A 111,998-nucleotide genomic window follows, 5' to 3' on the forward strand; every position below is an offset into this window, starting at 1 on the left:
CGTTGGATAAAGAAAAACGGCCTCTACAGACTCGGTTACAAACAACATACCCGCACCGATGAGGAAGGCTATATCGAAAAACTGCACCTTACCCCCGCCAATGCCCATGAATGCAAACACCTGTTGCCTTTGCTGGAAGGACTGTCCAAAGGTACGACCGTCTATGCCGACAAAGGCTATGACAGTGAGGAAAACCGGCAACATCTGGAAGAGTATCGGCTACAGGACGGCATTATGCGCAAAGCCCACCGCAAACATCCGCTGTCGGAAGCGCAAACCAAACGCAACCGACATTTGTCGAAGACCCGTTATGTGGTCGAACAAAGCTTCGGTACGCTGCACCGTAAATTCCGCTATGCCCAGGCAGCCTATTTCGGTCTGCTCAAAGTAAGTGCGCAAAGCCATCTGAAGGCGATGTGTTTGAACCTGTTGAAAGCGGCTAACAGGCTAAATGTGCCTGTTGTTGCTTAAAAGGCGGCCCGGATGCCTGATTAATCAGGTATCCAAGGGGAATTAAGGGGATATTTGGGTAAAATCAGTGGATATTCGAAACAAAAACAGCCGAAAACCTGTGTTTAGGTTTCGGCTGTTGGGGAAGGGCTTTTTTGCAAAGGTCTCCGATTGTGATTGAGGATGATGTTTGGATCGGACGGCGCGCGATTATTATGGGCGGTGTCCGAGTAGGCAAAGGAGCGGTTATCGGCGCAGGGGCTGTGGTAACTAAAGATGTGCCGCCGTATTGCGTCGCTGCTGGGAATCCTGCGGTCATCAAGAAGAACCTGTTAGAAGATTAAGTACACACATCACGGTTTTCAACCAGATATAAAAAGGTCGTCTGAAAATGTTTTCAGACGACCTTTTTATATCAAATCAAATTAGCCGCGGCGCCAAGTTGTACCGCCGGCGTTGTCTTCCAGAATGATTTTGTGTTTGTTCAGAAGGTCGCGGATACGGTCGGATTCCGCCCAGTTTTTATCCGCGCGCGCTTGTTTGCGGCGGGCGATCAAATCGTCGATTTCCTCGTTGGACAGGCCGTCTGAAACCGCGCCGCCTTGCAGAAACTCAATCGGATCACGTTGCAGCAGGCCGATGATGCCACCCAAAGCTTTCAGGCAGCCGGCGAGGTGCGCATCATTGGTTTTGTTCACTTCTCCTGCCAGCTCAAACAACACGGCAACCGCTTCGACCGTACCGAAATCGTCGTTCATGGAGGCGTAGAAGCGGCGGGTGTAGTCGTTGGCGTTTTCAGATAAATCAAACTCAGCCGCAGGAGTGTTTTTCAACGTGGTGTACAGACGGGTCAGTGCGCCTTTTGCGTCGTCCAAATGCGCGTCGGAGTAGTTCAACGGGCTGCGGTAGTGGGCGCGCAGGATGAAGAAACGCACGACTTCAGGGTCGTATTGTTTCAACACTTCGCGGATGGTGAAGAAGTTGCCCAACGATTTGGACATTTTTTCGCCATCCACGCGGATAAAGCCATTGTGCAGCCAGTATTTGACGTGGCTGGCGATGCTTTGACCGTGATGGGTTTGCGCGTGGTCGTGGCCACAGGTATGACCGCTGGCACCGACGCTTTGGGCGATTTCATTTTCATGGTGCGGGAACTGCAAGTCCGCGCCGCCGCCGTGAATATCGAAAGTATCGCCGAACAGGTTTTCACTCATGGCAGAGCATTCAATATGCCAACCCGGACGGCCGTTACCCCAAGGGCTTTCCCATGCAGGTTCGCCTGCTTTGGCCGCTTTCCACAATACAAAATCAAGCGGATCGCGTTTGAAACCGTCCACTTCTACACGCTCGCCTGCACGCAGGTCGTCCAACGATTTGCCCGACAATTGTCCGTAAGCGGAAAACTCGCGCACGGCGTAGTAAACGTCGCCGTTTGCGGCAGGATATGCCTTGCCGTTTTGAATCAGGGTTTCAATCATGGCAATCATTTGCGGAATGTTTTCCGTCGCCTTCGGCTCAATATCTGGACGCAATACGCCCAAAGCATCGGCATCTTCGTGCATAGCCTGAATGAAACGCGCGGTCAGTTCGCCGATGGTTTCGCCGTTTTCAGCCGCGCGGGCGATGATTTTGTCGTCGATGTCGGTGATATTGCGCACATAAGTGAGCGGATAACCGCACTCGCGCAGCCAGCGGGCAATCATGTCGAACACAACCATCACGCGGGCATGACCTAAATGGCAGTAGTCGTAAACAGTCATACCGCAAACGTACATACGCACGTTTTTAGGGTCGATGGGGGCGAAGGGTTCTTTTTGGCGGGTGAGGGTGTTGTAGATGGTTAGCATATTCAATAGGTTATTGTGATGATAATATATTTTGATGACGAATCAGATTAAACTGCTGGCGGACATGGCTTTCGCCATATTTGCTTTCTAAGCGTTTGACAATAAAATGTCCGCGAGCGATGTCTTGATAAAAATCAGTAAACATGACGTTTAGGGTTGCACCTGCAACTGCACCGATGCCAGGAACTAATTGCGCTGCCACTTTTTCGGTAAGCGGAACGCCCAAACGTGTGGCAACAGCCTGAATGATTTGAGCTAATGCTTTGCCGATAGCCGAAGTGTCAATCACTTTGGCAGTTGTACCCTGTGTCAAAACAAGTAGTTCTTTTGAGGTTACGTTCATGATTTGGCTCAATGCGATACGGCTGGCATAATAACCGCTTTCAGCGCTGTCATCATCTTTGTCTTCATTGACGGTAAAACCGAAGACGGCAATACATTCCAATTTGGTTTGGTAATCGTTGATGTTGAAACCTTCACTGCGTGCTACGTCCAAAATGGAACGCATCATAATGGCGGTGGAAATTGGCAACTCGGCTGCCAAAGCAGTGAAGCCGAAAAAACCACCAACCGCACCCGTTACGCCTGCCATTAATTTATGAGTTTTAGTAGAGGCTTCAGTTTTCTCACTATTCATAGTGGATGCACTGGCATCGAATACTTTATGCAATGCTGTCTGAATAATTTGATTAACTTTGTCTGCCGCACCTTTGGGTAGCTTGTCTAATAGGTACTCCACAGGCGAACCGACTATTGCCGTCATTTTGGCAGTTAATGACGGACTGGTCAGCAGGGCAACGGCTTGTTTCAATTCGTCAAAATCCTGTTGCACCATAGGTGTGTCGTTTGAAGAAGAAACAAATATATTTTCTGGATTCATCAAATTTTCCTTTGTTTTTATTTTTGGGTGGGATTTCACGCAGAAATGCCACCTGAAACTTTATTCAGCCTGTAAAACGTTAGTATTCGTTTTTGGCTGATTTGCCACAATTTCGGCTTTTGCCGCTGCCTGCTCCGCTTCGGCTTTTTCGGCTTCGATGCGTTTTTTCTCGGTTAGGTATTGGTTGATTTGGTGTACCAACTCCTGTGTACCTTGGTGGGTCAGAGCACTGATTTGGAAGAGGCGCGGGGTTTCCATGTCGAATTGGAAGCGGTCGTCTGGTTTGGGGTAATCCCAGCCGATGGCTTCGAGGAAGGAGGCGGTGCGTGCTTGGGCTTCTTCTTCGTCGAGCATGTCGAGTTTGTTCAGCACCAGCCAGCGCGGTTTGCCGTAGAGTTCTTCGTCGTATTTGCGTAATTCGTTGATGATGGCGAGGGCTTCTTCTGCTGGGTTGACGGCTTCGTCGAAGGGGGCCAAATCGACGACGTGCAACAGCAGGCCGGTGCGCGATAAGTGTTTGAGGAAACGGTGGCCTAGGCCTGCGCCTTCTGCCGCGCCTTCAATCAGGCCGGGGATGTCGGCCATGACGAAGCTGTGGTTTTCGTCGATGCGCACGACGCCTAAATTCGGATGCAGGGTGGTGAAGGGGTAGTTGGCGATTTTTGGACGTGCGGCGGATACGGCGGTAATCAGGGTGGATTTGCCGGCGTTGGGCATGCCTAACAAGCCGACGTCGGCGAGGACTTTAAGCTCGAGTTGCAGGGAACGGGTTTCGCCTTCTTCGCCGGGAGTGGATTGTTTGGGCGCGCGGTTGACGGAGGATTTGAAGTGGATGTTGCCCAAGCCGCCTTTGCCGCCTTTGGCAAGGCAGACGCGCTGGCCGTGGTAAGTCAGGTCGGCGACGATTTCGTCTGTATCGAGGTCGCGGATGAGGGTGCCGACGGGCATTTTGAGGACGATGTCGTCCGCACCTGCGCCGTAGCGGTCAGAGCCGTGGCCTTTTTCGCCGTTTTTGGCTTGGTAGCGTTTGACGAAGCGGTATTCGACGAGGGTGTTGGTGTTTTCGTCGGCTTCTGCCCAAACGCTGCCGCCTTTGCCGCCGTCGCCGCCGTCAGGGCCGCCGCGGGGTACGAATTTTTCGCGGCGGAAACTGGTTGCGCCATTACCGCCTTTGCCTGCGGCGACTTCGATTTTTGCTTCGTCGATGAATTTCATGGTGTTCTCTTATGGGTATTCGGTTGTTTCAGACGACCTTTGTTGATAGAGGAGCTTGGTGTCTGAACGGATAAAATGTTGCTTATTATAAAGGATATTTCGGTTTTAGGCCGTCTGAAATGTGGTTTCAGACGGCCTTGGATTTATTGGGCGAGGGCTTGGTCGATTTCTTGGTAGAGTTGGGTGAAATTGGGTTCGCCAACGTAGGTTTTAAGGATATTACCGTTTTTGTCGATCAGGACGGAAGTCGGGTAAACCTGTGTGCCAAAGGCTTTTGCGGCCGTTTTGTCGGCATCGTACATGACGGTGAAAGGCAGGCCGTATTCTTTGACGTACTGATGGACGCTTTCGATAGGGTCGATGGGCTGGGCAATGCCGAGGACTTGGAAATTTTTGCCTTGATAGTCTTGGGCGGTTTTGATGATTTTAGGCATCTCGCTCACGCAGCCGGGGCAGGAGGGAAACCAGAAGTTGATGAGGGTAACTTTGTCTTTCAAATCGGAGTTGGTAATGATTTTGCCTTGCAGGTCGGGCAGGGCAAAATCAGGGGCGGCTTTGTTGCTGGGGATAAGGACGAAGGCAAGAAGTGCGCCGATCGTGGCAACGACAAGGAGTGTGAGTATTTTTTTCATGATGTAAGGTTTTGAATTGCGTGTGCTAAGGTTTGGGGAACGCTGATGCTGCGGCCGCTTTCGCTGCTGACGGGCATAAGGGTAACTTCGGCTTCGATGGCGGCTTTGCCGTTGGGCAGGGTCGCGGTTTGGCTGAGGATGATGTGGCGTGTGCCGATGTCTTTCAGACGGCCTGTGAAGGTTAAAACATCGCCTTCGAGCGATGGGCGGCGGTAGCGGATATCAACGCGTGCAACAATGAGCATGATGCCTTTGAGTTCGGACAGAAGGTCATGCTCTTGGAAAAACGTCCAGCGTGCTTCTTCGAGAAATTCGAGATAGCGCGCATTGTTGACGTGGCCGTAGCCGTCGAGGTGGTAGTTGCGGACGGTCAGTTTCATCAGTTGAGATTGATGGGTTGGAACTCTTCGCGTGCGATTGGTTCGTGTTCGAGGTCGGTAATCACGGTGGAGAGTTGGATGTCGAACCATTCGTTGAAAATGTCGGCGTCCAAATCAGGCCATTCGCTTTCGTCTTCGCACCAGTCGGCCAATTCGGCAGCAAAAATATCTTCGAAACGCGCTTCGATCTCGTCCCATACTTCGTCGGCGGTTTCGCACGGGCGAACGAGGTAGGAATTGGCATCGGCTTGGATATCTTCAAGCGTCAGGCCGTCCAAGTGATTGCCGGGCAGGGATTTCAGCCAGTTCCAAAAAGGATCGAGGGGGATGAGCAGGAAGACGCTGCGGTTGACTTCGTACATGGTGTTTTCCTTGGTTTCTGTATAGTTGAATGATATAGCAAAGGTGGTGGACTGGCTATCTTTTGGGGGATAAAGGCCGTCTGAATTTCAGACGGCCTTTATTTTTGGGAATAATCAGGGATTTTCTGATGGTGTTTGATACAGGGTTTGGGGATTGGCTGTATCGGGGATTTCTGCCGGAGCAGATTGGGGGGGTGCTACCGGTTCGGAAGTGGCATTGCTGTCCACTAAGTCATCAATGTCGATGTTGTCGTCTTCGCTTTGAGGGAGCGTGCCGCCGGTTTGTTGGCTGCGGACTTTCATGTAAAGGTCGCGTGTGTAGCTGTATTTGTCGATGGCTGCGCCTTCGAGGCTGTCGGTCAGGTCGAGGAGCTCTTCGCGGGTGTTGATGGCTTGCTGGCCGGTTGTACCCCAGCGTCCTGCGCTGGTGTGGAAGATGGCATTTTTAACCGGATAGACGGTGGTAATGGCGTTGCCGACGGTATCGCGTACGGTAGACGGGCCGAGCAGGGGGACGACGAAGTAGTTGCTGTTTTTCCAGCCCCATGAGGCGAAGGTGTCGCCGAGGGTGTTTTTATTGCTGGGTACGCCGCCTGCACCGGCTACGTCGATTAAACCGCCAAGGCCGAAGGTGGTGTTGATGCCGACGCGGACGAGGTCTTCGCTAGCGCGTTTGATGTCAAGGCGCAACACGTTGCTGCCGAAGCTGACAACATCGCGCAGGTTGTTGAAGAAGTTGCTCACGCCGGTACGCACCGGTTTGGGCGTTACTTTGCGATAGCCGCGTGCTACAGGGGAAAGGACGTATTTGTCTGCTTTGTCGTTGAACTTGGAAACGGTGCGATTGTAGCCTTCGTAAGGGTCGGCCGGATTGCGTTCGGCAAGTGCGGGAGCGGAGGCAAGGCTGATGATGAGGCAGAGGGAAGCGGTGGTTTTTTTCATGATTGCAACCAGTCTTTGATTTCGTAAAGTTCGGCCAGTGCGCGGACGGAATCGGGAATGTTTTGAATGGTCGGTTTTTTGTCTGTCCGGCGCAGAGCGTTGAGCAGCAGGGAAACGCAGGCGGAATCTGCTTTGCCTACTTGGCTGAAGTCTATGCTGTCTGTTTCTTTCAGACGGCATTGTTGTTCGTAGCGCGCAAAGGCGGAGGCAGTCAGGGTTTTGACGGTAACGTCGCCGCTGATGTAGAGCGTGCCGTTGCGGATTTCTGTTTGCATGGTGTCTTTATGATGTAAGGCACCATGCCGTCTGAACATCAGGCGGCATGGTGTGTGGGTGGATTATTTACCGCCGTTTTTGGCTTTCAAGTCGGCAATCAGGCCGTCGATGCCTTTGGCTTTGATGGTTTCGCCGAATTGGTTGCGGTATACGGTAACCAAGCTTGCGCCTTCGACTGCGACATTGTATGCGCGGTATTTGCTGCCGCTTTGGTAGGTGGTGAAGTCCATGTTGACCGGTTTTTGGCCGGAAACGTTGATTTCGGCGCGGACAACGATTTCTTTACCGCCTTTGTTTACGACAGGGTTGTCTTTGATGTTGACCTTGGCGTTTTTGAATTTCAGCATGGTGCCGGAGTAGGTGCGGATCAGCAGGGTTTGGAACTCTTTGGTCAATGCTTGTTTTTGTGCGTCAGTTGCAGTGCGCCATGGGTTGCCGACGGCCAACGCGGTCATACGTTGGAAGTCGAAGTAAGGGATGGCGTAGGCTTCGGCTTTTTGGCGTGCGGTGTTGGCATCGCCGCTGTTGAGGATTTTCAGCACTTGAACGGAGTTTTCACGGATTTGGTTAACTGCGTCTGCAGGTGCGGCAAATGCCATGCTGATGCTTAATACGCCGATGCTCAATGCGCTGATAAAAGAAGTTTTTTTCATGATAGTGTCCTGAATATTGGGTTGATATGTGTTTATTGTTTGTTTTGACCGGCAGATTCACTGTCTGCGTTTTTTTCGGCAAAGCTGGTCATGAATTTGCCGATAAGGTTTTCCAAAACCATGGCGGAGCTGGTGACGGTAATGGTGTCGCCTGCTGCCAAAGAATCGGTATCGCCGCCTTGTTGCAGGCCGATGTATTGTTCGCCCAACAGGCCTGAAGTCAGGATTTGTGCGGAAACGTCGCTGCTGAACTGATATTGGCTGTCCAGATTGAGGGCGACTTTTGCCTGATAGGATTTAGGGTCGAGCTGAATGGAGGCAACACGGCCCACCAGTACGCCTGCGGATTTGACCGGCGCGTTGGTTTTCAAGCCGCCGATGTCGCTGAAATCGGCATAGACGGTGTAGGTTTGTGATGATTTGCCGAACGATTGTCCGCCGGCGGCGCGGAAGGCGAGGAAACCGATAGCGGCCGCGCCCAATAAGACAAACAGTCCTACCCAAAATTCCAAAGCATTTTTTTTCATGTGCTATTGTCCTTGTTTCATTCTTTTTAAGTGTCGTTTCAGACGGCCTTTAGTCGGTAAACATCCATGCGGTCAAGATGAAGTCGACGGCGAGGATGGTCAGGGCGGAAGACACTACCGTGCGTGTACTGGCGCGCAAAATACCTTCGGAGGTCGGTACGCAGTGGAAACCCTGATGTACGGCGATCAGCGTAACGGCTACGCCGAAAGCGGCGGATTTGATTAAGCCGTTGAGTACGTCGTAATGGAAGGTAATGTTGTTTTGCATTTGCGACCAGAAAATACCGCCGTCCAAACCCAGCCATTCGACGCCGACCAAATACGCGCCGTAAATACCGGCAACGTTGAAAATCGAAGCCAGCAAAGGCATGGAAAACACGCCCGCCCAAAAGCGCGGCGCAACTACGCGTGCCACGGGGTCGACCGCCATCACGTTCATTGCTTCAAGCTGCTCGGTGGTTTTCATCAAGCCGATTTCGCTGGTCATGGCACCGCCCGCGCTGCTGGCAAACAGAATGGCAGCTAATACAGGACCCAATTCGCGCAACAGGGAAGCGGCAACCATATAACCCAAAATATCGGCGGATTTGAATTTTGCCAGCTGCGTATAGCCTTGCAAGCCCAATACCATACCGACAAACAGGCCGGACACGGCAACAATCAGGACAGACAACACGCCTGCAAAGTAAACCTGGCGGATGCTCAGGCGAGGACGGGTAAACGCCGTACCTGATTTGGCCAGGATATGCAGGAAAAACAGCGTAATGCTGCCCAGCGATTGGATGAAGCCGAGGGTTTTTGCCCCGACGGAACGGATAAAATTCATAGGTTCCAGTTGATTGGTTAAATGGTTTTCAGACGGCCTTGTTTAAGTTTCAGGCCGTCTGAACATCAGCCCAGCAAGTCTTGTTTTAAAGTCGTTTGCGCCGGATAGCGGTAGGCGACGGGGCCGTCTGCCAAGCCGCCGACAAACTGGCGCACCCAAGGCGAGTCGAGTTCGCGCATTTCTTCGGGCGAGCCGGAGAACATGATTTCGCCGTGTGCCAAGAAAATGACTTGATCGACAATTTCCAATGATCTTTCAATATCATGCGTTACCATCACGCTGGTTGAGCGCAGGGCTTTGTTGGCACGGCTGATGAGGTGGGCGATAACGCCCAGCGAAATCGGGTCGAGGCCGGTGAAAGGCTCGTCATACAACATGATTTCAGGGTCGAGCGCAATCGTGCGTGCGAGGGCGACGCGACGCGACATACCGCCGGAAAGCTCGGAAGGCATCAGGTTTTCAACACCGCGCAAACCGACTGCATTCAGTTTCAACACCACCAAATCGCGGATGACCGCTTCGGGCAAATCCGTCAGCTCGCGCATGGGGAAGGCGATGTTGTCGAAGACGGATAAGTCGGTGAACAATGCGCCGTGTTGGAACAAAACGCCCATACGGCGGCGGTGTTCGTATAGCTCCTGCGCCGAAAATGCGGCCAAATCTCGCCCTTCAATCAGCACTTTGCCCGATTGCGGGTGAATTTGACCCGTAATCAGGCGCATCAGCGTGGTTTTACCGCTGCCCGAACCACCCATTACGGCGGCGAAATTGCCTTGTGGAATGCTGAAGTTGATGTTGTTTAGAATAGGACGGTCACCATATGCGAAGGCAACGTCTTTCATTTCGATGAAGGGTGTGGAACTCATGCAGGAGAGGGGGTATCAAAAAATGTATTTTAATTACGTGTATTGTAAAGGGTATTGGATATTCGGGCAATTTTCAGACGGCCTGCGCGTAGGAATAACGGGTAAAAACGTGTGAAAGAATGCAGAAGCGTTGGTGGTACGGTCGTTTTGTCGCATGTTGTGTCAAACATACAGGCGGCTGTGTAGGTATATTTTGTATAGAAATACAAAAAACAACTGAATCAAATCTAATTAAAAATATTTTTATCATCAAATATCAATACTTTTTTGGGGGGAGCTTAGACAGGAAACAGCTAATCTAATATCTATATTGAATTATTTGTGAAAAGAAAGAATAAAACATCGATAAATTTCCTTTCCTCTCTCTCTCTTGTAGAATAATATATTTTTGATAGGTTTTTATTAAATATCCTTATAACTCTCTTATAGAGTTATAAGGATATTTCTTTAATCTCATTATTTTGCTCTATGCCTAAAGCGTCCTGTTGGTCCATACATTTCCCCGTTATGAGTCTGTTTCCATCCATATAGTTTCAAATTTAGTAGGATACGGACTTAGCTAATGGGCTAAAATCAACGAATAGAAGGAACTCCTCCATTTTTAGAAACAAATATAGGCCAATTTCCAATAATAGATTTATTTATATCCATTGTTTCTAAATATTCTTTTGACTGATATGGGAAAAACCATCCATCATCATTTTCTCGTACATGAGATTCAACTATTAACAATGAAATTCCCATTTCTTGCTCTATTTGACTTAAAAAAGATACTGCGATTTTCTTTGCTTCTTGATAATTAATTATCATGGCAATACTCCAAATTGAAAATGTTTAAAGGTAGTAAAATTGACTTTACCTCCTTTTTGTATTTGCCTATCAATATACCCTTTGGGACAACTGCACTTTATGGCCCGCGCTGGATCGGTTGTGTTAAACAAAGGCCGTCTGAAACGGTTTTCCTGTCTTTAGACAGCCTCTCAGCTCAAACCTTGAGAAGCGAATACGTGCGTTCCGCACACATCCTACCTGTTGAGTTTAGGTTTCATATGGGCTACGGCTTGCTGATGTCAGACAATTTTTTTTAATTTAGTTGGGTTTTCAACTCAACCTACACATTTAATCTGAAAGTTCATATAGCATATCCCAAAAGGCATCAAAACTATCTGCAATATGGCTAGTTACCATTTTCGTATCTCCATTCTCATCTTCATAAAAATCATCATGATACATCAGAATGATAAATGGATTTTCATTGCATTTTCTGTAATCAAAACAGATATAATCTCCATTAGCTGAAATCCCAAAAGCAATCACTTTTTTTGCATATCCATATTCATCATCGATACATGAATAGCTATAAATATCCTCATAGCCTAAATTTTGCTTATACCCTAAAAATGAAATGTCCCTTTCATCATTTTCACCGTATTGATTGATAAAATTGAAAATATTTTCTTTAGGGTATAAATGATCATGTTTGCCAAGAAGTGATACATATGAAACAGGAAAAACGACCCCTACATCTTCAGCGAATTGTTGAATTGTTCTTATTGGAACCAATCCCTCATCTGATGATATTGATAGTTTTCTCATTTTTACTGACCTTTCTTTAACGATTTTTGACCAGTATGCCTAACAGCTTTATGAATACTATTAGGAATTAACTGCATATTATAAAGAGGCGGGCAAACATGCCCGCCTTGTTTTTAATATTTCTGCAAACCTTCTACCTTGATTTCTTTGGCATTGGCATTGATGAAGGCTTGAGTCGCTTTCATCGTGGCTTGGATGCGCGGATCGTTCCAACGCACGATTTGGTTGTTTTCATCGCGCTTGTCCGACCAGATAATCACGCCGTCGGTGTATTTTTTGCTGATTTCGAGCATTTTGCGCCAGCGGACGGGGTCGATGAACTGTTTGAAATAAGGGCTGTTGGTGGCCGAATAATATTGCGGCCAAATGTAGCCGATGATTTTTTTGTTGGGAAAGCGTTGGTGGATGTCGTCAACGGCGGTTTTCACGTCTTTTTCCCATTGCACCAAATCGGGGGAAGTGATGTAGAACACAGGATTGGCATAGTCGCTGATAGCGGCGGTGGGCGCACGGCGTTTGCTGACTTGCCGCCATTTTGTCAAGATGGCTTCGTTGTCAACGTTGGGACGGTAGTGTCGGATGCCGTGCAGGTGTTCGGAGGGCATGCCGTAGTTGCTGATGACGGCGCGCGGGTTTTCTTCTCTGAAGATTTGGTACATCCGCGCGAAGTCAGTTCTCAATTCGTCGGGCGTCAGCAGCTGGCCGTATTTTTCGGCAAACCAGCTTTCGATGTCGGTAGAAATGGTGCGGTAGCCTTCGCGGCGCGATTGTTTGGCCAATTCGCGGATACGCGCTTCGTTAAGTACTCCGTGTTTGCGTTTGCCCGTCGGATCGGGTTTGACCAGCTCGCTTTCGTAAACCAAGAACACTTTGGAGAGTTTGTCGGCAGTCAGGTCGGGTTTGCCGACATAGTCCATGCGGTCGTAGATAATGAAATCTTTGGCATGGGCGGAGAGGGCGGTCAATAAGAGGACGAGGGGCAAAAGGCGGTTGGGTTTCATGTTTTTAGGCAGATAAGGGAAAAGGGCCATTGTACGGGAAGCGGTGTTAAAGTGAGTCAAAGGCCGTCTGAAAGGATAAAAGTTCTTTCAGACGGCCTTTGTTGGGGTGGGAATATTCAGTTTTGAGGCTGGTATGGCTTACTGCGCTGCAGTTTTTTCCAGCAATAGGAAAGTCTCGGCTTTGTTGCGCGGTCTTGCGCCTTGCCACAAGGTTTGCCAGCCCGAAGGTGCGCCGATGTTGGCGGCTTGGCGGATGAGGCGGTAGCGGCAGGACGGGTTGTTGGTCGTGGTTTTAATATGGCTGTATTGTGTCCACGCGATTCGTGTGCGCTGGTCTTGGCCGTCGATGCTGATACATTCGAGGCCGTCTGAAAGCTGCTGTTTCAATTCGGAAGAAAGCGCGGCTTCCATTTGGTGAACCACCGGCGCATGGCTTTTGGCGGCGTTGAGCCACGGTAAAAACAGGGTCATCAGTAAAGCCCAAGCCAAGGTAACGCCGGCCGCCCAGTTGGTTACGGCTTGGCGGCCGCGGATGTTTTTACGCGTAATCGCCCAGAGCCATAACGGGGTAAACAGCAGGGCGACGGCCATCGGAATCGGGTCGATGTCGGGGATGTAATACGGGCTAAAATAGGCGGCGCGTTCGGCTAGTTTGGCGGGCCAGCCGTAGTTCATGGCGAAGAAGCCCAGCCACAGGAAGACGGCAATGAAACCGAATGCCATGATGCCGAACCAGTTGATAAATGCCACTGCACCGCGACGCAGGCCGTCCAGTTGTGCCGCGCCGAGTAGGGCGAGTGGCGGCAACAGCCAAACGAGGTTGTCTTGCAGGCGTTGCGGATTGATGGCGAGTAGGGCTGTCATGATAATCAGCCACGACAGGCTCAGAATGCCCCAGTTTTTATCGTGGATACGCGTGCGGCTGAGCGTCCATGCCGCCAGCGGCCAAGCAGGCAGGGCAAACCACAGCAGGTTTTTCAGATAATAGGGCAGGTTGAAGGCCGTCTGAATCTGATGGAAACCGCCGAATACGCCTAAGGAATAATGGTTGAACCAAATATCAAACCATTCGGGATTGGTTTTGGATAAAACCAGCGGATACAGAATCAGCAGGGGCAGGGAAACGACGATGGTGCCAATCAGAGTCAGCAGATAGCGTTTGCTTTGCCAAGTGGAATGGAACGACAGGGCAAGTGCCAAAAAAATCATGGCTGCGGTCAGCAGATAGCCTGAGGAGAGGGAGAGTAAAACCCAGCCGCCGCACAACAGCAAAATGGCAATAATGACGCGGCGGCGTGCCAGTGAGAAGCCGCACAGAATCAATCCAAATGCAGCAAAGACGGCCGACATGGGATTGAGGAAGTGGGCGATGGGCAGTAAACCGATGCTGCCGATAAGGATTAAGACAACACTGCGGCCATGGTGTCTGCCGAGAAAGTTGAAACCGGCAAAACCGCAGGCGGTCAGTCCGATGGCGGTGAATACCACGCCGGCAAAACGCGCGGCATCATAGGCATCGGCTGCCCAAGGTGAAAACAGGGTTTGGAATGCGGTTGCCGCCCATAAAAAAGCAGGGGAGATGGTGAAATCGGGTTGGCCGAAGATTTGTGCAATTAACAGGCTGCCGCCGTTTTTCATGGATTCGGAGGCGGTAAAGAGGGAGGGTTCGGCAGGGTTCCACAAGTCATGCGAGAACACGCCCGGCCACAGCCAGGCAAAGGCCATCAGCAGCAGAAGCCATGGTTTTTCATGGGTTTTTTGGGGGCGGCGCGGATCGGGCGGTGTGTAAGTCAGCATGGAAGGTCAAAAAACGGTTGATTTGAATAGCAATGGTACAGGGTTTGACGGGTTTGCGCGATATGCCGGACTGGAGGGCTTTGTAAAACAATGCTTACGGCTCGTTTTTATCGGGTGTTTGGAATGATATGGTATTCGGTTGACGACAAAAAGCTCAGGCCGTCTGACAGAAATATTTCAGACGGCCTGAATGCAAAAAAGACTGCACGAAGCAGTCTTTTTGACAAAGCGGCAATTAGCGTTTGAACAGGTTGCCGAATTTGTTGTTGAATTTGTCCACGCGACCGGTAGTGTCGACGATTTTTTGAGTACCGGTGTAGAAAGGGTGGCACAGAGAGCAAACCTCAACGTTGAAGCTGTCTTTTTCCATTGCGGATTTGGTCACGAATTTGTTGCCGCAAGAGCAGGTAACGTTGATTTCGTGGTAGTTCGGGTGAATACCTTGTTTCATTTTATTTCCTTTCGATTAAGCGGGCACAGGGGTTTTGCCTGTACTTCAGTTAAGCATGGAATTTTCGCTATTTTTGGCTGTTTCGTCAAGAGGATATTTTGTATGCAGGGCAGTTTCGCAACAGACGAGAACAGTTTAGAATAGAGTCTCGAACTGCATATTATGCGGTCAGATTGTAATCTAACTGAAAAGAGGATGTAAAACCTCCTCTAGATGTGAAACTTTAAGAAGAATAATAGTCTGAATAATATTTACGCTTGTACGAACAGGAGACGGAATCAATGTGGAAAAAGATATTGACGTGCATTTTGCGTGTTTTGGGAGGAGTGTTGCCCCCGTCTTATTGCAAACCATTCGGCAGAATTGCGCAAAAATTCCGTGTTGCTTTGGCTGCGTGTATTTCTCCAAACATCGGTAAAAACGTCAATATTGAAAAAGGCGGATACGTCTTTCCGGATACGGTAGTCGGCGACAATTCGGGTATCGGCGTAAATTGCGAAATCTGCCGCGGTTTGACCCTCGGCAAGAACGTGATGATGGGGCCGGAATGCCTGTTTTATTCGACCAACCACAAATTCAACCCTGAAACCCGCCGCTTCGAAGGTTATACAGATATCAGCCCGATTGTGATTGAAGATGATGTTTGGATTGGCCGGCGTGCGATTATCATGGGCGGCGTTACCATCGGTAAGGGCGCGGTAATTGGTGCAGGTTCGGTGGTTACCAAAGATGTGCCGCCTTATTGCGTGGCTGCGGGCAACCCTGCGATTGTTCGGAAAAAACTGCTGGATGAGCAAGAGCTTGCAGCCGAATAGCGTAAACAAAATAGCAAAATAAAAGGCCGTCTGAATTTCAGACGGCCTTTTTTCAATAGTGCTTAAGCGGCAATTTTTTCGCATTCTTTAATGCAAGCCAAGCAAGATTCGTAGCAGGCTTTGCATTCAGCGTGGTGGCCGGCGTGTTCTTTGCAGGCGGCAGCACATTGTTTGCAGGCTTCGATGCACACTTTTGCCAAAGATGGGGTCAGGCGTGAATTTTGGGCAGCGAGGTTTTGCAAGGTGCCGCACAGTGCCAGCATTTGATTGACGCCGGCTGCGCAGTCTTTCATGGAGGTATCGCCTGCGCTCAACAGGGCAATGCAGTGCGCCAAGCAGATTTGACCGGCTTCAACGCAATGTGCGGCCGCTTTGCGCGCAGCTTCGTAGGCGCGCGGTGCAGAATGCGCGTGACCGGCATGACCGGCGTGGTGTGCATGGCCTGCATGGTCGTGAGCACGGGCAAAAGAAGCGGCGGCGGTAAGGGAAACAGCAGCGGCGCTGCCGATAAATTGACGACGGTTCATAAGATAGAGTCCTTTTTGCTTGGTGAAATGATATTACGAATAATTAAATCTATTCGATAACAATAGGTTAACATATTATTTGTTTATAAACAATAAAGGCTGCCTGAACTTTTAGGCAGCTTTTTTTAGATACGCGTTAGGTTGATAGAGTTTTCTTTTTCTGAATCAGCAGCCTCAACGAAGTTGCCGTGCCATCAAGACTGTATCAGTATAGCCAGTCATAAAGGTTTTACGAATAAAAAGAAAAGGCCGTCTGAAAGATGAAATTTCAGACGGCCTTTATTCAAACTAAAGCCTACATCAGATGACTTCTAAAATGAAATACTGACGCAGTTTTTCGTACACATTATTTTGTACGTTGATACAACCATTGGTTATGATGCGGTCGGCCACATGAGGGGAGACGATGCGTTCCATGCGTCTTTCCTGTGGCTTGAGCGTCCATACCCTGTGTAACGCAAACAGAAAGTCATTTTCTTCTTTGAAGCCGATAACCTCGCCACCGTAACCCGGTTTGCTGGTCATCATCGGCGTCATATTGAATTTGCCTTTCGGCGTGGTCTTGCCAATCAGTACCGGATGGCACTGACCGTCGTCGGCAAAGCAAAGCTCCGCCTTAGCTGTATTGACCACAACTTTTTTACGCTGGATATAGTCGCTGACAGCATCGGCAGCGGCCAAAGAATTCAGACCTGCTGCCAAGGCTATACCCAATAGGATCCGTTTCAAATTTGTCCTTATTGACGGATGCGGTTAGGAGCTTCTTTAATGATCTCGCGGATGATCACTTGAGGCTCTTGTTTAGGTGTAGGTGCTGGAGGAGGACATACGGCATCTTTAGGGAATACTGGATTCCAGAAGAAGCTGCGTGCAAATTTGTCTTTGTCGTAGATCACTTTGTATTGGCAAGTAGTGATGCCTTCAACGCCGGAAGTGTTTTCAGGGTCAACGCCTACGCCCGGGGTGTAGAAGTGGAACAGGTAGTCCCATTCACGCACGCCAACCATGCCTTCGTCGTAGTGAGGACGGCCGAGGATTTTGTAGATGTCGTCTTTGGTCAGACCAGGACGCATTTGATCCAGCTCGTCAAAAGTCGGGAATGTACCGCGGTCTTTGTTGAAGGTCAGGGAGTAAGGTTTAGGGAAGCGTGGCTCGTCTGTAGTGCCTTCAGGAGTGATTTTGCTCTTAGTAGCACAGGCGGCCAGCAGGCCGGTAGCCAGCAGGACGAAGCCTACTTTTGCGATTTTTTTCATTTGATAATCCTTTTATTGATTTTACCGGCCGAACTTTTCAGACGGCCTGTTAGTGCCGGCAGCGAGTTTGCCGGTTTACCCAAATAATGTTGTGCTTCTTAAAGATGTACCCGACGGTTTGACAAACAGAACATCGGCACATTCCGGCAGGGCATTGCGCCTCATCTCCGTTGTATCCGCCTGAATCGGCAGAACCGTTCAGACGGCCTGACTGACATTTATTGTCACTTTGTAACAATTTCACTTCGAGTAAGGCTTGGGGTTTAGAGATGTCCGGTTTTCGATAAATCAGGTTGTATTGCGTAATACCTTGTTATCTTTGTGCTTTAGTTCATTTTGGCATTTGCCGGAGATTAGGTACTTAATCTTTCGGGTGTTATCCCTGCAAATTGTATGCCAGTTTTCTTTTATGCGCATAATCTGAGTATGCCAAAATGTTGGCTTTATACAACATTCATATTAGCGAACCAGAAATGGATTGTACCTTTTCTCATGCCCGATACTGGTCATACGGCCGTGTCCGGCTATAACTTGCGTGGTTTCGGGCAGGGTTAATAGTTTAGCGCAGATATTGTTTATGAGGTCATCATGATTGCCGCGTGGAAAATCTGTGCGACCGACAGTCTCATAAAATAAAACATCGCCTGCGACTAAAAGTTCATTTTCGGCGTTGTAAAAAACGACTTGGCCGGGAGTGTGGCCGGGAATGTGGAGGACTTGGAAGCTGTGATTGCCGACCTTGAGCGTTTCCCCTTCTTCCAGCCAGCATGTCGGCGTGAATGACGGAGAAACAGGGAAGCCGTATTGCGCCGTCGTTTGCGGAAGGGCTTGGAGCAGGAATTCGTCGTCTTTGTGCGGGCCGAGAACGGGTACGTCGCAGGTTTTCAAAAGTTCAACCACGCCGCCTGCGTGGTCAAGATGGCCGTGGGTCAGCCAAATGGCGGTCAGCTTGAGGCCTTTGTTTTTGATTTGTTGCAATAAATAGGGTACGTCGCCGCCGACATCGGTCAAAACGGCTTCTTTGGTTTCGTCATCCCAAATCAGCGTGCAGTTTTGACGGAAAGGGGTAACGGCGTTGATTTCAAATTGGAGTGCCATGGGTGTTCCTAGGAAAGGCTTATTTAATGTTGTTTACGTTTCAGACGGTCTTTTGTTATTATGCACATATAATAAAAAGCAAGTCTGGAAAAGTGTCTTATGAATAATGTAATGCGAACCATGATACCGATTTTTGCGGCTTCTTTCATCTCTGCGGCGTTTGGTGCAGATTTGTTGTTGGCTCAGGAATATAAAAATCAAGATATTGCCGGTTGGGCCATGAGTGAAAAGTTGGATGGCGTACGCGCGTATTGGGACGGCAGGCAGCTGGTCAGTCGTCAGGGCTATGCGTTTACACCACCCAAAGGTTTTACAGCAGGTTTTCCGCCGTTTCCGATGGATGGTGAGTTGTACAGCGGACGAGGGCGGTTTGAGCAAATTTCCGCGACGGTGCGTTCTGCCTCGGGAACTTGGGACGGCATCCGCTTGCATGTTTTTGATGTGCCACAGGCGCAGGGTAATCTGTATCAGCGTCTGGAAACGGCTTCGAAATGGCTGAAATCACACCCGTCGGCACGGTTTACGGTTATTCCGCAAGTCAAGGTGCGTGACAAACAGCATGCTTTGGATTTTTTGAAACAAGTTGAAGCGCTGGGTGGGGAAGGGGTGATGCTGCGTCAACCTGAAGCCCGTTATGCAAGCGGTAGAAATGGGCAGCTGTTGAAGCTGAAAAGTGAATATGATGATGAATGTACGGTAACGCGTCATTATGAGGGCAAAGGGCGCAATGTCGGGCGTTTGGGTGCGGTAGGATGCAAAAACCAATATGGCGAGTTTCGTATCGGCAGCGGTTTTAAGGATAAAGACCGCGACCATCCGCCGAAAATCGGTGCGCTGATTACTTACCGTTATCGTGGTTTTACGCAAAAGGGAACGCCGAAATTTGCAACATTTGTCAGGGTGCGCTCAGATCGATAAAACAAATTAAAGGCCGTCTGAAAGTAGGTTTCAGACGGCCTTTAATATAGATGTTGCATAGCCTTTTATAAGGTTTCCAATACATCAGGCAACTCGGCCAAGCTATTGAGCATGGCAACATGGGGCATGGAGGAAAGCTGTTTGGCAGTATGTGCGCCGGTGGTGACGGCGATGGCGCGGATTTTGGCGTTGGCGGCCATTTCTAGGTCGTGGGTGGTGTCACCGACGACGACGGCCTCTTCCGGTTCAATACCCAGTCGGTCACAGAGGGCAAGTACCATATCGGGCGCGGGTTTGGACGGATATTCGCTGGCGCAGGCGGTTTCCAGCCAAAAGTCTTGAGTGTCGGTTTGTGCGATGGCTTTGTCCAAGCCGCTTCGGCCTTTGCCGGTGGCGATGGCAAGCCAATAGCCTTGTTGTTTCAAGCGTTGCAGGCAGGGCAGGGCTTCGGGAAACAGGGTCATGTTGCGGTTGTTGGGATTGAGGTAGTGCGCGGCATAGGTCTCAATCAGGGTTTCCTGAACGTGTTCGCTGACGTTGTGGGCAAGGCGGCGGATGATGCCGGAGAGGCTGTATCCGATGAGCGGGCGGATTTGGTCGGCTTCGGGAACGGGCAGGCCGCAATCGGCAAAGCTTTGCTGAAAGGTGTGGATGATGGGGTTGGTGGTGTCGGCAAGTGTGCCGTCCCAGTCGAAAATAATGAGTTTGGGTTTCATGGGTTTCCTTTCAGACGGCCTTTTCCTGATTTTCCAGCATTAAAACAAATTGTGCCAATTCTTGCGGCAGGGGGGCTTCCAGGATCAGTTTCTCTCCGGTCAGCGGATGGGCGAGATGCAGCTCGGAAGCGTGCAGGAACATTCTTTTCAAACCGAGTTTTTGCAGGCGTTTGTTGGCTTGATAGTCGCCGTAGCGTTCGTCGCCGGCAATGGGGCAGTCTTGCGATTGCAGATGGACGCGGATTTGGTGGGTGCGGCCGGTTTTCAGGGTGGCTTCGACAAAGGTCAGGTCGGATAGGCCGACTTGGTGCAAAAGGCCGTCTGAAAAACGGTTTAACACGCGGAAGATGGTGTGGGCGGATTGGCCGTCTTCGCTGACGCGCACCATTTTTTCGCCTTGTGCGCCGGTGTATTTGAACAGGGGGAGCTTGACGTGGAAGCGGTCGTTCGGCAGCCTGCCGACACCCAGCGCGAGATAGATTTTTTTCGGATGGTCGTTGCGGATGGCTTCGTGCAGTTTCACCAAGGCGCTGCGTTTTTTGGCAATCATCAAAAGGCCGCTGGTGTCTTTGTCGAGGCGGTGGACGAGTTCGAGATAACGTGCTTCGGGACGAGCGCGGCGGATTTGTTCGATGACGCCGAAGCTCACGCCGCTGCCGCCGTGGACGGCAACGCCGGATGGTTTGTTGATGACCAAAAGCGCATCGTCTTCGTAAACGATGTCAAACTCGCGCGCAGGCGCGGCCTGGCTTTCAGACGGCCTTTGTTTTTCGGCGATACGTATCGGCGGAATGCGGACGGTATCGCCTGCCTGAATGCGGTTGTCGGGTTTACAGCGTTTTTTGTTCAGCCGCACTTCGCCGGCGCGGATAATGCGGTGGATATGGCTTTTCGGGACGCCTTTGAGGATTTTTATCAGATAGTTATCAAGGCGTTGGCCTTCCTCGTGTTCGGCAACGGCAATCAGGCTGACTGAATCTTTGCGTATTGCGTGCATTTTCTCTATAATCCCAAACGTCCGTTTCGGGACTCGAACCTGCCATCGCAGGCCGTCTGAAACGGATTTATTGTTAAAACGAGATTTTATATTAAAAACGCACTCCGCAAAGCATTTCCTTGTGTTTGTTCAAAGCCGGCAAACGCAATCCCGTAATTAAGTTTGAATTGAACCTGCCGTCCGGCCGGGCGTAAGACGCAGTCCGCGCAGCACCGTCCGAAATTACCGGCGCTACGATAATAAGAAGATGTAGGCTGCCTTATTTTGTCCGAAACATCAGCATTCGGACGGCAGCGGAACCATCAACCTTTCCGCCGCATTGTTCTTTATTTCCTTCTTTATCCGAATCCGTCCGCACATGGCTTGAGCTCAAGCATGCAACCTTGCGGATTTCAAATCAAATACTGGTTACACGGGGATTTTCCCATCTTGCCTTTGAAGAGTGCCAACCGGACAGACAGGCCGTCTGAAAAAGATATTCACAAATCAAACGGCCGCTGTTCACGAGGTGACTATGAAAAGAATGTTATTCAACGCAACGCAGGCCGAAGAGCTGCGCGTTGCCATTGTCGATGGCCAAAACCTTTTGGACTTGGACATCGAAACGCTGGGCAAAGAACAGCGTAAAGGCAATATCTACAAAGGTATCATTACCCGCATCGAGCCGTCGCTGGAAGCGTGTTTCGTCGATTACGGAACCGACCGCCACGGCTTTTTGCCGTTTAAGGAAGTATCGCGTTCGTATTTCCGCGATTACGAAGGCGGCAGGGCGCGTATTCAAGACGTGCTCAAAGAAGGCATGGAAGTCATCGTTCAAGTCGAAAAAGATGAGCGCGGCAACAAAGGCGCGGCACTGACCACCTTCATCAGCCTGGCCGGCCGCTATTTGGTATTGATGCCGAACAATCCGCGCGGCGGCGGCGTATCCCGCCGTATCGAAGGCGAAGAGCGCCAAGAGTTGAAAGCCGCCATGGCCGAACTCGACATTCCGAACGGCATGAGCATCATTGCTCGTACTGCCGGCATCGGCCGCAGCGCGGAAGAGTTGGAATGGGACTTAAACTACCTCAAGCAACTCTGGCAAGCCATTGAAGAAGCAGGCAAAGCACACCATGACCCTTACCTGCTCTTTATGGAAAGCTCGCTGCTGATTCGTGCGATTCGTGACTATTTCCGTCCCGACATCGGCGAGATTCTGGTGGATAATCAAGAAGTTTACGACCAAGTTGCCGAGTTCATGAGCTATGTCATGCCGAGCAATGTAGGCCGTCTGAAACTCTATCAAGACCACACGCCGCTGTTCTCCCGCTTCCAAATCGAACACCAAATCGAAAGTGCATTCTCACGCAGCGTCAGCCTGCCTTCCGGCGGCGCGATTGTGATCGACCACACCGAAGCCTTGGTTTCCATCGACGTCAACTCTGCGCGTGCCACACGCGGCTCGGATATTGAAGACACCGCGTTCAAAACCAATATGGAAGCTGCCGAAGAGGTTGCCCGTCAAATGCGCCTGCGCGACTTGGGCGGTTTGGTCGTCATCGACTTCATCGACATGGAAAATCCGAAACACCAACGCGATGTTGAAAACGTACTGCGCGACGCGCTCAAAAAAGACCGTGCCCGCGTGCAAATGGGCAAACTTTCGCGTTTCGGTCTTTTGGAATTGAGCCGCCAACGTTTGAAACCGGCTCTGGGCGAAAGCAGCCATGTTGCGTGTCCGCGCTGTGCCGGTACCGGCGTCATCCGCGGCATCGAATCCACCGCCCTGCACGTTTTGCGCATCATTCAAGAAGAAGCAATGAAAGACAACACTGGCGAAGTACACGCACAAGTGCCTGTCGATGTTGCCACCTTCCTGTTGAACGAAAAACGCGCCGAGCTGTTTGCGATGGAAGAGCGCTTGGATGTGAACGTCGTCCTGATTCCAAACATTCACTTGGAAAATCCGCACTACGAAATCAACCGCATCCGCATCGATGACGTAGAAGAAGACGGCGAACCGAGCTACAAACGCGTCGCCGAGCCGGAAGAAGACGAATCTGCCAAACCTTTCGGCAGCGAAAAAGCCAAAGCTTCCCGTCCTGAGCCAGCTGTCAAAGGCGTACGCCATACCCAGCCTGCACCAACTGTCGCCCCTGAGAAAAAAGCCTCTTGGTGGGACAGCTTCAAAGCTTGGTTGAAACGCATTTTCGGCGGCGAGCCTGCACCTGCCGCAGTTGCTCAAGAGCCTGCCGAAAAACGCACTACAACCAACCGCAGCCAAAACAGCAACCGCCGTTCAAACAGCCGCCGTCAAAATCCACGCCGCAACAACAAAAACGACGGCAGCAAAGTCGAAGTGCGCGAAGTGAATGCCGAAGCTGCCGACAGCAAGTTTGAAGAAAGCAAATCAAGCGAAAGCCGTAACGACGAGCGTAAAGACACCCGCCGCAACCGCAACCGTAACAACAACCGCCGCGATGAGCGCAACAACGAGCGCAACCGTGTTGAGGAAGTAGTTGAAGATGTAAACGTTCAAGAAGTGGCTGCACTGGCTGAGATGCCGTCTGAAAACCAAGCGGAACAAAACGGCAATAAACGCCGCCGCAACAACAGTCGCAACGAGCGCAACCGTAATCAATCTGCGGAAAACCGTGTTGAGGACGTGAACGTTCAAGCCGATGGCGAACAGGCGCAAGTTGAAGCGGACGACAACGCCCGCAGCGAAGAGGGTGTGAAAAACAACGGCCGTCAAGGACGCGACCGCAACAACCGTCAGCGCAACAATCGCAACGACCGCCGTTCCAACAGCAAAAAACGCAATATTCCGTCTTCAGCAAAAATCGAGCAATACCTGAACATTACCGACACCGCCGACAAAGTCCTCTTTGCCGTAGCGCATGTTTTGGGTTTGAATGAAACGGTTGAAGCTGCAAATGCGACATTGTCTTCTGAAAGCGATCAAGCCGAGCCGCTGGTGATTGTGGTATCCGAGCCTGAAGTTACCAGCGCAGAGCCATTCGTATTTGCAATTGAAAGCGAAGACGAGCCTGCCGTAGCGCAAACTGAAGGAGCCGATGCCGAACAAGCCCTGCTTGCATCTGCGGTCAACAATGTCAAAGAAGCCATTTCTGCGGTATTGTCTCCGAATGCAACGGCTACTGTTGCACCGGTTGAAGCACCAGCCGAAACTGTTGCCACACAAACTGAAGCCGTAGCTGAAGCAGCGCCTGTCGCAATCGTTTTGCCGGAAGGTTTGGGCGATTTGATCTTCGTTGAAACCGATCCGCAAGCTGTTGCCGCTTTTGCTGCGCAGCCACAACCTGAACCTGTTGCCAAAACACGCCGTTCGGATGTGCCTAAAGTAGAAGTGGAAGACGTAGCAGTCGAAATGATTTTGGTGGAAACACGCAAAGATTAAGATTGGTTTTCCAGTTAAAAGCCCGATGTTGAACGCATCGGGCTTTTTTATTGGCAAGGAGTTATGCTGCTCTTATTTTCTTTGTGTTTACCATGAGCATTGCTTCATGGTTGAAAAAGCAGGATAGATTGCTGAGAAAGGGAAGGCATGGTTTTTTCAATAGGAAGGGCTTAATGAAAATTGGTATGAGAAAAGCCGTCTGAAATGGTTTCAGACGGCCTTGGTTTGTGTGTGTATGTTTAGGTATTGTGATTAGTTTTTGTTCAGAGAGTCACGGATTTCGCGCAACAACAGAACTTCTTCGCTAGGCTCTGCTGGTGCTTCTTCAGCAGGAGCTTCGGCTTTTTTCACAGAGTTGATGGCTTTAACCACGCAGAAGATGGCAGCGGCGATGATCAGGAAGCTGATCACGGTGTTGATGAACAGACCGATATTCAGGGTAACGGCACCGGCTGCTTGGGCGGCTGCCAAGTTGGCGTAACCTTCTGCAGGAGCGGCTTGTGCGCCGTCTTTCAATGTAATGAACAGGTTGGAGAAATCAACGCCGCCGATCAATAGGCCGATAGGGGGCATGATTACGTCGTCAACCAATGATTTGACGATGCCGCTGAATGCTGTACCGACAACCATACCGACTGCGAGGTCGATCACGTTGCCACGCATAATAAATTCTTTAAATTCTGAAGCGATTGACATAATTAATCTCCTGTATGTGTTTGAGTCAAAATCAGATGTGATTCAATTAATCGGCAGGCATCTTAACGCTTTATTAGTTAAGAAAAATTCAATAATGTTAAATTTTGTATTTTATGCCAAAAATGCCCTGCTTCTATGCCTTCTGTATGAAAAACAGGCCGTCTGAATTTTTTCTGTTACTTTTTTACACCACTTTTTATCAGTAGCTAAGTATCAGATAACATGAATGTTATCTTTAGAATCAATGCTCTATCGGAATTTCAAATTGAGGTAGAATGATAATATAATAATGCTGAAAACATAATCATTGAAAGCCTGTAAAGATAATGTTTCGAATTCGTATTTGACTTTCAGACGGCCTTTTTTGTCATGCAGTTATTCAAACCATAATGTAACGGCCATAAAAAACGCACTTTCATCATGAAAGTGCGTTTGGAGTGAAAACTGTTTAGTTCTCTTCGTCGTTCAGCGCGTTGATGCTGTAACCGCCGTCAACGTATGTAATCTCGCCGGTGATGCCGGAAGCGAGGTCGGACAGCAGGAAGGCGGCTGTATTGCCGACTTCTTCAGTGGTAACGTTGCGGCCCAATGGGTTGTGGGAAGCGACGTGGCCCAAGAGTTTGCTTAAATCGGCGATGCCGGAAGCGGCCAGGGTTTTGATCGGGCCTGCGGAGATGCCGTTGCAGCGGATGCCTTCTTTGCCCAGGCAGGCGGCGGTGAAGCGGATGCCGGCTTCAAGGCTGGCTTTGGCCATGCCCATAACGTTGTAGTTAGGAATGGCACGAACGGCGCCCAAGTAGCTCAGTGCAACGATTGCGGCGTTGCGGCCCTGCATCATCGGACGTGCGGCTTTGGCCAGCGCAGGCAGGCTGTATGCGGAGATTTCGTGAGCGGTGTTGAACGCTTCGCGGCTGATGCTGTCGAGGAAGTCGCCGCTCAAGGCTTCCTTGGGGGCGAAGCCGATGGAGTGGACGAGGCCGTCCAAGCCGTCCCAGTGTTTGCCCAAATCAACGAAAACTTGGTTGATTTCGTCATCGCTGGCAACGTCGCAGCGGAACACGAGTTCGGAGCCGAGTTCGGCCGCCATTTTACGGACGCGCTCTTCCAGTTTGTCGACAACATAAGTAAATGCCAATTCCGCGCCTTGTTCGCGGCAGGCTTTGGCGATGCCGTAAGCGATGGAACGCTCGGAGATCATGCCGGTAATCAGAATTTTTTTGCCTTGCAAAAAGCCCATTTTCTTATCCTTTAGCAGTGGTATTGCGGTTGCATTAAACTGCGCATTATAGCAAAAACCGCTGTTTCGGCATAGAAAATAACGGATAACCCTTTGTCTTGCCTCAAATAGGGATAAGGTTTTCTGTCAAGGCCGTCTGAAACCTGACGGAACAGCGTCAAAACGTTATACTTGATAGTCTTAATGACCGATGTTTCAGGAGTGAACTATGCCCGAGCAAAACCGCATTCTCTGCCGAGAACTCAGCCTGTTGGCGTTTAACCGCCGTGTACTGGCTCAGGTGCAGGATACGAAAGTTCCTTTGTTGGAGCGTTTGCGTTTTTTGTGCATCGTGTCTTCCAATTTGGACGAATTTTTTGAAGTGCGCATGGCGTGGTTGAAACGCGAAAACAAATTGCGCCCGCATCAGCCGCTCGACAACGGCAAAACCGCGGCCGAAACCATCGAAGCGGTGGCAAAAGAGGCACAGGCCTTGATTCGCGAGCAGTACGATCTGTTTAACAAAGTATTGCAGCCTGCACTCAGTCGCGCCGGTATTCATTTTTATCGCCGCCACAAATGGACGGCCGCGCAGAAAAAATGGATTGAAAATTATTTTGACAACGAGCTGTTGCCCATTCTCACGCCCATCGGCCTTGATCCGTCACACCCGTTCCCTCGCCCGTTAAACAAATCGCTTAATTTCGCCGTCGAACTCGAAGGCACGGATGCGTTCGGCCGTCCGTCCGGGATGGCGATTGTGCAGGCTCCGCGCATTTTGCCGCGCGTCGTCCCCATGCCGTCTGAAATTTGCGGCGGCGATGCAGGCTTTGTGTTCTTGTCTTCGATTTTGCACGCCCATGTCGGCAAACTTTTCCCCGGCATGAAGGTTAAAGACTGCCATCAGTTCCGCCTCACGCGCGATAGTGATTTGACGGTTGATGAAGAAGATTTGAAAAACCTGCGTGCCGCGATTCAAAACGAATTGCACGACCGCGAATACGGCGACGGCGTGCGCTTGGAAGTGGCGGATACTTGCCCGGCATACATTCACGATTTCCTACTCGCCCAGTTCAAACTGACTTCTACCGAGCTGTATCAGGTCAAAGGGCCGGTCAATTTGGTGCGCCTCAATGCCGTTCCCGATTTGGTGGACAGGCCGGATTTGAAGTTTCCGCCGCGCAACGCAGGCCGTCTGAAAGCCTTGCGTAAAAACGGCTCCGTGTTCAAACTGGTCAAACAGTCGCCGATTTTGCTGCACCACCCGTATCAGTCGTTTGATCCGGTTGTCCAAATGATACGCGAGGCTGCGGCCGATCCGGATGTGTTGGCCGTCAAAATGACCATCTATCGTACCGGCAGCAATTCCGAGCTTGTGCGCGCATTGATGAAGGCCGCGCTGGCGGGCAAACAAGTTACCGTCGTGGTCGAACTGATGGCGCGTTTTGACGAAGCCAACAACGTCAACTGGGCGAAGCAGCTGGAAGAGGCAGGCGCACACGTCGTGTACGGCGTATTCGGCTACAAAGTCCATGCCAAAATGGCTTTGGTTATCCGCCGCGAAGACGGCGTGCTCAAGCGTTATGCCCACCTCGGTACCGGCAACTACCACCAAGGCACATCGCGCATCTACACTGACTTCGGCATCATCACCGCCGACGAACAAATCACTGCCGATGTGAACATTCTGTTTATGGAAATCACAGGCTTGGGCAAGCCGGGCCGTCTGAACAAGCTCTATCAAAGCCCGTTTACCCTGCACAAAATGGTCATCGACCGCATCAAGCAGGAAACAGAACACGCCAAAGCCGGCAAACCGGCGCGGATTATCGCCAAGATGAACTCCCTCATCGAGCCGAGCGTAATTGATGCGCTGTATCAGGCCAGTGCGGCAGGCGTGCAAATCGATCTGATTGTGCGCGGTATGTGTACCTTGCGCCCGGGTGTCAAAGGCTTGTCCGAAAACATCCGCGTCCGTTCCATCATCGGCCGCCAACTCGAACACTCGCGCGTGTATTGCTTCCATAACAACGGTGCAGACGATACCTTTATCTCCAGCGCCGACTGGATGGGTCGCAACTTCTTCCGCCGCATTGAAGTCGCCACGCCGATTACCACGCCCGAACTCAAAGAACGCGTGATCCGAGAAGGCTTGGAAATGGCTTTGGAAGACAATACCCAGGCTTGGCTGATGCAGCCTGACGGCAGCTACGTCCGCACCCAGCCGAAAGACGGTGAGCCTGCGTTTGGTTTGCAGGAAGGTTTGTGGAAAATATACGGGCGTTGAGTTGAAGAATGTTCAGGCCGTCTGAAACGCAGGTTTCAGACGGCCTTTTTTGATTTTGCCGTTATAATTCCATTTCCCAATCTTTCAGACGGCCTTTTCTATGAAATCCTACCCCGATTCCTATCTCCATTTTGAAAACCTCGAATCTCCCGAAACGCAAAATTTCGCCGCCGCGGCGCATGCCGAAACGCGCAAGCGTTTTTTAGAAAACGACAAGGCGCGCGCATTGTCCGACGGTATTTTGGCGCAATTGCAGGACACACGGCAGATTCCGTTTTGTCAGGAACACCGCGCGCGGATGTACCATTTCCATCAGGATGCGGAATACCCGAAGGGCGTGTACCGCGTGTGTACGGCGGCGACTTACCGTTCGGGCTATCCTGAGTGGAAAATCCTGTTTTCAGTGGCGGACTTCGACGAGCTGCTTGGCGACGATGTGTATTTGGGCGGCGTGTCGCACTTGGTGGAAAAGCCCAACCGCGCGTTGTTAACACTGAGCAAATCGGGTGGCGATACGGCGTACACGCTGGAAGTGGATTTGGAAGCAGGGGAATTGGTAGAAGGCGGTTTTCACTTTCTGGCAGGCAAAAACCATGTGTCGTGGCGCGATGAAAACAGCGTTTGGGTGTGTCCGGCTTGGGACGAACGCCAGTTGACCGAATCGGGTTATCCGCGCGAAGTGTGGCTGGTGGAGCGTGGTAAGAGTTTCGAGGAAAGCCTGCCGGTGTATCAAATTGCCGAAGACGGCATGATGGTGAACGCGTGGCGTTATCTCGATCCGCAGGGTTCGCCGATTGATTTGATTGAAGCGTCGGACGGTTTTTACACCAAAACCTATTTGCAGGTCTCAGCCGAAGGCGAGGCGAAACCGTTAAACCTGCCCAACGATTGCGACGTAGTCGGCTATCTGGCGGGACATCTTTTGCTGACGCTGCGCAAGGACTGGAACCGCGCGAACCAAAGCTATCCGAGCGGCGCATTGGTGGCAGTAAAATTAAACCGCGGCGAATTAGGCGCGGCGCAGCTTTTGTTTGCGCCCGATGAAACGCAGGCATTGGAAAGCGTGGAAACGACCAAGCGTTTTGTCGTGGCGAGCCTGCTGGAGAACGTACAAGGCCGTCTGAAAGCATGGCGCTTTACCGACGGCAAATGGCAGGAAGTCGAACTGCCGCGCCTGCCTTCGGGTGCGTTGGAAATAACCGACCAGCCGTGGGGCGGCGACGTGGTTTACCTTGCCGCCAGCGATTTCACCACGCCGCTGACGCTGTTTGCGCTGGATTTGAACGTGATGGAACTGACCGTCATGCGCCGTCAGCTGCAGCAGTTTGATTCAGACGGCATTAACGTACAGCAGTTTTGGACGACTTCGGCCGACGGCGAGCGCATTCCTTATTTCCACGTCGGCAAAAACGCCACGCCCGACACGCCGACTTTGGTTTATGCCTATGGTGGTTTCGGCATTCCCGAATTGCCGCATTATCTGGGTAGCGTTGGCAAATATTGGCTGGAAGAGGGCAATGCCTTTGTGTTGGCAAACATCCGCGGCGGCGGCGAATTTGGCCCGCGCTGGCATCAGGCGGCGCAGGGAATCAGCAAACACAAAAGCGTTGATGATTTATTGGCAGTCGTGCGCGATTTGTCCGAACGCGGCATGAGTTCGCCCAAACACATCGGTTTGCAGGGCGGCAGCAACGGCGGCCTGATTACCGCCGCCGCCTTCGTGCGCGAGCCGCAAAGCATCGGCGCGCTGGTGTGTGAAGTGCCGCTGACCGACATGATCCGCTATCCGCTTCTATCCGCCGGTTCAAGCTGGACGGACGAATACGGCAATCCGCAGAAATACGAAGTCTGCAAACGCTGGCTGGGCGAATTGTCACCGTATCACAATCTTTCAGACGGCATCAATTATCCGCCAGCGCTCATTACCACCAGCCTCAGCGACGACCGCGTCCATCCCGCCCACGCGCTCAAGTTCTATGCCAAACTGCGCGAAACCTCGCCGCAATCGTGGCTCTACGCCCCGGACGGCGGCGGCCATACCGGCAACGGCACGCAACGCGAATCCGCCGACGAACTTGCCTGTGTCTTGCTGTTTTTGAAAGAGTTTTTAGGGTAGAAGCAAGCAACAGGACTGACCGTTTTGTAAAGTTGAGAAACAAAATACTCTTGTTTCGGCAAGTGAAAAGAAGGCCGTCTGAAAAACGAATATTAAAGTTTCCCAGACGGCCTTCTTTTCTTTTAACTTTCAACATATCCCGATAAAATGGACACTTTGTAAGTAATCATTGATGGAAGACGCAATTATGGCAACCGAGCCGAGAAATTATACACGATTTAGAAAATAATTTCAAACAAAACAATATATTAAAACTCAAACAAATCTTTCCCGAAGTCTTTTGCAAAGACCAAATCGACTTTGAGAAACTCAAACTCGTCCTTGGCGCAGAAAACCTTGCCGGTGTGGGAGAACGTTATCAACTCGATGCTGTAGAAACTAGTAGCGTTGTTTACAGTATTTCCAGGAGAATACTGAAACATGAACATGCACAAAAACACCCGTCTTACCCCGTCTCTGGATTTGGATATCCTCAACGGCATCATGCGCCAAGCCGTGTTGCAGCAGCTGCAAACCTACTTGGGCGCGGACACCATCATCGAAACGCACATCACCCACGACATGCTCGAACGCGCAGAAAAAATCTGCCTCTCCAACGCCTTGAGAGGCGTGTTTGAGGCGGATTTGGTGTACTAGGAACAATCAATGATTTCTCGGAAATGGATAAAGTCTGAAGGCGATTATTCATTAGACGGTTTATCTGTCTGAGACTTGTGCGTTAATAATATGCGCACGACCTTACCCTCATAACGCTGGCTTAACCACGCCTGTATCCGCTCGTGATCTTTGGCAGGCAATGGCTGCTCCAATTCGAGAGAGACAACGACGATATCGTCATATGTATCTGTCTTCGGTTCTGCGTTTTTTTGGCTTTCAGACTGTTCGGAAACAGGCGTTGTTTGCGCTTTATCCCAAGCCAAGCCGCGTCCGACAACGATTTTTTCCGCTTCCGGATATTGGGCTTTTAATTCCTTGAGTACCGCTGCATCGTCGATATCGGAGGCTTTGCCTGCCAGTATGGTATCGATATAGGCCTGCTGCTCTTTCAGCTCATTTTGCTGCTGAACCGGGTTGTTTCGGCTTGCCAGCAATTCTTCGATTTTAGCATCGTTCCCTCCCGCATAGACCACGTTGACCTTCGGCTCTTTCACCCCCGACGCGTTAAGGCTTTTCACCAGCAAGGCGGAAATTTTCTCGGCATTGCCCGTTCCATTGACAATCAGACCGACTTTATTTTCTCTGTGGTTCAACATCTTACGCAGCACGAAAAAACCTTCCTGTTGCTGCGCAGTGGCAATGGCGGCATTGGCTCTGGTGTTGAAGATCTCCTGACGCACCAGTCCTGATGCCATATAGCCGCTCGGAATCATCACAGCCAACACGACGGCAGTAATAATGATGCTTTGCAACCGGCGTTTGGATTCCGTTACCAACCCCCTGCGCGGCAGCTTGAGCAGCTTGGAAAACAACAAGGTCGAAAAAGCGATGAACACGCAGTTGATGGCAAAAAGATATGAAGCACCGAGAAAGTAGTGCCAGTTGCCATGTGCCAGTCCGTAGCCCGCAGTACACAGGGGCGGCATCAATGCGGTAGCAATCGCCACACCCGGTATGGCATTGCCTCCTTCTTTTCGAGTCAGCGCCACAATACCCGCACTACCGCCGAAGAAGGCAATCAACACATCCCAAAGGGTCGGCTGAGTACGCGCCAAAAGCTCGCTTTGCGCCTCTTTAAGCGGGGTTAACAGGAAATACAACGTAGCGGTAATCAAGCTGATGACGACGAATATAATAATATTGCGCACGGCTTGACGGATCAGCGCAGTATCCCCTACCGCCAAACCGTAACCCATACCGACAATCGGCCCCATCAACGGCGAAATCAACATCGCGCCGATCACTACCGCCGTGCTGTTTACATTCAGACCGATACTCGCCACGGCAATGGCAAACATCAATACCCACATATTGGTTCCGGACACCCGAGTATTGGCGCGGATGACGGCATCAATTTTATCGGGATGGGCCTGGTCATGCGCAAGATTGAACACATCTTGCAACTTGGTCATGGCACCATTGTCTTCTTTTGGCTGATTTTCTTGTTCTTCTTGGTTTTTAATGTTTTCTTGGTCTTGCATTTTCATCCTTAAATCAATCTTAACGATTGTCTCTGAATATTTAATTAACTGGAATTTCGGATACTGATAATTATGCTTTAATACTGATTTCAAATATGATTAAGCAGATACCTTGCAGAAGGTTAGCATACACATGAAAACGCTGACAACGCTGATCCTGCGTAGGCCTTCACGAAACCAGCATATGCAAAAACCTTCTCTCAAATCCAATTCCTACTTTTTCAGCAGCAACCGCCATCAAAATTTTTTAAGGGGCTGTACTAGATTAGCCCTAAATTCCACACCATTTTTGCAGGATTTTAAGCTGTTGAGACGGTATGCCGAAATTAAATCGAAATTCGCATTCTTTCAAGAACAGCGGGAAAGATTTGCGATCGATTCCGTTGTATTTGCGCAAGACGCGTTTTGCCTGATTCCAAAAGTTCTCAATGCCGTTAATGTGGTTCTGACGGTCGGCAAATTCCTTGGAATGGTTGATGCGGTAATGGATAAAACCGCTCACGTCCAACTTGTCGTAGCTGCTCAGGCTATCCGTGTAAACAATGCTGTCCGGCATGATTTTCTTTTTAATGACAGGGAGTAACGTTTCAGACTTGGCATTATCCACCACAACGGTAGAGACCCGTCCGTTGCGTTTCAGAATGCCGAAGACAACCACTTTTCCTGCCGCACCGCGACCACGTCTGCCTTTACGCCGTCCGCCGAAATAGCTTTCGTCCAACTCGACAGGGCCCTCAAAAACCTCATCGGCAACCAAGGCCAGATAATGGCGGATAACCATACGAATTTTGCAGTAGAACAGAATAGCGGAGTTGGGCTGAATGCCCAAAATATCGGCAGCGGAACGGGCGGTAACTTCGAGTACAAAAAAACGAAGCAGTTCTTTCTGTACTTTTTTTCTTTAATTTGCAGTGTGTTATCTTCATATTTCGAGGGTAACATATCTGCTAATCTAGTACAGCCCCTTTTTTTAATAATGTTAATGTTAATACGTAACAAAACAAATTCCCGCTTGTAGGTTAAAATCAGGCTATGCTAATATGCACAACAACAGGTTTTTACTGAATAATCTGTGCTAAAATGCAGGATTAGATGGAAAACTCTATCCGAATTCGGTACAATACCGACGAATTATTTCCCTTAAACAACCTGCCGCAAGGCGAAAAGGAACGACTGACATGTCAAACATCGAACAACAAGTTAAAAAAATTGTTGCTGAACAACTGGGCGTAAACGAAGCCGAAGTGAAAAACGAATCTTCTTTCCAAGACGATTTGGGTGCTGACTCTCTGGACACCGTAGAACTGGTGATGGCTTTGGAAGAAGCTTTCGGCTGCGAAATCCCTGACGAAGACGCTGAAAAAATCACTACCGTACAATTGGCTATCGACTACATCAACGCCCACCAAGGCTAATCGGTCGCACCAAACATCCAGCCTCTGCTGCGCCATCGCAATAGAGGCTTTTACCTTATTATTAAACCCCTGAAATTTCAGACGGCATGAGTTTTGCCTGTTTTCACGAAGAAAAAGAGCAAGGCTGCCGCGAAAATCCCGACAACCAACAGCGAGATTATCATGAGTCAGAGAAGAGTAGTCATCACAGGTCTTGGCCAAGTATCACCGGTCGGCAACGACGTCGCCACCGCATGGAGCAATCTGCTCGCAGGCAAAAGCGGCATCGGACGGATTACCCGCTTTGACACATCCGACATCAACAGCCAAATCGCCGGCGAAGTGCGCGATTTCGACATCGGCCAATACATCAGCGCAAAAGAAGCGCGCCGCATGGACGTGTTCATCCACTACGGTATCGCCGCCGCCCTGCAAGCCATCAATGATTCAGGCTTGGACGATTTGGAAACCCTCGACAAAGACCGCGTCGGTGTCAACATCGGTTCCGGTATCGGCGGCCTGCCGAGCATTGAAGCGACCGGTAAAGCCGTTATCGAAGGCGGCGCGCGCAAAATCAATCCTTTCTTTATCCCAGGCTCGCTGATTAACCTGATTTCCGGCCATGTTACCATCCTTAAAGGCTACCGCGGCCCAAGCTACGGCATGGTTTCTGCCTGTACGACCGGTGCACACTCCATCGGTGATTCTGCACGACTGATTAAATACGGCGACGCGGATGTGATGATTGCCGGTGGTGCGGAAGGCGCAATCAGCACTTTGGGCGTTGGCGGTTTTGCTGCCATGAAGGCACTTTCCACCCGAAACGATGACCCTGCTACCGCTTCCCGTCCGTGGGACAAAGGCCGTGACGGTTTCGTTATCGGCGAAGGCGCTGGCGTGCTGGTGTTGGAAGAATTGGAACACGCGAAAAAACGCGGTGCGAAAATTTACGCCGAAATCGTCGGCTTCGGTATGAGCTCAGATGCCTACCACATTACCGCGCCTAACGAAGAAGGCCCTGCATTGGCGGTTACTCGTGCGCTGAAAGATGCCGGCCTGAATCCTGAAGACGTGGATTACGTCAACGCACACGGTACGTCCACTCCGCTGGGCGATGCCAACGAAACCAAAGCCCTCAAACGCGCTTTGGGCGATCATGCGCGCAAAGTCATTGTTAACTCTACCAAATCTATGACCGGCCACTTGCTCGGCGCGGCCGGCGGCGTGGAAGCGTTGTACAGCGTGTTGGCAGTACACGAGCAAAAATCTCCACCGACCATCAACATCTTTGAACAAGACGTTGAAGCCGGTTGCGATTTGGACTACTGCGCCAACGAAGCACGCGATGCGAAAATCGACGTTGCCATCTCCAATTCCTTCGGCTTTGGCGGTACCAACGGCACATTGGTATTCAAACGCTTCAAAGACTGATAGAAGGTTGTAAGTAGATTAAAAGGCCGTCTGAAACTGGATTTCAGACGGCCTTTTTTATTTTAAAATACAAATATTCTTGATAATCTGTATCATTTATATAAAAATATCGACTCCAATCAATATTGCCCGGATTTTATCGGGTAATCAACCCAATTACATTTTTATCAGGAGTCTGCAATGAAAACTATCCGTATTCTAGCATTGGCCGCCGCGCTGGCCGCCGTGCCTGCATTTGCGTCTGATTTCGGCCATGAACAGGCATTGACCATAGACGGCAAGCCTGCCCATTTGGCAGAAACTTCAGCCCGTATTTTGGCAAACGAAACCCTGACTGCGCCGCAACTGGTCGAAGACATTACCGATGGATTCGGTTCGAAAAAAATTCCAGGTTATAAATTGATGATTATGGGCCGCACTTATTCGGTGGCGGCAGAAACCAAACCGCCGAAAGAGGGCCAAACTCAGTGGCGGGACAATACGTTCATTCATCGTGGCGTAAAACTGTTTGTCGGTATTCCGGTCAAAAACGGCAAGATGGATTTGGCGTCTGCCAGATTGATTAATATCGGCGTGGTTGACGATAACGGTGGTGCCGCGCCTCATGATGAGGGTGAAAAAATCCGCCCCGTCGGCAAACAGCTGATGTCCCCCGATACCAAAGTGGAAAATGTGAAACTCAATATTGCCAAACTGACGTTGCCAAATATGAAATTGGGCGAAACCAGTGGCGGTGGTGTGAAATTGGAAGCATCGGCAACATTGGACGGTAAGCCGATACAGACCAAAATCGACAGCACGTTCTCCCGCTTCTATTCCGCCAAACCAGCCGCTACACGGCCGTTTATGGCAGATGCAAGGTTTGTGAAATAATTGCAAAGGCCGTCTGAAATCCAGTTTCAGACGGCCTTTTATTGATAAAACCGATTCAATACCGCATCATTTTGCTGTCAACCTGCATTGCCCAAGCATCAATACCGCCCTGCAGGTTGTAGAGGTTTTCAAATCCGGCGTCTTCCAAATATATTGCCGTGTGCAGGCTGCGGATGCCGTGGTGGCAGTAAATGACGATGGGCAAATCGTCGTCGGGCAGCTCGTTTTGGCGCAGGGGGATGAGGTTCATCGGGATATGAATGGCGGCGGGCAGGGTGCAGATGGCGCGTTCTTCATCGGTGCGGACGTCGAGCAGATGAAATGCGCGGCCTTCGTCCTGCCATTGTTTCAATTCGGTGGGCGAGAGTTGGATAATGTCGGTCATAGGGTCGGGTATAAAAGTATGAGGCCGTCTGAACTTTCAGACGGCCTGTTGTTTAAAAATCGAAATCGCCGAACGGATTGGCCGATTTGTCTTCCAAGTGTGCCACGACGGTGTCGAACAATACTTTTTCGGAAAACTCATTGCCGTTACGCGTCAGCAAAAGCGCGCGTTGTACCGGTTTGCGGCCGACGATGACCACCATACGGCCACCGTCTTTCAGTTGCTCTTTCAGAATTTCAGGTACGCTGTCTACTGCGCCGCCCACATAAATCGCATCAAAAGGAGCGCCTTGCGATGCTTCGGTCAGGCCGTTGTTTTGCACATAATCGACGTTGGCAAAGCCCAATTCGTCCAAAACTTTTTTGGCGCGTTGCTGCTGCTCGGCATCAATGTCGTCAGTGACGACTTTGCCGGCCAGTTTGGATAGCAGGGCGGTTGCATAGCCTGAGCCTGTACCGATTTCTAAGACAGTTTCGTCTTTTTTCAGTTTCAAACCTTGAGCTAGGCGGGCAACGACTTTGGGTTCCAACATTTTATGGCCGTTGGCCAGCGGCAGCTCCATATCCGCATAGGCCAAACCTTGAAAAGCCTCGCCGACAAAATGTTCGCGCCCGATCTCCTCCAAAGCATCCAAAATGTCGAAGTCCAAGACATCCCACGGACGAATCTGCTGTTCAACCATATTGAAACGCGCTTTTTCAAAGTCCATATTTGTGCTCCGTTCAATTCTTAATTTTATCGAAGCATACATTATAAATCCTTGTCGGAGAGTGTGCCATCTTTCAGACGGCCTCGAGGCTTGTTAATAATTGCCAAGCGCACATATATCCACTAAACTTTCACATTACACGACGCTACAACAAGCAACAACCAACACACGGAGCAATAAAGATGTATCACCAAATCGGAATGTGGGACCAAAAATGGGTTATCGGCAACTGGAAAATGAACGGCCGACTCCAAAACAACAATGCGCTTATGCACCGCTTCCGTGTCATGCCAACCGCAGAACGCGTGTTAATCGGCCTGGCCGCTCCAACCGTTTATCTGTTGCAACTGCACAACGCCATGCAGATTGTTTTGAACAACCGCATCTTAACCTGTGCGCAAGACGTGAGCCGTTTCCCGAATAACGGCGCATACACTGGCGAAGTGTCCGCCGAAATGCTTGCCGACATCGGTACAGACATCGTTCTCATCGGCCACTCCGAGCGCAGCCTTTATTTCGGCGAGAAAAACGAAATCCAACGCCGCAAAATGGAAAACGTCCTCAACGTCGGCCTGATTCCATTGTTGTGCGTCGGCGAAAGCTTGGAAGAACGCGAAGCCGGTAAAGAACACGAAGTCATTGCCCACCAGCTTTCCATCCTGCAAGGTTTGAACACCAAAAACATCGCCGTTGCCTACGAGCCGGTTTGGGCGATCGGTACAGGCAAAGTCGCCACCGTCGAACAAATCGCCGATATGCACGCATTTATCTACAAAGAAATCTTGTCTTTGTGCGGAAGCGATGTTAAAATCCGCGTTCTTTACGGCGGAAGTGTGAAAGCGGATAACGCAGCCGACATCTTCGCAGTACCTCATGTAGACGGCGCATTGGTTGGTGGCGCGTCATTATCATATGACTCCTTTACCGCCATCATCAACGCAGCACAAGCCTCGTAGAAAACATATGGAAGCCTTTAAAACCCTTATCTGGATCATTAATATTATTTCCGCTTTAGCCGTAATCGTGTTAGTATTGCTGCAACACGGTAAAGGCGCGGATGCCGGCGCAACGTTCGGTTCCGGCAGCGGTAGCGCGCAAGGCGTATTCGGTTCTGCCGGTAATGCCAACTTCCTCAGCCGCTCGACTGCCATTGCCGCAACATTTTTCTTTGCGACCTGTATGGCGATGGTGTATATTCACACCCACTCCAGTAAGCACGGTTTAGACTTCAGCGATGTGAAGCAGACCCAGCAAGCTCCTAAGCCTGCAACGCCTGCACAAAACAATACAACTCCTGTTGCACCAAATCCTCAGCAGCAGTAAGACAATTTGATTTATGCCGACATGGTGGAATTGGTAGACACGCTATCTTGAGGGGGTAGTGGCCGTAGGCTGTGCGAGTTCAAATCTCGCTGTCGGCACCACATTAGAAAATCTAACCGCTTTTTAGCGGTTATTTTTTCGTCTTGAGAATCTGCCTTTTATTTATCTTTAGGCCGAGACAGGGAAATACAATGAAGCGTTTGGTTGTCGGCATCAGCGGTGCCAGCGGTTTTCAGTATGGCGTGAAGGCTTTGCAGCTTTTGCGTGCGCATCAGGTAGAAACGCATTTGGTGGTTTCACAAGGGGCGGAAATGACCCGTACTTTGGAAACGGATTACACCAAAGAAGACGTTTATGCTTTGGCAGATGTCGTGCATTCCATCCGTAATGTCGGGGCAAGCATTGCCAGCGGTTCGTTTTTGACGGACGGAATGTTGATTGCGCCGTGTTCAATGAAAACTTTGGCTTCGGTTGCTCACGGGTTTGCCGATAATTTGCTCAGCCGTGCGGCGGATGTAACGTTGAAAGAGCGGCGCAGGCTGGTGTTGATGGTGCGTGAAGCGCCGTTAAACTTGGCGCACATTGAAAATATGCGCCGCGTGACAGAGATGGGCGGTATCGTGTTTCCTCCCGTTCCGGCTTTATATCAGAAGCCTGAATCCATCGAAGATATGATTACACACAGCGTCTCTCATGCTTTGGACTTGTTCGGCATCATTCAAAACGATGTGCCGCGCTGGCAGGGCTGATGTTTCAGACGGCCTGAGCATAATTTCGTCTACTGCGAAGGAAGATAAAAACCATGCAAACGATTCCTGTCAATATAGTGAAGTTTTTGAGCAATCATCATGTCGTCAGTATTGCTGCTGCGGAAGAGGGCGAAGTTTGGGCAGCTTGCTGTTTTTATGTGTTTGATGAGGTGAATGCCCGATTGATTGTGCTGACATCTTTGAAAACGAAGCATGGCGGAATGATGAGTCGTTCTGCCAAAGTAGCCGGTACCATTGCCGGACAACCTGACAGCATCGCAAAAATCAGCGGCATTCAGTTTGCGGCGACTGCCGCTTTGATTGAGGATGAAGCGGATTTGAAAGCGGCGCAGTCTTTGTATTACAAAGCGCATCCTGCTGCTCGAGTGATGAAAAGCGATGTTTGGGCATTGAATTTGGACAGTTTGAAATTCACTGACAATAAATTGGTATTCGCACAAAAAACGTACTGGAATCGCGAGGATTAAGAAAAGGCCGTCTGAAAGATGAAATTTCAGACGGCCTTTGGTAATGTTACAAATTAATCGTGTCCGAGATCGACAGTTTTGTCTTTGTAACGTGTATCGGGAACCAAAACGATTTTCTCGTCCACTTTGCCGATGGCTTTCACGTCTTTGCCCGGATAGTCCAGCTGATGCAGGAAGTAGCGGATACAGTTCAAACGTGCACGTTTTTTGTCATCGGAACGGATGATGACCCAAGGCGCGTCGCCGGTGTGGGTGTGGAAGAACATGGCGTTTTTGGCTTCGGTGTAGTCGTCCCAGCGGTCGAGCGACTGGATATCCACAGGGGACAGTTTCCAGTGTTTCAGGGGGTCGTCGCGGCGGGAGATGAAGCGGCGGAGTTGTTCTTCACGGGATACGGAGAACCAGAATTTGAACAGGTGGATGCCGCTGGCAACAAGCATACGTTCCAATTCAGGGGTTTGACGCATGAAGAGTAGGTATTCGTTAGGTTCGCAGAAGCCCATGACGCGTTCTACGCCGGCACGGTTGTACCATGAGCGGTCGAAGAATACCATTTCGCCTGCGGTCGGCAGGTTTTGGATGTAGCGTTGGAAATACCATTGGCCGCGTTCGGTAGTGGTCGGTTTTTCCAGTGCGACAACGCGTGCGCCGCGCGGGTTCAAATGTTCCATAAAGCGTTTGATGGTACCGCCTTTACCGGCTGCATCGCGGCCTTCAAACAGGCTGACGATGCGTTGGCCGGAATCTTTGACCCAGCTTTGTACTTTCAATAATTCGATTTGCAGCTTCTGTTTTTCTTTTTCGTAAACAGAACGGCGCATACGTTGTTTGTACGGGTAGTTGGCAGGAAGCGGTGCGCTGCTGGAATCTTCGTCTGAACCGCGTCCTTCGTGTTCCAAAACAGCCTTTTCGAATACTTGCAGCTGGTCTTGTTTCTCGCCCAGTTCAACATTCTCGAACGGTTCTAATTGGTGGTCTGCCATAAAGTCTCCTTATCGATTAAGTTTTAAATGATATAGTGTGGTATGGTTTGATTCTACCCTTTTATGCCTCGTTCGACTACATAAAATTACATTTGAGTGCTTTTTTTGAATTTGTCTGCTAACTTATGTAAAAGCAGCGTATAATCAGCCTATTTGTACAGCAATCATGCCTTATTTCGCCCTGTTTGACGATGCCGTGAGCGGCCGAGCAAAACTCTATCAAAATCATGTAGAAAGCCATCGGTTTTATCATAACGAACTGGATTCGTTAACAAGTATTTTGCAAGCCGGCTGGAAAAAGGGTTTGCATGCAGTGTTGTTTGCAGACTACGAATTCGGGTTGCCGCTGATGGATATTCCGTCTGGTCGCAGTGGCAGTCTGCGTTTGCACTGGTTTGCCGATTATTCCGAAATCGATGCCGAAAACTGGCTGGCCAATCATTCAGACGGCCTTGAGGCAGGTATTTCCACTCCCCGATTCTCCGTATCCGAAGCCGATTATCTCGAGCATATCCGTCAAATCCACGAAGCCATCCGCCGCGGCGATACCTATCAAATCAATTACACCGCACGCCTGCACCTGCAAACTTACGGCAATCCGATCCAACTTTACCGCCGCTTGCGCCAGCCTGTGCCGTATGCCGTTTTGTCTTGTCTGCCCGACGGGGTAGGGCAGGACGCGTGGACTTTGTGTTTTTCTCCCGAACTTTTCCTCAAAATCGATTCAGACGGCCTGATTACAACCGAGCCGATGAAGGGCACTGCGCCGATTCTTCTTGACGGACAAGATGAACGCCGCGCCGTTGAATTGCAAAACGATCCGAAAAACCGCGCCGAAAATGTGATGATTGTCGACTTGTTGCGCAATGACCTCGGCAAAATCGCGCAAACAGGCAAAGTACGCGTGCCTGAACCGTTTAAAGTTTCCCGTTTCGGCAGTGTTTGGCAGATGACCAGTGCTATTGAGGCGCAGGCGCTGGCTGATGTTTCGGTTGCCGATATTCTCCGCGCAGCCTTCCCGTGCGGCAGTATCACCGGCGCACCCAAACGCATGAGTATGCAGATTATTGAGTCCCTTGAATCCGAACCGCGCGGTTTGTACACAGGCAGCATCGGCTTTTTGCATCCGTGTGATACGGGTTTGGGGTTTGAAGGCGTGTTTAATGTCGTGATCCGCACCTTATCCCTGAAGCCGGTTTCAGACGGCCTTTATCAAGGTGTTTATGGCGTGGGTTCGGGAATTGTGATTGATAGCGATCCGGAGGCCGAATATCGCGAGTGCGGTTGGAAGGCGCGTTTTCTCAATGACTTGCGGCCTGATTTCGGTATTTTTGAAACCATGCGCGTGGAAAACAAACAATGCCGTTTGCTTGATTTGCATTTGGGCCGTCTGAACAGCTCGGCGCAAGCACTCAACCTGACTTGGCCTGAAAACGCAATAGAGCAAATCCAACATTATATAGATGCGTTGCCAAATGGGTTGTTTAGAGTCAAAGCCGCCTTGTTTTCAGACGGCCTTGCATTGAGTCATGCGGCTGTTTCTGAATTGAGTGAACAACAATACGTTATCTTGAGTGAGCACACATTAAGCCAACGCGATTATCTGCGCCGCTTCAAAACCACGCGCCGTGAAATGTTTGACCAAGCGTGGAAAACAGCAGAAGGGCAGGGCGCATTTGACAGCTTGTTTTTCAATTCAGACGGCCTGTTGTTGGAGGGCGGAAGAAGCAATGTGTTTATCAAATATCAGGGACAATGGCTTACGCCGTCTTTGGATTTGGATATTTTGAACGGGGTAATGCGCCAAGCGGTATTGAAGCAGCCTCAGCTTTTAGGTGCGGATACAATCAAAGAAACCCATATCTCGCGCACCATGTTGGAAAATGCGGAAGAAATCCGCTTGAGCAATGCTTTAAGGGGCATGTTTGCGGTTTCGCTCCGTAAATAAACGGCAAGGGTCAAATCATCGTGATTCAAATTGTCGTAAAGTGGCAATATCCGATAGAATACGTCATTTCAACATTGAGGCCGTCTGAAAGGGAAAACAATATGGCAAAAGCAAAAGGTGGATTGGGACGCGGTTTGGATTCGCTGATATCCAATGCGGTGGACAGCAGCAGTAGCGACCGCCTGACAACGGTTGCCATCGCCGATATTCAGCCCGGCCGCTATCAGGCGCGTGTGCAAATGGATGACGAAGCCTTGCAGGAATTGGCTGACTCCATTAAAGCGCAAGGTATTATCCAGCCGGTTATCGTACGCGAACGTGGTCTGTCTCAATATGAATTGATTGCCGGCGAACGCCGTTGGCGTGCTTCCCAGTTGGCCGGTTTGACCGAAATTCCCGTCGTCATCAAAACCATCAGCGACGAAACCGCGTTGGCCATGGGTTTGATTGAAAACCTGCAACGTGAAAACCTCAATCCGATTGAAGAAGCTCAAGGTTTGAAACGCCTTGCCGATGAATTCGGCCTGACTCATGAAACCATCGCAAAAGCCGTCGGTAAAAGCCGCAGCGCCATCTCCAACAGCCTGCGCCTGTTGAGCCTGCCTGAGCCGGTTCAAGAAATGCTTTACCAACGCCGTCTGGAAATGGGTCATGCCCGTGCGTTGCTGACCTTGCATGTGGTCGATCAATTGGAGTTGGCGCAAAAAGCCGTCAAAAACGGCTGGTCGGTGCGCGAAGTAGAACGCCGCAGCCAATTGGCGCATCAAAAAGCCAAGCCCGAAGCAGCCAAAACCATCAGCCCGGATATCCGCCGCATCAATGATGCATTGACCGAGCATTTGGGCGTTAATGCCGAAGTCAAAACCAGCAATCAGAAAAAAGGCAAAATCGTGCTGCATTTTGATACGCCGGAAACATTCGAATATTTGCTGAAGCAGTTGGGCATCAATCAAGCGTTCTAACGGCTTTATAAATAGAACAGGCCGTCTGAAAAAAAGCTTTTCAGACGGCCTCAATTTTTGAAAAAGCGTAGAGCGTATAAATGTTTACAATACAAATCAAAATCTTCTGTAAAATCTATGTAACAACATGTAATTTGTGTTAAACTCCATTCCAGCAAAGATTTGTTTTATATGTGTTAATCATTTATTTGTGAAAGGTTCACAAAGATTAACATATTGCTTGACGTTAACAAACTTCTTGATTATATTAGCCTGCCTTGCTTTTTGGGGTACAAAGTACAATGAATCAGATAGTCCCATTGCAAGTGATTGTATTATTAATAATTTCAGTTGTTTGTGCATTATTCTCCGGATTGCCCGGCTTCCTCTCTGCTTTGGCGGGAGGATTTTCGTACATTTTGCCTACCCTAGTTGCAGTTTTACTTTTAAAGTTTTCCCGACGAAATCCCGATCTGCAAAGCTCGATGTTTGTCGGCGGAGAGGTTTTAAAAGTAGTGCTGTCGCTGGTATCTATGTTGGTCGTTTTTGCGATATGGCATCGATCACTGGTATTTTACCCATTTTTATTGGCGTTTCTTGGCGTCAGTCATTTGGTTTTTTTAGTATTGTTGAGAGTAAAACACTATGGCAGGTGAAACTATGACCGCTGCCGACTACATCAAGCACCACTTGCAAAGCTTGACCAGTATGTCGGATGTTACTCAGGGTCAAGGACTGAAAAACATTGCTGATTTTTCGTTCATTAACCTTGATGCAATCTTTTTTGCCGTTCTGTTGGGCGTAATCGGCAGCTTCCTTTTGTGGCGCGGTGCCAAAAAAGCGACGGCTGGTGTTCCCGGTCGTTTCCAAGCGGCTGTTGAAATTCTGTTCGAATTCGTGGATGACATGTGTAAAAGCATTATCCATAACGAACAATCGCGTAAAGCCGTTGCCCCGTTGGGTCTGACCTTGTTTGTCTGGATTCTCTTGATGAATGCCATGGATATGCTGCCGGTTGATTTGCTGCCGATGGCATGGCAAGGCATTACCGGTAATCATCATGCCCTGTTGCGCGTTGTGCCGACAGCTGACTTGAATACGACTTTGGCTCTGGCGATTGGCGTATTGCTGATCTGTATTTACTACAATGTCAAAATCAAAGGCCTTGGCGGTTGGATTCACGAGTTGTTCTGCGCACCTTTCGGTCCATGGCTTGCTCCGGCCAACTTCCTGCTGAACTTGGTAGAGTTTTTGTCCAAAACCGTATCCCACGGTATGCGGTTGTTTGGTAATATGTATGCCGGTGAGCTGGTGTTCCTGTTGATCGCCCTGTTGGGCGGTGCATGGGCGTCAACCGGCAGTGTCGAAACTTTGGATCCGATTTTATTTGTGTTCCACCTGATTGCCGGTTTGGCTTGGGCGATTTTCCACATTTTGGTCATCACCTTGCAGGCATTTATTTTCATGGCGTTGGCGTTCGTATATATCGGACAGGCGCATGATGCACACTAATCAAGTAGTTTTTTTGTAGTTTGTTTTTTGTAGTTTAACCTTTACTATTTTAAGGAGTTTAAAAATGGGTTTGATTGCTATCGCATGTGGTTTGATCGTTGCCTTGGGCGCATTGGGTGCCTCTATCGGTATTGCAATGGTTGGTTCTAAATACTTGGAATCTTCTGCTCGCCAACCTGAGCTGATCGGTCCGCTGCAAACCAAACTGTTCTTGATCGCTGGTCTGATCGATGCGGCTTTCTTGATCGGTGTGGCTATTGCCCTGTTGTTCGCCTTCGTTAACCCGTTTGGTGGTGCGTAATCAAGACGGAGCGATCCGTTCAGATACAGGCTTGCCGTCTGTTTGATTAACCCAGATACGAAGGTTAAGTAACGTGAATATTAATGCAACCTTATTTGCGCAAATCCTAGTTTTCTTTGGCTTGGTTTGGTTTACGATGAAATTCGTATGGCCTCCGATTGCCAAAGCATTGGATGAGCGTGCCGCAAAAATCGCCGAGGGCTTGGCTGCCGCCGAGCGCGGTAAGAGCGATTTTGAGCAGGCAGAGAAAAAAGTTGCAGAACTTATGGCCGAAGGGCGTAATCAGGTAACCGAAATGGTTGCCAACGCCGAAAAACGTGCTGCGAAAATTGTAGAAGAAGCCAAAGAGCAAGCTTCTCATGAAGCAGCACGCATTGCAGCCCAAGCAAAAGCTGATGTAGAGCAAGAAGTTAACCGTGCACGCGAAGTGTTGCGCGAACAGGTCGCTTCATTGGCTGTTAAAGGTGCGGAATCTATCCTGCGTAAAGAAGTCGATGCTTCCAAACATGCAGATCTGCTCAGTGCCTTAAAACAGGAGCTGTAATCTTATGGCAGAGTTCGCAACGATTGCCAGACCTTATGCGAAAGCATTGTTTAGTCTGGCTCAGGAAAAAAACCAAATCGAGTCTTGGTTGGGCGAACTGAAAGAACTCGCAGCGGTTGTTCAGGATGAGAAAGTCATTGCTTTCATCGAGCAGCCGGAAACGGGAGCTTCCGAAAAGGCAGAAACGCTCAAAGGTCTTGTCGGTATCAAAAATGTCGAATTGGCAAATTTTATTACCGTTTTGGCCGAGCAAAAGCGTTTGCTGGTATTGCCGGAAATTTATGCCCAATATCAAGATTTGACCTTGATACACAACAATACGAAATCGGCAGTAATTTACAGCGCGTATGAGCTCAGTTCTCAGCAGCTGGCCGATGTTACCGATATCCTGACAAAACGCTTCAACAGCAAATTGGATGTGGTAACTAAAGTTGCCCCTGAATTAATCGGCGGCATCAAAGTAGAAGTGGGTGATCAGGTCTTGGATTTGTCCGTACAAGGCAAACTGAATGCTTTGTATGCGACTATGACAAATTAGGAGAGTTTTCATGCAGCTTAATCCTGCTGAAATTAGCGATTTGATTAAAGCCAAAATCGAAAATCTGTCCGTCAATGCAGAAGTGCGTACCCGTGGTACCGTTGTTTCTGTTACAGACGGCATTGTGCGCATTCATGGCTTGTCAGACGCGATGCAAGGTGAGATGCTCGAATTCCCCGGTAACACTTTCGGTCTGGCCATGAACTTGGAGCGCGACTCCGTCGGTGCCGTAGTGTTGGGTGAGTACGAACACATTAAAGAAGGCGATACAGTTACCTGTACCGGCCGTATTTTGGAAGTGCCGATCGGTCGCGAATTGGTTGGCCGCGTAGTTGATGCATTGGGTCGTCCTATCGACGGTAAAGGTCCAATCAATACAACTTTGACTGCTCCAATCGAAAAAATCGCACCGGGTGTGATTGCGCGTAAATCGGTTGACCAACCCATGCAAACCGGCCTGAAAGCCATTGACTCTATGGTTCCGGTTGGTCGCGGTCAACGTGAGCTGATCATTGGTGACCGTCAAACCGGTAAAACAGCCGTAGCACTGGATGCCATCGTTAACCAAAAAGGTACAGGCGTTATCTGTATTTATGTGGCTATCGGTCAAAAAGCATCTTCTATTGCCAACGTAGTACGCAAATTGGAAGAGCATGGCGCGATGGAACATACTATCGTGGTTGCTGCGACTGCTTCTGAAGCCGCTGCGCTGCAATACATCGCTCCTTACTCCGGTTGTACCATGGGTGAATTCTTCCGTGACCGCGGTGAAGATGCATTGATCGTATACGATGACTTGTCTAAACAAGCCGTTGCATACCGTCAAATTTCCCTGCTGCTGCGCCGTCCACCTGGTCGTGAAGCCTATCCTGGCGACGTATTCTACCTGCACTCCCGTCTGTTGGAACGTGCAGCCCGCGTCAGCGAAAACGAAGTTGAAAAACTGACCAATGGCGAAGTAAAAGGCAAAACCGGTTCTCTGACTGCGTTGCCGATTATTGAAACCCAAGCCGGTGACGTATCAGCATTCGTACCAACCAACGTAATTTCGATTACAGACGGCCAAATCTTCTTGGAAACCGACTTGTTCAACGCCGGTATCCGTCCTGCAATCAATGCCGGTATTTCCGTATCGCGCGTAGGTGGTGCGGCACAAACCAAAGTCATCAAAAAACTGGGTGGCGGTATCCGTTTGGCGTTGGCGCAGTACCGTGAATTGGCGGCGTTCTCCCAATTTGCTTCCGATTTGGACGAAGCAACACGCAAACAGCTGCAACACGGTGAAGTGGTTACTGAATTGATGAAACAAAAACAATTCAGCACATTGAACACTGCCGAAATGGCATTGACTTTGTGGGCGATCAACAACGGTTCTTACGCAGATGTTCCGGTATCCAAAGCCTTGGCTTTCGAAGCAGAATTCCTGAGTTTCGTACGTACGCAACATCCTGAGGTTCTGGATGCGATTAATGCATCAGGCGCAATGTCTGACGAAAGCGAAAAAGCATTGACCGAAGCCATGAAATCTTTCAAATCTTCTTACGCTTACCAAGCATAAGTATTGAGATGAAAGGAGTCTGAAATGGCAGTCGGAAAAGAGATTCTCACCAAAATCCGTAGTGTTCAAAATACCCAAAAGATCACTAAAGCGATGCAAATGGTGTCGACCTCTAAAATGCGGAAGACTCAAGACCGGATGCGCTTAGCGCGTCCGTACGCCGAAAAAGTGCGTACAGTGATGAGCCATCTTGCACAGACCAATGCCGATCATGGTATCAAATTGTTGGAGCCACACCGCGAAGTGCGTCGTGCCGGTTTCATTTTGATTACCTCGGATAAAGGTTTGTGCGGCGGCTTGAACGCAAACGTACTGAAAAAGTTTTTGGCGCAAGTTCAAGAGTATCAGGAACAAGGCATCGAAGTCGAAGTCGTGTGCCTGGGTAGTAAAGGTTTGGCTGCATGCCAAAGCATCGGTTTGAACGTTATTGCCAGTGCAACCAATTTGGGCGATACCCCGAAAATGGAAGCGTTGCTTGGCCCTTTGACCGAAATCTTCCAACGTTATGAGAGACATGAATTAGACCGTATCCATATGGTTTACTCACGTTTTATCAACACAATGCGCCAAGAGCCGCGTATGGAAGTTTTGCTGCCTATCGGTGAAAACGTTATTGACGACGGAACAGGTCATTCTTCATTTACTTGGGAATACCTCTACGAGCCGAGCCCTATCGCCGTATTGGAATATTTGGTTCGCCGCTATTTAGAGTCTGTGGTTTATCAGGCATTGAGCGACAACATGGCATCTGAACAAGCCGCGCGTATGGTAGCGATGAAAGCCGCAACCGACAACGCAGGTAATGCCATCAAAGAATTGCGCTTGGTGTACAACAAATCGCGTCAAGCCGCGATTACCACAGAATTGTCAGAAATTGTAGCAGGTGCAGCGGCAGTTTAATGCCGTCTGAAGCCTGAACAGGAAATTAGGATACGATAATGAGCCAAGGCAAAATCGTACAAGTTATTGGTGCGGTGGTTGACGTGGAATTTCCACGCGACGCTATCCCGCATGTTTACGATGCCCTGAAATTGGACGAGAACGGTCTGACTCTGGAAGTTCAACAGCTTCTGGGTGACGGCGTTGTCCGTACTATTGCAATGGGTAGTTCAGACGGCCTGAAACGCGGCATGTCTGTAAGCAATACTGGTGCGCCAATCACTGTGCCGGTAGGTAAAGGTACATTGGGTCGTATTGTCGACGTATTGGGTACGCCTGTTGATGAAGCAGGTCCGATCGATACCGACAAGAGCCGCGCCATTCACCAAACTGCTCCGAAATTCGACGAGTTGTCTTCAACTACCGAATTGCTGGAAACCGGTATTAAAGTGATCGACTTGCTGTGTCCGTTTGCTAAGGGCGGTAAAGTAGGTCTGTTCGGTGGTGCCGGTGTGGGCAAAACCGTGAACATGATGGAATTAATTAACAACATCGCCAAAGCGCACAGCGGTCTGTCCGTGTTCGCAGGTGTGGGTGAGCGTACCCGTGAAGGTAACGACTTCTACCACGAGATGAAAGATTCCAACGTATTGGATAAAGTAGCCATGGTGTATGGCCAAATGAACGAACCTCCGGGCAACCGTCTGCGCGTTGCTTTGACCGGTTTGACTATGGCCGAATACTTCCGTGACGAAAAAGACGAAAACGGTAAAGGCCGCGACGTATTGTTCTTCGTTGACAACATCTACCGTTACACTCTGGCCGGTACTGAAGTATCTGCACTGTTGGGCCGTATGCCTTCTGCAGTGGGTTACCAACCGACATTGGCTGAAGAAATGGGTCGTTTGCAAGAGCGTATTACCTCTACCCAAACCGGTTCCATTACTTCCATCCAAGCCGTATATGTACCTGCGGATGACTTGACTGACCCGTCTCCAGCGACAACTTTCGCCCACTTGGACGCAACCGTCGTATTGAGCCGTGATATTGCCTCTTTGGGTATTTACCCGGCAGTTGACCCGCTTGATTCTACTTCACGCCAATTGGATCCGATGGTATTGGGTCAAGAGCACTACGACGTAGCGCGCGGTGTACAGTCCACTCTGCAAAAATACAAAGAATTGCGCGACATTATCGCCATTCTGGGTATGGACGAATTGTCTGACGAAGACAAACTGACTGTAATGCGTGCCCGTAAAATCCAACGCTTCCTGTCTCAACCGTTCCACGTTGCAGAAGTGTTTACAGGTTCTCCAGGCAAGTATGTTGCCCTGCGCGATACCATTGCCGGCTTTAAAGCCATCTTGAACGGCGAATACGACCATCTGCCTGAACAAGCGTTCTACATGGTAGGCGGCATCGAAGAAGCAGTTGAGAAAGCGAAAACCTTAAACTAAGGAGGTCGGCATGAGCGTCATGCAAGTTGAAGTGGTCAGTAGCGAGCAAAACATCTATTCGGGCGAAGCCAGCTTTGTGGTGGTTCCGACCGTTCAAGGTGAGCTTGGTATTTATCCACGACACGAGCCGATTATGAGTTTGGTACGCCCCGGCGCATTGCGTTTGACTGTTCCGGGTGAAGCTGAAGAAGTGCTGGTTGCTGTTTCCGGCGGTGTTTTGGAAGTACAGCCTGATAAGATTACTGTATTGGCAGACGTTGCTGTCCGCAGTACCGAAATGGATCAGGCGCGTGCTGAAGAAGCTAAAAAAGCAGCCGAGGCAGGTGTTTCGGCAGCCAAAGATGATAAATCTCTGGCCGAAGCGCACAAAGCATTGGCAGCAGCCATTGCCCAGCTGAAAACTTTGGACTACCTTCGTTCGCAAAAAAACAAGTAATGTGGGTTCATCAAGAAAAAGCACAACAAAATGTTGTGCTTTTTTATTTTCTTGAAGATAAGTAGCTTGATATTAAAATACCGATAGACGAGTAGATGGCAAGTTTGAAATCGAAACGGTAGAATCAGTTTTTATGACTCAATTGTTGGTGGATCATTGTCAAAGCAGTTAGCCTTGTTATTTGGCTAAGAATAACCCACTCAATCTTTTTTAACCACAAAAAGCAGGGTGGATAATTCCTAAAATTTATTGCAACCGCAACAGAGCTGAATTGGTGAGTATTGAAAATATTAGAATTTGTGGAAGCTCTTGTATAAACAAAAGGCCGTCTGAAAAGTTTCAGACGGCCTTTAAACCATTATGACAGTATCTGTTTATGATTGGTCGATGCTTTTATCCAACCCTTGGGTCAGACCGTTGATGTCGCCACCATTCAGTCCTAACTCTTTCAATAGACCGTCAACCAACGGGGCTTGGCTGCGGTAGCGCAGGGCGCTGTTGACCATTTGGTCTGCAAGGCTGGCTTGTGTGGTTTGGCCGTCTGAAGCACCTTCCGCGCCGTTTGCACCACCGGCAAAACCACCCAGACCATTGACTTGCAAAATCTTGATGTCTTCGATTTTTTCCATTGGGCGGACGGATTCGCGAATGATGTCGGGCAGGTGTTTCAAGAGGGCAAGGCGGACTTGCATTTCAACCTGCTCGACACTCAGCACGTTGGCAGCTTCGTTGACGGCGCGGGTACCTTCGGCGTCAACCTTGTATTGTTGCTCTTGCGCTTGCGCCAACAGAATTTTGGCATCGGCTTCACCTTTGGCTTGCAGGCGTTGTTTCTCAGCTTCTGCTTCAGCGGCAATGCGCACGGCTTCGGCGCGGTCTTGTGCAGCTTGTTTTTCAGCCTCAGCGGCGACAGTGAGCGAAATCGCGTCTTTTTGTGCGGCTTCTTCGGCGGCAATCAATTCAACCGCTTTGGCACGTTCGGCGCGTTCGGTTTCGCGTACGGTAATCACGCTCTCTTCTTCGCGAACAGCGGCGGCGCGGGCTTTGTCGGCCTCGGCTTTGGCTTCGGATTCGGCACGCGATTTCTCGGCAACGGCGATGGCACGGTCTTGCTCGGCCAATTCGATGGCTTTGCGGCGTTCAACCTCTGCCTGTTCAACGGCTTGGGCTTTGCGGATGTCTTCGTTTTTAATGTCGCGTTCGGCGGCAATGCGTTTCAAATCCACTTCGCGTTCTGCGGCAATTTTTGCTTCTTCCGCCTCACGTTTTTTCTGAGATTCTTGTTCGGCAATGCTGGCCTCTTGTTCGGCGCGGCGGACGGCAATCTCACGTTCTTGTTCGAGTTTGGCGTATTCTTCTTCGCGCGAGATTTTTAGGCGTTGCTGCTCGGCTTCGAGGTTTTTGGTTTTAATCGCCAAGTCGGTATCTTGTTCGATTTCGTTACGTTTTTTGCGGCGGCCTTCGATGGTTTCGGTCAGTTTGGTCAAACCTTCCGCGTCAAACGCGTTTTGCGGGTTGAAGAACTCAAAGCTGGTTTGGTCGAGGCCGGTCAGGGAAACGGTTTCAAGTTCGAGACCGTTTTTGAACAAGTCTTCACTCACGACTTGTTGTACTTTCTGAACGAAATCAACACGTTTCTCATGCAGCTCTTCCATCGCCATTTCGGCGGCAACGGCACGCAAGGCATCAACGAATTTACCTTCGACGAGGTCTTTCAGCTCATCGGGGGACATGGTTTTCATACCCAGCGTTTGTGCGGCGGTCGCAATGCTCTCGGCGCTGGGTTTGACGCGGACGTAAAATTCAGCCATTACGTCAACGCGCATACGGTCGCGGGTAATCAGCGCCTGCTGCGCCGCGCGGCGCACTTCAAGGCGCAGTGTATTCATGTTGACGGGGATGATTTCGTGTAGCACGGGCAGCACCATCGCGCCGCCGTTCATGATGACTTTTTCGCCACCGAAACCGGTACGGACAAATGAGACTTCTTTGCTGGCGCGGCGGTACAGACGGGTCAGGATGAGGCCGAGTACAATTAGCGCGACGAGTATGACGCCGGCGATGGTGCCGATGGAGACCAAGTTCATGGTTTTTCCTTTCTTCTTGTTAATATGCCTTTGGGGGCGGTGGATTCAGAAGGCTTTGAGGGAAAGAGGCCGTCTGAAAGGGTTAAAAATATGGGTTGAAATAATAGGGTGGTTGTTTTTCTAATTGTTATTTCAAATTTCCAGATGGTGAGGATAGGGCAGTAAAGTATCTATTTTTCCCGTATCGATAAATCAGCAGTTTCAGACGGCCTCAATCCACCAAGCTTCCGCTCGGATTTAAAATTGCTTTAAATGTATTTCCGTCCAACGACACCAGCAATACTGCATCGCCTTGTTTCAATACATCATCAGAGTCAGGCTCTACCATCACATAATGCTGTTGGCCGTAAGCATCTTTCACGCGCACCTGCGCCGCATTACCTACCCGAGCTTCGCCCAGCACCACTGTGCCGACGCGGCCGATTAAACTTTCTTGCGAAACGGCAGTGGTTTCATCTTTCGGCATAATTTTGTACAAACCGCTAGCCGTCACTCGCACTAAGGGCAGGGAAAGAAACCAAACGATGACTGCTGCCAGCGTGCCATTCAGATAGCTGCCGAATACAGTGGCAAAGGCCGTCTGAAACAGATAACCCGTCAGTCCGTATACGGCAAGAAATACCACCATCAACATCAACACCGGGATACGTCCGACATACAGCCAGCTCAGGAAACGCACGAATATGCCTGCATCCGCCACATCCAATCCAACCTCGGCGTGCGCGGTTTCGGTCAGACTGTCGGGCAACAGGTTGTCCAACCAGTCACTGATACCGCCTGCCAGCATGGAAATGACTTCCAACACACCGAGCAAAATCATCAGCGCAATGGCAATGCCGAAGATTTCAGTTTCGGGGGCGTTGATTAAATTCCACATATTGCATTTCCTTATTCTTTTTGATTTTTTCTTTATGGGATTTGTATTTTGAATAATACATTTTTAATGTTGGTGGGGTTTGTTTGGATTTTATCTACTTAATATAAGTAAATCTAAAAGCATCCACCCCCAAAAGATATATGCAATCCAAAATAAACGGTATTTGAAGAAGTTTTTAAACTTTATTTGAGTTAGGCATTTCTTCTCCAATAGATCTAAGAGTTTTTGCTGCTCTTGTTTGTCACAGTTTTCCAAGATTTCGGTTTTTAATAATTCTATGGCTTGTTCAATAGAAACTTTCCGTCCATCTGCAATTAATTTGTCTCCATATTTTGTCTTCACGTCATTCATAATAATAACAGCATAGAATCCCATAATTAAAATAGCAGCAACTATTGCGGGTATGGGGTGATTATCACTAAGAGACCAAACCGCGATAGTTGATAACAGCAACCATGCAGCATGGTGATTCAACATCTTATGGCGGTAAGCAATCTGCTCAGCAAGCTCATAAATCTTATTAACAAAATTCATCTTATTTCCCTGCTTTCAATGCCGCCAATCTTTCGGCAATGCGGTGGTTGCGGCTTAAGTCTTCCAGTTCTTTCAGCTTGGCCAACTGCGCCGCATCGGTGCTGCTGTGTACCGAGTTTTGGCGACCCATCACACGGTCGAAGGCATTGCCGCTTTTTTCGGCATCACGGGCAATGCGGTTGAGGTCGCTGCCGTTGCCGCCGACTGTTTTGCCTGTGCCCATGCTTTGCTGTGCGGCACGCCAGTCTTGCAACTGCTGCTGCATCTCGCGTTTTTTCGCCTGCAGGGCGGCGATAAAGCCTTCGAGCTCTTTTTCTTGTGCGGCACAATCGGCAATGGTGTTTTCCAAGATGGGCAGACGCGCTTCGATGTCCATCTGTTCGGCGATACCCGCTTCGGCAAGATCATCGCGACCGGCATCTACGGCGGCTTGCAGATTGGCATCGATGGCTTCGTGGCGGTTGCTTTCATCGGCCATTTTCTTGGCGGCAAGATGTTTCTGTGCCAACACTTTGCCCAATTCAGCACGCACTTCATCTACTGCGCGCTCAATTTCGCGGATGCTTTCGTTCATTACCGCTTCAGGCGCGAGGTTTTCCGCCGCATCAATCAGGGCATGAAAACCGCCGCTTACCAGACGGCCTACTCGGCGGGATAGGGTTTCGCTCATTTGGATTTTCCTTTCACTAAAATGTGTTTGTTTCATTTGGTATGGCGGCAGCCTTAAATTTCATTTGCCTGCTGCACAATCTTTGCCAGTTTCAAAGTATTTTCAAGCTGTTGCAGCACGGTATCGTCGTATGCCGCGCCTTTGCCGGTTACGGCGAGTTGCAGGATGCTGTCGGTAAGGCGGACGATGCGCCACATCAGTTCGCGCTCGTATTTTTTCAAATCGTCTAGGTCAGCTTCTGCTGGCAGATCGGCGGCGAGTGTTGCGCCTAAGTCGGGCAGTTGTTCAAACAGCCTCGCCACGATATGCGAATGCACTCCAGCCTGTTTTTCAGCGTGCAAGATTTCGTGTTTTGCTGGTTGGAAAAACTGCTCTTGCGCCGTCAGTGCAGAGCCGTAATCGCGTGTCTGCGTATGCGCCAAGCGCGCCAGCTTGAGCAATTCGCGGATTTTTTCAGACGCTGTATTCGCACCTTCAATTTTGAGTTCGGCAATAAAATCAGCATCTTCCTGAGTGATGCGCACACTAATTGGGATACGGTTCGTTGCATTCATATTCGTCTGCTTTGATTTGTATTCATTTGAATACAAATATACAAGATGGGATTCTGAGGCGCAATACCTGAAACCGTATATTTATGTAAACATCAGGCTGTCTGAAACTTGATTTTCGGTTTTCAGACGGCCTTTTCCTTTATAATCCGTACATTATTTTCATACACACAGCAGGTTCTCCATGTCCAACAAACCCACACTCCTTCTCGTTGACGGCTCTTCTTATCTTTACCGCGCCTATCATGCCATGGGGCAGAATTTGTCTGCGCCCGATGGTGCGCCGACGGGGGCGATGTATGGTGTGTTGAACATGCTGCGCCGGCTGCGGGCGGATTATGTGCATGAATATTGCGCGGTGGTGTTTGACGCTAAGGGCAAAAATTTTCGCCACGAGATGTTCCCCGACTATAAGGCGACGCGCCCGCCGATGCCGGACGATTTGCGCCCTCAGGCGGAAGCCTTGCCGGATTTGGTGCGCCTGATGGGCTGGCCGGTATTGGTGATTCCGCAGGTGGAAGCGGACGACGTTATCGGCACTTTGGCTAAGATGGCTAGCGAAGCAGGGTGGAACGTGGTGGTATCTACCGGCGATAAGGACATGGCGCAGTTAGTAAATGAGCGCGTGACACTGGTGAACACGATGAGCGGCGAAACGCTAGATATTGAAGGCGTGAAGGAAAAATTCGGTGTGCGCCCCGACCAAATCCGCGATTATCTCGCGCTGATGGGCGACAAGGTGGACAACGTGCCGGGTGTGGAAAAATGCGGCCCGAAAACTGCGGTGAAGTGGCTGGAAGTCTATGGCTCGCTGGCTGGTGTGATGGAACACGCTGCCGAAGTCAAAGGCAAGGTGGGAGAAAACCTGCAAGCTGCTTTGGAACAACTGCCGCTGTCGTATGATTTGGTAACGATTAAAACCGATTTGGATTTGCACACCGAGCTTTCAGACGGCCTCGAAAGCCTGCGCCGTACTACGCCTAAATGGGCGCAGCTGGTTGTCGATTTCAAACGCTGGGGCTTCCGCACTTGGCTGAAAGAAGCGGAAAGCCGTATGCACGAAGCGGTGGACGGCGATTTGTTCGGCAGCGATACGATAGGCGAACAGGCGGCGTTGGACATGGAAACGTCGTCTGAAAAAATCATAGAACATGCCCCCGCCCCCGAAAAGTTGGATTATCAAGCCGTTACCACCGAAGCGCAGTTTGCCGCTTTGTTGGACAAACTGGCGCAGGCGGACACAATCGGCATCGATACGGAAACCACTTCCCTAGACGCGATGAACGCCGCGCTGGTCGGCATCAGCATCGCGTTCCAAGCAGGCGAAGCGGTTTACATCCCCGTAGGACACAGCCTGACTGCTGCGCCCGAACAACTTGATTTGCAAGAAGTATTAGGCCGTCTGAAACCGCATTTGGAAAATCCTGCCCTGAAAAAAATCGGGCAAAACCTCAAATACGACCAACACGTTTTCGCCAACTACGACATCGCCCTGAACGGCATTGCCGGCGATTCCATGCTTGCTTCCTATATCATCGAGAGCCATCTCGGACACGGCTTGGACGAATTGTCCGAACGCTGGCTGGGCTTGGAAACCATTACCTACGAATCGCTGTGCGGCAAAGGCGCGAAACAAATCGGTTTTGCCGACGTCGCTATCGGGCAGGCGACCGAATACGCCGCACAAGACGCAGATTTTGCCCTGCGCCTCGAAGCGCACCTGCGCGCGCAAATGGACGACAAACAGCTTGAAATGTATGAAAAAATGGAGCTGCCTGTTGCGCAAGTATTGTTTGAAATGGAACGCAACGGCGTACAAATCGACCGCGCCGAACTCGCCCGCCAAAGCGCAGAACTCGGCGCCGAACTGATGAAGCTCGAACAAGAAGCCTACGCCGCCGCAGGCCAGCCGTTCAACCTCAACTCGCCCAAACAGCTTCAAGAAATCCTGTTCGACAAAATGGGCATCCCCACCAAAGGACTGAAAAAAACTGCCAAAGGCGGCATTTCCACCAACGAAGCCGTGCTCGAACAGCTCGCGCCCGATTATCCATTGCCCAAAATCATCCTGCAAAACCGCAGCCTGGCAAAACTCAAATCCACTTACACCGACAAACTGCCCGAAATGATTTCGCCCAAAGACGGTCGCGTGCATACCACCTACGCTCAAGCCGTCGCCATTACCGGCCGCCTCGCCAGCAACAACCCCAACCTGCAAAACATCCCCATCCGCACCGCCGAAGGCCGCCGCGTGCGCCGCGCCTTTACCGCACCGCAAGGCAGCGTCATCGTTTCCGCCGACTATTCCCAAATCGAGCTGCGCATCATGGCGCACCTCTCCGGCGACAAAACCCTGATTACAGCGTTCCAAAACGGCGAAGACGTACACCGCCGCACCGCCGCCGAAGTGTTCGGCATTGCCCCTGAAAACGTCTCGTCCGAACAACGCCGCTACGCCAAAACCATCAACTTCGGCCTCATTTACGGCATGGGCCAATACGGCCTCGCCAAATCATTGGGCATCGACAACATCTCCGCCAAAAACTTTATCGACCGCTACTTCGCCCGCTATCCCGGCGTCGCCGAATACATGCAGCGCACTAAAGAACAAGCCGCCGCGCAAGGCTTCGTCGAAACCCTGTTCGGCCGCCGCCTCTACCTGCCCGACATCCACAACAAAAACGCCAACGCCCGCGCCGGAGCCGAACGCGCCGCCATCAACGCCCCCATGCAGGGCACCGCATCCGACCTCATCAAACGCGCCATGATAGACGTGTCCCGCTGGCTGGTTTCAGACGGCCTGAAGAGCAAACTGATTATGCAGGTGCATGACGAACTGGTGTTGGAAGTACCCGAAGCCGAACTGGATTTAGTCAAAGAAAAACTGCCGCAGATTATGGCGAAAGTGGACGAAGGGATGTTGAACGTGCCGCTGGTGGCTGAAGTGGGCGTGGGTATGAATTGGGAAGAGGCACATTGATAAACTATAAATTTATTATTTTGAATAAGAAAGAATTTTCTATGAATGTCTTATTGTATGTAATTATCTATCCTATTTTAGCAATTGCATTATTTTTTATATCAAATTGGTTGGGTAAACATTCTTATTCTCTTGGCTATCATAAAATTGATTTTATTGTAGATAGAGAGGACTCTGCTGCTTTTAATTTTTCTCTAAAGGTACTTACTCCTGCAATTTTTATTATTTTAATATCTGCAATTCTTTATAGTTTTCAACTCGATAGATTCACAGAAAGTATTTACATAGTTACTATTTACTCTGTTTTATTAAGATTATTTATTAATTTGTTCATGGGTAGACTGCATATCCTAGATTGGAAGCTGCAGATATTTTATGCAATTACTATTAGCATTGTTAGTTATTTTGTATACGTTAAGTTAATCTTACCTAAAAAACCATTGATTCCAGATTTTAATACTATTTCTAATGAGTTATGGATAATAATTGGTTTGTTTATATTTAATATCATAAATAAAATTGAATTGCCCGAAGCTAAGAAAAAAGAAAGAATCTCAAAATATATAGCTATTAAATATAAGAATTTTATCTCTTTGTATGATAAATATATTAAATCTAATCTTGAGGATGGCTTAGAAAATATTTATAAAAAGGTAGAGATTGCAAAAGAATGGGATACAAACAATAATGATTTTAGAATTAATAATCTTAAGTTTCTTCAATTGGTTGTTTATTCTATAATGATATTTGAAGATTTTAATAGACCAAAGAATGCTAGATTGATTGAAAATTTTGTAGCTAAGCATAGCCCTAGGGAAATAACGCTAGGTATCATGCAGGTAAAAACGGATAAATTAATCACTGATGAACAAAGTATATCGTTAGGTATTGATAAAATAATAAATTCATTCTATGGATATTTAGTTGAATATGTTCAATCAGATTATAACTATTCTAGAGACTGTATAGATTTAATATTAGAAGACTATAATTTGGGTGAGGAATATTCTGGCTCTGTAAAAAATATATGTGATATTTTATCAATAAAAATTTACCAGGAAGACTTTATTGATATATGGTTTGATAATCTTCAAATTATGAAAAAGGGTAATGTTAAGCTAGTAATTGGAGGTCGAATACTTCAATTTCGATAAAAGTTGCAATAATATCAAAAGTATTTGAATTCAAACATATCCAAGGTCGTCTGAAAACCTTTCAAGGTTTTCAGACGATGTTATATTCAACATGACTAGATTTTAAGAATTTGATTTAATGGCAACCACCATTTCAATGGGTGTAATTAAAAAATAATTATGGTATCGAAAATAAAAAAATGAATAGAATTGGTAACATAAGATGGATTTTTTACTTGCTTGTTTTTTAATAGCTGTCGCGATTTTTCTTTTCAGACTTATGCGACGGAGTACAGATTAAAAAATCTGCTCCTGACCATATTTCTGATTCTGAAATAGCATTCCTACTGGATGACAGGCGCGACGCTGATGGGCATCGTAGTCGTCAAACTCTTCCTGATCGAGCTTTCCAACAGCGGCGGTATTGAGCGCATTGCCTCCTTCATCATTGTTGGCCTGCTGCTGCTTCTGGTCGGCTGGTTTGCCCCCGTTCCGCCCAAAGCAGAAAATGATGGCGAACACAAAGCCTAATCATTAACTTCAAATAAAAAGGCCGTCTGAAAAAGCAGCGTTATCTGTTTTCAGACGGCCTTTATTTTTTAGAAGGTGCAATCTGCTTTGTTCTAGAATGTCTAATCGTATTGAGTTATGATGCCTTTTAATATTATATAAATGGATAAGCCGTAGGCCGTCTGAAAAAAGAAAACGGGTCTGCATACCACGCATGATGCGCCCGACAGATTGACTATGGATGGCAATATAAAGATAAAAACCGCTACCGGAGGAAATAGAAAATGCCTAACCGCAATGAGCTTCCCTTAATTTATTCTTGTTCCGGATGTTCCGATGTGGCGCAGCTGGCCAACAACACAGCCGTGGCGCTCGACCATGCCGGAGAATTTGAAATGTCGTGCATTTCCGGCGTAGGCGGCAAAGTCGCGCCGTTGGTACGCAAAGCGCAGTCCGGACGGCCGATGTTGGTTATTGACGGCTGTCATCTGCATTGCGCCAAATCGTGTTTGGAAAATGTGGGCGTTGAAATCCCGGAAGGGCATCATGTAAAACTATACGAACTGGGCTACAAAAAACGCTTTGGCAAAAGCTATGACGAAGCTACGGTAGAAGAAGTTTATCAATATGTTTTGACGAAGAAGGGCGATGTATTGAGCAGTTAATAACTTTTAATAACAAAAAATTTAATCAAGAGGAAACAATCCATGGAACAATTATTCATTCCCGGCAGTATTATTGCCGATTATTTTTATCTCGGCCTTTTCCTGCTGGTTGTCGCGTCTTTGATTGCGGGCTATGTCGATGCTATTGCGGGCGGAGCAGGGCTGATTTTGATTCCCGCATTTTTGATGGTAGGTTTACCGCCTCAGGTCGCGTTGGCACAGGAAAAATTGGTGAGTACCATCGGTACGGTGGCTGCGATTAAAAATTTTATGAAGAGCAGTTCGATTGTATGGCATATTGTGCCGGTTGGCATTGTTGCGGCTTTAATTGGGGCATTTGTCGGTGCAAAAGTCATTTTGATTCTTCCGGTGGAAACCATCAATTACATTATTCTTGCGTTTTTGCCCATAGGCTTGCTGGCAACTTTGTTTAAAGGTGTTTTGCTGAAAAAAGAAGACGAGCGTGGCGAGATAAAAAAATCCGTTATCGCCGTATTTTTAACTTGTCTGATTGTTGGTTTTTATGACGGTTTTTTTGGCCCGGGTACAGGTAGTATTTTCATCATTGCTTTGTTTGTCATTAACAAATTGTCGTTGTTGCAGGCTTCGGCTACTTCCAAGATTTTCAATTTTGCTTCTAACATCGGGGCATTTGTTGCCTTCTTGATAGCAGGGAAAATGGCGTTCCTAATCGGAATCCCGATGATTTTGGCAAATTTGTTGGGCAACCATTTTGGCAGCCTCCATGCTATCAATTCAAACGGGGAAGTTATTCGTAAGGTTTTGGTCGTAACGGTTTTGCTGATTATCGTTTCAATGGCATATAAGGCTTTTTCGGCTTAATAGGTAGATGTTAAAAGGCCGTCTGAAAAATTTTCAGACGGCCTACTCTTTATTAGTTATCTAAAAACTCATCTTCATGCCGCAAGTTGCGGATAAAGGTTTCAAAATCGGGGGCAAGTTCGACTATTTCAAAATCCCATTCTTGTTCGACAAGCACCACTTTCGGCTCGCCGTCTTTTCCACACTCTCGATAGTCCAAGGCAAACAGGGCATGACCTCCTGACGGGTCGGTGGCCAAATACACGCCGATAGGCGGATACTCCCATTCTTCCAGCCAAAGTTTTTGCCCCATCGCGCCGCACAGACTTCCTTCTTTTTCAAAACCGATTCCCGACATCTCGCAAATTTGCACATGATCTTTCGCCCACGAATTTTTCTGCGTGGTCGGAAAGCAGTTTTTAACAAATATCCCGCCGTTTTGTACTGCCATCAATTCAATAAAACTTTGCGGCAATTTATAGCCTAGCTCACTTTCTACGGCAGCCAAAATTTCAGGGGTAAACGGGGCTTCTTTGTAGTTTTCATCTGCCCAACTATTAGTTTTCCATACGGAGGACAAATCAAAATCTTTAAAAACTTGGGACATAATGTTCTTCCTTATTGATTTCAGTTATAAACAGGGGTTAGGTATCTATACCCGACTTTTATCGTCCGTCATTCCCGCCTGCGCGAGAATGACGGCGGAGGTTTCGGCAAAAATTGCTCCTCCCTTTTTCAGACGACTATTTGCCTTGTTCTTACTACAGTTTTTCTGCCGTAGGTCGGATTCTCAAATCCGACATTTTCCAACAGCGTTTTTTCGGAAACGATAGACGCACCAAATGTTTTTTGTCGGATACAAGTATCCGACCTACATCTCTATTTGCCTCGTCAATGTGCATTGTAGCGTGGGCTTTGCCCAAGATAATGTCAGCTAAAAAGGTCGTCTGAAATTTTGAGTTTGATTCGTAGGCAAAGCCCACGCTACGGGTTTCAGACGACCTCTGTCATCTCCCTTCTACATCTCTTCCAGTTTCGCAAACTTGGTATCCAGCTCTTTCACGCCCTGTTTGCCGAAGTTGATGGTCAGTCGGGCGGATTCGCCTTTGTCCACGGCATCGATGATGACGCCGGTGCCGAATTTGGCGTGGCGGACGTTTTGGCCGATGCGGAAGCCTGCGTAGGTTTGCGGCTGTTTGAAGTCTTCGATGATTTTGTCCCGTTGTACGGCGGTTGGGCGTGTATTGCCGTAGCTGTCGTAGGCGGGTTTTTTGACGGACAGATAGTGCAATACTTCGGGCGGGATTTCTTCGACGAAGCGGGAGACGATGCCGAATTGGGTTTGTCCGTGAAGCATTCGTTGTTGCGCCATGGTGATGTAGAGGCGTTTGCGGGCGCGGGTGATGGCGACGTACATGAGGCGGCGTTCTTCTTCGAGGCCGCCGCGTTCGGCAAGGCTCATTTCGCTGGGGAAGCGGCCTTCTTCCATGCCGGTGAGGAAGACGGCGTTAAATTCCAAACCTTTGGAGGCGTGGACGGTCATCAGTTGGACGGCTTTTTCGCCTGCGCCTGCTTGGTTTTCGCCGGATTCGAGGGCGGCGTTGCTGAGGAAGGCGAGGATGGGGAAAGCGGGGTCGTCTGAAATGTTTTCGGGCAGGGTTTCAAAGTTGCTGTCTTCGGGTTTGAACTCGATGGCGGCGTTGACGAGTTCGTCGAGGTTGTCGAGACGGTCTTGGTTGTCGCCTTTTTGGGTTCGGTAGTGTTCGGTCAGGCCGCTGTCTTTGAGGATGCCGACGATGATTTCGGACAGGGGCAGTTGTCCGACTTGGTTGTGCAGGGCTTCAATCAGGCGGACGAAGGCGGCGATTTTGGTGGCTTTTGCGCCGGCGTTGCAGGCTGCCTGCCAGAGGGTGATGCCTTGTTCGTTTGAGGCCGTCTGAAGGTTTTCGATGGTGCGTGCGCCGATGCCGCGCGGTGGGAAGTTAATCACGCGCAAGAGGGCGTTGTCGTCGTCGGGGTTGACGGCGAGGCGCAGGTAGGCGAGGGCGTGTTTGATTTCTTGGCGTTCGTAAAAGCGCAGGCCGCCGTAGATTTTGTAGGGGATGCCGCTGCGGAACAGGCTTTGTTCGATAACTCGGGATTGGGCGTTGCTGCGGTAGAGGACGGCGATTTCGTCCAAATCCCAGCCTTCACGTTCGAGGGCTTTGGTTTCGTCCACGATGAATTGGGCTTCTTCGAGGTCGGTAAAGGCGGAGTAGTAGCGGATTTTGTCGCCTGCTTCGGCGTCGGTGCGCAGGTTTTTGCCGAGGCGTTCGTCGTTGTTTTCGATGACGGCGTTGGCGGCGGCGAGGATGTTGCCGACGGAGCGGTAGTTTTGTTCGAGTTTGACGGGCGCGTCGATGTGGAACTCTTCCATCAGCGCGGTCATGTTGCCGACGTTTGCGCCGCGGAAGCGGTAAATGCTTTGGTCGTCGTCGCCGACGGCAAAGACGGCGGCGTGGTTGCCGGCAATCAGTTTGAGCCAGGCGTATTGCAGTTTGTTGGTGTCTTGAAACTCGTCGACCAGAATGTGGTTGAAGCGGTTTTGGTAGTGTTGGCGCAGGATTTCGTTGTTTTGCAGCATTTCGTAGCTGCGGAGCATGAGTTCGGCAAAATCGACGACGCCTTCGCGTTGGCAGATTTTGTCGTATTCGGCGTAGCACTCAATCATGCGGCGTGTGTGCGGATCGGGCGCGCTCAAGACGGAAGCGCGCAAGCCGGATTCTTTTTGCGCGTTGATAAAGCCTTGCAGCGAACGCGGCGCGATGATTTCTTCGGCGATGTTGAGGCTTTTGAGCAGGCGTTTGATCAGGGAAAGCTGGTCACCGCTGTCGAGGATTTGGAAGGAAGACGGCAGGCCGGCGTCGCGGTGGTGCAGGCGTAAAAAGCGGTGGCACAAGCCGTGAAACGTGCCGAGCCACATGGCGCGGACGTTGATGGGAATCATCGCGCCGAGACGGGTTTGCATCTCTTTGGCGGCTTTGTTGGTAAACGTTACCGCCATAATGCTGTGTACGCTGGCTTGCCCGCTTTGCAACAGCCATGCGATGCGCGTGGTCAGCACGCGCGTTTTGCCGCTGCCCGCGCCTGCCAAAACGAGGGCGGATTGTGGCGGCCAGGTTACGGCGGAGAGTTGTTCGGGGTTTAAGCCTTGCAGGAGGTTGGGGGCGGATTCGTTGGGAAACATGAAGAGGCCGTCTGAAAAGAAATGGGAATGCGATATTTTAAAGGAAATACAAAAGGCCGTCTGAAAAGATGTTTCAGACGGCCTTTGTGTTGGAAGCCGATTAGAACGGACGTACTTCCAAACCGAACATACGGCGCGCGGTGTTCAGCATTTGGCAGCTGAAGCCCCACTCGTTGTCGTACCATGCGAACACTTTAACCATTTTGCCTGCGGTGACTTTAGTCAGCGTAGAGTCGAATGTGCTGGCTTGGGTAGTGTGGTTGAAGTCCATAGAAACCAGCGGCAGGGTATTGTAGGCCAATACGCCTTTCAGACGGCCTTCTTCGGAAGCGGCTTTCATCAGCGCGTTGATTTCTTCGGCGGAAGTGTCGCGGCCTGCTTGGAAGCTCAGGTCAACCAGGGAAACGTTGACGGTCGGTACGCGGATGGCGAGGCCGTCGAGTTTGCCTTTCAGGTCCGGCAATACCAAACCGACGGCTTTTGCAGCGCCGGTTTTGGTCGGAATCATGTTTTCCACACCGCTACGCGCACGGCGCAGGTCTTTGTGGCGTACGTCGGTTACGGTTTGGTCGTTGGTCAGCGCATGGATGGTGGTCATCACGCCGTTTACGATACCGATGTTTTCGTTCAATACTTTGGCCACAGGTGCCAGGCAGTTGGTGGTACAAGACGCGTTGGAGATAACGGTCATGTCGTCGGTAATCACGTCGTCGTTTACGCCGTAAACGATGGTTGCGTCTACGTCATCGCCGCCGGGAGCGGAAATCAGCACTTTTTTCGCGCCGCTTTCCAAGTGGATTTTGGCTTTCTCTTTGCTGGTGAACGCGCCAGTACATTCCATTACCAGGTCAACGCCCAATTCGCCCCATGGCAATTCGGCTGGGTTGCGGGTAGAGAAGTAAGGGATTTTTTTACCGTCGATGATGAGGTGTTTCTCATCGTGGGAAACTTCAGAGTTGAAGCGGCCGTGAACAGTGTCAAATTTGGTCAGGTGGGCGTTGGTCTCGATGCTGCCGCTGGCGTTGATGGCAACGATGTCGAGTTGGTCTTGCAGTTTGTAGTCAAAAATAGCGCGCACTACTTGGCGGCCGATGCGGCCGTAGCCGTTGATGGCAACTTTGATACCCATGGCTTTTCCTCTTCTTTTGGGTTTGGGTTTGGGTTTGGGTGGGGAGTGAATGGTGGCAATTATAGCAAAAATGTAGTGCTGTGTAATTAATGTTTTATTGAAAATTTTAGGTTCGATTATTTTTAATTGTAGATGATTAGAGTAGAAATACAGGTTTAAATTTAATGTTATTTAATATTTTTTGAAATTTCATTTTTTATTAATTCTGTTTTTAGTGTTTTATGCTCGTTTTAAATCATGGTAATGAATGAAACGGGAAAAGGCGGATTGTTTTTGTTTATATTAAACAGAATTTGAGTGTGGCTTTTGATTACAACATACAACAGTGTAATTTTCAGACGGCCCGGGTTTAATCGAGCAAAAGGAAAAGACCGTCTGAACATTTTTGATGACATGGAATTTAAACGCCTTGGATTCCTGCTTTTCCCTATTGAATAAGGGGAGGGCGATTTTTAGCAAAGGGGAAATGGTCGGAGCAAGGGAGGGAAAAACGGTGGATTGAGCTGTGTTTGGGGGTTATATAAATAAGTGTATGAAGGTTTTAGTCGTAGTGTATGAAGATTTTGCTTGTGATTTTAATTTAATTATGACTTGTCAACACTGTTAAATTTTTTTACGATAAGGTCAGATTATGTTTGCATGGCCATAAGCGGTGCATCCTCTATACCGGATATTATCCTTGTCCGAATATCTACTTTAACCGACCGGCTTGCCCGGCCTGATTCCTAAATATATACGCGCAAGGCTGAACGGCCTTGGCGGCACTCGACTTTTAAGAGGTTCATCGTGTCAAATTCTCAATCCAGCGAACGCGCGACGTTTAGCAGTCGCCGCGCCTTTATGTTTGCTGCCATCGGCTCGGCCGTGGGCTTAGGCAACATTTGGCGATTCCCTTACATCGCTTTCGACAACGGCGGCGGTGCTTTCGTCCTCCCTTACTTGGTTGCGCTGTTGACGGCAGGTATTCCGCTGTTGCTGCTCGACTACGCCATCGGCCACCGTTACCGCGGTTCGCCACCTTTGGCTTTCCGCCGCCTCGGCCGTTTGTTTGAGCCGATGGGTTGGTGGAACTTCCTGACCAACGTCATCATCTGTATCTACTACGCCGTGATTGTCGGCTGGGCGGCAAGCTATGCCTATTATTCTTTGACTTCGGCATGGGGTGCGGATCCGCAGGCATTCTTCTTCAAAGACTTCCTGCAAATGGCCGATGCCAAAGACTTGGGCTTGGATTTTGTCGGCAAAGTTGCTGGTCCGCTGATTGCCGTGTGGGTGTTTACGCTGGCGATTATGGCTTTGGGCGTACAAAAAGGCGTGGCCGGTTCATCTACATTCTTCATGCCTTTGTTGGTGGTGATGTTCGTCATCATGGTGGGCATTGCGCTGACTCTGCCGGGTGCGGCAAAAGGTTTGAACGCTTTGTTTACGCCTGACTGGAGCCGTTTGGCGGATCCGAAAGTCTGGGTAGCCGCATATGGCCAGATTTTCTTCTCGCTCTCTATCTGCTTCGGCATCATGATTACTTATTCTTCTTACCTGAAGAAAAAAACCGACTTGGGCGGCACAGGCTTGGTTGTCGGCTTTGCCAACAGCAGCTTCGAGTTGCTCGCCGGTATCGGCGTATTTGCTGCATTGGGCTTTATGGCTCAAACCGCAGGCAAAGAAGTCAGCGAAGTGGCATCCAACGGTATCGGCTTGGCGTTTATCGCGTTCCCGACCATCATTAACCAAGCCCCTATGGGTGCGTTGATCGGCGTGTTGTTCTTCGGCTCGCTGGTGTTTGCCGGTGTCACTTCCATGATTTCCATCGTTGAAGTGATTGTGGCTGCGATTCAAGACAAAATGAACATTGGCCGTGTCAGCGCAACGCTGATTGCAGGCGTGCCAATGGCAATTATTTCTACCTTGCTGTTCGGTACGACTACCGGCCTGCCTGTGTTGGACGTATTGGACAAATTCATCAATACCTACGGCATTGTGGCTTCCGGTTTTGTTTATGTTTTGGCGATTGTCCTGTTGCACAAGCTGCCGGAACTGCGCAACCACTTGAACGCGCTGTCTTCCATCCGTGTCGGTAAAGTGTGGACTGCCAGCGTGGTGGTTACCGTCGCTATGCTCGGCTATATGCTGTATCAAGATACTGCCAGCCTCTTAAAAGAGAATTACAGCGGCTATCCTGACAGCTTCCTCAATATCTTCGGTTGGGGCATGGTAGGCACTCTCTTGGTATTGTCTGTCCTGCTATCTTTCTTGCCGTGGAAACATGGTCAGAACTTCAACGTCAAAGACGAACATGAACACGAACGTGAAGGAGACGAATAATGAGTACTTCAGCCATTATTATGATGCTTGTCGCATTGATCGTCATTTGGGGCGGATTCATCGTCTCCGTCCTGCGCCTGCCTAAAGAATAAGGTTTGAGCAAATGAAAAGGCCGTCTGAAACTTAAATTTCAGACGGCCTTTCCCGTTAAAAATGGTAAAACGGCCTAAAAAAGAGTAGAATATGCACCGTTTACAACTCTGCGCCTCTCAGCAGGCTTGAATTATGGACCTTCCCAGTTCGTCTTTGAACTTCCCATCTGATACACAACAACAATAATCATCCCGCCGAAATGCCTTCCCGCGTCTGGCGGGCGGAGCATTTATGAGCATCGAACAAACCCCTCCGAATCTCGACAATATCCCCGACAATGATGTGGTAGAAGACCGCATTTCTGACGATATCGACCGCATCCACGCCTTATGCGAAATCCTCGAGCCGTCCTTTGAACAAATCGAAGCAGGCATGCCGATTGAAGACGAAAGCCTGCGCGACAAGTTCACCGAGCTGACCGTCCTCTTGGCCGAGTTGCACCCTGCCGACGTGGCCGCCGTCTTGGAATCCCTGCCGCCGCGCGAGCGTAACATCGTTTGGCTTTTGGTCGCCCCTGAAGACGACGGCGAAGTCTTGCTGGAAGTATCCGACTCCGTACGCGAAATGCTGATCGAGTCCATGGACAAAGACGAGCTGTTGGCCGCTGTCGATGATTTGGACGCAGACGAATTGGCAGAACTGGCAGACGACTTGCCGCACCAAGTGGTGTACGAAGCGCTGCAAACGCGTGATGAAGAAGAGCGCGAGCAGGTCAAAGCGGCAATGTCTTACGAAGACAACCAAGTCGGTGCGATTATGGACTTTGAATTGGTCAGCATCCGCGCCGATGTGACGTGTGAGGTCGTGTTACGCTACTTGCGCCGTTTCGACAGCCTGCCTGACCATACCGACAAGATTTTCGTGGTCGATGAAAACGACGTGTTGCAAGGCGTTCTGCCCATCCGAAAACTCTTGGTCGCCGACCCCGAAGACATGGTGGCAGACGTGATGGCCACCGATGTCGTGCGCTTCCGTCCGGAAGACGATGTGGAAGAAGCGGCGCAGGCGTTTGAACGTTATGACTTGGTAACTGCGCCGGTTGTCGATGAAAACAAAAAGCTGATCGGCAGGATCACCATTGACGAAATGGTGGACGTAATCCGTGAAGAATCCGAAGCCGACATGTTGAACATGGCCGGTTTGCAAGAAGAAGAGGACTTGTTCGCCCCGATTTTAGACTCGGTGAAAAACCGCTGGATGTGGCTCGCCATCAACCTGTGTACCGCCTTTATCGCCAGCCGCGTGATTGGCGCATTTGAAGGCAGTATCGAGAAAATCGTCGCACTGGCCGCGCTGATGCCCATCGTCGCCGGTATCGGCGGCAACTCCGGCAACCAAACCATCACCATGATCGTCCGCGCCATGGCAATGGGGCAAATGACCGGCACACAGGCAGGCCGCCTGCTGAAAAAAGAAGTCGGCGTCGCCCTCGTCAACGGCATTATTTGGGGCACGGTGATGGGCGTGATTTCATGGCTGCTCTACGGCAACATCGGCATCGGTTTGGTCATGGTGGCCGCGATGACCTTGAACCTTTTGCTTGCCGCGACCGTCGGCGTCCTCATTCCCGTTATGATGGACAAAGCCGGACGCGACCCGGCATTGGGCAGCTCGGTGCTGATTACCGCGGTCACCGACTCCGGCGGCTTCCTGATTTTCTTGGGATTGGCAACCATATTCCTGCTGTAATAGGAAAAAAGGACGTGTTCGACACTTCCTTTTTCAAACCATTATTTAAAAGGCCGTCTGAAACTTCAATTTTCAGACGGCCTTTGCTGTTTTTTAGGCTTTACATCATTAGGGCGTTTAGTTTTTGATGACGTTTACGGAATAATCGGTACAATCCAATAGAGAGAGGTATAGATTATGAGCATTGCCCATATTGTCATTGAAATTGAGGAATCTACGACTTTAGATGACTGCAATGTACGGTTAAGTTTCAGTGGTGGTACAGAGTTGCAGTCAGATGAGGCAAAGACCGTGTTTTATAAAACTCTTGAAGCAATTGAGGGGGTTCTAGGAGACGATTAAAAAAAACAGGCAGTTCTTTTAACTGCCTGTTTTTTTTAATCGTCATTTGATCGATGAAATATATTGCAATTGAGATTGGAATAAGCTGGGTCATAAATTAATTCATCAATGGATGAATCCTCAGATAAATGCCAAATATTGCTCGGATGATGTGAATAGGAAGGATTGTGCCTAAGCGTATCCTCCCAGAAATCCTTTAACCAATCATCATTAGTGACAACATCAGTGTCAGACTCCAGTTTCATATTCCTGAATATCTTATTTAGAAAGATTGTCAGCACGGAAAATGTTATCGCAGGGAAGACAAACAGCAAGACTATGTTAGTCTCCCTATCAATATCAAAAAAGCCTGCTAAGATGTAGAAAAAACCAGCTGTCATGAACATAGTTAAACACAACGATACTATGGCTGCTGAAAGCAAGTTGTCTTTTTTAGCCATGGGTTGTTTTTCAACTTTATGAAAGTCTTTCCATAAGTTCTTCAATTTTTGGATCTGTTCAGGATCAGGATTATGTATATCACTAACCTTTCGCGCTCGCAGCCCACGACTATGCTCAAATGGTTCGAAATTCACTATCTTTCCTTGTATGTCTGAACCAGTAGTTTGACGGAAAAAGTATTCATGACCATCTTCACCAAAGATAAAGCCAAAATCTTTTTCATAGCTATACCATTTTACGAATCCGATCATGATACTTCTCCTTTATTTATAGGTTACTTGAATGCTATCACTTGTAATCCAACGTTGGAAGAGGCGTTGCGGCGGGCTTGGGCGCGCATCATAGGGGCTAACAAGAGAAATTTTTTCATGGGTTGTGTCTCCGAATGTGGGGCGCCAATATAGCACTCAATTTTGATGAAACCATCAGTATGTTCATATTTTTATAAAGCCAAAGCCGAATAGGGCAATATTCATTTTTTTAATCAGGCCGTCTGAAAACAAATATTATTCAGACGGCCTTTTCTGATAATATAACAACGAATTATTCCTTTCGGAGCCGTTATGACCTTCCCGCCACTCAAATCCCCCCTGAAATTTTACGCCGTCGTTCCCACCGCCGATTGGGTCGAGCGCATGGTCAAAGCAGGTGCCGACACGGTGCAACTGCGCTGCAAAACCTTGCATGGCGACGAGCTGAAACGTGAAATCGAACGTTGCGTCGCAGCCTGCCAAAACAGCGCAACCCAGCTTTTTATCAACGACCACTGGCGTGAAGCGATTGCCACAGGTGCATACGGCGTACATCTTGGACAGGAAGACATGGACACTGCCGACCTAGCCGCGATTGAAGCTGCCGGTTTGCGCTTGGGCTTGAGTACGCACTCCGTCGCTGAACTCGACCGCGCTTTGTCCGTACACCCCAGCTACGTCGCCAGCGGCGCGATTTTTCCGACTACGACCAAACAAATGCCAACTGCCCCGCAAGGTTTGGACAAACTGCGCGAATACGTCAGACAGGCACGCGGCACGCCCGTCGTTGCCATCGGCGGCATCGATTTGAACAACGCTGAAGATGTGCTTGCCACCGGCGTTTCCTCGCTCGCTGTTGTCCGCGCCGTGACCGAAGCGGAAAATCCCGAAGCGGTGGTTAAAGCGTTTCAGGCTTTGTGGAATGAATAAGGCCGTCTGAAAATAAGAAGTCTGACAAGAGGAGCAAACATCATGAAGATTATATTGAACAATGAAACCATCACATTAAACGGCACAACCGTTGCCGACCTTATCACCCAAACCACGCCGCAAAAACCGTTTGCCGTTGCCGTCAATACCCATTTTGTCGCCAAAGGCGCGTATGCGGAAACGGTTTTGAACGAAAACGACAAAGTCGATATTGTGCGGCCGGTGGTCGGCGGATAGGCGGTTTGCAATCAACAGGTTGGGCATTTGTGCCCGACTTTTGCCTGTTTGAATATCGGGCAGGGTTGCCCGATTGCCTTATGCTTAAAATCTAAAAAACAATACAAAGGAATCCATCATGTTTACCCTATACGGAGAAACTTTCCCTTCACGGCTGCTGCTCGGTACTGCTGCATACCCGACGCCGGAAATCCTCAAGCAGTCTGTTCAAATCGCGCAACCGGCGATGATTACCGTTTCGTTACGCCGCGCCGGCAGCGGCGGCGAAGCGCACGGGCAAGGTTTTTGGTCGTTGTTGGAAGAAATGGGCGTACCTGTGTTGCCCAATACCGCAGGCTGTCAAAGCGTTCAGGAAGCCGTAACCACTGCGCAAATGGCGCGTGAAGTGTTTGAAACCGATTGGATCAAACTCGAACTCATCGGCGACGACGACACCTTGCAGCCCGACGTCTTCCAGCTCGTCGAAGCGGCGGAAATCCTGATTAAAGACGGCTTCAAAGTGCTGCCTTATTGCACCGAAGACCTGATCGCCTGCCGCCGACTGCTTGACGCAGGCTGTCAGGCGTTGATGCCGTGGGCGGCGCCGATTGGCACGGGTTTGGGCGCGGTTCATGCTTATGCGCTGAAAGTCCTGCGCGAACGCCTGCCCGACACGCCGTTGATTATTGATGCCGGTTTGGGTTTGCCTTCGCAGGCGGCGCAAGTGATGGAATGGGGTTTTGACGGCGTGCTGCTGAATACCGCCGTTTCCCGTAGCGGCGATCCGGTCAATATGGCACGCGCTTTTACGCTTGCGGTCGAGTCGGGCCGTCTGGCTTATGAGGCGGAACCTGTGGAGGCGCGTGAGAAAGCGCGCGCCAGTACGCCGACGGTGGGCCAGCCTTTCTGGCATTCGGCGGAATATTGATAAACATTAGGGCGTGTCGAACACGCCCTTTTTTGTTGGTGGAAAACCTGATTTCAGGTTGAACAGAATGTTCAGACGGCCTTGGTCAAAAGCTGTTTCAATGGCTTTAAGATTTGCCAAGCCTGCGCTTTGAGTTGCGGCTGCATCAGCAGGCGGGCGGGGTGGGGAATGACGAAATGCGGCCGCTCTGCGCACAATTCGTTCATCAGCCCGATCATGTCGGGGCTGTCGAAGATTTTGCCGAGAAACAATACTGCGCGCGCTTGCGAAGCGGTCAACTCGTTTTGCATTTCGGCAAGCTCGGAGCGGATGTGTTCGGCATCGGGCAGGGCGGTAAATACGGGCGCGGTTTTGACCCATGCTGTTTTGTGCGCCTGCTCGGGCTTGAGGCCGATGGCGGCGAGGATGTTGTCGAGAAGCGTGCCGACGTCGCCGCTAAACAGCGTACCGTGCAGGCTGTCTTCGGTGGACGGGCAAATGCTGACCACCATGATTTCAGACGGCCTGATGGTTACGTCAAGGCGGGGCAGATTGTCTGAATGTGCGGTTTTTTCTGTTTTTGCCGATGTTTCGGCAATGGCTTTGGGTGCCGCTTCGGGAACACGGACAGCAGGTTTGGCCGTTTGCGCAGTGGCAATGGCGGCAGTGCGTGCCTGATGGGCACCTGCGGATAAAGTGCGCACGGCTTGCGCGGTATCGGCGGCAATGGTTTTGGGGCGGACGGGCGCGGCTGATGGTGCGGCTTGAGGCGCGGCATGGATGATTTTGGCGTTTCGGTTCAGCCACATCGGGCCCAAGCCCAAAGCTTCGTGCAGGTGCAGGTAGCGGCTGCTTAACATGATTTCTCCATCAATACGGCATCTTCGCTGCCACCATCGGGCAGGGCGTAGTAGTTTTTGCGGCGGCCGCAGGTTTGGAAGCCGTGTTTGCGGTAGAGCTGTTGCGCGGTTTCATTGCTTGAGCGGACTTCTAGCAGCAATCGGGTTACGCCTTGTTGTTGCACTGCGTTTTGCCAGTGTTGCAGCAGGGCGGACGCAATGCCTTGGCGGCGGTATTCGGGCGCGACGGCAATCAGGTGCAGTTCGGATTCGTCAAATACGGTTTGCCACACGATAAAGCCGGTAATTTGGTGGTCTGCCTGGCTGAGCCAAACGCTGTCGGGATGGTGTTGAACGGCTGATTCAAACTGCTGCGCCGTCCATGACGAAGGATTGCCTTGTGCGTCGATGGCGGCAAGGGTGGGGCAGTCGGCAAGTACGGCTGGACGCAGGTTCACGGTTTGGCCTTTTGTTGGGCTTGCTCTTGTGCGGTCAGGGCAATTTTGTTGCGGACGTAGAGCAACTCGGCGTGTGCCGCGTCAGTAGCAAGATAGCGGCCGCTGCGGGCAAGTTTAAGATAGTCGGCGGCGGTCGGCATATCGGCTTGACCGTCAAAAGGTGGTTTGTCGGCGAGGACAAAGGCATTGCCGATGCCGCCGGTAGGCGTTTTGCCTTCGGGCGCGGTAATGGCGACGGCTTTGCCAACCGTGTAATCGCTCAAGCGGACATGGTTTTGCGTATCAAACCATGCGTAGAACACTTCGCCCATGCGTGCATCGGTGGCCGCCAGTACGCAGCTTGATGGCGGCAGCAGCGAAGCGGCGGCATCGAGGCAGGGAATGCCGATCATGGGCGTGTCAAACGGCGTGGCCAAACCTTGTGCAACCGCCGCGCCGATACGCAGGCCGGTAAATGCGCCGGGGCCTTGTGCATAGACGATGTAGCCCAAATCGGCGGCAGTGATGCCTGCTTCTTTAAAGAGGCGCTCGATTTGCGGCAGGATTTGTTCGGATTGCTTGGTGCCGACATTTTCGTGAAACAGGCGGATTTCGCCTTGATGTTCCAATGCGATGGACAGAAAGGATGTGCTGGTGTCGATGGCAAGAGTCGGGCGGTTGTCGGTTGGCATGGTGTTATTTTTTAGAAGGATATGGGTTGCCATTATAGTGGAACGGCGAGAGGGAACAAAGCACTCGGGCGGCGCTTGGGTAAAAATGCCGTTTGCTGCAAAGCTATTCGATAAGTGAACCAAGATTTCAGGCCGTCTGAAAATATTTCAGACGGCCTTGTTTTATTGGTCAAGTTTCAATAAAGGCGAACCTGCTTTTTCAACGGCACGGCGGTAGGCTTCATGCGCTTCGATGAGTTGCAAATAAGCGCGGATATTGGGGTAGTCGGCAAAATCGAAGCGGTCGGCTGCGGCTTGCAGCGGATAACTCATCATGATGTCGGCACCGCTGAGGCTGTTGCCGACCAACCATTCGCGGTTTTCCAACTCGCTGTCGATGTGGGAAAGATGCAGCGCGGCTTGCGGAAGGATAAAGCTGCTTTTAACGCTGCCGCTGATTTTGCGGGCAATCGGTTTGACGAAAAACGGCATGGGTGCGCTTTCAATCCGGCGGAACACCAGTCCGAGCAGCAATAACGGCATCAGCGAACCTTCGGCATAATGCAGCCAGCGTTGATATTGCCAGTATTCGCGGCTGCCGCGTTCGGGCATCAGATGGCCGTTGCCGTAGGTTTGAATCAGGTAGTCGGTAATCGCGCCGCTTTCCGCCAAGATAAAGCCGTCATCATCCAATAAAGGCGATTTGCCCAAGGGATGGATGGCTTTAAGTTCGTCAGGGGCGAGCAAAGTGTCGGGATGGCGGCGGTAGGTTTGCAGGCGGTAGGGCGTACCGAGGATTTCAAGCAGCCAAACAATGCGCAGGGCGCGGGATTGGTTGAGCGAATGCAGGGTAATCATGAGGGACTTTAAATATTGGTTTGTTTGAGGCCGTCTATGCTGATTTGGCAGGCATCGGCGTATTTTTGCAGGGTTTTGGCCGGTAGTTTGGCGAACACTTCGGGGCGGAAATGCCGACGAAGCTGCCATTTCCATACGCCTGCCGCCAGGGCCAAGCCGGTTTCATCATAACGGCAGCGGAACATATGGTAGTACAGCGGCGAATATTCGCCTTTTTCGACGGCTTCGCGCGCGGCCTGCGTTTGGGCATCGAGTTCGCACACCGCCATTTCGGTGGCGTAGGCTTCGTCCTGCCAACCGTTGCTGGTGGCCGCTTCGTAGTGGCCGTCGCGGGTGCCGTAGATGACTTTGCGGTGGCCGTGGTAGCTGGCGCTGTTGTCTTGAGGAATGTCGTCAATTTTCATTCAGACGGCCTTTACTGCTTCCAAAAGCATGAAACATGTTGAAAAGCGTCCGCTTTCCGGAACGTAACACAGGATTTTTTGGCCGTGTTCGATGGGAAAGGTGCGCAGAAATTCTTCAAGGATGATGTAAATCGAGGCCGAACCCGTGTTGCCTTTGCTGTGCAGATTGGTAAACCATTTTTCCTGCGGAATGTCGAAGCCGATGTTTTTCAGGCCGTCTGAAAGGCGGTCGCGGAAAAAGCCGGAAGAGTAGTGGGGCAGGAACCAATCGATTTCTTCGGCGCGGATGCCGTGTTTGGCGGCGATTTGGGAGAGGGGTTTTTCCACCGTATAGCGGACGATGTTTTCGTTCAGCAGTTTGACGTCCTGCTTGACCGCCATCAGGCTGTGGCGGCGGCCGTAATCGGCATCGGCGTGTTTCCAGCCTTCAAATACGCCATTGCGGAATTCTGCGCCTGCATACATGCAGGGAGGCATTTCGTTGGCGTAGGAAAGCAGGTCTATCCAATGGATTTTCAGGCTGAGGCCGTCTGAATTGGGGCGGTCGGACAGATACACCGCGCCTGCGCCGTCAGACAGCATCCAGCGCAAAAAGTCTTTTTCAAACCCGATTTCGGGGGACGCGTTTTCCAGTTTTTTATGGTCGGTTTCACTTTGGAACACTTCGCCGCGCATGACCGCCGAGGCGTTTTCGGAAGCAACGGAAACTGCATGTGCGTGTTCGCCGGTACGCACGGCGTTGTAGGCGTGTTTCATCGCCGCCATACCTGCCGCGCATACGCCTGCCATGCTGAACACTTCGCAAGGCGGCATATCCAGTAAACCATGCACCATCACACCGTGTCCGGGCATGGTTTGGTCGGGATAGGAAGTGGCGCAGGCCAGGCTGCCTATGGCTTCTGCAGGAACGCCTTGGGCAAACAGGCCGTTGACCGCTTCGGCAGCCAATTCGGCATTGGTGTGCGTCGTGCGGCGGCTTTCGGGATCGATGGCGTAATGGCGCGACAAAATGCCGTTGGAACGCAAAATCATACGGCGCACGCGTGACGGCACATCGCCTGCCATGCCGAGGACGGCTTCCATTTCGTCATTGCCGACGGGGACATTGGGCAAAAAGGCAGAAACGCGGTTGAGATAAACGTCTTTGAGTGTGTTATTCGATGTCATGATGTGGTTGTCAAAATAATCAACCGATAAACCGCGCCGCGTAGTCGCAGCTTGCAGTCAACGGGATGTGGTGTGTTTCGGCGTATTCCATCAGCGCGCTCACCAGCAGTTTGGCAATGCCGCGATGACGGAAGTTGGGCGAGACCACGGTATGGTTTACGTCCCAGCCGCCGTTGTGTTCGGTATAGCTGATATAGCCTGCTTCCAAACCGTCAATATCGATTTGAAAGCGACGGCGTTCGGGGTAGTGGATAACTTTGGGCATGATGGATTCCTAGTTTGAGGCCGTCTGAAATGGATTATCTGCCTGACGGTTGTTCATAATAGTCCGCCAGCTTTTTCAGACGGCCTTTGAGCAGCGGATGCAGCAGTTTTTTCAAAATTACACTGATGGGTAAAACCACCAAAATCATCGCCAATAAAAAGACGATGTAGAAGCACAGCAGCGCACGGCGCAAGAGCGGAGAAATACGGCCTGCCGCAATCAAAAGCTTGCCCCAGACGAAGAAGCTACGGCCGGCGGCATGTTCGCTGAAAATCAGTTTTTCATTGACTGTCACCGCGCCCATGTTTTGAAACAGGGTTTCGTCCAAAGGCTGTTGGTTCAATAGTGTATCGCACAATTTCGTACCAAACCGCGCCGCATCCGCCAATTCTTCTTCAGCAATGCCGGCAGAGGGCAGGGAGCGGAAATAGCGTTTGTCACCGGTCAGCATCCATGCGGGCGTGGTAATGAAACTTGCCGCGCTGTTGCAGTCATCGATTTTTACGATGTTGCCGATGAGTTTGGCGCCGTTTTGTTTCAGCAAAGATTTCATTTTTTCCTGCGCGCCCAGCCACATATTGCGGCAGCCAATAAGCGTGATGACCGGTTTGCCGTCCAGCAGGCGGCGCGTTTCTTCGCGTTGCAAAAAGGCGGTCATCGGTTGCGAAGGAGAGAGGAACCAAACGGTATAGGCAATGACCACCACATCGTAATCTTCGGATGGGATTTGCGGCGGCAGAATCGGGGCGGGTTTTAAATGGACGGTTTCAGGAAAGGTATCGAAAAAACGCCAAAACGGCCACGGAAACGGAAATGCCTGCTCCGGTACGATATTGACGCAATCGACCTGTATGCCGGCTGTTTGCAACGGCGCGGCAAAATTTCGCGCCAGGCTGGAGAGCTGCCCCGTCTGCGAGTAATGCACGATCAGCACTTTTTTCATTATCTTCCCTGCAATGAGTAAGTTATGGTTGGTTTGGACGGTATTATATAGTAAACCGACCTGCCTTGAACTTTATTCATATTCAGTATGTTCGCGTAGGTTTCAGCCGATTTGGATGGAAGCGCCGTATTCTGTCGGAATGGGGCGGTGAAGCGGATTTTTATGCCATGCCAACATGAACAATGGCCGTCTGAAATTTTTCAGACGGCCTTGTGTGGAAATCGGGACGCATGGTCTGGAACGGGATTTGCGCTTAAAGCATACGTTCAAATCGTATAGATAAAAAAATAACCGCTTCAAGGCGGTTTGTGGTGGCCAGAGGCGGAATCGAACCGCCGACACACGGATTTTCAATCCGTTGCTCTACCAACTGAGCTATCTGGCCTTCGCGTGTTTCGTTGCGAGATGTGAATTAAACCAAATTTCGTTTCCTTGTGCAAGTATTTGTAGGCTTTATTTTTGAGGCGGTAAATTAAGATTTTGTTTTGTATTGAATTATTTTTCGTTTTAATTGGCGGTTTTTAGGTTTGCCGGTTTGATTTTCAGACGGCCTAAGATACAATCGGCTTTTTTGCTTTGGATTTATGCCATGCTGTATGTGTTTGTTCGTGATATGTGGGATGTTTTGCGTTTGCGCTATCGTTCGCCGGAGACGTATTTGTATTCGCCTTTGGTGATGGCGGCGGTGTTGCTGCTGTTGGGTGTCGTGAACGCGGCCAGCATGTCGCCTTTGTTTGGCAGTGGCGTGGTGGCGGTGTGCCTGTCGGTGATTTTGGTGATTGTGAAATGGTTGGTGTTGAGCCGCTCGATGCGCAAGGTGCTGCATTATTACGGTGCGCCCCGGCTGCCTTTGTGGGGCTTTATTTTGGTGTCTGAGGCTTTGCTGCTGCCGCTGTTGCTGGTGTTGTATGTGCCGGCGTTGGCTGTGTTTGCGCTGTTGTGGCAGGCTTGGGTGTTTGTGGTGCAGGTACGCGGTTTGATGTGGATGGGGAATGCGACGGTAGGCCGTGTTTTGGTGGGCTATCTGTTGTATGGTTTCGGCGTGTTGTGTGTGGGTACGGTGATTTTGATGCTGTTTATTGCCGCCGGTTGGTTGGATATGGAAACGTTGAATCAAAACCTGCAGGCGTTGACGTCTGCCCGTAAATAATCAATGAAAATTGGAAGGCCGTCTGAAATGTTCAGACGGCCTTTGTTTTATGTGTTTGTTTCGTGGTCTTGCAGAATTTTTTGATAGACGGGGTCGGGGAGGTAGCGGCCTATCATATCGCGCCAGCCTTGTGGGCCGACCAGGCCTTTGACCATGGTGGAGGACACTTCGGCTATTTCGCGCGGCGGCATTAGGAAGACGGTGGAGATTTCGGGGGCGATGTCGCTGTTGATGTAGCGCATCGAGCGTTCGTATTCGTAGTCGGCGGCGGAACGGATGCCGCGGACGATAAAATTGGCTTTGGCTTCGCGGGCGTAATCGACCAAAAAGCGGTTTTCAAACACGCTGATGCGGACGTTGGGGAAGGGGTGGGTAATGGCATCGAGCATGGCGCAGCGTTCTTCTATGGTGTAGGTGCTGCGCTTTTCGGGATTGGTGCCGATGGCGACGATGAGTTCGTCAAAGAGGGACTGGGCTTCCTGTATCATCCACAGGTGGCCGAGGGTGGGAGGGTCGAAGCTGCCTGCGTACACGGCACGGCGCGGAGTGGTCGTGGTCATTTTGGGTTGGGAATGGGGTTTGTGTGGCGTTCAGGATAGGGGAGTTTGCTGGTGATGTCAAAAATCAAAAAGGCCGTCTGAAATTTCAGACGGCCTTTGCGGCTTTATCAGTCGTCACCACTAATAGAGATGAGGATTCTCAAGAGGCTGCTGAAAATGTTGTAGATGGAGATGAAGATGGTCAGCGCCGCGCTGATGTGGCTGTCTTCGCCGCCGTCAATAACGGCACGCACCTGCCACATAATCATCAGGGAACTGAAGACAACGAAGCCGGCCGCGATGGTCAGGCTCAGGGCAGGGATGTTGAGGAAGATGTTGGCCACAACGGCAATCATGAGCACGATCGCACCGGCGCCGAGGAAGCTGCCGAGTTTGTTCATGTTCATTGTGGTGCGGCGTGCCATGGCGGACATGGTGAAGAATACGCCGGCGGTCATGGCGGCGGCCGTACCGACGATTTGCGCGCCGTTGTTAATAGACAGTGCGTATTGCAACATAGGGCTGATGGCAAGGCCCATGCCGAAAGTGAAGATCATCAACAGGGCTACGCCGACGTTGCTGTAACGGTTTTTCTCAATCAGGAAGGTCATGCCGTAGAAAAAGCCGAAGAAGGCGGCCAGGGCAACATAGTATGAACCGAACATGGCGAAAATGTTAAAGCCTGTTTTGGCGGAAAAGAATGCGCCGGCAATGGCAGGAATGAAAGACAGGCCGAGCAGGCGGTAGGTTTTTTGCAGGACGGTATTTTTGGCAACCGAGCCTTGCGAGGTATAGTCGTAAACGTCGTTTTGCATGGCGTTTGCTCCAGTGTGGATTGAAATAAATGAAATTTGGATTCTAACAGAGAATCATGGGTTTGTATGATTTATCTGTTCTATTTGCCTAATATGCGGGGCAATCGGGAATTTTAAAGGCCGTCTGAAAATCGGGTTTCAGACGGCCTTGGCTTTTCAATGCTTATTTAGGCTCTTGCGGAACGTAGCCTTGTACGGCATCTGCTCCGTCGCCGAAGAAGTATTGTTCCATCTGCTGGGCGAGGTATTCGCGTGCGCGCGGATCGGCAAGGCTTAGACGGTTTTCGTTGATCAGCATGGTTTGGTGGCGGGTCCAAGCTATCCATGCTTCTTGGGAAACGTTTTCGAAGATGCGTTTGCCCAGTTCGTTGGGCAGCGGCGGAAATTTCATGCCTTCGGCTTCTTTGCCGAGTTTGACGCAGTGAACCATACGGGTCATGGCGGTTTCCTTATGATGGGTTGCAAAGTTGGTATTTTAGCCGATTGCACGGATAGGGGAAAGCGTGGCTTTCAGACGGCCTGAAAGCTTGCTATGATGGTCTTTTCTGTTTATTCAGGCAAAGATTATGAACCGCCTTGATACTGCCCGCCGTTATTCCCTTTTTCTCGCCCGTAATCTTGATTCCGGCAAACTCAAGCCCGAAATTTTCCTGCCTATGCTGGACAAGGCGTTGACCGAAGCTGATTTTCAAGCTTTTGCCGATTGGGACAAAATCCGTGCGGAAGAAAACGAGGAAGAATTAGCGCGGCAGTTGCGCGAGTTGCGCCGTTATGTCGTGTCGCAGATTATCGTGCGCGATATCAACCGCATCAGTGATTTGAACGAAGTAACCCGCACAATTACGCTGTTTGCCGATTTTGCCGTCAATACCGCGTTGAACTTTTCCTACGCCTATTATCAGGACATGTACGGCACGCCGATCGGGCGTTATACGAAATCGCCACAACATTTGAGCGTGGTGGCAATGGGCAAGGCGGGCGGCTATGAGCTGAACGTGTCTTCCGACATCGATTTGATTTTCATCTATCCCGAATCGGGCGATACGGACGGCAGGCGCGAACGCGGCAATCAAGAGTTTTTCACCAAAGTCGGGCAGAAACTAATTGCGCTGCTGAACGACATTACCGCCGACGGGCAGGTGTTCCGCGTCGATATGCGGCTGCGGCCAGACGGCGATTCGGGCGCGCTGGTATTGAGCGAAACCGCGCTGGAGCAATACCTGATCACGCAGGGGCGCGAATGGGAACGCTATGCGTGGTGCAAAGGCCGCGTGGTTACGCCGTATCCGAACGACATCAAAGCGTTGGTGCGCCCCTTTGTGTTCCGCAAATATCTGGATTACAGCGCATATGAAGCAATGCGCAACCTGCACCGCCAAATCCGCAGCGAAGTCAGCAAAAAAGGCATGGCGGACAACATCAAACTCGGCGCGGGCGGCATCCGCGAAGTCGAATTTATCGCCCAGATTTTCCAGATGATACGCGGCGGGCAAATGCGCGCGCTGCAACTGAAAGGCACGCAGGAAACGCTGAAGAAACTTGCCGAGCTGGGCATCATGCCGTCTGAAAACGTCGAAACCCTGCTTGCCGCCTACCGCTTCCTGCGCGACGTCGAACACCGCCTGCAATACTGGGACGACCAGCAAACCCAAACCCTGCCCACCTCGCCCGAACAGCAACAACTGCTCGCCGAAAGCATGGGTTTCGACAGCTACGCCGCCTTTTCAGACGACCTCAACATTCACCGCACCAAGGTCAATCAGTTGTTCAACGAAATTTTAAGCGAACCCGAAGAGCAAACTCCCGACAACAGCGAATGGCAATGGGCATGGCAGGATAAACCCGACGAAGAAGAGCGGCTAGGCCGTCTGAAAGAATATGGGTTTGATGCCGAAACCATCGCCGCAAGGCTAGACCAAATCCGGTACGGCCATAAATACCGCCACCTTTCCGCACACGCCCAGCCGCGTTTCGACGCGATTGTGCCGCTGTTCGTGCAGGCAGCGGCCGAGCAACCCAACCCGACCGATACATTAATGCGGCTGTTTGACTTCCTCGAAAACATCAGCCGCCGCTCCGCCTATCTCGCCTTCCTCAACGAACATCCGCAAACCCTGGCGCAACTGGCGCAGATTATGAGCCAAAGCTCATGGGTGGCGGCGTATCTGAGCAAATACCCAATTCTGCTGGACGAACTCATCAGCGCGCAGCTTTTGGATACCGCGTTCGACTGGCAAGCCCTTGCCGCCGCCCTTTCAGACGACATCAAAGCCTGCGGCGGCGACACCGAAGCGCAAATGGACACCCTGCGCCGCTTCCAGCACGCCCAAATCTTCCGCCTCGCCGTCCAAGACCTCGCCGGACTGTGGACGGTAGAATCCCTCTCCGACCAACTTTCCGCCCTCGCCGACACCATCCTCGCCGCCGCCGTGTCGTGTGCGTGGGCGGATATGCCCAAAAAACACCGAGACACGCCGCAATTTGCCATCATCGGTTACGGCAAACTGGGCGGTAAAGAGCTCAGCTATTCCTCCGACCTCGACTTGGTCTATCTTTACGACGACCCTCATTCCGACGCAGGCGACGTTTACAGCCGCCTTGCTCGCCGGCTGACCAACTGGCTTTCCGCCGCCACCGGCGCAGGCAGCCTCTACGAAACCGACCTGCGCCTGCGCCCCAACGGCGACGCTGGTTTCCTCGCCCACAGCATCGCCGCCTTTGAAAAATACCAGCGCGAAAACGCCTGGACGTGGGAACACCAATCCCTTACCCGCGCCCGTTTTATCTGCGGTACGCCTGATGTTCAGACGGCCTTCGACCGCATCCGCACCGAAATCCTCACCGCCGAACGCGACCAAACCGCCTTGGCAGGCGAAATCATCGAAATGCGCGAAAAAATGTTCCCCACCCATCCGCCGGTTGACAGCAACGTCAAATACGCGCGCGGCGGCGTGGTCGACGTCGAATTTATCGTCCAATACCTCATCCTTGCCCATGCCCGACGGTATCCGCAACTCCTCGACAACTACGGCAACATCGCCCTCTTAAACATCGCCGCCGACTGCGGCCTCATCGACAAAACCCTCGCCGAACAAAGCCGCACCGCCTACCGCTACTACCGCCAGCAGCAACACAACGCCAAACTGCGCGATGCCAAAAAAACCGAAGTAACGGACGAATTGCTGACCCACTACGGCAATGTGCGAAAACTATGGCAGGAAGTATTCGGAGTAGAAGTGAAGTTCGGATAAGCAGGCGGACGTATTCAGCGTCAAAAGCCCTATACAGCAACATAATTTACTGCCAGGACAAATTCACTCTAAATAGTAGGTTTTATGTAAGGAAGATATTTTTATAAAAGCTGATTGGCAGCTTGAGGGAAGTTTTTGTTTACGTATTACTGATTCAGCCCAAGTATGATCTGCAAAAGCTGTTCTCATTTTCTGTAGATATTGTGATACAGCAAAACAAGTTCTAAAATATGCAGCTCATTTTCATATTAAAAACAAGGAGAAACTGATGTCTAAGATTGCGGTACTCGGCGGCGGCCTTTCCGGTCGCCTTATTGCGTTCCAATTGGCGGAGCAGGGTGTGGCGGTAGAGTTGTTTGAGAAAGGCGAACGTAACGGCGCACAAGCCGCAGCCTATGTTGCCGCCGCCATGTTAGCGCCGTCTGCCGAAGCGGTGGAGGCAACGCCCGAAGTCATCCGTTTAGGCAAACAAAGCATTGCGCTTTGGCGCGCTATTGTCGGCCGTCTGAATACGCCGGTGATGATGCAGGAAAACGGTAGTCTGATTGTCTGGCACACGCAGGACAAGCCGCTTTCCGCCGAGTTTGCCCGTCATTTGAAGCGCGGCGGTGTGGCGGAATATGAAACCATACGTTGGAACGCGGATGAAATCGCAGCAAACGAGCCGCAACTGGCAGGGAGGTTTTCAGACGGCCTGTATCTGCCGACAGAAGGGCAGTTGGACGGACGGCAGGTATTGAATGCGCTGGCCGATGCTTTGGAGTCAATGAATGTAGCGTGCCATTGGTCGTACGAACGCGAAGTCGAAGATTTTGCGGCGCAATACGATTGGGTCATCGACTGCCGCGGTTATGGTGCAAAGAGCGCGTGGAACAGGCCGTCTGAAAGCCAATTGCGCGGCATACGCGGCGAAGTGGCGCGCGTTTACGCACCCGAAGTCGAGCTGTCCCGCCCCGTGCGCCTGCTGCATCCGCGCTATCCTTTGTATATCGCGCCGAAGGAAAACCATATTTTTGTGATTGGTGCGACCCAAATCGAAAGCGAAAGCCAAGCGCCGGCCAGCGTGCGTTCTGGTTTGGAACTTTTGTCCGCGCTGTACGCCGTGCATCCGGCATTTGGCGAGGCGAACCTTTTGGAACTGGCCACCGGCCTGCGCCCGACGTTAAACCACCACAATCCCGAAATCCGCTTCAACCGCGAACGCCGCCTGATTGAAGTCAACGGCCTGTTCCGCCACGGCTTTATGATTTCCCCGGCCGTTACCGGCGCGGCCGTGCGTTTGGCCGGTGCGCTGTTTGCCGGAAGCGACATTCCCGAATACGACGAAACCAGTGGTTTGCCGTATATCCGCGCTGCGAATTGAAGCTGTTGCGGACGAAGTGGCTTGAAAATCGGGCAAATTGTTTGTGAAAGACAGCCACAGGCCGTCTGAAAATGATAAAATCGCCGTCAATTCAATTAACCTTGCGTCTGAAAACCGCATGATGCCGTATTCAGACGCCAAACCAATTTCCTATTTAACGATAAGCACATGACAACCCAAACCCTTTTAATCGAACTTCTCACTGAAGAACTCCCGCCAAAAGCCCTCAATAATCTGGGCAACCATTTTGCCGCTTCCGTTGCCGAAGGCTTGGAAAAGGCGCAACTGATTGACGGCGCAGCCGAATACACTGCCTACGCTTCTCCGCGCCGTTTGGCCGTTCAAATCAAAAACGTGAAAGCCGTTCAAGCCGATCAAAAAATCGTGAAAAAAGGCCCGGCCGTGGCGAATGCTATGAAAGACGGTGCGCCGACTAAGGCTTTGGAAGGTTTTGCGCGCGGTGCGGGTGCGAAAATCGAAGACCTGACCATCATCAACGACGGCAAGCAAGACGTGTACGCCTACGAATACGTCCAAACCGGCAAACCGCTGGGCGAGCTCTTGGAAGACATCATCAATGCCGCAGTGAAAAAATTGCCGATTCCTAAAGTCATGCGTTGGGGCAGCAGCACATTTACCTTCGTGCGCCCTGTACACAGCCTGATCGTGCTGCACGGCGGCGACATCGTAAATGTCAGCGTTTTGGGCCTGCAAAGCGGCAACAAAACATTGGGTCACCGTTTCCTCTCCAACGGCGAAATCACCATTGAAAACGCCGACAGCTACGCCTTGCAAATGCGTGAGCAAGGCAAAGTCGTCGCTTCGTTTGCCGAGCGCAAAGCCGCCATTCAGACGGCCTTGAACGAGCAGGCAGGCCGTCTGAACGCGACCGTTGCCGCCGATGAAGCCTTGTTGGATGAAGTGACCGCATTGGTCGAATGGCCTGTGGTATTGGAAGCCGGTTTTGAAGAACACTTCCTCGCCGTGCCTCAAGAATGCTTGATTCTGACCATGCAGCAAAACCAAAAATACTTCCCGCTGCTCGATCCAAACGGCAAGCTGATGAACCGCTTCCTGCTGGTTTCCAACCTGCAAACCGAAGACCCGTCGCATATCATCCAAGGCAACGAACGCGTTTTGCGCGCGCGCCTGTCTGATGCCGAGTTCTTCTACAAACAAGACCAAAAAGCGACTTTGGAAAGCCGCCTGCCGAAATTGTCCAGCGTGGTTTACCACAACAAAATCGGTTCGCAAGCCGAGCGTATCGGGCGCCTACAAATCATAGCCGCCTACATCGCCGAAGCTTTGGGCGCAGACGCCGCAGCAGCCGAACGCGCCGCGCGTTTGGCAAAAGCCGACTTGGTGACCGAAATGGTCGGCGAATTCCCTGAACTGCAAGGCACGATGGGCAAATACTATGCCCGCTTGGACGGCGAAACCGAAGAAATCGCCGAAGCTATTGAGCAACATTATTGGCCACGTTTTGCAGGTGACAATCTTCCTCAAAGCAAAATCGCTATCGCTGTTGCGCTGGCCGACAAGCTAGAAACCTTAGTTGGCATTTGGGGTATTGGACAAATTCCTACCGGTGATAAAGATCCTTACGCCTTGCGTCGTGCCACATTGGGTATTTTGCGGATACTAATGTTACCTGAGTGTAAAGGAGATGAATTAGGATTAGGTAAGTTAATTGATAAAACATATAAAACCTTTCCTCGTGGTTGGAAAGATATGGCAAATTCCTTGGAACAGCGACATTTTTTGTCCAAAATAACCTCTTTCATAGAGACCCGTTTAGCAATTCTTTTACAAAATGAATATTCGCAAGACGTAATCTCAGCAGTTTTGAAAGGTCCGAAACAAACTCCTGAAGAAAGTAAACAGGGAGTAAGTCGTTGGTTTCATAAGCTATATAATCTCCATGCCAAACTGCAAGCCGTCGCCGCGTTCAAACAACTGCCCGAAGCCGCCGCGCTCGCTGCCGCCAACAAACGCGTGCAAAACCTGCTGAAAAAAGCCGATGCCGAGTTGGGTGCGGTTAACGAAAGCCTGCTGCAACAAGACGAAGAAAAAGCCCTGTATGCCGCCGCGCAAGGTTTGCAGCCGAAAATTGCCGCCGCTGTTGCCGAAGGCAATTTCCAAACTGCTTTGTCCGAGCTGGCTTCCGTCAAACCGCAAGTCGATGCATTCTTCGACGGCGTGATGGTAATGGCTGAAGATGCCGCCGTGAAGCAAAACCGTTTGAACCTGTTGAACCGCTTGGCAGAACAAATGAACGCAGTTGCCGACATTGCGCTCTTGAGCGAATAAGGCCGCGTTTCAGTTGACCCTTTTTTCAGGCTGCCCGATGATTCAGGCAGCCTGAAGTTTTTCGGGCGTATCCCTTGCATGGCGTTCAAGGGTATAATTCGGCAGATTTGTCGCACGACAAATCGCGCACATAAACAATTTCCCACATTCAAGAGGCAGATTATGAATATCCCAGCCATCCGAACCGCACTCGATGCCGTATTGATTCCCCACACAATGCGCACCTTAGGCAGCGAAAAAGCCGTTACACTCCTTGAAGAGCGTTCAGACGGCCTGCATATCGGCCTGAAATTCGCGTTCCCAGTTGCCCATATTGCCGCAGACATTGCCAATGCCGTTCAAGAAGCCGTCATTTCGCATACCGGCGATACCCACATTCACTTGAGTATCGATACCGAAATCGGTACGCATAAAGTTCAACCCGGCGTAGCAACCATCAAAGGCGTGAAAAACATTATCGCCGTTGCATCGGGCAAAGGCGGCGTCGGCAAATCAACGACCACAGCCAACCTTGCCACCGCAATGGCCAGAATGGGCGCGCGCGTCGGCGTACTCGATGCCGACCTGTACGGCCCAAGCCAGCCCACCATGCTCGGCGTACAAGACCGCAAACCCGACCAACAAAACAAAAAACTCATTCCCGTTGAAGCCGAAAGCGGCATTCAAGTGATGTCCATCGGTTTCCTGGTCGATACCGACCAAGCCGTCGTTTGGCGCGGCCCGATGGTCAGCCAAGCCTTGCAACAGCTTATGTTCCAAAGCGAGTGGGACAATGTCGATTATCTCTTCATCGACCTGCCGCCCGGTACCGGCGATATCCAATTGACCCTGTCGCAAAAAATCCCCGTGACCGGCTCCGTTGTCGTCACCACGCCACAAGACATCGCCCTGATTGATGCACGCAAAGCCGTGGATATGTTCAACAAAGTCAATATCCCGATTTTGGGCGTTTTAGAAAACATGTCTGTCCATATTTGCACCAACTGCGGCCATGCCGAAGCAATCTTCGGCGCAGAAGGCGGCAAAAACTTGGCAGAGCGTTTGAATGTACCGTTGCTTGGCCAACTTCCATTAAGCCTGCCTGTACGCGAAGCTATGGATAGCGGCACATCTTCGGCCTTGTTTGAAAACAACCAAACCATCGCCGACATCTACACCGAAGCCGCCTTCCAAATTGCACTGGCCATTGCCGATAAAGGTAAAGACTTCAGCAGCCGCTTCCCGAAAATCGTTGTCGAATAAAAAAATTTAAAAAAGGTGTTGACAGCTGTGTACCCCATCTCTATAATGCACAGCTTATCGGGTCGTTAGCTCAGTCGGTAGAGCAGCGGACTTTTAATCCGTTGGTCGAGCGTTCGAATCGCTCACGACCCACCAAATATGAAAACCTACTTTGAAAAAAGTAGGTTTTTTTACGTTTGGATTTTGGGATTTTATTGAGCATATTTTATTATTGAGACAATCCATAGCGCATCAAGCATCAGGCCGTCTGAAAATATCTTTCAGACGGCCTGAAGTTTTTTATAGGAATGTTTTTGAGAAATAAGCTTTCTACTTAGGGCAGACAAACGTTTAAAACCTTACCTGCGTCTGCAACTGCCTACGATAAACCAATACGGCAGCAGTCAGCGTGGCAAAAGAGAATGCAGACAATAAAAGCAGATAACGGCCGATTCCGTCCAGTCCGCTGCGGTTGAGCAGCAATTCCTGAAAAGCCTTCAAGCCCCAAGCCATCGGGGAAATCCAAGTGAGTTGCTGCATGGTTTCGGGCATGACGTGGGCGGGTACCATAATGCCGCCGATTGCCGCCATCAGGATGATGCCGCCGCCGCCGAGGACGACGGCATGTTCGGTGGATTTGGCGCAGACGCTGATTAACAGCGCGTAGCCGAGTGCGGCGGCGCTGACGGCGGCGGACAGTAGCGCGTAGGGAACAAGGCTGCCGTTGAGTATGAGGGCGGGCACGCCGATTTCGGGCAGCAGGTAGCGGCCGAGCAACAGCATTCCGACAAACTGAAGCTGGTTAATCAGGAAATAGGGGATAAGTTTCGCAGCAATCAGGCCGGATGCGGAGGCGCGGGCGAGACGTAAGCGGGTAATGGTGTTGTTCTGGCGTTCCAGCGCCATGACGTTCGATAGCGGTATCATAATGAAAAACATACCGAAAATCAGCCATGCGGGGACGCTGTGCTGTACGGCGTTGGGTTTTTCCACTGTGCCGCTGCCTGCGCTCAGGTAATGCTCTTCCAGCATTTTCTTATCTAAAAAGCTGCGCACGGCGGCAAATTGTTCGTCGTTTTTTTCATCCACTTTTTTCTGGATGTCTTTGCGGATGGCGCGGGGCAGTTTTTTATTGTCGATTTTGATGCCGTCGTTGTTGTCGAAATAAGTGTCCAGCCGCGTTTCAGTGTAGTGCTGCTGCAAAACGCCTTTGACAGCCGCCAGCCATGAAGGCTCGGTATCGGGCGGTACATAGATTTGCAGGGCTTTGTCGTCGGCGATTTTGCCGGAAGCGGGGTTCGGGTTGTGCAGCACCAGTTGGAAACGTTTGTCGTGTAGGCCGTTTTGCGCGTCGGTCAGTTTTTCAGACGGCATCAGTGTGACATGGATTTGTTCTTTCTCCAGCGCGGCGGCCAGCGCGGTATTGATACTGTCGTTTGCTACGCCAACCAGCGCGATGCGGCTGTCGTTGTGCGGATCTTGGTCGCGGCTCAGCGCCAACGACATAATCAGCATGAAGGCGATGGGCATCACAAACAACACGGCCAAACCGTGCAGGTCGCGGCAGAGCAGTTTGAGTTCTTTGAGGAGGGAGGAAATCGTCATTGTGGATTTTGCTTATCTGTTGCCGGTTCGTCTTTGCGCAGGAAATCAAGGTAAAACGTTTCTAGCGAACCGTGTCCCTGCTGGAAGTAGCGGATTTGCGCGCCGCTTTGTTGCAGGGCGGCGTAAACGGCGGCGGCATCGTGCGCCGTTTCCATCATGCCGCGGCTGTCCACTTGCTTTGCACCCAAAGCGGCTAGCGTTTGAGGCGGCAGTGGCGGTTCGACGGTAAAACGCACGACACCGGTTTGCGTGCTTAGAAGCTCGTCCAAACCGCCGTGGTACACCAGTTTGCCGTGTTGCAGCAGCGCGATTTTGCCGCAAAGCTGCTCGATTTCCGACAGATAGTGCGAGGTGTAAACCACCGTTACCCCCTGCCGCGTCAAATCCGCCACGCTGTCGAGGATAAAGCGGCGCGACTGCGGGTCGATGCCAACCGTGATTTCGTCGAGGAACACCAGTTGCGGCGTGTTAATCAGACCGATGGCAAAATTCAGACGACGTTTAAGCCCGCCCGAAAGATGCTTTGCCGCCTTGTTTTTGTGGGCGGTCAGGTCGGTCTGTTCCAACAGCGCGTTCAGACGGCCTTTGTCGCGCACTTTGTAAAGCGAGGCGAAAAACAGCAGGTTGTCCCACACCGAAAGCTGCGGATAAAACGCGAAATCCTGCGGCACCAAACCGATTTTCTGCCGCTCGCTGCGGCTTAATAGGCGCAACGGCTTGCCGTCAAACAAAATTTCGCCCTGCCGTACTTCCTGCAAGCCTGCCAAAAGCGACATCAGCGTCGTTTTCCCCGCACCGTTGTGACCGAGCAGCCCCAAACATTCGCCGTCGGCAATATCGAACGACACATTGTCCAGCGCGGCAATTTCGGCTTTGGGATAACGGTGGGAGAGGGATTGGATGTGAATCATGGTTTCAGACGGCCTTAGTATGGATGGAGCATAGTGAAATCATTGACAAAGGCGGCATTAGGTCATCTGTGTACAAACGGGCACAGAAAATTTCTCGCTACCGCATAACCCCATTATTTCAATAATCCCCGCCATAACGCTTCTTCATCATCCGCAATTTTGCGCAGAAATTCAGCGATGTTGCGGCAGCCGTTTTCAGACGGCTTTTTGCACTGCTTCACGCACATGGCTGCGAATTGACGCCATTGGTCGCCGATGGAGGTCATTTGTTCCGAGGCCGTCTGAAATGCAGGTTCGTTGCAGATATGGGCGGCTTGTTCGAGGAAGTAGGCGTAGATATAGCGGAAACCTGCGCCGCCGGTACCGATTTCTTCCTGCATCCGCACCAAATGGCCGAGAAACAGTTTTTGGTATTTGTCATTTTGTTTGGCAGGCAGGGATTCGATTTTTTTGGCCAGCGTACGGATGCCTTTTACGCCGATGAAAAAGACTGGCGCGAGCATATGTTTGGCGTTTTTGCGTATGGCCTTGCGGATAATGGCGGGCAAGTCTGCCATGATTTTTTCAGACGGCCTGTTGTCTTCCAAGGTGTACATCATGCCTTTTGCCGCCAATACGCCTTTGACAAAGCGTGCACGCTGCAAATCTTCGGCAGCGCAGCGTTGTACGGTTTCAAATACGGGGTCGCTGATGAGGTAGTCGTTGCCGTCTTTGCCGTACACTAAAAGATTGTGTGCGTTGAAATGGAAGCGCATTTGCGGCGGGAAGTAGGGCAGCCAGAAGACGGAGGTTTGCAAACCTGCCAGCTTGCCTGAGGACAGCGCGGCATCCAATGCGGCTTGTCCGCTTTGTGCGTCGGAAAATTTGCGGACGGATAATTTCAGCCCCAATGCTTTGCAGGTGTTTTTGATGATGCTGCGCGGCGCGGTACGGTAGGAAACCAGCGGCATGCCGTTTAATTTGATCAGCGGCATCCAGACAAACGTCAGTGCGTGGGCAATGCCGAAAATCATGGCTTCGTCTAAATTGTGGCCATGGTATTTGAGCAGGGTGGACATCACACCGCTTTCGCAATGGGCGGTATGCTGGTGTGGAAATTCTTGTATGGTCATAAAGTTATTGGTTTTCGTGCAATGTTTTCAGACGGCCTGAAGCGGTCGGAATGGTTTGTTGTTTTGGAAATCAGCGCGCTTCTTTGGACGCTTCCTGCTCGGCTTTGTGGCGGCGCAGAAATTCGATGGCGGCGGCTTTTTCGGCTTCGTTGCCGTATTTGGCATCACGTTGGGCGCGGCGCAGTTCGGCGCGTTCTTTGGCTTCTTCGATTTGGCGCGCTTTGAAGTCTTCGCGGTTGTCGGAGGAGACGAGTTTGTCCTGTTGCGATTGCGCTTTTGCCATGGCTTTGGCAATCAAATCCATGGGGTTGAATGCGGCGCTTGGTGCGGCTGTTTGGGTTTGTGCCTGTGCGGCCTGTTTGGCTTTGACGGCGGCTTCGCGTTGCGCCAGCAGGGCTTTGCGTTCGGCATCGTCGCGCTGTTTGCGCGCGGTATGGCGTTCGAAACGGCTTTGTGCGTGTTCGGCGGCGGCAAAGCGCGGTTCGGCAGAGGTGCTGAAACGGCGTGCGGACGGCAGGAAGGGCTGCGATACGGGAACCATGTCGATGCAGTCGACGGGGCAGGGGGTAACGCACAAGCTGCAGCCGGTGCATTCGTCGCTGATGACGGTGTGCATCAGTTTGGACGCGCCCATAATGGCATCGACAGGGCAGGCGCGGATGCAGGCGGTACAACCGATGCAGACGGCCTCGTCAATCAGGGCTACGGCTTTGATTTGTGTTTTTGCCTGGGCGAGGTAGGGTTTGCCCAACAGGTCGGCAATATCTTTCATGACGGTTTCCCCACCCGGCGCGCACAGGTTTACCGGCGCTTCTCCTACCGACAGGGCGCGCGCATAGGGTAGGCAGCCTTCATAGCCGCACTCACGACATTGGGTTTGCGGCAACAGGCGGCTGATGCTTTGGATGGGAATGTTCATCATGGATAGTCAAAATCGAAAAGGCGCATTATATCAGATTGTTGCGTTTATTTTGGCGAAACCCGCTTTGCTTATTTTAGCGAAACTCGCTACGCTCGTTTTCAGACGGCCTGAGCCGGGTTTGCGTTATAATTTTGAAATGGATTTATTCGGGTAATTAGGAATGACGGCTACACTTTGTCCCTGTCAGTCGGGACGTGTTTATACGGAATGTTGCGCACCGTTTCATGCGTGTGAGGCGGCGGCCTCGAAGGCGGAAGAGTTGATGCGTTCGCGTTACAGTGCGTATGTTTTGCAGGAAATCGACTATATCGTGGACACGACTGTCCCTGCGCAGCAGAATTTGTTGGACAAGCAGGATTTGGCGTCGTGGAGTAAGCAGACGCAGTGGTCGGGATTGAAGGTTATCCGTCATGTGCCGTTTGGCAAACTGCATGCTTTGGTCGAGTTTGAGGCGTATTTTGAGGAGAATGGGCAAACTGAGTGCCATCATGAATTGTCGGCGTTCGTGAAAATAGACGGGCGTTGGTACTTTATTGATCCGACCGTTGCTTTGCCGACGATGAAACAGCCTTGTTTGTGCGGTTCGGGCAAAAAGTTTAAGGCGTGTTGCGGACAGTTTTTCAAATAGTAGTGTAAACAGGCCGTCTGAATGTTCAGACGGCCTGAGCTGTTTTTGCAGATAAAAAAAACCATTCATACTAAGGGAGAAGTATGAATGGCCAATACATTGCGGGAAAACGTCTTACTTGCTGCACCGCCCAAAAGGGATGAAAGAGCGGTGTTGTGTCAGCGATTAATATTCTACCGTTTTTAGTATTAAATGCTGTTAAGAAGTGAAATAATTTCAATAAGTTGCAAGATAATCGTGATTTTTTGAAGATAAACGGTATTTTTACTGATTTTCTCGAATCCATTTCACCCATTGCTGAAACAGCTCGGGTTGCAATGCGGCGATGACGGAACGCTTAAATACATGTTCGCCGCTCCAAAAATCGTCGCCTTCCAAAGTGGTCAGGCAGCCGCCGGCTTCTTCAAAAATCAATGCGCCGGCAGCGTAGTCCCACAGCTTTTGTCCGCCGTGGATGTAAATATCGTAGCGGCCGCTGGCAAGGTAGCACCAATCGAGCGTGCTGCTGCCCATGCTGCGGATTGTGCCGAATGGGGCAAGGGTATTCATGCGACTGGCGAGTTTGCCCGAACGCAGGTATTTGATTTCTACGCCGGCAATGGATTCGTTGAGTTTTTTGTTTTCGGAACGCAGCGGCAGCGGCGTGCCGTTGAGAAATGCGCCTTTGCCGCGTTCGGCGTAGAAACATTCGCCGCTGACCGGATTGTAAATCACGCCCAATTCGGCGTGGCCGTTTTTAACCAGTGCGACGGATACGGCAAAATGCGGCAAACCGTTGACGAAGTTGTTTGTGCCGTCGATAGGGTCGACAATCCATAGGCCATCTGAATGTTCGTTCCACAAACGGGTTTGTTCCTGAACGCTCATTTCCTCGCCCAACATCGGACAATCCTCCAATAAGGGAAGGGCGGCGGCAAAAGCGGTTTGTGCGGCCAAATCTGCTTCACTCAAAACCGATCCGTCTTCCTTGCGTCGTGACGGCGTGTTCAGAAAACGCGGCATGACTTCGGTTTGGGCGATGTGGCGGACGACTTTCTGTAAACGGTATAGCACGGCGTATCCTTGTTTTTTGCAGTTTTGCGTGACAGTAGATTAAAATTCGGGAAGTTCTCAAATTATAGTGGATGAAATCGAAATCAGGCAGGAGCATGTCGCCGTGTTTCAACTTCATTCATGAAATTTTAAATTTAAATTATATACATGAATAAAGCAGGAAACCATGCCCCGATTTTATGTTGATTTTGCCTTAAGCCCCGACAGCGTGGTCGAATTGCCCGATAATGTGGTGCGCCATCTGAATGTATTGCGCGTGAAAAATACGGAAGAAATCGTGTTGTTCAACGGCAATGGCAAGGCATATCCGGCTTTGCCAGAAGTTTTGGAAAAACGCCGAGCCAGCGTGCGGATTTTGCGGGAAGAGGCAACGGACAACGAATCGCCGCTGAACATTACGTTGGTACAGGCGGTATCTGCCGCCGAGCGCATGGATTTCACTTTGCAGAAAAGCGTGGAATTGGGCGTGGCAGAAATTTGCCCAGTTATCAGCGAACGCTGTGTCGTGCGCTTGAGCGGCGAACGCGCTGAAAAGCGGGTGGCGCGTTGGCAGGAAATCGTTGTTTCAGCGTGTGAACAAAGCGGCCGCAATATTGTGCCGAAGGTTTTGCCGCTGACGACTTATGCACAGGCATTGCAACAGTTGCCGCAGGAAACGACCAAACTGTTAATGAGCTTGAACCGCGCACAAAAACTGAGCGATGTTCGGCCTCAATCCGGCAAAGTCGTGTTTATGGTCGGCCCGGAAGGCGGCTGGACGGAGAAGGAAGAGCAACAGGCATTTGATGCCGGTTTTCAATCCGTTACGCTTGGCAAACGGGTGTTGCGCACCGAAACCGCTTCACTTGCGGCCATTGCCGCCATGCAGACGCTTTGGGGCGATTTTGCATAAAGTTCAGGCCGTCTGAAAACGAGCGTAGCGAGTTTCGCTAAAACGAGTGTAACGAGTTTCGCTCAAACAAGTTGTTGCTTCATGATATAAAAATGGGAGTTTAAAAAATGTCTTACACCTTTACACTGGCCGAGCACGAGCTGGAAGCGGAATTGAAAAAGTTAATCGTGCAAGAAGCCGATAAGGCCGACGATGTGGATATGGATGATTTCACCGACGATGCACTTTTGTTTGGCGATGACAGTCCGGTCGGTTTGGATTCGCTTGATGCGCTGCAAATCAGCGTTGCCTTGCAACAGTATTTCCAAGTGCGCCTACAGGGCGACCGGATGGTGCGCAAACATATGATGTGCGTACGCGATTTGGCGGCGTTTATCCGTGCGGAGCATGGCGCGTGAGTTGGGTTTGCGGTACGGCGGCCACTTCTGCCTTGAATCCGCAAACGGATTTCAGACGTCCTGATACGGTGTCTTATATGTTTTTAAATCAACCGCAGCAGGCTGCTTATTTTCGTGCATTCGCCGGCGACAGTTTGGGGCGGAAGGAATTTGCGAATATTGCCGAACAACATTTGCGCCGAGCCGCCGAAAATGCAGGCTGGCCGTCTGAAAGCTGGCATGATGCGCCGGTGTTTATCGGTTCCAGTTCCTATTCCATCTCCGAATATGAAAACCGCCATTTTGCGGGTAATAGGGCGGTAGAGGAACACAATCTGCTTTATCTTGCCGAAGATTTGCGCCGGCGCAGCGGCAATAGGCAGATTTTCAGTTTCGCTACTGCCTGCACTTCATCTGCCCATGCGCTGATTCAGGCGGATAATTGTTTGCGCGGCGGGGCGGAGCGCGCCTTTGTGCTTGGTATTGAAAACCTCAACCGGCTGACTTTGCTGCATTTTCACAGCTTGGGTTTGCTGGCCGAGCAGTATCGGCCTTTTGGCGGAAATGGTTTGATTTTAGGCGAAGGTGTTGCCGCGCTTGCTTTATCTTCCGCTGCTCCCGAATCTTCTTCAGGCCGTCTGAAACTTATCGGACACGCCGCCAATACAGGCAATGACCTGATTCAAAGCGATGGCCAAGCACAAGAGCAGGTGATGCGACGCGCTTTGGGTGTTGCAGGCATCGCTCCTGAAAGCATTGCGGTCGTTAAAACACACGGCATCGGCACGGCTGACAGCGATGCCGCCGAATTGGCCGCACTGGAAAATATATTCGGTACACTGCCCCCTTTGATGGCATTCAAGCCGCAAATCGGACACACGCTTGGCGCAACGGCAGCCCTTGAAACAGCCCTGCTTTTATCCGCTTTAAAACAAGGTGGAAGCAGCGATTATCAGGGGCGGGAAATTCGTTTTTCCGAATGCGCGGCTTCACAAAAAGGCGGTTTTTTTTGTTTGGCCAATCAATTTGGTTTTGGCGGCAGCAACACATCTTTGGTATGGCAATGGCAACCGTAAATTCTAATATCCGTATTACTGCCGCTGTGCGTTTTGATACTGACGCCGGCACCAGCGGCAAAATCCTCAAACAAACCTTAAAGCAGCAAAGCGGTATAGATACCCGCCGCCTCAGCCGTTTGAGTTTGATTGCCGCGCTTGGTGCAGGGCAACTGAAGGAACAAAGCGAAATCTGCTCTGATTGCGCTGTTTTTCTCGGTACGCCGTTTTCTTCGCCATCCGTGTTTGAAAAAATGGCAGACAATGTGCTGAACCATCACGCCGCGATGCCGTTTGACTTTATTGCCAACCTGCACAACTCCCCCGTTTTTCATGCCGCGCAAGCTTTAGGCACGCATGGTGCAACTTTGGTCGTTGTTGCCGACAATAATATGGATACTTGCTTTCATCCATTATTACTGGCGATGCAATCTGTGCAAAATGGCGGACAAGCTGCGGTTGGCTGGGCGTATGAACATCAAGCAGCCCGTGCCGATACCCAAGAAGGCAGTATCTGGATTTTGCTTGAAGCCGGTGCAGAGCAGGGGGTTCCCGTTGTGTTGAATGATGAAGGTATTCAGGCTGATAGGCCGTCTGAAAAGCCGCAATATTATTGGCAAAATATCGTCGATTGGATAGAAGCAGTAATGGCGCACGAGGGTAAGGTTGTAAAGAAATGTACTTTGGCGTGATGGGGAAAATGATTTTAGAGAATGAGTTTGTTTGTTGAAGTAAATAGGTTGTGAGCCATTAAAAAGGCCGTCTGAAAATATTTTCAGACGGCCTTTTGTATAAAAATCAATCAACGAGACATCTCACCTTGAATAGCGCGGATATTCGCTTTACGGGCGTTGATGGTACGGGTCAGTTGTTGGATTTTAATTTGATCGCCTTTTTGTTTGGCCGCATTCAGCTGTGTTTGAAGGCGGGTAATGGCGGCCTGTTCGTTGCGAATTTCTCCTTGTAATACCTGTTTACGTGTTTCTTTAGGTTTGGGTTGTGGTGCAGCAATGGTTGCAGGAATGGTACGAATTGGTGCTTTGCGGCGGATGTCTTGCTGGCTGTTTTGCTTGGCCTGGCGTTTCTGTATGCTGTTGCGTAGGAGGATATTCAGACGCGGATTAGCAGCTTCGGCAGTATTGGTAACGCCACCGATCGGACCATTTAGCAGAATTTTGATGTCGTTATCGACATCTTTATCGCTGAAGAGTGCATCAGTGGTTGGTCCATATGCTTTGGGCAATGGGGTTTTGGTAGGCTTCGTTGGAGTTGCTGCCGCTGGTATGGGTTCGGTCGGCTTGACCGAGTCTGTCAGTGCGAAAATCTCGGTTGTAGATCCTGTTAATATATTGGTTTTGTCGGACGATGCAGAAGAGTTTTCAGCGTTAAGTGGTTTGGTTACTGTTTTTTTAATATTGGTTGTGCGGTTTATCGATGTTTTGGAAACAGTTTGTTCTGTGTGTGTAACTTCAGTTTTGGCCGGTTCTTCGGCTGTTGTACTTTTTGCTGTCTTGTTGTCCAATGGCTCCAAATCTAGAGAATGATTCAGGAATTGGGTGGTGGTAGCTTGGTCAGTGTGCACGTTCGGGGCGGTGAGAGTTTGGGTAGGTATCTGTTCAGTATGAGGAGAGAAAAAGCTATCCGATCTATGACTTTCCTGAGGGGTAGTTTGTACCTGAGCGATAGGTGCAGAGGGGTATACTTGAACAACAGGTGTGGTATTGAATATGGCGAAAGTATTAACGGGATATTGCTTGGTTTCAACAGGAGCTATTGCCGTTTGTGTTTCTATAACAGGAACATAGTGATCAGCCGTTGATCTAGTAGTTTTTTGGTTTGTTACTCCTGTTTTATCGAAAATGTTCTGTGTTCCAACCAATTTCGGATCTGTTTGTTGCTCTGTAAGAGTCGAATTCAAATTTAGCTGCTCAGCGTTTGTTTGAAATACATTTGTTTCTACTGGACTGTACGAATCGGTAACGCGGCAGGTATTGTTGATCTGGTGTGAGGTATAAACGGTGATGCCTTCAACATTGCAGACATACTCGGCAGCGTTGGCGGCGGCAGGGAGGGTCAGGCTGAGGGCAATGGCGGTTTTGCAGAAAAACGGTTTCATAAAGGCAATAGAATCAGGTTGTTTGTTCAAAGTGTAATTATACTATGTACACTGTCAGCATCCGCCAACTTATTTTTAGGCGGTGTAAAACTGTGGCTGAAAGGTTGAAAATTGGAATAAAAGGTTTTAGGCCGTCTGAAACTTGTTATATAGAGTTTCAGACGGCCTTTGCTGTTATAGCGTATTAAGCGTTCAACAGGCTTTCGTCCAATGTCAGCTCTTCGTTTTTATTGACGGCGACTTTGCGTGCCAAAACGTTTTGGGCGATTTCGTGTGCTTCGGCAAGCGAGTGCATCAGGTAAGTACCGCATTGGTATTCGTTCAGTTCGGGGATTTTGCTTTGGTCTTGAACGGTCAAAACATCCTGCATTGAAGCGAGCCATGCATCGGCCACTTTTTGCTCATCGGGCGTACCGATGAGGCTCATGTAGAAACCGGTACGACAGCCCATCGGAGAAATGTCAATAATTTCAACGCCGTTGCCGTTTAAGTGGTCGCGCATAAAACCGGCGAACAGGTGCTCCAGCGTATGAATGCCTTTTTCGGGCAGGATTTCTTTGTTGGGAATGCAGAAACGCAGGTCAAATACGGTAATGGTGTCGCCTTTAGGCGTGGTCATGGTTTTGGCCACGCGTACGGCAGGGGCGTGCATACGGGTGTGGTCGACTTTGAAACTGTCTAGTAGGGGCATTTGGGTGTCCTTTGAGGTAAATAGATTTTTAGCTAGGGATGTTTGGAGACTGAATCACAATTCGGCAATATTGACTGCTTCGCCCGAAGCCGCACTCAGTGCTTCGTTCAAAACATCGTAGAAATCTCGTCCGTCGCGTGTTGCCAGCCATTTGCCGTTTTGCTCGGCGAAATGGTAGCCGCCGCTTTTGGCGGCAATCCACAATTCTTGGTTGGGCGTGTGGCGGTTGACGATGATTTGTGTGCCGTTTTCGGCTTCGATGGTCAGTACGTTTCCGGCAAACTGGCAGTCAAAATCCCAGCCGTTTTCGTCGATTTGGTCTTCGATGTGTTCGAACAATTCTTCGCTCATACGGATGAATTCGCTTTCGGTCATCATGGCTTTTTATGTGGTTTTTGTTTAAGATACCGAATCTTGCCACATTCGTAATGATGAAGAAAGTTTTACTGATGAAATACGGCGTATTTTTTGCAGCGGCAACGGCTCTGCTGCTTTCTGCCTGCGGCTACAAAGGCGACCTCTACCTGCCCAAAGAAGGCGACAAGGCGCGCTTCGGCGTAATTCAAACCGGTTTGAAATTCGATACGGCCAAAGAGCCGACCACTCAAACCAACGATTAAAAAAGATTTCACAAACATGACCTTATCCTGCGAACAAATCCCTTATTCCCACCTTGCCGAGGAATTCGGTACGCCGCTTTATGTGTACAGCAAATCTGCGCTGACCGAGGCGTTTGAAAACTACCAAACTGCGTTTGCTGCTTTAAATCCGCTTGTCTGCTACGCGGTTAAAGCGAATGGCAACCTGAGCATCATCAAGCACTTTGCTTCTTTGGGGAGTGGTTTTGACATTGTGTCCGGCGGTGAGTTGGCGCGTGTTTTAGCGGCAGGCGGCGATGCGGCGAAAACGATTTTTTCCGGTGTGGGCAAGAGTGAGGCAGAAATTGAGTTTGCGCTGAATGCAGGCGTGAAATGCTTCAATATGGAGAGCATTCCCGAAATAGACCGTATTCAGAAAGTTGCCGCGCGCTTGGGTAAAGTCGCTCCGGTTTCTCTGCGCGTCAACCCCGATGTCGATGCCAAAACCCACCCTTATATCTCCACCGGCCTGAAAGCCAACAAATTCGGTATTGCCTATGCCGATGCGCTTGAGGCCTATCGTCATGCTTCCCGACAAAGCCATTTGAAAATCGTCGGTATCGACTGCCATATCGGCTCGCAACTGACCGACCTCAGCCCGCTTGTCGAAGCCTGCGAACGTATCTTGGCCTTGGTTGACCAACTGGCAGACGAAGGCATTGTGTTGGAACACTTGGACTTGGGCGGCGGTGTCGGTATTGTTTACCAAGACGAAAATGTGCCTGATTTGGGTGCGTATGCCCAAGCCGTTCAAAAACTAATCGGTACACGCCGTCTGAAACTGGTCCTCGAGCCAGGTCGTAGTTTGGTTGGCAATGCAGGTGCGTTGTTGACGCGCGTTGAGTTTGTCAAACATGGAGAAGAGAAAAACTTTGTGATGGTCGATGCGGCGATGAACGATTTGATGCGCCCGGCGCTTTATGATGCCTATCATCACATTGAAGCGGTCGAAACCAAAGACATTGACCCTCTGACGGCCAATATCGTCGGCCCGATTTGCGAAACCGGCGACTTCCTCGGCAAAGACCGCACCATCGCCTGCGAAGAAGGGGATTTGCTGCTTATTCGCAGTGCCGGTGCGTATGGCTCAAGCATGGCGAGCAACTACAACACGCGCAATCGTGCGGCGGAAGTATTGGTTGACGGCAGCGAATGTAAACTTATCCGCCAACGTGAAACCGTCGAGCAGCAAATGGCCAACGAATTGGCTTGTTTGTAAGGTTTGATTGTTTAAAAGGCCGTCTGAAAGCTTGATTGACTTTCAGACGGCCTTTGTTATGAAAGAAAAGGGCATATATCAAACACGCCCTTTTTTAGGTTATCAATAATGCGGCGGAATCTCGTCGCGCAGGCTGTACGGTTCGCGTTCGCCGTTTGCACCTTTGTCCTGCATCCGTTGATACAGAAGCCGCAACTGGCCTTGCTGCAAATCCAAAGCCTGCTGCATCTTGGCGATGGTGTCGTTCAGACTGCCGATTAAATCTTCCTGCAAGGCCGTCTGAATTTCCAGCTCTGTGACGCGGTATTCCAATTCCTGAATATCGCTCATATTACAGCACCATCGCGGCAATCCAGCCGGCAGCCATCAGCGGGATATTGTAGTGGATAAAAGTCGGGATAACTGAATCGCGGATGTGGTCGTGTTGACCGTCGGCGTTCAGACCCATGGTCGGACCGAGCGTTGAGTCGGAAGCAGGGGAGCCTGCATCACCCAGCGCGCCTGCCGTGCCGACAATGGCCACGGTAGCCATTGGGGAGAAGCCCAAGCTGATGCACAAAGGCACATAAATCGCGGTAATAATCGGCAAGGTGGAGAAAGACGAGCCGATGCCCATGGTTACCAGCAAGCCGACGCACAACATGGTCAATGCGGCCATGCCTTTATTGCCGCCGAACAAAGCCATGCTGCGTTCGACCAAAGGCTGAATCTCGCCGGTTGCGTTCATTACGGCGGCGAAACCTTGCGCCGCAATCATAATAAAGCCGACCATCGCCATCATTTTGATGCCTTCGCCGAACACATCGCTGGCGGCGGAGCGGTTCATCACGCCCAACATCATAAACACGGCAAAGCCCAACATAGCGCCCAATACCAGCGAACCATCATACAAAAGCTGAATGGCAAAACACACGGCAATCGCCACGGCCGCCACCAAGCTGCGATAGGTTGACGGCTCTTGTTGTTGCACTGCCGCACGATTGTCTTCCGTGTCAGTGGTATTGTTTTGATAAGTGCGCGGTTTGCGGTAGTGCAAAAAGGCCAGCAGCAAGCCGGAAACCATGCCCAAAGCCGGAATTGCCATTGCGTGCATCACATTGATGCCGCTGGTGTCCATGCCTGCCGAGCGGATATTGCCCAACATGATGTCGTTCAAGAAGATGGCGCCGAAACCGTAAGGCAGGAACATATAAGTCGTTACCAAGCCAAACGTAATCACGCAGGCCACCAAGCGGCGGTCGAGTTTCAAACGGTTGAACACCAACAGCAGCGGCGGAATAATCATCGGGATAAACGCAATATGAATCGGCACAACGTTTTGGCTCATCACGCCCATGCACAAAATAATCGCCAGCAGCAGCCATTTGACCGCGCCTTCGCCTTTCGCATTGCCTTCGCCGCCGTTGAGCTTGCGGATAATCACGCCGGCGAGCTGTTGCGGCAGACCGGAATGCGTGATGGCCATGGCAAACGCGCCGAGCATGGCATAAGACAGCGCGATTTGCGCCCCGCCTTTCAGACCTTCGTTAAAAACAGGAATAATCCCTTGCTGCACCACATCGCCGGCCGCGTTGGTTACATTCTCCAAAGGCATACCGGCCACCAAGCCGCCGACAAACGCGCCGACAGCCAAGCTGAGTACCACATGCACGCGCGATAAAGACAGCACAAGCATGATGATGACCGCAATTACAACCGCATTCATATCGTTCTCCGTTGTTCAGACGGCCTGTTATGTAAAAACAGGCAATCATCTGTTTACATATTACAAATAAACATCATAACCCAAGCATGAAGCCTTTGCAAAAAACGGCAGGCCGTCTGAAAAACAGACCATCGGTTTCAGACGGCCTGCCGTGAACCCTTATTCAGAGTTTTAATAGGGCGTACGGTTCTGGCGATAAAAATATCTAAAAAACACGTGCTTCCTATTCTTTGCATATGGTACCAATGTTAAAATCGACACAATGTCTCGGTTTCAGGTTTGTCACTGAAATTAAAGCATTTATTGCTAAAACCCAATTCAATCATACAAACAAAGGAAAGAAACTATGGATATTCTGACGCGGCTGCACAATCTGCCGCCTTCCCACTTTCATTACAAACTTCTGGTCTTGGTCGGAATAGGCTGGCTGTTTGATGCCATGGATACCGGTTTGGTATCGTTTGTATTGCCGGCTTTGGGCAAAGATTGGGCGCTGGCTCCGGCGCAGTTGGGTTGGATTGTCAGCATTGCCTTTGTCGGCATGGCTTTGGGCGCAGTATTCAGCGGCTGGCTGGCAGATAGGTTCGGACGGAGAACCGTTTTTGCCGGCACGATGGTGGTGTACAGCATTGCCACAGGTTTGTGCGCGCTTGCGCCTGATTTGACGGTTTTGCTGGTGTGCCGCTTTTTTGTCGGCATCGGTTTGGGTGGCCAACTGCCCGTCGCCGTGTCGCTGGTCAGCGAATATGCGCCGCCGAAAGTACGCGGCCGTTTTATTGTGTTGCTGGAAAGCTTTTGGGGCTTGGGCTGGCTCTCAGCCGCGCTGGTGTCTTATTTCTTTATTCCGCAAACCGGCTGGCACAGCGCGTTTTTATTCGGCGCCTTGCCCCTGTTTTATGTGCCGTTGGTGTTGAAATTCGTTCCCGAATCCGTGCCTTACCTGCTTTCCCGTGGCAAAACCAACGAAGCGCACCGTTTGGTATCCGCGCTGGAAATCCAATCGGGCATCACGCCGCCGACAGAAGTCGTTGCCGCACCGGCCGCCCCGCGCGAACGCATCCGCTTCGTTCAGCTTTGGCAACATCCGTTTGCACGGCGCACGCTGATGTTGTGGCTGGTTTGGTTCGGCATCGTGTTTTCGTATTACGGCATTTTCACTTGGTTGCCCAAATTGCTGGTCGAGCAGGGCAATACTGTGGTCAAAACCTTTGAATATGTGCTGGTGATGATTGTTGCGCAACTGCCCGGCTATATTGCCGCCGCGGCTTTGGTGGAAAGAATCGGCCGCAAAGCAACGCTGGCAGGCTTTCTGGCCGCTTGCGCTGTGTGCGCATGGTTTTTCGGGCAAAGCACAACTGCCGCCGAAGTCATGGTTTGGGGCAGCCTGATGTCCTTCTTCAACTTAGGCGCATGGGGCGTTTTGTACACCTACACCCCCGAACTCTACCCCTTGCGCTTCCGTGCTTTCGCATCTGGCTGGGCAGGCGCCATCGGCCGCGTAGGCGGCATACTCGCCCCCATGGTGGTGGCGGCGATGGTGGGCAACAGCGGCGGCTTTGGCAATATCTTTATGATGTTTGCGCTGGTTATGCTGCTGATTGTGGCGGTAATCTTGGTATTGGGTGAGGAAACCAAAGGCCGTACGCTGGAAGACATTAGCCAATAAACGGTAAAGCAAAAAAGGCCGTCTGAAAAATATTTTCAGACGGCCTTTGTTTATTTGAGTTTGTAATTTTAATACATCGATTTTCTGTTTTTATCTTAATTATCGAGGAAAGCGACGAAGAATAACCGTCTTTGTTTTTGTGTAGATAAAAATATTATACTTCAAAGAATTAAAATGAATAAACGATAAAATGGCCGTCTGAAAAGTTCAATCATGGTTTGTGATGTAGGTCAAAGCAAAATGTAACTAAATTACCTATAGTTATTGTAGTGAAAATTTATTGACCTTATTGCCACCTTTTATTAAGGAGATACACCATGAACGCATCAGCCGACAACGTCGTCAGCCCAGCCGTAGCCGAGGTAAACAGCCTGGTTGACAAGGGTTTACGGGCATTGGACGAGTTTCTTAAGCTCGATCAGGAGCAGATTGACTTTATTGTGGCCAAAGCCTCTATCGCCGCGCTGGACAAACATGGTGTGCTCGCCATGCACGCGGTGGAAGAAACGGGACGCGGCGTGTTTGAAGATAAGGCGACGAAAAACCTGTTTGCCTGCGAAAACGTCGTGCGCCGCCTGCGCGATTTGAAAACCGTAGGCGTCATCAGCGAAAACGATGTAACCGGTATTACTGAAATTGCCGATCCGGTCGGCGTGGTTTGCGGTATCGTGCCGACCACCAATCCGACCTCCACCACCATTTTCAAATCCTTGATTGCGCTGAAAACCCGCAATCCGATTATTTTCTCGTTCCATCCGTCCGCCCAGCAGTGTTCCGCCCATGCAGCGCGTATCGTGCGCGATGCGGCGATTGCGGCCGGTGCGCCGGAAAACTGTATCCAGTGGATTGAAAAGCCGTCTATGGAAGGCACTTCCGCGCTGATGAAGCATCCGGGCGTGGCAACGATTTTGGCGACAGGCGGCAATGCGATGGTGGAAGCCGCGTATTCTTGCGGCAAACCTGCGCTCGGCGTCGGGGCGGGCAACGTACCTGCTTATGTTGAAAAAACGGCGGACATCAAACAGGTAGCACACGATATTGTGATGTCGAAATCTTTCGACAACGGCATGGTGTGCGCCAGCGAGCAAGCGGTGATTGCCGATAAAGAGATTTACAAAGAGTTGGCCGAAGAATTCAAATCCTACGGCGTGTACTTTGCCAACAAAAAAGAAAAAGCCATGCTTGAAGAGTTTATCTTCGGCGTAACGGCGAATTGCGTCAGCTGCGGCGGTGCGAAACTCAATTCTGCGGTAGTGGGCAAACCGGCAACATGGATTGCTGAGCAGGCCGGGTTTAAAGTACCTGAAAAAACCAACATCATCATCGCCGAATGCCGAGAAGTCGGCCCGAACGAGCCGCTGACCCGCGAAAAACTTTCGCCTGTTTTGGCCATGATTAAGGCGGATTCGACCGAACAAGGTTTGAAGTTCGCCGAAGAAATGGTTGCCTTTGACGGCTTGGGACACTCCGCCGCCATCCATACCGCTAACGAAGAATTGGTCAAAACGTTCGGCTCCCGCGTCAAAGCCCTACGCGTGATTTGGAATTCGCCTTCCACCTTCGGCGGCATCGGCGACGTGTACAACGCCTTCCTGCCTTCTCTGACCCTCGGTTGCGGCTCTTACGGTAAAAACGCCGTCGGCGGCAACGTCAGCGCAGTCAATCTGTTAAACATCAAAAAAGTAGGCCGTCGGAGAAACAACATGCAATGGTTCAAAGTGCCCGCCAAAATCTATTTTGAACGAGATTCCATCCAATATCTGCAAGACATGAAAGACTGCGAAAAAGTCATGATTGTGACCGACCGTTCGATGGTTGATCTGGGCTTTGTCGATAAAATCACCCACCAACTGCATCAACGCAAAAACAAAGTGACCATCCAGCTGTTTACCGATGTTGAAGCCGATCCGAGCGTCCAAACCGTCTATAAAGGCACGGATTTGATGCGCAGCTTCCAGCCCGACACCATTATCGCGCTGGGCGGCGGCTCGCCGATGGACGCGGCTAAAGCCATGTGGCTCTTCTACGAGCAGCCGCAAGTCGATTTTGAAGACTTGGTGCAAAAATTCATGGACATCCGAAAACGCGCGTTCCGCTTCCCTGAATTGGGCCGCAAAGCCAAATTTATCGGCATCCCTACCACATCGGGCACAGGCTCCGAAGTGACACCGTTTACCGTCATCAGCGATGGCGACAAAAAATATCCGATTGCCGACTACTCGCTGACACCGACCATTTCGATTGTCGATCCTGCGTTTACCATGACCGTTCCGGCAGGCGTAACCGCCGACACCGGTTTGGACGTACTGACTCACGCCGTAGAAGCATACGTTTCCGTACTGGCGAACGATTTTACAGACGGCCTCGCCCTGCAAGCCATCAAGCTCGTGTTCCAATACCTCGAACGCTCCTACAAACACGGTGCGGCTGATCCCGAAGCGCGCGAGCATATGCACAATGCCTCCACCATCGCAGGCATGGCGTTTGCCAATGCGTTCTTGGGTATCAACCACTCGATGGCACACAAAATCGGCGGCAAATATCACGTTCCGCACGGTCGTGCCAACGCCATCCTGCTGCCGCACGTCATCCGCTACAACGGTACGCGTCCGCAGAAAACCGCCACTTGGCCGAAGTACAACTACTACAAAGCCGACCTGAAATATCAAGAAATCGCCCGTACTTTAGGCTTGCCATGCAGCACACCGGTAGAAGGTGTCGAATCCTTCGCCCGCGCCTGCCACGAACTGGCGGTCAACGTCGGCATCAAAATGTCGTTGAAAGAGCAGGGCATCGATGAGAAAACCTTCCTCGACGGCAGAAAAGAGCTGGCCATGATGTCTTTTGAAGACCAATGCACCCCGGCCAACCCACGCCTCGCCATGGTGGCCGATATGGAAGAAATCCTGACCAAAGCCTACTACGGCGAATAAAATCGGGCAGTTAAAAAGGCCGTCTGAAACCTGAATATAGGGTTTCAGACGGCCTTTTGTATTAGAACTAAAGTTGATACTTATTGTATGTGGAATTTAATTTGCAAACATTAAGAATAGTCATCATGAAATCAGAAATTTTAAAACAATTTGGCAAACATGTTCGTTATTTAAGACAACTCCAGGATTTAAGTCAGGAAGCATTGGCTGAAAAAGTGAATATGTACCGGACTTATATCGGAATGATAGAACGTGGAGAGCGTAACCCCGCCCTATTAAATCTTATTCGTTTGGCTAGCGCATTAGATATTTCTTTGCCTGAACTTTTAAGGGCTATGTTAATGACGGGAACTGTGATAATGAATCTAACTGATTCGTATGGTTTTTTGGGTCTTCGGAATATATAGTGGAATTACTTTCTTAATAGTTTAAAAACAACTGGTGTTTAAATCGGATTTTCTGGTGGGATGTTAGGATAATCAATAGTATTATATAAAAGTATCAATCACATACGAGTGATACTTTGGGAAAAAAATAAAATAGTCCAATTTACTTGACCGTGTACTATGGTACATGGTTTATAATATTCAGGGGGTGAAATAAGATGATTTATCGCATTAGTGAGTTTGCAGATAAATGTGGAGTTAATAAAGAAACGATCAGATATTACGAGCGAAAAAATTTATTACAAGAACCTCACCGAACGGAAGCTGGTTATCGGATATATTCATATGATGACGTTAAGCGTGTTGGGTTTATTAAACGAATACAGGAACTTGGTTTCTCTTTAAGCGAGATTTATAAATTACTTGGTGTTGTAGATAAAGATGAAGTTCGTTGTCAAGATATGTTCGAATTTGTTTCTAAAAAACAAAAGGAAGTGCAAAAACAAATAGAGGATTTAAAACGAATTGAAACTATGTTAGACGACTTAAAACAACGATGTCCAGATGAAAAGCAATTACATTCGTGTCCAATAATAGAAACATTAACATGAGAGATTAATTAACGAAAGGAGCTTTTTTATGAATAAATTTAAGGTAAACATTTCAGGAATGACATGTACGGGTTGTGAAAAACACGTAGAATCAGCACTTGAAAAGATAGGTGCTAAAAATATTGAGTCTAGTTATCGTCGTGGTGAAGCAGTATTTGAACTGCCCGATGATATTGAGGTTGAAAGTGCAATAAAGGCGATTGATGAAGCAAATTACCAAGCCGGAGAAATTGAAGAAGTATCATCACTAGAAAACGTGGCGTTAATTAATGAAGACAATTATGACCTTCTTATTATTGGTTCTGGTGCTGCTGCCTTTTCTTCGGCAATTAAAGCTATAGAATACGGTGCAAAAGTTGGAATGATTGAGCGTGGAACGGTTGGGGGAACCTGTGTGAATATTGGCTGTGTTCCGTCAAAAACTCTTCTTAGGGCAGGGGAAATCAATCATTTATCAAAAGACAATCCGTTTATAGGTTTACAAACATCCGCTGGAGAAGTGGATTTAGCTAGTTTAATCACGCAAAAGGATAAATTGGTGAGCGAACTTCGGAATCAAAAATATATGGATTTAATTGATGAATATAATTTTGATTTAATTAAAGGTGAAGCAAAATTCGTTGATGCTAGTACGGTTGAGGTCAATGGGGCAAAGTTATCTGCAAAACGCTTTTTAATTGCAACAGGTGCATCGCCTTCGTTGCCCCAAATTTCAGGACTTGAAAAAATGGACTATTTAACTAGTACAACACTTCTTGAGTTAAAGAAAATACCAAAACGATTAACTGTAATTGGTTCAGGATACATTGGAATGGAGCTTGGACAACTATTTCATCATTTAGGTTCAGAAATAACGCTTATGCAAAGAAGTGAGCGACTTTTAAAGGAGTATGATCCTGAGATTTCAGAGTCAGTTGAAAAAGCGTTAATTGAACAGGGTATAAACCTTGTCAAAGGGGCAACTTTTGAGCGTGTTGAACAAAGTGGAGAGATAAAAAGGGTTTACGTAACAGTAAATGGCAGTAGAGAAGTCATTGAATCAGATCAGTTACTTGTTGCCACTGGAAGAAAACCAAATACGGATTCTTTAAATTTAAGTGCAGCAGGTGTTGAAACTGGAAAAAATAATGAAATCCTGATCAATGATTTTGGTCAAACAAGTAATGAAAAGATTTATGCAGCAGGAGATGTGACTTTAGGACCACAATTTGTATATGTAGCAGCCTATGAAGGTGGAATTATTACTGATAATGCTATTGGTGGATTAAACAAAAAAATAGATTTATCGGTAGTTCCTGCTGTTACGTTTACGAATCCGACGGTTGCAACGGTTGGTTTAACAGAAGAACAAGCAAAAGAGAAAGGGTATGATGTGAAGACATCTGTATTACCTTTAGATGCTGTTCCAAGAGCAATTGTAAACCGTGAAACAACCGGTGTATTTAAACTAGTAGCAGATGCAGAAACACTAAAAGTATTAGGGGTTCATATTGTATCTGAAAATGCAGGAGATGTCATCTATGCAGCATCATTAGCTGTTAAA

114 protein-coding genes, 3 tRNA genes and 3 pseudogenes (1 of these 120 running past the window's edge) are annotated in these 111,998 nt (G+C 50.2%); 57 read left to right on the top strand and 63 right to left on the bottom strand.

Features of this window, described 5'->3' with window-relative positions:
• A partial coding sequence (locus ACTHSN_RS04815) for an IS5 family transposase (RefSeq protein ID WP_440365131.1) occupies positions 1–471 on the top strand: 471 nt, incomplete at its 5' end.
• Positions 472–614: 143 nt separating this feature from the next.
• Positions 615–794: pseudogene (locus tag ACTHSN_RS04820) on the top strand (DapH/DapD/GlmU-related protein); the annotation flags it as partial.
• Positions 795–875: 81 nt separating this feature from the next.
• Here the strand turns inward: ACTHSN_RS04820 and cysS are convergent.
• The 17 genes from cysS to rpmE all read right to left on the bottom strand — a co-directional run bounded on the left by cysS (position 876) and on the right by rpmE (position 14,701).
• The gene (cysS, locus tag ACTHSN_RS04825) at positions 876–2,297 is read right to left on the bottom strand and encodes a cysteine--tRNA ligase (RefSeq protein ID WP_070460229.1); all 1,422 of its coding nucleotides are present in this window, start codon (positions 2,295–2,297) and stop codon (positions 876–878) included.
• 10 nt (positions 2,298–2,307) lie between these two features.
• Entirely contained in the window at positions 2,308–3,177 is an 870-nt protein-coding gene (locus tag ACTHSN_RS04830) for an EcsC family protein (RefSeq protein WP_070460231.1), read from the bottom strand.
• Between the two features lie 60 nt (positions 3,178–3,237).
• Positions 3,238–4,392: a GTPase ObgE gene (gene obgE, locus ACTHSN_RS04835; RefSeq protein ID WP_070460233.1), complete on the bottom strand. Its 1,155-nt coding sequence runs from the start codon at positions 4,390–4,392 to the stop codon at positions 3,238–3,240.
• A gap of 143 nt (positions 4,393–4,535) precedes the next feature.
• Positions 4,536–5,024, bottom strand: a complete 489-nt coding sequence (locus ACTHSN_RS04840; RefSeq protein WP_070695251.1) for a peroxiredoxin family protein — start codon at positions 5,022–5,024, stop codon at positions 4,536–4,538.
• Positions 5,021–5,404, bottom strand: coding sequence for an acyl-CoA thioesterase (locus ACTHSN_RS04845; protein WP_070460238.1), 384 nt, complete (start codon positions 5,402–5,404; stop codon positions 5,021–5,023). The genes ACTHSN_RS04840 and ACTHSN_RS04845 overlap by 4 nt, the downstream gene beginning before the upstream one ends.
• A complete protein-coding gene (locus tag ACTHSN_RS04850) occupies positions 5,404–5,766 on the bottom strand; it encodes a hypothetical protein (protein ID WP_003681812.1) in 363 nt (120 codons plus the stop codon). The genes ACTHSN_RS04845 and ACTHSN_RS04850 overlap by 1 nt, the downstream gene beginning before the upstream one ends.
• Positions 5,767–5,880: 114 nt before the next feature.
• The gene (locus ACTHSN_RS04855; protein WP_070460240.1) at positions 5,881–6,708 is read right to left on the bottom strand and encodes an MlaA family lipoprotein; all 828 of its coding nucleotides are present in this window, start codon (positions 6,706–6,708) and stop codon (positions 5,881–5,883) included.
• On the bottom strand, positions 6,705–6,983 hold the full coding sequence (locus ACTHSN_RS04860) for an STAS domain-containing protein (RefSeq protein WP_036493932.1): 279 nt from the start codon (positions 6,981–6,983) through the stop codon (positions 6,705–6,707). Before ACTHSN_RS04860 ends, ACTHSN_RS04855 begins: the two co-directional genes overlap by 4 nt.
• A gap of 63 nt (positions 6,984–7,046) precedes the next feature.
• Positions 7,047–7,637, bottom strand: a complete 591-nt coding sequence (locus ACTHSN_RS04865) for an MlaC/ttg2D family ABC transporter substrate-binding protein (RefSeq protein WP_070460242.1) — start codon at positions 7,635–7,637, stop codon at positions 7,047–7,049.
• 32 nt (positions 7,638–7,669) lie between these two features.
• Entirely contained in the window at positions 7,670–8,164 is a 495-nt protein-coding gene (gene mlaD, locus ACTHSN_RS04870; RefSeq protein WP_049329454.1) for an outer membrane lipid asymmetry maintenance protein MlaD, read from the bottom strand.
• A gap of 49 nt (positions 8,165–8,213) precedes the next feature.
• Complete coding sequence (mlaE, locus tag ACTHSN_RS04875; protein WP_049344968.1) at positions 8,214–8,990, bottom strand: lipid asymmetry maintenance ABC transporter permease subunit MlaE; 777 nt, start codon at positions 8,988–8,990, stop codon at positions 8,214–8,216.
• 65 nt (positions 8,991–9,055) lie between these two features.
• Positions 9,056–9,856: an ABC transporter ATP-binding protein gene (locus tag ACTHSN_RS04880; protein WP_049344969.1), complete on the bottom strand. Its 801-nt coding sequence runs from the start codon at positions 9,854–9,856 to the stop codon at positions 9,056–9,058.
• A 573-nt stretch (positions 9,857–10,429) separates the two neighbouring features.
• On the bottom strand, positions 10,430–10,666 hold the full coding sequence (locus tag ACTHSN_RS04885) for a YrhB domain-containing protein (protein ID WP_083297186.1): 237 nt from the start codon (positions 10,664–10,666) through the stop codon (positions 10,430–10,432).
• A gap of 309 nt (positions 10,667–10,975) precedes the next feature.
• Positions 10,976–11,452, bottom strand: a complete 477-nt coding sequence (locus ACTHSN_RS04890) for an SMI1/KNR4 family protein (protein WP_101755765.1) — start codon at positions 11,450–11,452, stop codon at positions 10,976–10,978.
• Between the two features lie 113 nt (positions 11,453–11,565).
• Positions 11,566–12,453, bottom strand: coding sequence for a hypothetical protein (locus ACTHSN_RS04895; RefSeq protein ID WP_232502738.1), 888 nt, complete (start codon positions 12,451–12,453; stop codon positions 11,566–11,568).
• Positions 12,454–12,591: 138 nt separating this feature from the next.
• Positions 12,592–14,250, bottom strand: coding sequence for an ArnT family glycosyltransferase (locus ACTHSN_RS04900; protein ID WP_440365132.1), 1,659 nt, complete (start codon positions 14,248–14,250; stop codon positions 12,592–12,594).
• Positions 14,251–14,485: 235 nt separating this feature from the next.
• Positions 14,486–14,701 carry a 50S ribosomal protein L31 gene (gene rpmE / locus ACTHSN_RS04905; RefSeq protein WP_003681847.1) on the bottom strand — a complete coding sequence of 72 codons (216 nt, stop codon included), beginning with the start codon at positions 14,699–14,701 and terminating at the stop codon, positions 14,486–14,488.
• A 281-nt stretch (positions 14,702–14,982) separates the two neighbouring features.
• On the opposite strand from rpmE, the gene ACTHSN_RS04910 reads away from it, so the two are divergent.
• Positions 14,983–15,516 (top strand): acyltransferase, encoded by a 534-nt coding sequence (locus ACTHSN_RS04910; RefSeq protein ID WP_070583988.1) that lies wholly within the window; start codon positions 14,983–14,985, stop codon positions 15,514–15,516.
• 62 nt (positions 15,517–15,578) lie between these two features.
• On the opposite strand, the gene ACTHSN_RS04915 is transcribed toward ACTHSN_RS04910, so the two are convergent.
• From ACTHSN_RS04915 to ACTHSN_RS04930, 4 genes are all read right to left on the bottom strand, one after another.
• Complete coding sequence (locus tag ACTHSN_RS04915) at positions 15,579–16,043, bottom strand: four-helix bundle copper-binding protein (RefSeq protein ID WP_070461161.1); 465 nt, start codon at positions 16,041–16,043, stop codon at positions 15,579–15,581.
• Positions 16,044–16,343: 300 nt separating this feature from the next.
• Positions 16,344–16,772, bottom strand: coding sequence for a hypothetical protein (locus tag ACTHSN_RS04920; RefSeq protein WP_049329449.1), 429 nt, complete (start codon positions 16,770–16,772; stop codon positions 16,344–16,346).
• An 8-nt stretch (positions 16,773–16,780) separates the two neighbouring features.
• Positions 16,781–17,296 carry an outer membrane protein assembly factor BamE gene (locus tag ACTHSN_RS04925; protein ID WP_070461158.1) on the bottom strand — a complete coding sequence of 172 codons (516 nt, stop codon included), beginning with the start codon at positions 17,294–17,296 and terminating at the stop codon, positions 16,781–16,783.
• Between the two features lie 459 nt (positions 17,297–17,755).
• Positions 17,756–18,394 carry an MBL fold metallo-hydrolase gene (locus tag ACTHSN_RS04930; RefSeq protein WP_070461154.1) on the bottom strand — a complete coding sequence of 213 codons (639 nt, stop codon included), beginning with the start codon at positions 18,392–18,394 and terminating at the stop codon, positions 17,756–17,758.
• A 111-nt stretch (positions 18,395–18,505) separates the two neighbouring features.
• Here ACTHSN_RS04930 and ACTHSN_RS04935 point away from each other — a divergent pair, with 111 nt between their 5' ends.
• Entirely contained in the window at positions 18,506–19,312 is an 807-nt protein-coding gene (locus ACTHSN_RS04935; RefSeq protein ID WP_070461150.1) for a DNA ligase, read from the top strand.
• Positions 19,313–19,377: 65 nt separating this feature from the next.
• On the opposite strand, the gene ACTHSN_RS04940 is transcribed toward ACTHSN_RS04935, so the two are convergent.
• Together ACTHSN_RS04940 and ACTHSN_RS04945 are read right to left on the bottom strand one after the other, a co-directional pair.
• On the bottom strand, positions 19,378–20,028 hold the full coding sequence (locus tag ACTHSN_RS04940; RefSeq protein WP_070461147.1) for an HAD-IA family hydrolase: 651 nt from the start codon (positions 20,026–20,028) through the stop codon (positions 19,378–19,380).
• A gap of 10 nt (positions 20,029–20,038) precedes the next feature.
• Entirely contained in the window at positions 20,039–21,025 is a 987-nt protein-coding gene (locus ACTHSN_RS04945; protein WP_070646536.1) for an RluA family pseudouridine synthase, read from the bottom strand.
• A 514-nt stretch (positions 21,026–21,539) separates the two neighbouring features.
• Between ACTHSN_RS04945 and ACTHSN_RS04950 the strand changes: the two genes are divergently transcribed.
• Complete coding sequence (locus tag ACTHSN_RS04950) at positions 21,540–24,425, top strand: Rne/Rng family ribonuclease (RefSeq protein ID WP_440365133.1); 2,886 nt, start codon at positions 21,540–21,542, stop codon at positions 24,423–24,425.
• Between the two features lie 252 nt (positions 24,426–24,677).
• Here ACTHSN_RS04950 and mscL read toward each other — a convergent pair whose 3' ends face one another.
• Together mscL and fabI are read right to left on the bottom strand one after the other, a co-directional pair.
• Complete coding sequence (gene mscL, locus ACTHSN_RS04955) at positions 24,678–25,121, bottom strand: large conductance mechanosensitive channel protein MscL (RefSeq protein ID WP_440361732.1); 444 nt, start codon at positions 25,119–25,121, stop codon at positions 24,678–24,680.
• A 448-nt stretch (positions 25,122–25,569) separates the two neighbouring features.
• Positions 25,570–26,358 carry an enoyl-ACP reductase FabI gene (gene fabI, locus ACTHSN_RS04960; protein ID WP_003748060.1) on the bottom strand — a complete coding sequence of 263 codons (789 nt, stop codon included), beginning with the start codon at positions 26,356–26,358 and terminating at the stop codon, positions 25,570–25,572.
• A 208-nt stretch (positions 26,359–26,566) separates the two neighbouring features.
• Between fabI and ppk1 the strand changes: the two genes are divergently transcribed.
• Positions 26,567–28,624 (top strand): polyphosphate kinase 1, encoded by a 2,058-nt coding sequence (ppk1, locus tag ACTHSN_RS04965; RefSeq protein ID WP_440365134.1) that lies wholly within the window; start codon positions 26,567–26,569, stop codon positions 28,622–28,624.
• 100 nt (positions 28,625–28,724) lie between these two features.
• Positions 28,725–30,740 (top strand): prolyl oligopeptidase family serine peptidase, encoded by a 2,016-nt coding sequence (locus tag ACTHSN_RS04970; protein ID WP_440365135.1) that lies wholly within the window; start codon positions 28,725–28,727, stop codon positions 30,738–30,740.
• A 248-nt stretch (positions 30,741–30,988) separates the two neighbouring features.
• Here the strand turns inward: ACTHSN_RS04970 and ACTHSN_RS04975 are convergent, their stop codons facing one another.
• On the bottom strand, positions 30,989–31,162 hold the full coding sequence (locus tag ACTHSN_RS04975) for a DNA topoisomerase (RefSeq protein WP_083290051.1): 174 nt from the start codon (positions 31,160–31,162) through the stop codon (positions 30,989–30,991).
• On the opposite strand from ACTHSN_RS04975, the gene ACTHSN_RS04980 reads away from it, so the two are divergent.
• A complete protein-coding gene (locus ACTHSN_RS04980) occupies positions 31,161–31,376 on the top strand; it encodes an aminotransferase class IV (protein WP_234396205.1) in 216 nt (71 codons plus the stop codon). The genes ACTHSN_RS04975 and ACTHSN_RS04980 overlap by 2 nt on opposite strands.
• Positions 31,377–31,420: 44 nt before the next feature.
• On the opposite strand, the gene ACTHSN_RS04985 is transcribed toward ACTHSN_RS04980, so the two are convergent.
• Entirely contained in the window at positions 31,421–32,878 is a 1,458-nt protein-coding gene (locus tag ACTHSN_RS04985; RefSeq protein ID WP_070583969.1) for a DUF389 domain-containing protein, read from the bottom strand.
• A 271-nt stretch (positions 32,879–33,149) separates the two neighbouring features.
• A pseudogene (locus ACTHSN_RS04990) lies at positions 33,150–33,804 on the bottom strand (IS1595 family transposase).
• A gap of 252 nt (positions 33,805–34,056) precedes the next feature.
• On the opposite strand from ACTHSN_RS04990, the gene acpP reads away from it, so the two are divergent.
• From acpP to ACTHSN_RS05005, 3 genes are all read left to right on the top strand, one after another.
• On the top strand, positions 34,057–34,293 hold the full coding sequence (acpP, locus tag ACTHSN_RS04995; RefSeq protein WP_003679644.1) for an acyl carrier protein: 237 nt from the start codon (positions 34,057–34,059) through the stop codon (positions 34,291–34,293).
• Between the two features lie 162 nt (positions 34,294–34,455).
• Positions 34,456–35,703 (top strand): beta-ketoacyl-ACP synthase II, encoded by a 1,248-nt coding sequence (fabF, locus tag ACTHSN_RS05000; RefSeq protein WP_070459816.1) that lies wholly within the window; start codon positions 34,456–34,458, stop codon positions 35,701–35,703.
• 180 nt (positions 35,704–35,883) lie between these two features.
• Positions 35,884–36,576 (top strand): hypothetical protein, encoded by a 693-nt coding sequence (locus ACTHSN_RS05005; RefSeq protein WP_049351302.1) that lies wholly within the window; start codon positions 35,884–35,886, stop codon positions 36,574–36,576.
• A gap of 55 nt (positions 36,577–36,631) precedes the next feature.
• On the opposite strand, the gene ACTHSN_RS05010 is transcribed toward ACTHSN_RS05005, so the two are convergent.
• Positions 36,632–36,961 carry a rhodanese-like domain-containing protein gene (locus ACTHSN_RS05010; RefSeq protein WP_070583862.1) on the bottom strand — a complete coding sequence of 110 codons (330 nt, stop codon included), beginning with the start codon at positions 36,959–36,961 and terminating at the stop codon, positions 36,632–36,634.
• A gap of 52 nt (positions 36,962–37,013) precedes the next feature.
• Positions 37,014–37,670, bottom strand: coding sequence for a protein-L-isoaspartate O-methyltransferase family protein (locus tag ACTHSN_RS05015; protein ID WP_070459784.1), 657 nt, complete (start codon positions 37,668–37,670; stop codon positions 37,014–37,016).
• Positions 37,671–37,852: 182 nt separating this feature from the next.
• Between ACTHSN_RS05015 and tpiA the strand changes: the two genes are divergently transcribed.
• From tpiA to ACTHSN_RS05040, 5 genes are all read left to right on the top strand, one after another.
• The gene (gene tpiA, locus ACTHSN_RS05020; RefSeq protein WP_004519014.1) at positions 37,853–38,626 is read left to right on the top strand and encodes a triose-phosphate isomerase; all 774 of its coding nucleotides are present in this window, start codon (positions 37,853–37,855) and stop codon (positions 38,624–38,626) included.
• A gap of 7 nt (positions 38,627–38,633) precedes the next feature.
• Positions 38,634–38,993, top strand: a complete 360-nt coding sequence (gene secG, locus ACTHSN_RS05025) for a preprotein translocase subunit SecG (RefSeq protein ID WP_003683944.1) — start codon at positions 38,634–38,636, stop codon at positions 38,991–38,993.
• Between the two features lie 15 nt (positions 38,994–39,008).
• Positions 39,009–39,094: transfer RNA gene (locus ACTHSN_RS05030), tRNA-Leu, on the top strand.
• Positions 39,095–39,184: 90 nt separating this feature from the next.
• Positions 39,185–39,742 (top strand): UbiX family flavin prenyltransferase, encoded by a 558-nt coding sequence (locus ACTHSN_RS05035; RefSeq protein ID WP_219089307.1) that lies wholly within the window; start codon positions 39,185–39,187, stop codon positions 39,740–39,742.
• Positions 39,743–39,795: 53 nt separating this feature from the next.
• Positions 39,796–40,230, top strand: a complete 435-nt coding sequence (locus ACTHSN_RS05040) for a pyridoxamine 5'-phosphate oxidase family protein (protein ID WP_070843303.1) — start codon at positions 39,796–39,798, stop codon at positions 40,228–40,230.
• A 53-nt stretch (positions 40,231–40,283) separates the two neighbouring features.
• Here ACTHSN_RS05040 and ppk2 read toward each other — a convergent pair whose 3' ends face one another.
• Positions 40,284–41,213, bottom strand: coding sequence for a polyphosphate kinase 2 (gene ppk2, locus ACTHSN_RS05045; RefSeq protein WP_440365136.1), 930 nt, complete (start codon positions 41,211–41,213; stop codon positions 40,284–40,286).
• Positions 41,214–41,379: 166 nt separating this feature from the next.
• Here ppk2 and ACTHSN_RS05050 point away from each other — a divergent pair, with 166 nt between their 5' ends.
• The 11 genes from ACTHSN_RS05050 to ACTHSN_RS05100 all read left to right on the top strand — a co-directional run bounded on the left by ACTHSN_RS05050 (position 41,380) and on the right by ACTHSN_RS05100 (position 51,327).
• A complete protein-coding gene (locus ACTHSN_RS05050; protein ID WP_107810948.1) occupies positions 41,380–43,161 on the top strand; it encodes a bifunctional chorismate-binding protein/class IV aminotransferase in 1,782 nt (593 codons plus the stop codon).
• 101 nt (positions 43,162–43,262) lie between these two features.
• A complete protein-coding gene (locus ACTHSN_RS05055; protein ID WP_049323106.1) occupies positions 43,263–44,123 on the top strand; it encodes a ParB/RepB/Spo0J family partition protein in 861 nt (286 codons plus the stop codon).
• Positions 44,124–44,404: 281 nt separating this feature from the next.
• Positions 44,405–44,758 (top strand): ATP synthase subunit I, encoded by a 354-nt coding sequence (locus tag ACTHSN_RS05060; protein WP_049323105.1) that lies wholly within the window; start codon positions 44,405–44,407, stop codon positions 44,756–44,758.
• Positions 44,748–45,614 carry a F0F1 ATP synthase subunit A gene (atpB, locus tag ACTHSN_RS05065; RefSeq protein ID WP_003748099.1) on the top strand — a complete coding sequence of 289 codons (867 nt, stop codon included), beginning with the start codon at positions 44,748–44,750 and terminating at the stop codon, positions 45,612–45,614. Before ACTHSN_RS05060 ends, atpB begins: the two co-directional genes overlap by 11 nt.
• A gap of 64 nt (positions 45,615–45,678) precedes the next feature.
• Positions 45,679–45,915 carry a F0F1 ATP synthase subunit C gene (gene atpE, locus ACTHSN_RS05070; RefSeq protein ID WP_003748101.1) on the top strand — a complete coding sequence of 79 codons (237 nt, stop codon included), beginning with the start codon at positions 45,679–45,681 and terminating at the stop codon, positions 45,913–45,915.
• A gap of 73 nt (positions 45,916–45,988) precedes the next feature.
• Positions 45,989–46,459 (top strand): F0F1 ATP synthase subunit B, encoded by a 471-nt coding sequence (locus tag ACTHSN_RS05075; RefSeq protein ID WP_003708446.1) that lies wholly within the window; start codon positions 45,989–45,991, stop codon positions 46,457–46,459.
• A gap of 4 nt (positions 46,460–46,463) precedes the next feature.
• The gene (locus tag ACTHSN_RS05080; protein ID WP_003683778.1) at positions 46,464–46,997 is read left to right on the top strand and encodes a F0F1 ATP synthase subunit delta; all 534 of its coding nucleotides are present in this window, start codon (positions 46,464–46,466) and stop codon (positions 46,995–46,997) included.
• Between the two features lie 10 nt (positions 46,998–47,007).
• Positions 47,008–48,555, top strand: coding sequence for a F0F1 ATP synthase subunit alpha (atpA, locus tag ACTHSN_RS05085; RefSeq protein ID WP_036492075.1), 1,548 nt, complete (start codon positions 47,008–47,010; stop codon positions 48,553–48,555).
• 24 nt (positions 48,556–48,579) lie between these two features.
• Complete coding sequence (atpG, locus tag ACTHSN_RS05090; protein WP_049323104.1) at positions 48,580–49,455, top strand: F0F1 ATP synthase subunit gamma; 876 nt, start codon at positions 48,580–48,582, stop codon at positions 49,453–49,455.
• A 38-nt stretch (positions 49,456–49,493) separates the two neighbouring features.
• Positions 49,494–50,891, top strand: coding sequence for a F0F1 ATP synthase subunit beta (gene atpD / locus ACTHSN_RS05095; RefSeq protein ID WP_003748111.1), 1,398 nt, complete (start codon positions 49,494–49,496; stop codon positions 50,889–50,891).
• A 10-nt stretch (positions 50,892–50,901) separates the two neighbouring features.
• Entirely contained in the window at positions 50,902–51,327 is a 426-nt protein-coding gene (locus tag ACTHSN_RS05100; protein ID WP_036492070.1) for a F0F1 ATP synthase subunit epsilon, read from the top strand.
• A 374-nt stretch (positions 51,328–51,701) separates the two neighbouring features.
• On the opposite strand, the gene ACTHSN_RS05105 is transcribed toward ACTHSN_RS05100, so the two are convergent.
• The 5 genes from ACTHSN_RS05105 to ACTHSN_RS05125 form a co-directional block, all read right to left on the bottom strand.
• Positions 51,702–53,414: a flotillin family protein gene (locus ACTHSN_RS05105; RefSeq protein WP_049323103.1), complete on the bottom strand. Its 1,713-nt coding sequence runs from the start codon at positions 53,412–53,414 to the stop codon at positions 51,702–51,704.
• A 211-nt stretch (positions 53,415–53,625) separates the two neighbouring features.
• Positions 53,626–54,291, bottom strand: coding sequence for a YqiJ family protein (locus tag ACTHSN_RS05110; protein ID WP_440365137.1), 666 nt, complete (start codon positions 54,289–54,291; stop codon positions 53,626–53,628).
• A gap of 90 nt (positions 54,292–54,381) precedes the next feature.
• Positions 54,382–54,825, bottom strand: coding sequence for a hypothetical protein (locus tag ACTHSN_RS05115; protein ID WP_070459756.1), 444 nt, complete (start codon positions 54,823–54,825; stop codon positions 54,382–54,384).
• A 1-nt stretch (position 54,826) separates the two neighbouring features.
• Entirely contained in the window at positions 54,827–55,495 is a 669-nt protein-coding gene (locus tag ACTHSN_RS05120; RefSeq protein ID WP_070459753.1) for a PspA/IM30 family protein, read from the bottom strand.
• A 53-nt stretch (positions 55,496–55,548) separates the two neighbouring features.
• A complete protein-coding gene (locus ACTHSN_RS05125) occupies positions 55,549–56,049 on the bottom strand; it encodes a hypothetical protein (protein ID WP_107768670.1) in 501 nt (166 codons plus the stop codon).
• A 181-nt stretch (positions 56,050–56,230) separates the two neighbouring features.
• Between ACTHSN_RS05125 and polA the strand changes: the two genes are divergently transcribed.
• The 5 genes and pseudogenes from polA to ACTHSN_RS05150 all read left to right on the top strand — a co-directional run bounded on the left by polA (position 56,231) and on the right by ACTHSN_RS05150 (position 62,177).
• Entirely contained in the window at positions 56,231–59,026 is a 2,796-nt protein-coding gene (gene polA, locus ACTHSN_RS05130; protein WP_107768671.1) for a DNA polymerase I, read from the top strand.
• Positions 59,027–59,067: 41 nt separating this feature from the next.
• Positions 59,068–60,180, top strand: coding sequence for a hypothetical protein (locus ACTHSN_RS05135; RefSeq protein ID WP_070459744.1), 1,113 nt, complete (start codon positions 59,068–59,070; stop codon positions 60,178–60,180).
• Between the two features lie 324 nt (positions 60,181–60,504).
• A pseudogene (locus tag ACTHSN_RS05140) lies at positions 60,505–60,690 on the top strand (DUF2339 domain-containing protein); the annotation flags it as partial.
• Positions 60,691–60,953: 263 nt separating this feature from the next.
• A complete protein-coding gene (locus ACTHSN_RS05145) occupies positions 60,954–61,334 on the top strand; it encodes a putative zinc-binding protein (RefSeq protein WP_003748129.1) in 381 nt (126 codons plus the stop codon).
• Between the two features lie 42 nt (positions 61,335–61,376).
• On the top strand, positions 61,377–62,177 hold the full coding sequence (locus ACTHSN_RS05150) for a sulfite exporter TauE/SafE family protein (RefSeq protein WP_070459741.1): 801 nt from the start codon (positions 61,377–61,379) through the stop codon (positions 62,175–62,177).
• A gap of 52 nt (positions 62,178–62,229) precedes the next feature.
• On the opposite strand, the gene ACTHSN_RS05155 is transcribed toward ACTHSN_RS05150, so the two are convergent.
• From ACTHSN_RS05155 to gap, 3 genes are all read right to left on the bottom strand, one after another.
• Positions 62,230–62,763, bottom strand: coding sequence for an SMI1/KNR4 family protein (locus tag ACTHSN_RS05155; RefSeq protein WP_070459738.1), 534 nt, complete (start codon positions 62,761–62,763; stop codon positions 62,230–62,232).
• 411 nt (positions 62,764–63,174) lie between these two features.
• Positions 63,175–65,382 carry a DNA helicase II gene (uvrD, locus tag ACTHSN_RS05160; RefSeq protein WP_440365138.1) on the bottom strand — a complete coding sequence of 736 codons (2,208 nt, stop codon included), beginning with the start codon at positions 65,380–65,382 and terminating at the stop codon, positions 63,175–63,177.
• Positions 65,383–65,482: 100 nt separating this feature from the next.
• A complete protein-coding gene (gap, locus tag ACTHSN_RS05165) occupies positions 65,483–66,511 on the bottom strand; it encodes a type I glyceraldehyde-3-phosphate dehydrogenase (protein WP_003682614.1) in 1,029 nt (342 codons plus the stop codon).
• A 786-nt stretch (positions 66,512–67,297) separates the two neighbouring features.
• On the opposite strand from gap, the gene ACTHSN_RS05170 reads away from it, so the two are divergent.
• The 4 genes from ACTHSN_RS05170 to ACTHSN_RS05185 all read left to right on the top strand — a co-directional run bounded on the left by ACTHSN_RS05170 (position 67,298) and on the right by ACTHSN_RS05185 (position 70,957).
• The gene (locus tag ACTHSN_RS05170; RefSeq protein ID WP_083315932.1) at positions 67,298–68,833 is read left to right on the top strand and encodes a sodium-dependent transporter; all 1,536 of its coding nucleotides are present in this window, start codon (positions 67,298–67,300) and stop codon (positions 68,831–68,833) included.
• The gene (locus tag ACTHSN_RS05175; RefSeq protein WP_036472778.1) at positions 68,833–68,925 is read left to right on the top strand and encodes a methionine/alanine import family NSS transporter small subunit; all 93 of its coding nucleotides are present in this window, start codon (positions 68,833–68,835) and stop codon (positions 68,923–68,925) included. The genes ACTHSN_RS05170 and ACTHSN_RS05175 overlap by 1 nt, the downstream gene beginning before the upstream one ends.
• A 232-nt stretch (positions 68,926–69,157) precedes the next feature.
• Positions 69,158–70,615 carry a magnesium transporter gene (gene mgtE / locus ACTHSN_RS05180; RefSeq protein ID WP_440365139.1) on the top strand — a complete coding sequence of 486 codons (1,458 nt, stop codon included), beginning with the start codon at positions 69,158–69,160 and terminating at the stop codon, positions 70,613–70,615.
• A 177-nt stretch (positions 70,616–70,792) separates the two neighbouring features.
• The gene (locus tag ACTHSN_RS05185) at positions 70,793–70,957 is read left to right on the top strand and encodes a hypothetical protein (RefSeq protein ID WP_315112285.1); all 165 of its coding nucleotides are present in this window, start codon (positions 70,793–70,795) and stop codon (positions 70,955–70,957) included.
• Positions 70,958–70,992: 35 nt separating this feature from the next.
• On the opposite strand, the gene ACTHSN_RS05190 is transcribed toward ACTHSN_RS05185, so the two are convergent.
• Positions 70,993–71,649, bottom strand: coding sequence for a cold shock domain-containing protein (locus ACTHSN_RS05190; RefSeq protein ID WP_315112282.1), 657 nt, complete (start codon positions 71,647–71,649; stop codon positions 70,993–70,995).
• A gap of 312 nt (positions 71,650–71,961) precedes the next feature.
• Between ACTHSN_RS05190 and thiE the strand changes: the two genes are divergently transcribed.
• From thiE to ACTHSN_RS05205, 3 genes are all read left to right on the top strand, one after another.
• Positions 71,962–72,579: a thiamine phosphate synthase gene (gene thiE, locus ACTHSN_RS05195; protein ID WP_440365140.1), complete on the top strand. Its 618-nt coding sequence runs from the start codon at positions 71,962–71,964 to the stop codon at positions 72,577–72,579.
• Positions 72,580–72,621: 42 nt separating this feature from the next.
• The gene (gene thiS, locus ACTHSN_RS05200; RefSeq protein ID WP_107867976.1) at positions 72,622–72,816 is read left to right on the top strand and encodes a sulfur carrier protein ThiS; all 195 of its coding nucleotides are present in this window, start codon (positions 72,622–72,624) and stop codon (positions 72,814–72,816) included.
• A gap of 118 nt (positions 72,817–72,934) precedes the next feature.
• Complete coding sequence (locus tag ACTHSN_RS05205; RefSeq protein WP_107867977.1) at positions 72,935–73,723, top strand: thiazole synthase; 789 nt, start codon at positions 72,935–72,937, stop codon at positions 73,721–73,723.
• 71 nt (positions 73,724–73,794) lie between these two features.
• Here the strand turns inward: ACTHSN_RS05205 and ACTHSN_RS05210 are convergent, their stop codons facing one another.
• From ACTHSN_RS05210 to ACTHSN_RS05255, 10 genes are all read right to left on the bottom strand, one after another.
• Positions 73,795–74,562 carry a uracil-DNA glycosylase family protein gene (locus tag ACTHSN_RS05210; RefSeq protein ID WP_107867978.1) on the bottom strand — a complete coding sequence of 256 codons (768 nt, stop codon included), beginning with the start codon at positions 74,560–74,562 and terminating at the stop codon, positions 73,795–73,797.
• Positions 74,556–74,999 carry a ribosomal protein S18-alanine N-acetyltransferase gene (gene rimI, locus ACTHSN_RS05215; protein WP_440365141.1) on the bottom strand — a complete coding sequence of 148 codons (444 nt, stop codon included), beginning with the start codon at positions 74,997–74,999 and terminating at the stop codon, positions 74,556–74,558. The genes ACTHSN_RS05210 and rimI overlap by 7 nt, the downstream gene beginning before the upstream one ends.
• Complete coding sequence (gene tsaB / locus ACTHSN_RS05220) at positions 74,996–75,703, bottom strand: tRNA (adenosine(37)-N6)-threonylcarbamoyltransferase complex dimerization subunit type 1 TsaB (RefSeq protein WP_440365174.1); 708 nt, start codon at positions 75,701–75,703, stop codon at positions 74,996–74,998. The genes rimI and tsaB overlap by 4 nt, the downstream gene beginning before the upstream one ends.
• A 129-nt stretch (positions 75,704–75,832) precedes the next feature.
• Entirely contained in the window at positions 75,833–76,507 is a 675-nt protein-coding gene (locus tag ACTHSN_RS05225; RefSeq protein ID WP_070459670.1) for a glutathione S-transferase family protein, read from the bottom strand.
• Positions 76,508–76,515: 8 nt separating this feature from the next.
• Positions 76,516–76,911, bottom strand: a complete 396-nt coding sequence (locus ACTHSN_RS05230; RefSeq protein ID WP_440365142.1) for a hypothetical protein — start codon at positions 76,909–76,911, stop codon at positions 76,516–76,518.
• Positions 76,912–78,078, bottom strand: a complete 1,167-nt coding sequence (locus ACTHSN_RS05235; RefSeq protein WP_440365143.1) for a beta-ketoacyl-ACP synthase III — start codon at positions 78,076–78,078, stop codon at positions 76,912–76,914. It lies immediately after the preceding gene.
• 19 nt (positions 78,079–78,097) lie between these two features.
• On the bottom strand, positions 78,098–78,343 hold the full coding sequence (locus tag ACTHSN_RS05240; protein ID WP_254324381.1) for a GNAT family N-acetyltransferase: 246 nt from the start codon (positions 78,341–78,343) through the stop codon (positions 78,098–78,100).
• A gap of 34 nt (positions 78,344–78,377) precedes the next feature.
• Entirely contained in the window at positions 78,378–79,286 is a 909-nt protein-coding gene (locus tag ACTHSN_RS05245; RefSeq protein WP_107867983.1) for a hypothetical protein, read from the bottom strand.
• 102 nt (positions 79,287–79,388) lie between these two features.
• Positions 79,389–79,586: a hypothetical protein gene (locus ACTHSN_RS05250; protein ID WP_141756644.1), complete on the bottom strand. Its 198-nt coding sequence runs from the start codon at positions 79,584–79,586 to the stop codon at positions 79,389–79,391.
• A gap of 9 nt (positions 79,587–79,595) precedes the next feature.
• Positions 79,596–79,671 (bottom strand) — tRNA-Phe (locus ACTHSN_RS05255).
• 204 nt (positions 79,672–79,875) lie between these two features.
• Between ACTHSN_RS05255 and ACTHSN_RS05260 the strand changes: the two genes are divergently transcribed.
• On the top strand, positions 79,876–80,436 hold the full coding sequence (locus ACTHSN_RS05260; protein WP_440365144.1) for a hypothetical protein: 561 nt from the start codon (positions 79,876–79,878) through the stop codon (positions 80,434–80,436).
• Between the two features lie 47 nt (positions 80,437–80,483).
• Here ACTHSN_RS05260 and coaD read toward each other — a convergent pair whose 3' ends face one another.
• From coaD to ACTHSN_RS05275, 3 genes are all read right to left on the bottom strand, one after another.
• Positions 80,484–80,996 (bottom strand): pantetheine-phosphate adenylyltransferase, encoded by a 513-nt coding sequence (gene coaD / locus ACTHSN_RS05265; RefSeq protein ID WP_107768681.1) that lies wholly within the window; start codon positions 80,994–80,996, stop codon positions 80,484–80,486.
• Between the two features lie 107 nt (positions 80,997–81,103).
• Positions 81,104–81,790, bottom strand: a complete 687-nt coding sequence (locus ACTHSN_RS05270) for a Bax inhibitor-1 family protein (RefSeq protein ID WP_107768682.1) — start codon at positions 81,788–81,790, stop codon at positions 81,104–81,106.
• A gap of 163 nt (positions 81,791–81,953) precedes the next feature.
• Positions 81,954–82,229, bottom strand: a complete 276-nt coding sequence (locus ACTHSN_RS05275) for an oxidative damage protection protein (RefSeq protein WP_070459650.1) — start codon at positions 82,227–82,229, stop codon at positions 81,954–81,956.
• A 127-nt stretch (positions 82,230–82,356) separates the two neighbouring features.
• On the opposite strand from ACTHSN_RS05275, the gene glnE reads away from it, so the two are divergent.
• From glnE to ACTHSN_RS05300, 5 genes are all read left to right on the top strand, one after another.
• Positions 82,357–85,041, top strand: a complete 2,685-nt coding sequence (gene glnE, locus ACTHSN_RS05280) for a bifunctional [glutamate--ammonia ligase]-adenylyl-L-tyrosine phosphorylase/[glutamate--ammonia-ligase] adenylyltransferase (RefSeq protein WP_440365145.1) — start codon at positions 82,357–82,359, stop codon at positions 85,039–85,041.
• Positions 85,042–85,309: 268 nt separating this feature from the next.
• Positions 85,310–86,404 carry an FAD-dependent oxidoreductase gene (locus ACTHSN_RS05285; RefSeq protein ID WP_070459646.1) on the top strand — a complete coding sequence of 365 codons (1,095 nt, stop codon included), beginning with the start codon at positions 85,310–85,312 and terminating at the stop codon, positions 86,402–86,404.
• A gap of 168 nt (positions 86,405–86,572) precedes the next feature.
• Positions 86,573–88,714, top strand: coding sequence for a glycine--tRNA ligase subunit beta (gene glyS / locus ACTHSN_RS05290; RefSeq protein WP_070459643.1), 2,142 nt, complete (start codon positions 86,573–86,575; stop codon positions 88,712–88,714).
• Between the two features lie 162 nt (positions 88,715–88,876).
• Entirely contained in the window at positions 88,877–89,956 is a 1,080-nt protein-coding gene (apbC, locus tag ACTHSN_RS05295) for an iron-sulfur cluster carrier protein ApbC (protein WP_070459640.1), read from the top strand.
• A 59-nt stretch (positions 89,957–90,015) separates the two neighbouring features.
• A tRNA-Lys gene (locus ACTHSN_RS05300) sits at positions 90,016–90,091 on the top strand.
• A gap of 195 nt (positions 90,092–90,286) precedes the next feature.
• Here the strand turns inward: ACTHSN_RS05300 and ACTHSN_RS05305 are convergent.
• From ACTHSN_RS05305 to ACTHSN_RS05320, 4 genes are all read right to left on the bottom strand, one after another.
• Positions 90,287–91,540, bottom strand: coding sequence for an ABC transporter permease (locus tag ACTHSN_RS05305; RefSeq protein ID WP_070459637.1), 1,254 nt, complete (start codon positions 91,538–91,540; stop codon positions 90,287–90,289).
• Positions 91,537–92,451 (bottom strand): ABC transporter ATP-binding protein, encoded by a 915-nt coding sequence (locus ACTHSN_RS05310; protein ID WP_070459634.1) that lies wholly within the window; start codon positions 92,449–92,451, stop codon positions 91,537–91,539. The genes ACTHSN_RS05305 and ACTHSN_RS05310 overlap by 4 nt, the downstream gene beginning before the upstream one ends.
• A gap of 113 nt (positions 92,452–92,564) precedes the next feature.
• Positions 92,565–93,563, bottom strand: a complete 999-nt coding sequence (locus ACTHSN_RS05315; protein ID WP_070459631.1) for a BtrH N-terminal domain-containing protein — start codon at positions 93,561–93,563, stop codon at positions 92,565–92,567.
• Positions 93,564–93,633: 70 nt separating this feature from the next.
• Positions 93,634–94,482, bottom strand: a complete 849-nt coding sequence (locus ACTHSN_RS05320; RefSeq protein ID WP_199901400.1) for an RnfABCDGE type electron transport complex subunit B — start codon at positions 94,480–94,482, stop codon at positions 93,634–93,636.
• 163 nt (positions 94,483–94,645) lie between these two features.
• On the opposite strand from ACTHSN_RS05320, the gene ACTHSN_RS05325 reads away from it, so the two are divergent.
• Positions 94,646–95,113, top strand: a complete 468-nt coding sequence (locus tag ACTHSN_RS05325) for a YchJ family protein (RefSeq protein WP_070459625.1) — start codon at positions 94,646–94,648, stop codon at positions 95,111–95,113.
• Between the two features lie 264 nt (positions 95,114–95,377).
• On the opposite strand, the gene ACTHSN_RS05330 is transcribed toward ACTHSN_RS05325, so the two are convergent.
• Positions 95,378–96,166, bottom strand: a complete 789-nt coding sequence (locus tag ACTHSN_RS05330) for an inositol monophosphatase family protein (RefSeq protein WP_003684681.1) — start codon at positions 96,164–96,166, stop codon at positions 95,378–95,380.
• 166 nt (positions 96,167–96,332) lie between these two features.
• Here ACTHSN_RS05330 and ACTHSN_RS05335 point away from each other — a divergent pair, with 166 nt between their 5' ends.
• From ACTHSN_RS05335 to ACTHSN_RS05350, 4 genes are all read left to right on the top strand, one after another.
• Entirely contained in the window at positions 96,333–97,058 is a 726-nt protein-coding gene (locus ACTHSN_RS05335; RefSeq protein WP_070459623.1) for a 16S rRNA (uracil(1498)-N(3))-methyltransferase, read from the top strand.
• Positions 97,059–97,165: 107 nt separating this feature from the next.
• Positions 97,166–97,456, top strand: a complete 291-nt coding sequence (locus ACTHSN_RS05340; RefSeq protein WP_003748215.1) for an acyl carrier protein — start codon at positions 97,166–97,168, stop codon at positions 97,454–97,456.
• A complete protein-coding gene (locus ACTHSN_RS05345) occupies positions 97,453–98,511 on the top strand; it encodes a beta-ketoacyl synthase N-terminal-like domain-containing protein (protein ID WP_070459620.1) in 1,059 nt (352 codons plus the stop codon). The genes ACTHSN_RS05340 and ACTHSN_RS05345 overlap by 4 nt, the downstream gene beginning before the upstream one ends.
• Positions 98,493–99,182, top strand: coding sequence for a hypothetical protein (locus ACTHSN_RS05350; RefSeq protein ID WP_440365146.1), 690 nt, complete (start codon positions 98,493–98,495; stop codon positions 99,180–99,182). Before ACTHSN_RS05345 ends, ACTHSN_RS05350 begins: the two co-directional genes overlap by 19 nt.
• A 110-nt stretch (positions 99,183–99,292) precedes the next feature.
• Here the strand turns inward: ACTHSN_RS05350 and ACTHSN_RS05355 are convergent, their stop codons facing one another.
• The 3 genes from ACTHSN_RS05355 to cyaY form a co-directional block, all read right to left on the bottom strand.
• The gene (locus tag ACTHSN_RS05355) at positions 99,293–100,636 is read right to left on the bottom strand and encodes a hypothetical protein (protein ID WP_234395495.1); all 1,344 of its coding nucleotides are present in this window, start codon (positions 100,634–100,636) and stop codon (positions 99,293–99,295) included.
• A gap of 154 nt (positions 100,637–100,790) precedes the next feature.
• On the bottom strand, positions 100,791–101,297 hold the full coding sequence (luxS, locus tag ACTHSN_RS05360) for an S-ribosylhomocysteine lyase (RefSeq protein ID WP_004518928.1): 507 nt from the start codon (positions 101,295–101,297) through the stop codon (positions 100,791–100,793).
• Positions 101,298–101,351: 54 nt separating this feature from the next.
• The gene (gene cyaY / locus ACTHSN_RS05365; protein WP_107867998.1) at positions 101,352–101,675 is read right to left on the bottom strand and encodes an iron donor protein CyaY; all 324 of its coding nucleotides are present in this window, start codon (positions 101,673–101,675) and stop codon (positions 101,352–101,354) included.
• Positions 101,676–101,725: 50 nt separating this feature from the next.
• On the opposite strand from cyaY, the gene lptM reads away from it, so the two are divergent.
• A complete protein-coding gene (lptM, locus tag ACTHSN_RS05370) occupies positions 101,726–101,917 on the top strand; it encodes an LPS translocon maturation chaperone LptM (RefSeq protein WP_003684659.1) in 192 nt (63 codons plus the stop codon).
• Positions 101,918–101,933: 16 nt separating this feature from the next.
• Complete coding sequence (lysA, locus tag ACTHSN_RS05375) at positions 101,934–103,154, top strand: diaminopimelate decarboxylase (RefSeq protein WP_107867999.1); 1,221 nt, start codon at positions 101,934–101,936, stop codon at positions 103,152–103,154.
• 102 nt (positions 103,155–103,256) lie between these two features.
• Here lysA and ACTHSN_RS05380 read toward each other — a convergent pair whose 3' ends face one another.
• Together ACTHSN_RS05380 and ACTHSN_RS05385 are read right to left on the bottom strand one after the other, a co-directional pair.
• On the bottom strand, positions 103,257–103,484 hold the full coding sequence (locus ACTHSN_RS05380; protein ID WP_107857877.1) for a SlyX family protein: 228 nt from the start codon (positions 103,482–103,484) through the stop codon (positions 103,257–103,259).
• A 1-nt stretch (position 103,485) separates the two neighbouring features.
• Positions 103,486–104,859, bottom strand: a complete 1,374-nt coding sequence (locus ACTHSN_RS05385; protein ID WP_440365147.1) for a Na+/H+ antiporter family protein — start codon at positions 104,857–104,859, stop codon at positions 103,486–103,488.
• Positions 104,860–105,205: 346 nt separating this feature from the next.
• On the opposite strand from ACTHSN_RS05385, the gene ACTHSN_RS05390 reads away from it, so the two are divergent.
• The 5 genes from ACTHSN_RS05390 to merA form a co-directional block, all read left to right on the top strand.
• A complete protein-coding gene (locus tag ACTHSN_RS05390) occupies positions 105,206–106,525 on the top strand; it encodes an MFS transporter (protein ID WP_440365148.1) in 1,320 nt (439 codons plus the stop codon).
• 317 nt (positions 106,526–106,842) lie between these two features.
• On the top strand, positions 106,843–109,458 hold the full coding sequence (gene adhE, locus ACTHSN_RS05395) for a bifunctional acetaldehyde-CoA/alcohol dehydrogenase (protein ID WP_070459607.1): 2,616 nt from the start codon (positions 106,843–106,845) through the stop codon (positions 109,456–109,458).
• Positions 109,459–109,583: 125 nt separating this feature from the next.
• A complete protein-coding gene (locus ACTHSN_RS05400; protein WP_070459603.1) occupies positions 109,584–109,865 on the top strand; it encodes a helix-turn-helix domain-containing protein in 282 nt (93 codons plus the stop codon).
• A gap of 197 nt (positions 109,866–110,062) precedes the next feature.
• Positions 110,063–110,455 (top strand): Hg(II)-responsive transcriptional regulator, encoded by a 393-nt coding sequence (gene merR, locus ACTHSN_RS05405; RefSeq protein ID WP_001863748.1) that lies wholly within the window; start codon positions 110,063–110,065, stop codon positions 110,453–110,455.
• Between the two features lie 28 nt (positions 110,456–110,483).
• Positions 110,484–111,998: the 5' portion of a mercury(II) reductase gene (gene merA / locus ACTHSN_RS05410; RefSeq protein ID WP_001031935.1), read on the top strand. Its footprint extends 126 nt past the window's final position; only the first 1,515 of its 1,641 coding nucleotides appear in the window; its start codon is at positions 110,484–110,486; the stop codon falls past the right edge of the window.

Source organism: Neisseria sp. P0009.S010 (genome assembly GCF_051958545.1).
Taxonomy (GTDB): domain Bacteria; phylum Pseudomonadota; class Gammaproteobacteria; order Burkholderiales; family Neisseriaceae; genus Neisseria; species Neisseria subflava_A.

Excerpts from the sequence above, each read along its gene's own strand:
- cysS (WP_070460229.1), bottom strand. The coding sequence starts at position 2,297 with ATGCTAACCATCTACAACACCCTCACCCGCCAAAAAGAACCCTTCGCC.
- ACTHSN_RS04830 (WP_070460231.1), bottom strand. The coding sequence starts at position 3,177 with ATGAATCCAGAAAATATATTTGTTTCTTCTTCAAACGACACACCTATG.
- obgE (WP_070460233.1), bottom strand. The coding sequence starts at position 4,392 with ATGAAATTCATCGACGAAGCAAAAATCGAAGTCGCCGCAGGCAAAGGC.
- ACTHSN_RS04840 (WP_070695251.1), bottom strand. The coding sequence starts at position 5,024 with ATGAAAAAAATACTCACACTCCTTGTCGTTGCCACGATCGGCGCACTT.
- ACTHSN_RS04845 (WP_070460238.1), bottom strand. The coding sequence starts at position 5,404 with ATGAAACTGACCGTCCGCAACTACCACCTCGACGGCTACGGCCACGTC.
- ACTHSN_RS04850 (WP_003681812.1), bottom strand. The coding sequence starts at position 5,766 with ATGTACGAAGTCAACCGCAGCGTCTTCCTGCTCATCCCCCTCGATCCT.
- ACTHSN_RS04855 (WP_070460240.1), bottom strand. The coding sequence starts at position 6,708 with ATGAAAAAAACCACCGCTTCCCTCTGCCTCATCATCAGCCTTGCCTCC.
- ACTHSN_RS04860 (WP_036493932.1), bottom strand. The coding sequence starts at position 6,983 with ATGCAAACAGAAATCCGCAACGGCACGCTCTACATCAGCGGCGACGTT.
- ACTHSN_RS04865 (WP_070460242.1), bottom strand. The coding sequence starts at position 7,637 with ATGAAAAAAACTTCTTTTATCAGCGCATTGAGCATCGGCGTATTAAGC.
- mlaD (WP_049329454.1), bottom strand. The coding sequence starts at position 8,164 with ATGAAAAAAAATGCTTTGGAATTTTGGGTAGGACTGTTTGTCTTATTG.
- mlaE (WP_049344968.1), bottom strand. The coding sequence starts at position 8,990 with ATGAATTTTATCCGTTCCGTCGGGGCAAAAACCCTCGGCTTCATCCAA.
- ACTHSN_RS04880 (WP_049344969.1), bottom strand. The coding sequence starts at position 9,856 with ATGAGTTCCACACCCTTCATCGAAATGAAAGACGTTGCCTTCGCATAT.
- ACTHSN_RS04885 (WP_083297186.1), bottom strand. The coding sequence starts at position 10,666 with ATGATAATTAATTATCAAGAAGCAAAGAAAATCGCAGTATCTTTTTTA.
- ACTHSN_RS04890 (WP_101755765.1), bottom strand. The coding sequence starts at position 11,452 with ATGAGAAAACTATCAATATCATCAGATGAGGGATTGGTTCCAATAAGA.
- ACTHSN_RS04895 (WP_232502738.1), bottom strand. The coding sequence starts at position 12,453 with ATGAAACCCAACCGCCTTTTGCCCCTCGTCCTCTTATTGACCGCCCTC.
- ACTHSN_RS04900 (WP_440365132.1), bottom strand. The coding sequence starts at position 14,250 with ATGCTGACTTACACACCGCCCGATCCGCGCCGCCCCCAAAAAACCCAT.
- rpmE (WP_003681847.1), bottom strand. The coding sequence starts at position 14,701 with ATGAAACAAGGTATTCACCCGAACTACCACGAAATCAACGTTACCTGC.
- ACTHSN_RS04910 (WP_070583988.1), top strand. The coding sequence starts at position 14,983 with ATGTGGAAAAAGATATTGACGTGCATTTTGCGTGTTTTGGGAGGAGTG.
- ACTHSN_RS04915 (WP_070461161.1), bottom strand. The coding sequence starts at position 16,043 with ATGAACCGTCGTCAATTTATCGGCAGCGCCGCTGCTGTTTCCCTTACC.
- ACTHSN_RS04925 (WP_070461158.1), bottom strand. The coding sequence starts at position 17,296 with ATGAAAAAAATCGCAAAAGTAGGCTTCGTCCTGCTGGCTACCGGCCTG.
- ACTHSN_RS04930 (WP_070461154.1), bottom strand. The coding sequence starts at position 18,394 with ATGGCACTCCAATTTGAAATCAACGCCGTTACCCCTTTCCGTCAAAAC.
- ACTHSN_RS04935 (WP_070461150.1), top strand. The coding sequence starts at position 18,506 with ATGCGAACCATGATACCGATTTTTGCGGCTTCTTTCATCTCTGCGGCG.
- ACTHSN_RS04940 (WP_070461147.1), bottom strand. The coding sequence starts at position 20,028 with ATGAAACCCAAACTCATTATTTTCGACTGGGACGGCACACTTGCCGAC.
- ACTHSN_RS04945 (WP_070646536.1), bottom strand. The coding sequence starts at position 21,025 with ATGCACGCAATACGCAAAGATTCAGTCAGCCTGATTGCCGTTGCCGAA.
- ACTHSN_RS04950 (WP_440365133.1), top strand. The coding sequence starts at position 21,540 with ATGAAAAGAATGTTATTCAACGCAACGCAGGCCGAAGAGCTGCGCGTT.
- mscL (WP_440361732.1), bottom strand. The coding sequence starts at position 25,121 with ATGTCAATCGCTTCAGAATTTAAAGAATTTATTATGCGTGGCAACGTG.
- fabI (WP_003748060.1), bottom strand. The coding sequence starts at position 26,358 with ATGGGCTTTTTGCAAGGCAAAAAAATTCTGATTACCGGCATGATCTCC.
- ppk1 (WP_440365134.1), top strand. The coding sequence starts at position 26,567 with ATGCCCGAGCAAAACCGCATTCTCTGCCGAGAACTCAGCCTGTTGGCG.
- ACTHSN_RS04970 (WP_440365135.1), top strand. The coding sequence starts at position 28,725 with ATGAAATCCTACCCCGATTCCTATCTCCATTTTGAAAACCTCGAATCT.
- ACTHSN_RS04980 (WP_234396205.1), top strand. The coding sequence starts at position 31,161 with ATGAACATGCACAAAAACACCCGTCTTACCCCGTCTCTGGATTTGGAT.
- ACTHSN_RS04975 (WP_083290051.1), bottom strand. The coding sequence starts at position 31,162 with ATGTTTCAGTATTCTCCTGGAAATACTGTAAACAACGCTACTAGTTTC.
- ACTHSN_RS04985 (WP_070583969.1), bottom strand. The coding sequence starts at position 32,878 with ATGCAAGACCAAGAAAACATTAAAAACCAAGAAGAACAAGAAAATCAG.
- acpP (WP_003679644.1), top strand. The coding sequence starts at position 34,057 with ATGTCAAACATCGAACAACAAGTTAAAAAAATTGTTGCTGAACAACTG.
- fabF (WP_070459816.1), top strand. The coding sequence starts at position 34,456 with ATGAGTCAGAGAAGAGTAGTCATCACAGGTCTTGGCCAAGTATCACCG.
- ACTHSN_RS05005 (WP_049351302.1), top strand. The coding sequence starts at position 35,884 with ATGAAAACTATCCGTATTCTAGCATTGGCCGCCGCGCTGGCCGCCGTG.
- ACTHSN_RS05010 (WP_070583862.1), bottom strand. The coding sequence starts at position 36,961 with ATGACCGACATTATCCAACTCTCGCCCACCGAATTGAAACAATGGCAG.
- ACTHSN_RS05015 (WP_070459784.1), bottom strand. The coding sequence starts at position 37,670 with ATGGACTTTGAAAAAGCGCGTTTCAATATGGTTGAACAGCAGATTCGT.
- tpiA (WP_004519014.1), top strand. The coding sequence starts at position 37,853 with ATGTATCACCAAATCGGAATGTGGGACCAAAAATGGGTTATCGGCAAC.
- secG (WP_003683944.1), top strand. The coding sequence starts at position 38,634 with ATGGAAGCCTTTAAAACCCTTATCTGGATCATTAATATTATTTCCGCT.
- ACTHSN_RS05035 (WP_219089307.1), top strand. The coding sequence starts at position 39,185 with ATGAAGCGTTTGGTTGTCGGCATCAGCGGTGCCAGCGGTTTTCAGTAT.
- ACTHSN_RS05040 (WP_070843303.1), top strand. The coding sequence starts at position 39,796 with ATGCAAACGATTCCTGTCAATATAGTGAAGTTTTTGAGCAATCATCAT.
- ppk2 (WP_440365136.1), bottom strand. The coding sequence starts at position 41,213 with ATGGCAGACCACCAATTAGAACCGTTCGAGAATGTTGAACTGGGCGAG.
- ACTHSN_RS05050 (WP_107810948.1), top strand. The coding sequence starts at position 41,380 with ATGCCTTATTTCGCCCTGTTTGACGATGCCGTGAGCGGCCGAGCAAAA.
- ACTHSN_RS05055 (WP_049323106.1), top strand. The coding sequence starts at position 43,263 with ATGGCAAAAGCAAAAGGTGGATTGGGACGCGGTTTGGATTCGCTGATA.
- ACTHSN_RS05060 (WP_049323105.1), top strand. The coding sequence starts at position 44,405 with ATGAATCAGATAGTCCCATTGCAAGTGATTGTATTATTAATAATTTCA.
- atpB (WP_003748099.1), top strand. The coding sequence starts at position 44,748 with ATGGCAGGTGAAACTATGACCGCTGCCGACTACATCAAGCACCACTTG.
- atpE (WP_003748101.1), top strand. The coding sequence starts at position 45,679 with ATGGGTTTGATTGCTATCGCATGTGGTTTGATCGTTGCCTTGGGCGCA.
- ACTHSN_RS05080 (WP_003683778.1), top strand. The coding sequence starts at position 46,464 with ATGGCAGAGTTCGCAACGATTGCCAGACCTTATGCGAAAGCATTGTTT.
- atpA (WP_036492075.1), top strand. The coding sequence starts at position 47,008 with ATGCAGCTTAATCCTGCTGAAATTAGCGATTTGATTAAAGCCAAAATC.
- atpG (WP_049323104.1), top strand. The coding sequence starts at position 48,580 with ATGGCAGTCGGAAAAGAGATTCTCACCAAAATCCGTAGTGTTCAAAAT.
- atpD (WP_003748111.1), top strand. The coding sequence starts at position 49,494 with ATGAGCCAAGGCAAAATCGTACAAGTTATTGGTGCGGTGGTTGACGTG.
- ACTHSN_RS05100 (WP_036492070.1), top strand. The coding sequence starts at position 50,902 with ATGAGCGTCATGCAAGTTGAAGTGGTCAGTAGCGAGCAAAACATCTAT.
- ACTHSN_RS05105 (WP_049323103.1), bottom strand. The coding sequence starts at position 53,414 with ATGAACTTGGTCTCCATCGGCACCATCGCCGGCGTCATACTCGTCGCG.
- ACTHSN_RS05110 (WP_440365137.1), bottom strand. The coding sequence starts at position 54,291 with ATGTGGAATTTAATCAACGCCCCCGAAACTGAAATCTTCGGCATTGCC.
- ACTHSN_RS05115 (WP_070459756.1), bottom strand. The coding sequence starts at position 54,825 with ATGAATTTTGTTAATAAGATTTATGAGCTTGCTGAGCAGATTGCTTAC.
- ACTHSN_RS05120 (WP_070459753.1), bottom strand. The coding sequence starts at position 55,495 with ATGAGCGAAACCCTATCCCGCCGAGTAGGCCGTCTGGTAAGCGGCGGT.
- ACTHSN_RS05125 (WP_107768670.1), bottom strand. The coding sequence starts at position 56,049 with ATGAATGCAACGAACCGTATCCCAATTAGTGTGCGCATCACTCAGGAA.
- polA (WP_107768671.1), top strand. The coding sequence starts at position 56,231 with ATGTCCAACAAACCCACACTCCTTCTCGTTGACGGCTCTTCTTATCTT.
- ACTHSN_RS05135 (WP_070459744.1), top strand. The coding sequence starts at position 59,068 with ATGAATGTCTTATTGTATGTAATTATCTATCCTATTTTAGCAATTGCA.
- ACTHSN_RS05145 (WP_003748129.1), top strand. The coding sequence starts at position 60,954 with ATGCCTAACCGCAATGAGCTTCCCTTAATTTATTCTTGTTCCGGATGT.
- ACTHSN_RS05150 (WP_070459741.1), top strand. The coding sequence starts at position 61,377 with ATGGAACAATTATTCATTCCCGGCAGTATTATTGCCGATTATTTTTAT.
- ACTHSN_RS05155 (WP_070459738.1), bottom strand. The coding sequence starts at position 62,763 with ATGTCCCAAGTTTTTAAAGATTTTGATTTGTCCTCCGTATGGAAAACT.
- uvrD (WP_440365138.1), bottom strand. The coding sequence starts at position 65,382 with ATGTTTCCCAACGAATCCGCCCCCAACCTCCTGCAAGGCTTAAACCCC.
- gap (WP_003682614.1), bottom strand. The coding sequence starts at position 66,511 with ATGGGTATCAAAGTTGCCATCAACGGCTACGGCCGCATCGGCCGCCAA.
- ACTHSN_RS05175 (WP_036472778.1), top strand. The coding sequence starts at position 68,833 with ATGAGTACTTCAGCCATTATTATGATGCTTGTCGCATTGATCGTCATT.
- mgtE (WP_440365139.1), top strand. The coding sequence starts at position 69,158 with ATGAGCATCGAACAAACCCCTCCGAATCTCGACAATATCCCCGACAAT.
- ACTHSN_RS05185 (WP_315112285.1), top strand. The coding sequence starts at position 70,793 with ATGAGCATTGCCCATATTGTCATTGAAATTGAGGAATCTACGACTTTA.
- ACTHSN_RS05190 (WP_315112282.1), bottom strand. The coding sequence starts at position 71,649 with ATGATCGGATTCGTAAAATGGTATAGCTATGAAAAAGATTTTGGCTTT.
- thiE (WP_440365140.1), top strand. The coding sequence starts at position 71,962 with ATGACCTTCCCGCCACTCAAATCCCCCCTGAAATTTTACGCCGTCGTT.
- thiS (WP_107867976.1), top strand. The coding sequence starts at position 72,622 with ATGAAGATTATATTGAACAATGAAACCATCACATTAAACGGCACAACC.
- ACTHSN_RS05205 (WP_107867977.1), top strand. The coding sequence starts at position 72,935 with ATGTTTACCCTATACGGAGAAACTTTCCCTTCACGGCTGCTGCTCGGT.
- ACTHSN_RS05210 (WP_107867978.1), bottom strand. The coding sequence starts at position 74,562 with ATGTTAAGCAGCCGCTACCTGCACCTGCACGAAGCTTTGGGCTTGGGC.
- tsaB (WP_440365174.1), bottom strand. The coding sequence starts at position 75,703 with ATGGCAACCCATATCCTTCTAAAAAATAACACCATGCCAACCGACAAC.
- ACTHSN_RS05225 (WP_070459670.1), bottom strand. The coding sequence starts at position 76,507 with ATGATTACCCTGCATTCGCTCAACCAATCCCGCGCCCTGCGCATTGTT.
- ACTHSN_RS05230 (WP_440365142.1), bottom strand. The coding sequence starts at position 76,911 with ATGAAAATTGACGACATTCCTCAAGACAACAGCGCCAGCTACCACGGC.
- ACTHSN_RS05235 (WP_440365143.1), bottom strand. The coding sequence starts at position 78,078 with ATGACATCGAATAACACACTCAAAGACGTTTATCTCAACCGCGTTTCT.
- ACTHSN_RS05240 (WP_254324381.1), bottom strand. The coding sequence starts at position 78,343 with ATGCCCAAAGTTATCCACTACCCCGAACGCCGTCGCTTTCAAATCGAT.
- ACTHSN_RS05245 (WP_107867983.1), bottom strand. The coding sequence starts at position 79,286 with ATGAAAAAAGTGCTGATCGTGCATTACTCGCAGACGGGGCAGCTCTCC.
- ACTHSN_RS05260 (WP_440365144.1), top strand. The coding sequence starts at position 79,876 with ATGCTGTATGTGTTTGTTCGTGATATGTGGGATGTTTTGCGTTTGCGC.
- coaD (WP_107768681.1), bottom strand. The coding sequence starts at position 80,996 with ATGACCACGACCACTCCGCGCCGTGCCGTGTACGCAGGCAGCTTCGAC.
- ACTHSN_RS05270 (WP_107768682.1), bottom strand. The coding sequence starts at position 81,790 with ATGCAAAACGACGTTTACGACTATACCTCGCAAGGCTCGGTTGCCAAA.
- ACTHSN_RS05275 (WP_070459650.1), bottom strand. The coding sequence starts at position 82,229 with ATGACCCGTATGGTTCACTGCGTCAAACTCGGCAAAGAAGCCGAAGGC.
- glnE (WP_440365145.1), top strand. The coding sequence starts at position 82,357 with ATGAACCGCCTTGATACTGCCCGCCGTTATTCCCTTTTTCTCGCCCGT.
- ACTHSN_RS05285 (WP_070459646.1), top strand. The coding sequence starts at position 85,310 with ATGTCTAAGATTGCGGTACTCGGCGGCGGCCTTTCCGGTCGCCTTATT.
- glyS (WP_070459643.1), top strand. The coding sequence starts at position 86,573 with ATGACAACCCAAACCCTTTTAATCGAACTTCTCACTGAAGAACTCCCG.
- apbC (WP_070459640.1), top strand. The coding sequence starts at position 88,877 with ATGAATATCCCAGCCATCCGAACCGCACTCGATGCCGTATTGATTCCC.
- ACTHSN_RS05305 (WP_070459637.1), bottom strand. The coding sequence starts at position 91,540 with ATGACGATTTCCTCCCTCCTCAAAGAACTCAAACTGCTCTGCCGCGAC.
- ACTHSN_RS05310 (WP_070459634.1), bottom strand. The coding sequence starts at position 92,451 with ATGATTCACATCCAATCCCTCTCCCACCGTTATCCCAAAGCCGAAATT.
- ACTHSN_RS05315 (WP_070459631.1), bottom strand. The coding sequence starts at position 93,563 with ATGACCATACAAGAATTTCCACACCAGCATACCGCCCATTGCGAAAGC.
- ACTHSN_RS05320 (WP_199901400.1), bottom strand. The coding sequence starts at position 94,482 with ATGAACATTCCCATCCAAAGCATCAGCCGCCTGTTGCCGCAAACCCAA.
- ACTHSN_RS05325 (WP_070459625.1), top strand. The coding sequence starts at position 94,646 with ATGACGGCTACACTTTGTCCCTGTCAGTCGGGACGTGTTTATACGGAA.
- ACTHSN_RS05335 (WP_070459623.1), top strand. The coding sequence starts at position 96,333 with ATGCCCCGATTTTATGTTGATTTTGCCTTAAGCCCCGACAGCGTGGTC.
- ACTHSN_RS05340 (WP_003748215.1), top strand. The coding sequence starts at position 97,166 with ATGTCTTACACCTTTACACTGGCCGAGCACGAGCTGGAAGCGGAATTG.
- ACTHSN_RS05350 (WP_440365146.1), top strand. The coding sequence starts at position 98,493 with ATGGCAATGGCAACCGTAAATTCTAATATCCGTATTACTGCCGCTGTG.
- luxS (WP_004518928.1), bottom strand. The coding sequence starts at position 101,297 with ATGCCCCTACTAGACAGTTTCAAAGTCGACCACACCCGTATGCACGCC.
- cyaY (WP_107867998.1), bottom strand. The coding sequence starts at position 101,675 with ATGATGACCGAAAGCGAATTCATCCGTATGAGCGAAGAATTGTTCGAA.
- lptM (WP_003684659.1), top strand. The coding sequence starts at position 101,726 with ATGATGAAGAAAGTTTTACTGATGAAATACGGCGTATTTTTTGCAGCG.
- lysA (WP_107867999.1), top strand. The coding sequence starts at position 101,934 with ATGACCTTATCCTGCGAACAAATCCCTTATTCCCACCTTGCCGAGGAA.
- ACTHSN_RS05380 (WP_107857877.1), bottom strand. The coding sequence starts at position 103,484 with ATGAGCGATATTCAGGAATTGGAATACCGCGTCACAGAGCTGGAAATT.
- ACTHSN_RS05385 (WP_440365147.1), bottom strand. The coding sequence starts at position 104,859 with ATGAATGCGGTTGTAATTGCGGTCATCATCATGCTTGTGCTGTCTTTA.
- ACTHSN_RS05390 (WP_440365148.1), top strand. The coding sequence starts at position 105,206 with ATGGATATTCTGACGCGGCTGCACAATCTGCCGCCTTCCCACTTTCAT.
- adhE (WP_070459607.1), top strand. The coding sequence starts at position 106,843 with ATGAACGCATCAGCCGACAACGTCGTCAGCCCAGCCGTAGCCGAGGTA.
- ACTHSN_RS05400 (WP_070459603.1), top strand. The coding sequence starts at position 109,584 with ATGAAATCAGAAATTTTAAAACAATTTGGCAAACATGTTCGTTATTTA.
- merR (WP_001863748.1), top strand. The coding sequence starts at position 110,063 with ATGATTTATCGCATTAGTGAGTTTGCAGATAAATGTGGAGTTAATAAA.